This window comes from Streptomyces sp. NPDC058284, from assembly GCF_042881135.1.
GTDB lineage: Bacteria > Actinomycetota > Actinomycetes > Streptomycetales > Streptomycetaceae > Streptomyces.
Genome location: NZ_JBHVYE010000011.1, coordinates 5,227 through 116,988, shown reverse-complemented (window position 1 = coordinate 116,988; position 111,762 = coordinate 5,227). Strand labels below are relative to the sequence as shown.

Genomic DNA, 111,762 nt, shown 5'->3' with positions numbered 1-111,762 from the left:
CATCGTGTCCTGCACGGCGTCCTCGGCCTCGAAGGCCGAACCCAGCATCCGGTAGCAGTACCCGGTCAGCTCGACCCGGTGCTTCTCCAGCGTGACGTCAAGATCGGTCGTCGTCCCAGCCATGTCGCCCATCCCCACCCCTGCGCGTTCCCCGAAAGGGCCCGTTGTGAGGCCCAACACATCGGAAGCTACCGCAGCCCACTGACAACGGCCCCCGGACCGGGAAAACCCGCAGGTGAAATCAGCAGGAACCGGCGACGAGAGCGCGCCGCGACTCCACCCGCGCCGCGTGCGAACCCCACACCGTGACCGCGGCGACGCCGAGCACCGCGAGGACGCCGAGGCCGACGGTCCCGGCCCAGCCGCCCGCGTGGAAGGCGACCGCGCCGAGCGTGCCGCCCGCGCTGGAGCCCAGGTAGTACGCGGACTGGTAGAGCGCGGAAGCCTGCGCCCGCCCTTCGGTGGCCGTACGGCTCACCGAGGAGGACGCGACCGCGTGGCCCGCGAAGAAGCCCGCGGTGATCAGGACGAGGCCCAGCAGGACCATGAGCAGCGACGAGGAGAGGGAGAGCAGCAGGCCGCCGGCGGTCGTGCTCACCGCCAGGTACAGCGCCCCGCGCCGCCCGAGCCGCGCCACCAGCTTCCCCGCGGCCGCCGAGGAGACCGTGCCGACGAGATAGACGAGGAAGATCGAGCCGATGACGCCCTGCAGAAGCGAGAACGGCGCCTCGGTGAGGCGGTAGCCGATCACCGTGTAGACCGCGCCGAAGACGGTCATGAAGAGCGCGCCGATCGCGTACAGCCTGCAGAGCAGCGGATTCGACAGATGCGTACGCACCGTACGCGCGAGGGCTCGCGGGCTGAGCGGCCCCGGGGTGAAGTGCCGCGGCGCGGGCAGCAGTACGCGGAAGGCGACCGCGCACAGCACCGCGACGATGCCGACCACGCCGACCGCCGCACGCCAGCCCCACGCCTGCGCGACCCAGCCGGTGACGATGCGCCCGCTCATGCCACCGATGGAGTTGCCGGCCACGAACATGCCGATCGCGGCCACCAGCGCCTTCGGCCGCACCTCCTCGGCGAGGAACGCCATCGCGGAGGCGGGGAGCCCGGCGAGGGCCGCGCCCTGCACGGCGCGCAGCACGATCAGGACCTCGACCGAGGGAGCGAAGGGGACGAGGAGGCCGACGGCGACGGCGACGGTCAGCGATGCGGTCATCACCGCGCGCCGCCCGAAGCGTTCGCTGAGCGCGCTCAGCGGCAGGACGAAGAGAGCCAGTGCGCCCGTCGCCCCCGACACCGTCCAGCTCGCCGTGCTCGCGCTCACGCCGAAGTCGGCGGAGACGAGGGGGAGGAGGGCCTGCGTGGAGTAGAGGAGGGCGAAGGTGGCGACCCCCGCGAGGAAGAGCGCGAAACTCATCCGACGGTAGCCGGGTCCGCCCGGGGCCAGGCGTGAATCGGTGGCGGGGGACGACGGGGCGGGGGCGACCGCATGGGTGGCGGACGCCCCAGTACTGGCAGCAGGCATGCCACGAACGTACGGCCGACTTTTTGATGCGTCCAATGCATGGAAACCCCATAATCGATGCCATGCAGCATCAGCACAGGTCAGCGCCGCGCGTGTCACAGAACAGTGACCCGCAGGACATCGTCACGCTGCTCGCGCCCCGCCTCGCGTACTTCGCGGGCGTCGCCCGCAGCGAGCACGTCACGCGCGCCGCGCAGCAGATGCGGATCCCCCAGTCGACCCTCTCCCGCGCCCTCGTCCGGCTCGAACGAGACCTCGGCGTCGACCTGTTCGCCCGCCGCGGCCGCACCGTCTCGCTCACCCCGGCGGGCCGCACCTTCCTCGCCTCGGTCGAGCGGGCCCTCGGCGAGGTGGAGCGCGCCGCGGAGTCGGTGCGCGCGGACGCCGACCCGGAGTCCGGCAAGGTCGCCTTCGGCTTCCTGCACACCATGGGCTCGGAGACCGTACCCGGCCTGATCCGCGCCTTCCGCGCCGACCATCCGCGCGTGCGGTTCAGCCTCGTCCAGAACTACGGCGAGGCGATGATCGAGCGGCTGCGCGCGGGCGAGCTCGACCTCTGCCTCACCTCGCCGGTGCCCGACGCCCCCGACCTGGTCGCCCGCCGCCTCGACGAACAGCGGCTGCGCCTCGTGGTCCCCGACGACCACCGCCTGGCCGCCCGTAAGCGGGTCCGCCTCGGCGAGGCCGCCGAAGAGGCGTTCGTGACCCTGGAGCCCGGTTACGGCCTGCGCCGCATCACGGACGACCTCTGCCACGAGGCGGGCTTCAAGCCCCGCGTCGCCTTCGAGGGCGAGGAGGCGGAGACGCTGCGCGGCCTGGTCGCGGCGGGCCTCGGCGTGGCCCTGCTGCCACCACCCGCCGTGCCGCGCCCGGGAGTCGTGGAGCTCACGGTGACGGGCCAGCGGGCGGTCCGCGAGATCGGCGTGGCGTGGCTGGGCGGCCACCCGGACACGCCACCGGTGGCGGCGTTCAAGGCGTTCCTGCTGAGCAGGAAGGGCCGGCTGCTGCATCAGTCGTCCGCGCCGCAGCCCGGCCCCGGACTCTCCGGTCACCCCGGCCCCGGACTCTCCGGTCACCCCGGCTCCGGACTCTCCGGTCACCCCGCCCCCGGCGATGTCTCAAGCCCGTCCGGCGATTGAGGACGAACGCGGCGAAGCCGGTGACCGACCGCGCCCCGTCCCACCCTCACCACCGAAGCGACCGCCCGAAGCCGGAGGCCAACGGCATGCGCAGCCCCAACGGCGGCGGAGCCGCCAACGCGTCCTCAAGGGGCCGCGCGAAATCCGCCCCGAACAACGTCCCCATCACGAAGTCCGAGGCCAGCGCGAGGACTTCGGCCTGGTGCTGATGCAACCGGTGCCCGTCCGAGTGCACTTCGAACCGGCACACATCACGGTTCGCCTTCTTCGCCCGCTCGGCGAGCCGGAACGACAGCTCGGGATCGGTCCGCTCGTCGTTCGTGCCGTGCACGATCAGCACCCGCCGCCCCGCGAGCTGCTTCACCGGCTCGGGGGTCGCCGCCATGTCGTCCTCCGGCAGCCAAGGCGCAAGCGCCAGAACGGAGTTGACGGCCTCGTGCCCGCCCGAGCGAAGCGCCGCGCGCCCGCCCATGTCCACTCCGGCGAGGCACACGGGGACGTCGCCGTAGAGACGTACGATCTCGTCCGCCGCCCAGGCCGTGTCGTGGGCGAGCTGCGCCTGCGCGCCGTTCCAGCCCCGGCAGCGGTAGTGCACGACGTGGGTGACGAGGCCCGCCTCCCGACCGTCGTGGGCGAGTCTGCGGCCCAGCGCCCGTACGCCGACGCCCGCGAGCGGCGACGGTCTGCGCGCGGAGGTCTCGGCGCCGCCGGGCAGCAGGAGCACCGCTCCGCCCACCGCCGAGGGAGCCGGTCCGATCGCACGCCCGAGCCTGGCCGCGCCCGCCGGCCCCACGGTCCCTTCCTGTGCCATGACAGAACAGTGTCAGAAGCCATCGTGTACGCCACCCGTCCGCAGGGTCACTGTTACGTATCGACCAGTGAGTTCTACGCGCGTAGGCGCTAGAGTGCCGAAATGACGAGCCAGACACACACGACCGGTCACACGGACCGTGAAAAGCCCAGCGCCGAACAGATCCGCCGCGCCCCGAAGGTGCTCCTCCACGACCACCTCGACGGCGGCCTGCGCCCCGGCACGATCGTCGACCTCGCCCGCGCATGCGGGTACGAGGGACTGCCCGAGACCGACCCCGACAAGCTCGGGATCTGGTTCCGCGAGGCGGCCGACTCCGGCTCCCTGCCGCGCTACCTGGAGACCTTCGCCCACACCTGCGCGGTGATGCAGACGAAGGACGCCCTCAAGCGCGTCGCCGCCGAGTGTGCCGAGGATCTCGCCGAGGACGGCGTGGTCTACGCCGAGATCCGGTACGCCCCCGAGCAGCACCTGGAGCAGGGCCTCACCCTCGAAGAGGTCGTCGAGGCGGTCAACGAGGGCTTCCGCGAGGGCGAGCGCCGCGCGAAGGCCAACGGCCACCGCATCCGCGTCGGCGCACTGCTCACCGCCATGCGGCACGCGGCCCGCGCCCTGGAGATCGCTGAGCTCGCCAACCGCTACCGCGACCTCGGCGTGACCGGCTTCGACATCGCGGGCGCGGAGGCGGGCTTCCCTCCCACCCGCCACCTCGACGCCTTCGAGTTCCTCAAGCGCGAGAACAACCACTTCACGATCCACGCGGGCGAGGCCTTCGGCCTGCCGTCGATCTGGCAGGCTCTGCAGTGGTGCGGCGCCGACCGCCTCGGCCACGGCGTGCGCATCATCGACGACATCAAGGTCGATGAGGACGGTTCGGTGCAGCTCGGCCGCCTCGCGTCGTACGTCCGTGACAAGCGGATTCCGCTGGAGCTCTGCCCGACCTCCAACCTCCAGACCGGCGCGGCCACCTCGTACGCCGAGCACCCCATCGGTCTGCTGCGCAAGCTGCACTTCCGCGCGACGGTGAACACCGACAACCGCCTGATGTCGGGCACCAGCATGAGCCGCGAGTTCGAGCACCTGGTCGACACGTTCGGCTACACGCTCGACGACATGCAGTGGTTCACAGTCAATGCGATGAAATCAGCATTCATTCCTTTCGATGAACGACTGGCCATGATCAATGACGTGATCAAGCCCGGCTATGCCGAACTGAAGTCCGAGTGGCTGTTCCGGCAGACCGTCTCGACCAGCGCTTCTGTCGAGAGCTGAGGGCGCGGCGTCCGCCGCTGCGGGACGCGAGGGCGGCCGGGAGTACCCACTCCCGGCCGCTTTTCGTTTGACCGCCGCCCGTGATCGGGGCCGCTTACGGTCGTTGAACTCCGCACACCCCCCTCCGTAAGCACAGCCGCCCAAGACACAAGGACGCATTGACAATGAAGCAGTCTGCCGCCAAGACCCTCGGTGTCGCCGCTCTCGGCGCCGCCTTCGCCGCCGCGGGTGCCGGCGCCGCGAACGCCGCCCCCGCCGTGCCGGACCCCGCGGCCGCCCTCGGCCCCGTCTCCTCGGTGGTCCCCGTCGGAGGTCTGACCGGCGCCACCGAGTCCCTCGCCGCCGGGCAGAGCGCCGTCGGCAGCGGTCTGCAGACCCTGGGCCCGGCGGTCGACCGCGTCGCCCCCGGCCTCCTCGGCGACCAGAAGGTCAAGCCCGGCAGCCCCAAGCCCAAGCCCGGCGTCCCCGCCTCCCCCGTCTCGGGCCTGCTCGGCGGCATCCCCCTCGGCGGCACCGGCATCAACGGCCTGCCGCTCGGCTGACCCGGCCCGGCACGTACGCCGATGGGGCGCCCCCTTTCGTGAGGGGGCGCCCCATCGTTGTGTCCGGGTCCCGGCGAGGTCACCAGGCCTGGCGGGTCTTGCTCTCGGACGGCAGCAGGAACCACAGCGCGATGTAGAGCAGGAACTGCGGGCCGGGCAGCAGGCACGAGACGACGAAGATGACGCGCATCATCTTCGCGGAGGTGCCGAAGCGCTTGGCCAGGGCTGCGCACACTCCGCCGATCATCCGGCCGTGGGTGGGGCGGGCAAGGGCGGTCATGTCGGGCTCCTTCGTGAACCGTAGGTGGGGGGCTTCTTCCGTGTGCCCCGATACCTCGACGGTACGTTCGCGAAGTGGCCCAAAGCGTCGCTCTACGGGGCGATGCCGACCCTGGGAATTGTCGGGGTCGACCCCTGAGACAGCTCCTCCCGGCGGCGGGCCGGGCGGCGCTCGACGCCTCTGTCACGACGGAGCCTGGCCCTGACCGCGGGCACCACCGCGAGGTGTGCCACGGCCACCCCGAGGGTGTTCAGGAGCAGTGAGTCGATGTCGACGACCTGCCCGGGGACCCCGGTCTGCAACAGCTCGATGCCGAGGGAGAGCAGTGCTCCGGCAGCGACCGTGCGGACCAGGGAGCCCCACGGCGAGACCGTGAGCCGGCCGTCGGCCAGCGGCAGCAGCACCCCGAGCGGCGCGAGCAGCAGCACGCTCTCGCCGATCCGGCGGGCCGCCTGGAAGCCGCCCAGCGCCAGATCCGCCTTGATCCCGGCGAGCGGCTGCAGATTCGCGGCGCTCACCCAGGGCACGTCCAGTGGACGCAGCGTGATCCACCCGACGAGCAGGAGGTGCGCGGCGAGGAGGAATCCCCCCGCCGCACGGAAGCGGATGGCGGCAATACGGCCGCCCGAGCCTTGGCGCACGTCCCCCAAGACGTCAGAGGCGGCAGGATCGGTTCCGCGTACCCGTCCGCTACTGGTCGACGCTCTCCGTGGGCGGCGCCACCGTACCCGGCCTCGAGCGGACCTCCGGGGTGCACTCGTAGCGCCGCAACGGGGCGTCTCCCGGGCCACCCAGGACGACCGCCCCTTCGTCGGAGGCCGCGTTGTCGGCCAGCGTGCACACGATCTGGGCCAGCGCGAACGTGGACAGGCTCTCCGGCGGTGTGCTGAGGCGCAGCGCGTCACCGGGTTCGCCCTTGCGCGGTCCCGAGACGGTGACGCCCGCGCGCACGTCCGTGGCGAAGCCCGCCTGCCGCTCGGGGGCCGCCGGGGGCGCCGCCAGCTCCTCGAGGAGCGCCTGGGCGATGCGTACCCGGTCGGTGCTCGCCTTGTCCGTGCGGATCCGCAGGTCCCGGTCGACGGTCACCAGCTGCGCCGCGCACACCAGGAACACCTCCACCGGCACGCCGCCGCCCGACCGCGAGGCGATGCCGGAGCCCGAGAGCACGCACGGCACCCGGGACGGCGCCGCGCCGTAGTCGGTCGGCACCTCGGTCGACCTGATCCCGCACCCGGCGAGCACCGCGGTGAGCGCCGCGACGGCGGCCACGGCGCGCGTCCGTCGCCCGTTCATGCCTGTTCTCCCTCGGCGCTGTCCGCGTCCTCGGGGCCGTCGGGGCCATCGGGGCCGTCGGTGCCGTCACCGTCGCGCGGCAGCCACAGCGTGAAGACCGCGCCGCCCTCCTCGGAGTTGGCCGCGGTGATCTCACCGCCGTGGATGTGCGCGTTCTCCAGGGCGATGGAGAGGCCGAGGCCGCTGCCCTCGGAGCGCGGGCGGGACGCGCTCGCCTTGTAGAAGCGGTCGAAGACGTGCGGCAGGACCTCTTCGGGGATGCCGGGGCCGCCGTCGCGTACGGAGATGACGAGCTTGGCGTCCTCCAGGCGGACCGAGACCTTCACCGGGGAACCGCCGTGCTTGAGGGCGTTGCCGATGAGGTTCGCCAGGATCACGTCCAGGCGGCGCGGGTCGAGCCGGACCATGATGCCGCGCTCGGCGTCCAGGTCGACCGCGTCCAGCCAGGCGCGCGCGTCGATGCACGCCGTGATCTGGTCGGCGATGTCGACATCGTCGAGGACCAGGCGCGCGGTGCCCGCGTCGAAGCGGGTGACCTCCATGAGGTTCTCCACGAGGTCGTTCAGGCGGCGGGTCTCGCTCACCACGAGCCGTACGGCCGGCTCGATCATCGGGTCCACCGAACCGGTCTCCGCGTCGAGTTCCTCCTCCAGGACCTCCGTCACGGCGGTGATCGCGGTCAGCGGGGTGCGCAGCTCGTGCGACATGTCGGCGACGAAGCGCCGGGACGCCTCGTCGCGGGCGCTCATGTCGGCGACCTTCTTCTCCAGGTTCTCGGCGGTCCTGTTGAACGTCCGGGAGAGATCGGCGAGTTCATCGGTGCCCGACACCCGCAGGCGGGTGTCCAGCTTGCCCTCGCCGAGCCGCCGCGCGGCCACCCCCAGGCGGTGTACGGGCTTCAGCACGGTCGTCGCCGCGGCCTGCGCCAGCAGCGCGGAGCCGATCAGCGCGAGCCCCGTGGCGATGGCGAGGGACCAGCCGAGCGAACTGAGGTCCTTCGCCTCCGGCTCCAGGGACTTGAGCATGTAGCCCGTCGGACCGCCGCCGATCACGGTGGCGCCGCCCACCAGGTACGGCGTGCCGTGGTCGGCGATCCGCTGCCAGTACAGGTGGTGGGCGCTCTTGTTTCCCGAGGTGAGCGGCTGCTTCTCCTTCACCGCCTTCTGCAGCGCGGGCGGCACCTTGGCGAGCGTGAAGGCGTCCAGGTCGGAGTAGCCGACGATCTGCCCGCCGGTCTTCTTCTCGGCGACCAAAAGTACGCTGTAGCGCTGGCCGCTGGTCGCCATCTGCTCGGCGGTGGACTGCAGTTCCTCCTGCGAGGGATTGGCCTGCAGGGCGCCCGCGCGGCTCTGCATCTGCTGGCGGAAGTCCTTGAGCGCCGCGTCCTGCGCGCGCGTCAGCACGGCCTCGCGGTTGAGCCAGTACGCGATGCCCGACGCGGAGACGGCGGCGGTGAGCGCCACCAGGCCGAACACCACGACGAGGCGCAGCCGCAGGCTCGTGAAGCGCAGCCCCGCCAGTATCGCCTTGCGTGCCGCGGCCCACCCGCGGAGCTTGTCGTGCGGTTTGGTCACTGAGGCGTGTCCAGCCGGTAACCGACGCCGCGCACCGTACGGATCAGGGTCGGCGACGACGGTACGTCCTCGACCTTGGCGCGCAGCCGCTGCACGCACGCGTCGACGAGCCGGGAGTCGCCCAAGTAGTCGTGCTCCCACACCAGACGCAGCAACTGCTGCCGCGACAGGGCCTGTCCCGGCCTGCGGCTCAGCTCCAGGAGCAGCCGCAGCTCGGTCGGCGTGAGCTGCAGGTCCTCGCCGTTCTTCGTCACGGTCATCGCGGCCCGGTCGATGACGAGCGAACCGAACGTCGCCGCGTCGTTGGCCTCCCGCTCGCCGCGCCGCAGCACGGCCCGGATCCGGGCGTCGAGGACCCGCCCCTGCACGGGCTTGACCACATAGTCGTCGGCGCCGGACTCGAGGCCCACGACGACGTCGATGTCGTCGCTGCGCGCGGTCAGCAGGATGATCGGCAGCTGGTCGGTGCGCCGGATACGACGACACACCTCGAACCCGTCGATGCCCGGCAGCATCACATCCAGCACGATCAGGTCCGGCCGCTGCTCACCGAGCAGCTTCAGACCGTCCTCGCCGGTGGCAGCAGTGGCCACCCGGTGCCCCTGGCGCGTGAGCGAAAGCTCCAGGGCCGTCCGGATGGCGTCGTCGTCCTCGATCAGCAACAGGGAAGGCACGGACGTCATTCTGTCCCATGCCACGGCCCCAGTTCGACTGCTGGGTCTTCCCCGGGCCCTTTAAGAGCGGGTAGATGCCCCCACCCACACGTGACCTTCACAGGTGGAAGACGTACCGAACCCCTGTGACAGGCCTGTGACAGTCGACGGACACCGTCATGAAGTGGCTCCGGCAGAGTTCTGGTCACAAGCAGGAAGCACGGAAGCAAGACGGAACAGGCCGGACTCCACCCGACGGGGGGCGCAAGATGAATACGCTGCACAGCACCAGCTCAAGCGCAGTTGTCACGCGTCTCCACGACGTCGGACGGAGCGCCGAGAAGTCCGGTGCAACGGGAGGGCGGGGGTGCGCTCGCGGTGCCGGGCGTCAGCACACCGGGTTCATGACGGTGGTTGACGGGGCTCACGGGGGAGCCGCGTACGGGGAGGGCTCGGGGGAGCGCAAGTCGCTGTCGGAGGCGGAGTTCACCGCCTACGTCCAGGAACGGCGCGCCTCCCTGTACGCAACCGCCTACCACCTGACAGGCGACCGCTTCGAGGCCGAGGACCTGCTGCAGAGCGCCCTCTTCTCGACATACCGCGCCTGGGACAGGATCAGCGACAAGGCCGCGGTCGGGGGCTACCTCCGCCGCACCATGACCAATCTGCACATCAGCGCGTGGCGCCGCCGCAAGCTGAACGAGTACCCGACCGAGGAGCTGCCGGAGACGGTGGGCGACACGGACGCGATGCGCGGCACGGAGCTGCGCGCGGTTCTCTGGCAGGCCCTGGCCCGCCTCCCCGAACTGCAGCGGACGATGCTCGTGCTCCGCTACTACGAGGGTCGTACGGACCCCGAGATCGCGGACATCCTCGACATCAGCGTGGGCACGGTGAAGTCCAGCATCTGGCGCTCGCTCCGCCGGCTGCGTGAGGACGAGGTCCTCAGCTTCGGCCGTGACCAGGAGGAGTCCTTCGGCGAGCTGGTCGCCTGAGGGGCGGGGGGAACACGGGGGAAGTAGGGGGGCCGCCGCTCCGGGGGGTTGCGGCGGATGCACGGGGGAAAGCACGGGGGAAACAAGCAGCGGGACCGGAAGGCCGGGGGGTCTTTCCGGTCCTTCTGTTTTCCGGTCTCCCGCTGCTTCCCCGTCTCCCGCTGCTTCCCCGGTCTCCTGTCGCTTCGCGGTCTCGTACGCTACGACGACGCCTTGGCCCGCGCCTTCACATGGCGGCCCGCCGCCGCGGCCGCGACCCGGCCCAGCGCCTCCTCCTTGCCGCAGGGGTGCGCGCCCAGCGCGGTCTGCCGGGCCACGATGGCGCGTTCGGCCCGCATCAGCCGCCATCCCCGCCGCAGCAGGAACGGCACGGACTTGCGCCCCTCCCGCAGGTCCCGCAGCAGCCGCCGCCGGAACGTGGTCGCGGGCCTGCCCCGCAGACAGATCGCGTCGGCGAGCACGCCGAGCTCCTCGCACCGCCGCACGATGTCCGCGGCGAAGATGCCCTCCGCGATGAACAGCGGCGTGCGCTCGATGTCCAGCGCCTCCTGGCCGACGCGCGAGCTGGTCGCGATGTCGTACACCGGCACCTGCGTGCGCCCCGTACGGCACAACTCCTCGATGGCGGCGACCGCGACATCCGCGTCCCAGGAGCCGACGGAGTCCCAGTCGATGTCCGAACTGCCCGGGACCTGCGGCAGCGTGGGGTCGTCGCCCTCCTTGTAGAAGTCGTCCAGACACAGGACGGGCAGCCCGGAGCGGTCGGCGAAGGAGGACTTGCCTGAGCCGGAGGGGCCCGCGAGCAGCACGACGCGGGTCGGTATCGGGGGACGGGAACCCAAAGCTGTGGCCTTTGCACCTGGGGGTGGACCGCATCTCCCGACACGGCTCGTCAGCGTGGACGGGAGCCATTATCAACCGAGCCGAGCGCGGAACCCACCCTTCCGCCCGGCCCCGTGCCCCGCTCGCCGGGAACGCCCGGCGCGCCCTACCGGGCGAGTCGCCCGTTGGCTCCCGTGCGGCGACTCAACTACGCTACGTGCGCGCTCGGTCACTCACTACGCACGGATATGGGCGGTACCCATGGCACGACACGCAGCAACCCCGTCACCCCGGCCCGCCAAACGCGCACTGCTGCGCGCGGGCCTCACCGTCACCGCCGCGGGCGCCGCCCTCGGCATGGGCGCGGGTGTCGCGGGGGCGGCGGAGCCGGGCCCCGCGGCGGCCGGGCTCACCGCGCCGCTCAGTGCCCTGGACACGGCGATGCCCCTCCAGGTCCTCACGTCGGCCGTGCACCACTCGACGGAGGGTGGCCTCGGCCCCGCCAAGGACCTGCAGCTCGACCCGCTGGCGAACACCAGCGCCGACCCGCTCGACAACACCCTCGGCACGCAGATCGCGGACTTCAAGCCGCTCAGCACGGGAGTGGTCACCGCCCCGCTCGCCGAGGGCGGTTCACTGTCCGACCTTCCCGTGGTGGGCGCGGTGGCGGGGCTGCTGCCCGGCTAGGCCGCCGGTCAGTTGGCGAGTTGATCGGTCGCCGCCGGGTCCTTCTTCGAGCGCAACGGCATCTCGCGGATCAGCCACGCCGTCGCGAACGTCACGGCGCACAGCACCGCCGTGCCGGTCATGACGGCGTGCAGGCCGTCGGTCACCCCGGACCGGAAGGCCTCCCGCAGCGGTTCGGGCAGGCCGCGCAGGGAAGCGGGGGTCAGCTCGTGGCCGCCCGCGAGGCTCTCCCCGGCCGGACCGAGCCGGTCGGTGACGGTGCCGGTCAGCCGGTCCGTGTAGAGCGAGCCCAGCACCGCGACGCCGAGCGAGCCGCCGATGGTGCGCAACAGCGTGGTGGTGCCGCTGGCCGCACCCAGATCGCGGGGTTCCGCGCTGCTCATGGTGATCAGCAGGGACGGCTGCATCAGAGAGCCGAGACCCGCGCCGAGCACGAAGGTCAGCCCGGACGTGACGGCCGTGGCCGTGTCCACGCCGACCGTCAGGAGGGCGAGGGCGCCCGCCGTGGCGATGGCGCCGCCCGCGATCGGATACGCGCGGTACCTGCCGCCCTTGCCCACCGCCCGGCCGATGTACAGCTGCGCGCCCATCATGCCCAGCATCAGCGGGAGCAACAGAAGGCCGCTCTCCGTGGACGACTTGCCGCGGACGAACTGCATGTACTGCGGCAGGTAACCGGCCGCTCCCAGCATCGCCGCGCCCGCGAGGAAGGTGAGCACCTGCGCGAGCGTGAAGTTGCGGTCGTGGAACAGGCGGGGCGGGATGACCGGTTCGGGGGCGCGCCGCTCCACGCGGACGAAGGCGGCGAGCGCGACCGCCGCGAGCAGCGCGAGGCCGCCGGTCTGCGGCGAGATCCAGTCGTACGTGGTGCCGCCCCAGGTTCCGAGCAGCGTCAGCGCCAGGATCGCCGCCGTGAGGAGGGCGGCGCCCGCCGCGTCGATACGGGCCGGGCCGCGCTCGCCGCGCACCGTGACGAGCAGGCCGACGATCAGCAGCGCGGCCGCGCCCACGGGCACGTTGACGTAGAAGACCCAGCGCCAGTCGAGCCGGTCGGTGAGGAAGCCGCCGAGCAGCGGTCCGCCGACCATCGCGACGGGCAGCAGCACGCCGGCCATCGACTGTGCGCGTCCCGCCTCCGCGGGCGGCAGCAGCGTCCCGATGAGGGACATCGCGCCCACGAAGAGCCCGCCCGCGCCGAGCCCCTGAAGGGCGCGGAAGGCGATCAACTGCTCCATGTTCTGGGCGAGTCCGCAGAGTACGGAGCCGAGGAGGAAGATCGTGACGGAGGCCTGGTAGCCGCCCTTGCGGCCGTACAGGTCGCCCAGCTTGCCCCAGATCGGGGTCGAGACGGCGGCGGTGAGCAGATAGGCCGTCACCACCCAGGGGAAGTGGTCGAGGCCGCCGAGGTCGCCGACGATCGTCGGGAGCGCGGTGCCGACGATCGTGCCGTCGAGCGTCGCCAGGATGATGCCGAGGAGCAGGCCGAGGAGGGCGAGCGGGGAGGGCGGGTCCGGGGTTTTCGGCGGTGCGGGCGGTGCGGGTGGTGCGGGCGTCGGTTCCGGGGTGGCGGGTGAGGTGGGTGCGCGGGGCTCCGTGCGCTGGTTCATGGCGTCCTCGCTGTGGGTGACGTGACGTCAGGCGGCGTACGGGCGGGCGGACCTGGCCTCGCGCAGGGCCAGCGCCCACCATGCGAGCTGGTCGAGCATGGTCTTGACCGCCGCGTCGCTCGCCGGTTCCGTCATCTCCTGCTCCTCGTCGAAGAGGCCCCAGGCGTTGTGCAGGCTGACGGTGTTGCGGATCGTCGTGGCGTTCAACTCGGCCATGACGACCCGGAGGTGTTCGACCGCGCGCAGGCCGCCGGAGATGGCGCCGTAGGAGACGAAACCGATCGGCTTGGCGTGCCACTGCTCGTTGTGCCAGTCGATGGCGTTCTTCAGGGACGCCGGGTAGCTGTGGTTGTACTCGGGCGTGATGAAGACGAAGGCGTCGGCCGCGGCCAGGCGCGGGGTGACCAGCGCGAGGGCCTCGGTGGTGCCGGGCGCGGGCGGCTCTCCGAAGGCGGGCAGGACCGTGGGCAGCGGGGTCTCGGCGAGGTCGACGACGTCGACGTCCATGTCGTCGCGCTGGTCGACGTGGCCCTTGATCCAGCGGGTGACGACGGGTGCGAAGCGGCCCTCGCGGGTGGAGCCGACGAGGAGCGCGACGCGGAGGGCGGCGGGGCGCGAAGTGGGTGTGGTCATGGGGGTCCCCCGGGAATGTGAATGTGTACGGCGTATCGTTCGCGTACAACGTACACATCGATGTGTACGGCGTCTACACGGGATACGGTGTACGCATGGCAGCACAGAAGAAGCCCGAGCCCGACATCACGCTCTGGGAACGCATGGAGCGCCCGGCGGCCGCGCAGCGCACCGCGCTGACACCGCAGAAGATCGCCGAGGTGGCGGTGAGGATCGCCGACGCCGAGGGCTTCGCGGCCGTCACCATGCGCCGCCTCGCCACCGATCTCGGCGTCGCGCCCATGGCCGCGTACCGCCACGTCTCCGGCAAGGACGACCTGTGGGCGCTGATGGTCGACCGGGTCACCGCCGAGGTCGTCGTACCCGAGGACGTGACCGGCTGGCGCGAGGTGCTGCGCGCGTACGCCGTCGGGAGCCGCCACCTGATGCTGGCGCACCCCTGGCTCGCCCAGCTCCCCACGCCGCACTTCGCCCTGACGCCGAACCGGATGGCCATGGCGGAACGCCAGCTGGCGGCGCTGGAGAACCACGGCCTCGACGCCGACACGATCATGACGGCCTTCCGCACCGTCGGCGCCTATGTGCACGGCGTCAGCCAGTCGGAGGTGGCGCTGCGCCAGTTCATGGAGGACAACGGCTGGACCAGCGGCGACGAGACGCGCGCGGGACTCGCGCCGCAGATGACGTACCTGATGAGCACCGGCCGCTACCCGGCCTACCGGCGCTACGCCCTCGACGCGGGACGCAAGGACGACGCCGCCTGGCGGTTCGAGACGGGGCTCGACTGCGTCCTGGACGGCATCGCGGTCCGGCTCGGCCTCGAACCGCGGACATGACGGAGCCCCGGCCTCCTGGACGGAGGAGGCCGGGGCTCCGCGGTGTGCGGGGGTGGCGGTGGCTAGTACGCCGAGCCGGACGCGCCGAGCGAACCCGTCGGGTGCCAGACCGTCTTGGTCTCCAGGAAGGCCGTCAGGCGGTACGTGCCGGGGTCGGCGGAGAAGTCCACAGGCTGTGGACGCAGCACGCGCTTGAGGTTGTCGGCGGCGGCGATCTCCAGATCGCGCGCCAGGTCCGCCTCCGCGCCCGCCAGGTCGATCGCGTTGACGTCCTGGTGGGTGGCGAGCGGGGCCGCGATCTCGGTGGTCTTCCCGCTCAGGATGTTGACCACGCCGCCGGGGACGTCGGACGTCGCGAGGACCTCGCCGAGGGAGAGCGCGGGGAGCGGCGCCTTCTCGGAGGCGACCACGACGGCCGTGTTGCCCGTCGCGATCACCGGGGCGATCACCGAGACCAGGCCGAGGAACGACGAGTCCTGGGGCGCGAGGACCGCGACCACGCCGGTCGGCTCGGGTGTCGAGAGGTTGAGGTAGGGGCCCGCGACGGGGTTCGCGCCGCCCACGATCTGGCCGATCTTGTCGGTCCATCCCGCGTACCAGACCCAGCGGTCGATCGCCGCGTCCACGACAGCGGCGGCCTTGGACTTGGAGAGGCCCTCCGCGTCCGCCACCTCCCGCACGAACTGGTCCTTGCGGCCCTCCAGCATCTCCGCGACGCGGTAGAGGACCTGACCGCGGTTGTACGCGCTCGCGCCCGACCAGCCGCCGAACGCCTTGCGGGCGGCGACGACCGCGTCACGGGCGTCCTTACGGGAGGAGAGGGGCGCGTTCGCGAGCCACTCGCCCTTGCCCGCCGCGTCAGCGGCTGATGTCGCCTTGTTCACCTCGTACACCCGGCCGCTCTCGGAGCGGGGGAACTTGCCCCCGACGTACAGCTTGTAGGTCTTGAAAACCGTGAGTCGGTCAGACATCGAGGTACGCCTCCAGCCCGTGCCGGCCGCCCTCGCGGCCGAAGCCCGACTCCTTGTAGCCGCCGAACGGCGAGGTCGGGTCGAACTTGTTGAAAGTGTTGGCCCAGACGACGCCCGCCCGGAGCTTGTTCGCGACCGCGAGGATGCGCGAGCCCTTCTCCGTCCAGATGCCGGCGGAGAGCCCGTACTGGGTGTTGTTGGCCTTGGCGACGGCCTCGTCCGGCGTGCGGAAGGACAGGACGGAGAGGACCGGGCCGAAGATCTCGTCGCGGGCGATGGTGTGCGCCTGTGTGACGTTGGTGAAGAGCGTCGGCGCGAACCAGTAGCCGGAGGTGGGCAGTTCGCACGACGGCGACCAGCGCTCGGCGCCCTCCGCCTCGCCGGTCTCGGCGAGCGCGGTGATGCGGGCGAGCTGCTCGGCGGAGTTGATGGCACCGATGTCGGTGTTCTTGTCGAGCGGATCGCCCAGGCGCAGGGTGGACAGGCGCCGCTTGAGCGAGTCGAGCAGCTCCTCCTGGATCGACTCCTGTACGAGGAGGCGCGACCCGGCGCAGCAGACCTGCCCCTGGTTGAAGAAGATGCCGGTGACGATGCCCTCGACCGCCTGGTCGATGGGCGCGTCGTCGAAGACGATGTTCGCGCCCTTGCCGCCCAGTTCGAGCGTGACCTTCTTGTCGGTGCCCGCGACGTGGCGGGCGATCGCCTTGCCGACGGCGGTCGAGCCGGTGAAGGCGACCTTGTTCACGTCGGGGTGGGCGGTCAGCGCGGCGCCCGCGTCGCCGTACCCGGGGATGATGTTGACGACGCCCTTGGGCAGGCCCGCCTGACGGCAGATGTCCGCGAAGAACAGGGCGCTCAGCGGAGTGGTCTCGGCCGGCTTCAGGACGACCGTGTTGCCGGTGGCGAGCGCCGGGGCGATCTTCCAGGCCAGCATCAGGAGCGGGAAGTTCCACGGGATGACCTGGCCCGCGACACCGAGCGGCGCCGGGTTCGGTCCATAACCGGCGTGGTCGAGCTTGTCGGCCCAGCCCGCGTAGTAGAAGAAGTGCGCGGCGACCAGGGGGAGGTCGGCGTCGCGCGTCTCCTTGATCGGCTTGCCGTTGTCCAGCGTCTCCAGGACGGCCAGCTCGCGGCTGCGCTCCTGGATGATCCGGGCGATGCGGAAGAGGTACTTGGCGCGCTCGGCGCCCGGCAGCGCCGACCACTTCTCGAACGCCCTGCGGGCGGCCTTGACGGCGCGGTCGACGTCTTCGGAGGAGGCCTGCGCGACTTCGGAGAGGACCTCCTCGGTCGACGGGGACACCGTCTTGAAGACCTTGCCGTCGGCGGCCTCGGTGAACTCGCCGTCGATGAACAGGCCGTAGCCGGCCGCGATGTCGACGACGGAGCGGGACTCGGGCGCGGGTGCGTACTCGAAAGGAGTGGAGGTCATGGGTCAGTCCACCGTCACGTAGTCAGGGCCGGAGTAGCGGCCTGTGGCCAGCTTCTGGCGCTGCATCAGCAGGTCGTTGAGGAGCGACGAGGCGCCGAAGCGGAACCAGTGGTTGTCCAGCCAGTCGGGTCCCGCCGTCTCGTTCACCAGGACGAGGAACTTCACCGCGTCCTTGGTGGAGCGGATGCCGCCCGCGGGCTTCACCCCGATCTGTACCCCGGTCTGCGCGCGGAAGTCGCGGACGGCCTCCAGCATGAGCAGCGTGTTGGGCGGGGTGGCGTTGACGCCGACCTTGCCCGTCGAGGTCTTGATGAAGTCGGCGCCCGCGATCATGCCGATCCAGCTGGCGCGCTTGATGTTGTCGTACGTCGAGAGCTCACCGGTCTCGAAGATGACCTTCAGGCGGGCCGTGCCGCAGGCCTCCTTCACGGCGCGGATCTGCTCGAACACGGTCATGTAGTCGCCGGAGAGGAAGGCGCCACGGTCGATGACCATGTCGATCTCGTCGGCGCCCGCGGCCACGGCTTCCCGCACGTCACCGAGTTTCACCTCGATCGCCGCGCGGCCCGCGGGAAAGGCGGTCGCGACGGACGCGACCTTCACGCCGCTGCCCGCGACGGCCTCCTTGGCGGTGGCGACCATGTCCGGATAGACGCAGACGGCCGCGGTGCGGGGCGTCTCCCGGTCGGTCGGATCGGGGTTGACGGCCTTCGCGCCGAGCGCCCGGACCTTGCCCGGGGTGTCGGCGCCCTCGAGCGTCGTCAGGTCGATCATCGAAATGGCCAGGTCGATGGCGTACGCCTTCGCCGTGGTCTTGATCGAACGGGTTCCGAGCGAGGCGGCACGCGCCTCCAGGCCGACCGCGTCGACGCCGGGCAGCCCGTGAAGGAAGCGGCGGAGCGTGCTGTCGGACGCTGTCACGTCAGCGAATGCAGTGGGCATGGTCACGAGGGGAGCATATCTACGCGCGTAGCTGCTGTACAGGGGTGGGGGTTCCGGGCGCTGCCCGGGGCCGGGTAGGGGCCGAGACGGGGTCGGCGTGGGGCCGGGATCGGGCCGCGGTGGGATCGGGGTGGGGACCGGCCAGGGGCCCCGGGCCGGGCTTCAGGCAGAATCAGGGTATGAGCGACCCCCAGAACCCCGTGGCGGAGCCCGCGTACAAGGACCGCACCTTCCGGTCCCCCGCCGGCATCGCCGGCGGCGTCCTGCTGCTCGCCCTCGGCGCCTGGCTCGGCATCGACGCCGTCGTCCGCGGCGAAGGCCGCACCCCGTGGCTCGCCCTCGCCGGGCTCCTGTTCGCCGTGCCGCTGGTCCTCGCGTTCACCGTGCGGCCCGTCGTGTACGCCAACGACGACCGGCTCCGCGTCCGCAACCCGTTCCGCACGATCACCCTGCCGTGGGCGTCCGTCGCGTCGCTCCGCTCCGGGTACTCCAACGAGGTCCTGACCGCCGCGGGCGCCAAGTACCAGCTCTGGGCGATCCCCGTCTCGCTGCGCGGCCGCAAGAGGGCCGCGCGCAGGCAGTCGCAGGCCGCCGCGTCCGGCGACCCGACGGTGGGCGGCCGCCCCTTCCTCGACCCCACGGTGCGGACCCGTTCCTCGGGCGACCAGTCCATGGACGAACTCCGCGAACTCGCCGAAAGCCGCTCCGAGGAACCGTCCGCACAGGGCGAGCCGCTGGTGCGGTGGGCGTACGAGATCGTGGTGCCGTGTCTGGCGGGGGCGCTGCTGCTTGCGGTGTTGCTCGCGGTGACGTGACCTCGCCGCGGAGCGGCGGAGCGTTACGGGGTGCTGTGGTGCGGGGTACGAGTGGGCGGGCGGGAGAAGCCGCCGCGGAGCGGCGCAGCCTTACCGGGCGCTGAGGCGCGGAGCACTGGACCCCGCCGCGGAGCGGCGCAGCAGTACGTGGCGCTGAGGCGCCGAGCACAGAACCCCGCCGCGGAGCGGCGAAGTACCACCGGGCCGGAGGGCGTACCGGTCGTGGCAATCCGCAGACCGGCGATCTACGGCGGACCCATCCACGCCAGAAGCATGTGCCCCCCGACCCCCGCCGAGCCGACCGCCGCCATCACCAGGACCGACACCATCACCCGCTTCCTCGCCCGCGCGAGCGCCACCGCGAGCGGCAGCAGAAGCGGGAAGCCGGGCAGCAGGAAGCGTGCCCGCGGGAAGTACACCCCGCTGCTGCCGAGGACGATCAGCAGCAGCAGACCGCTGAACAACAGCAGCGGCAACGGCTGGCGGTCGCCCACGCAGAACACGAAGAGGACCACCGCCCCCAGCAGCGTCGCCGTCACCATGGCGAGGAAGAGCGGCGGCCGCTCGACCACGAACAGGGCGTGCATGCGCCGCAGCGTCTCCACGCCGCCGTCCCACTCGTTGCGCCACAGCTTCTGCACGGCGAAATAGCCGTCCCAGCGGCCCAGGCGCAGGCCCACCCACCCGACGTACGAAAGCCAGCCGAGCGGGGCCAGCAGGGCGCCAAGGACGGGACGCGGGAAGCCGGACCGCTGTCCGGCGAAGCGGCCGTGGAGTGACAGGAGCGCCGTCACGGACACCGCCGCGGCGAGCGCCACTCCCGTCGGGCGGGTGAGCCCCGCGAGTGAGGCCAGGACCCCCGCCCACACCCAGCGGCCGGTGAGCACCGCGTACAGCGACCACGCGGTGAGCGCCGTGAAGAGCGACTCCGTGTAGCCCATCCACTGCACAAGCGCGACCGGCAGGCTGCCCCACAGCACCGCGAGGACGACCCCGGCCCGGCGGCCGTACAGCCGGGCGCCCACCGCGAAGATCCCCCACGCCGCGAGGAACGAGCAGACCAGCGTGATGCCGAGGCCCGCCGCGCCGCGCGGCAGCCAGGGGAGCACCGTGTCGCCCACCCTGACAAGGACCGGGTACAGCGGGAAGAACGCGAGGTTGTTCGCGTCGAACTGGGTGCCGAGCGTGTGCGTGTACCCGTGGTCGGCGATCTTCAGGTACCAGTCGCAGTCCCAGGACCGCATCAGCAGATGCCCGACCCCCCGGTGCTTCCGGTGCGCCCACGTGGCGAGCACCAGGAGGCCCAGGGCGCGGACGCCCGCGTACGCGAGGAGCGCGGGCGCGGCGTGGCGCAGGGACCGTCCCACCCGCCCCCTGAACCCCGGTGACGGGTGAGGGACGCTGCCGGAGCGCCTGGATGCGGGTACGCAGGACGGCGCGGCGGTGGCGGGCGAGGACTCGGAGATTCCGTACGGCACTGCGGCAGCTCCCGGAACGTGAAAGTGCGCTACCGGTCGTCCCTTCCTGGGGGACCGGCAGCGCACCGGATCGCTGCGGCAGCTGCGCTAGCGGAACCACTCGCACGGGTGGTCCCGGGCTACGTGGCCAATGGCTGGGGGCTATGGGCGCTGTAGAACCGTTCCGTTCAGATGCCCGCAGCCGACGACAGGTCGCGCTTGATCGTCTCCAGCGTCCTGGCCGCCTCGGCCCGCGCCCCGGCCAGCTCCGCCTTGGACGACACCGGGACCACCACCTCCAGGTAGCACTTGAGCTTGGGCTCCGTGCCGCTCGGGCGCACGATCACCCGGGCGCCGTCGAGCGTGTAGCGCAGGCCATCCGTGGGCGGCAGCGTTTCCGTGCCCCGCGTCAGGTCCTCCGCCTTCGTCACGGGCAGGCCCGCGAGCTCCGTCGGCGGCTGCTCGCGCAGCCTGCGCATGGCGTCCGCGATCAGCGACAGGTCCTCGACGCGTACCGACAGCTGGTCGGTGGCGTGCAGACCGTGCTCCACGGCCAGGTCGTCGAGCAGGTCGAGCAGCGTACGACCCCGCTCCTTCAGCTCGGACGCGAGCTCCGTGAGGAGCAGCGCGGCGGTGACGCCGTCCTTGTCGCGTACGCCCTCGGGGTCCACGCAGTAGCCGAGCGCCTCCTCGTAGCCGTAGCGCAGGCCGTCCACGCGGGCGATCCACTTGAAGCCGGTCAGGGTCTCCTCGTACGGGAGGCCCGCCTTCTCCGCGATCCGGCCGAGCAGGGACGAGGAGACGATCGACTCGGCGAAGGTGCCGTGCGCTCCGCGCGCGACCAGGTGCGCGGCGAGGAGGGCGCCCACCTCGTCACCCCGGAGCATCCGCCAGTCCGCGTCGCCCTCTCCCGTCCGCACGGCCGCCGCGCAGCGGTCCGCGTCCGGGTCGTTGGCGATGATCAGGTCCGGGGCGGGGGTGGTGCGGGCCGCCGTCGCGAAGGCCAGGTCCATCGCGCCCGGCTCCTCGGGGTTCGGGAACGCGACCGTGGGGAAGTCCGGGTCCGGCTCGGCCTGCTCGGCGACGAGGACGGGCTCGGGGAAACCGGCGCGGGCGAACGCAGCGAGGAGGGTCTCCTTGCCGACGCCGTGCATCGCCGTGTAGACGGCGCGGGCGGTGCGCGGGGAGCCGGGGGCCAGGACGGCGTCCGTACGGGCCAGGTAGGCCTCCAGGACGTCGTCGGAGAGGGTCTCCCAGCCGGTCTCGGGGCGGGGGATGTCGTTCAGGCTCGCGATGGCGTCGATCTCCGCCGCGATCTCCGCGTCCGCGGGCGGCACGATCTGGGAGCCGTCGCCCAGGTACACCTTGTAGCCGTTGTCGCGCGGCGGATTGTGGCTGGCCGTGACCTCCACGCCCGCGACGGCGCCGAGGTGCCTTATGGCGAAGGCGAGCACGGGGGTGGGCAGGGGGCGGGGCAGGGCCGCCGCGCGCAGGCCCGCGCCGGTCATGACGGCGGCCGTGTCGCGGGCGAAGTCCGCCGACTTGTGGCGGGCGTCGTAGCCGACGACGACCAGGCCGTCGTTCTGGCCCTTGCCCTTGAGGTACGCGGCGAGGCCCGCGGCGGCGCGGATGACCACGGAGCGGTTCATGCGCATGGGGCCCGCGCCGAGCTCGCCGCGGAGGCCCGCGGTGCCGAACTGGAGGGTGCCGGCGAACCGTGCGGTCAGCTCTTCGGTGTCCTCGGCGTCGATGAGCTTGGCCAGCTCTTCGCGGGTCTCGGGGTCCGGGTCCTCGGCCAGCCAGGCCTGGGCACGTGCGATGAGTTCGGTGTCCTGCACGGGTTCTTCAGCCTCTCGTGTGTCGGGTTCGTCTGCGGGTCCGTTTGGGCTGGGGTCTGCGCCTGTTGTTCGTCTGTGGGGCGGGGCCGCGGGGGTATGTGCGTACTCGCTATCCCTGCGTCGCGCTGCCCGGACAATGGGGCTACAGGATGCTCGGTGCTCCGTTCGCACATACCCCCACGTCCCCTCCGGTGCGTGTGCGACTGCGGCCCGGTGGGGGCTGACCCGTCCTGCCGTACGTTGCGGGGCAACCCCCCGCCCCCGCCCCTACCTCGGCCGTGCGCTGCGGGGCAAACGGGTGGGTGGGTGGGATACATCCGCCGCGAAGCGGCGGGCCTGTTCGTACCCGCAGACGGAAGGCGGGGGCGGGGGGCCGACCCAACGAGCCCCCGCCCAACGAGCCCCCGCCCAAGGCGCCCCCGCCCGCTAAACGCGGGGGAGGACCTTCCCCAGCAGCTCCCCCATCCGCGTCGCGCTGTCGCGGCCCGCCTGGAGGACTTCCTCGTGGTTCAGGGGCTCGCCCGTCATGCCCGCGGCGAGGTTCGTGACGAGGGAGATGCCGAGCACCTCCGCGCCCGCCTCGCGCGCGGCGATGGCCTCGAGGACGGTGGACATGCCCACCAGGTCCGCACCGATCGTGCGGGCCATGCGGATCTCCGCAGGCGTCTCGTAGTGCGGGCCGGGGAACTGCGCGTAGACGCCCTCCTCGAGAGAGGGGTCGATCTCCTTGCAGAGCGTCCGCAGCCGCGGCGAGTACAGGTCGGTGAGGTCCACGAAGTTCGCGCCGACGATCGGGGACGTCGCCGTGAGGTTCAGGTGGTCGCTGATGAGCACCGGCTGGCCGGGGCGCATGCCTTCGCGCAGGCCACCGCAGCCGTTGGTCAGCACGATGGTCTTGCATCCTGCGGCGACGGCGGTACGGACGCCGTGCGAGACGGCCGCCACGCCACGGCCCTCGTAGTAGTGGGTGCGGCCCAGGAAGACCAGCGCGCGCTTGTCGCCGATCTTGATGGAGCGGATGCGGCCGCCGTGGCCCTCGACCGCCGGCGGCGGGAAGCCGGGCAGCTCGGTGACGGGGAACTCCGCCTCGGGCTCGCCCAGCGCGCCGACGGCGGGGGCCCAGCCGGAGCCCATCACGAGGGCGACGTCGTGGGTCTCGGCGCCCGTCAGCTCGCGCAGGCGCGCGGCGGCGGCGTCGGCGGCGGCGTAGGGGTCGCCCTGGATGTGGTCCGGAATAACTGAAGCGTTCACGCGGACGAGAGTAGCCGCTCAGGGCCTACGCGCGTAGATGACGATGCTCACGGGATTTCGATCGTTGTCTTGTCGTTTCCGACGAGGGCGGTCGGCCCGTGCCGGGACCACCGGTTCAGCAGGGGCGCTTGCGCAGTTCCATCACGTAGTCGTGGGGCGCCCCGGCGGATTCCGCGGCGTCCGCGAGTTCGCCCAGGTAGCGCGCCGAGGGCAGGCCGCCCTCGTAACCGTTGAGCACGTACACCCAGGCGGGCTCCTCGCCCTCCAGCGTGTGGACGCGGACCCGCATGCGCCGGTAGATGTCCATGCCCACGCCCTCCCACCGGTCCATGGAGTCCTCGTCCATGGGGGCGATGTCGTAGAGCGTGACGAAGACCTGGGAACGGGGGGCCTCGACCAAGGTGGCGAGCGCGCCTTCCCAGCCCATGTGCTCGCCGCCGAACGTGAGCCGCCAGCCGGTCAGCCAGCCGGTCGCGCGCAGCGGTGAGTGCGGGGCGCGGCGTGACATGAGCCGCGGATCCAGATTGCCGGCGTACGCGGCGTAGAGCGACATGTGGTCGAGGGTACGGCAGCAATCACCTGCGCCCCTCCCGTACCGCGAGGACCGCGTGGTCGTGGGGTGGCCGCACGGACGGAGGGCCCCGGCGCGTAACCACCTTGAAGCGTGCGGGACAATGGAGTACGTGACTCGGATCGTGATCATTGGCGGCGGACCCGGCGGATACGAGGCGGCCCTGGTGGCCGCCCAGCTCGGCGCGGAGGTGACCGTCGTCGACTGCGACGGTCTGGGCGGGGCGTCGGTGCTCACCGACTGCGTTCCGTCGAAGACTCTGATCGCGACGGCCGAGGTGATGACCACCTTCGACTCGTCGTACGAGGAGCTGGGGATCATCGTCGCCGACGACACCCCGCACATCGACACCCCCGCGCGCGTGGTCGGCGTCGACCTCGGCAAGGTCAACCGCCGCGTGAAGCGTCTCGCGCTCGCCCAGTCCCACGACATCACCGCGTCCGTCACGCGTGCGGGCGCGCGCGTGCTGCGCGGCCGGGGCCGTCTGGCGGGCCAGCAGGACACCGACGGCTCCCGCAAGGTCGTGGTGCGTGCCGCCGACGGGAGTGAGGAGACCCTCGTCGCGGACGCGGTCCTCATCGCGACCGGCGGCCACCCGCGCGAGGTGCCCGACGCGCAGCCCGACGGCGAGCGGATCCTGAACTGGACCCAGGTGTACGACCTCGACGAGCTGCCCGAGGAGCTCATCGTGGTCGGCTCGGGTGTGACCGGCGCCGAGTTCGCCGGCGCCTATCAGGCGCTCGGGTCGAACGTGACGCTCGTCTCGAGCCGTGACCGGGTGCTCCCCGGCGAGGACCCGGACGCCGCCGCCGTCCTCGAGGACGTCTTCCGCCGCCGCGGCATGAACGTCATGTCCCGCTCCCGCGCCGCCTCCGCCAAGCGGGTCGGGGACCGGGTCGAGGTCACGCTCGACGACGGCCGCGTCATCTCCGGCACGCACTGCCTGATGGCCGTCGGCGCCATCCCGAACAGCAGCGGGATGGGCCTCGAGGAGGCCGGGGTCAAGCTGAAGGACTCGGGTCACATCTGGACCGACAAGGTCTCGCGCACCTCCGCGCCCGGCGTGTACGCCGCCGGTGACGTGACCGGGATCTTCGCGCTCGCCTCCGTCGCCGCCATGCAGGGCCGCATCGCGATGTATCACTTCCTGGGCGACGCGGTGCAGCCGCTGAACCTGAAGGCCGTCTCGGCGAACGTCTTCACCGACCCCGAGATCGCGACCGTCGGCTACAGCCAGGCCGATGTCGACGGCGGAAAGATCGACGCCCGCGTGGTGAAGCTGCCGCTGCTGCGCAATCCGCGCGCGAAGATGCAGGGCATCCGCGACGGATTCGTCAAGATCTTCTGCCGTCCGGGAACGGGGATCGTCGTCGGCGGTGTGGTCGTCGCACCGCGCGCCTCGGAACTGATCCACCCCATCTCGATCGCGGTCGACAACAATCTGACCGTCGAGCAGATCGCGAATGCGTTCACCGTGTACCCCTCGCTTTCCGGGTCGATCGCCGAGGTGGCACGCCAGCTCCACACGCGGAAGACGGCGGGCGAGAGCTGATCCGAAGGGCGGCCGGAAACAACTCCGCGCAGGTCACGGAGTGTTGCGGCCCATTCGCGCGGCATACGCGAAGTGCAAAGCACCCATACCACTTCCCGCCCTGCCGTGCGAACAACTTCTGTAATTCGGCGCAAACTGCTGAAAGCAGACGGTCGTTGGGGTTACTGTCAGTTTCGTGTTCGCTGCAGAACGTCGCCAATTGATCCTCGAAATGGTGCGGGCCAACGGGGCGGTATCGCTCCGTGAGCTCGCCCGCGTCGTCCAGACCTCCGAAGTGACCGTACGGCGGGACGTGCGCGCGCTGGAGGCAGAAGGACTCCTCGACCGCCGACATGGCGGTGCGGTATTGCCGGGCGGATTCACGCGGGAGTCCGGCTTTCCGCAGAAATCACATCTCGCGACCGCCGAGAAGACAGCCATCGCCGATCTCGCTGCGGGCCTTGTCGAAGAGGGCGAAGCCATCGTCGTCGGGGCGGGTACGACCACGCAGGAGCTGGCCCGACGGCTCGCGCGGGTGCCCGGTCTGACCGTCGTCACCAACTCCCTTCTGGTGGCGCAGGCGCTGGCCCACGCCAACCGCGTCGAAGTCGTCATGACCGGCGGCACCCTGCGCGGCTCCAACTACGCGCTCGTGGGCAGCGGCGCCGAGCAGTCCCTCCAGGGCCTGCGGGTGACCCGGGCCTTCCTCTCGGGCAGTGGTCTGACCGCGGAACGCGGCCTCTCCACGTCCAACATGCTCTCCGCGAGCGTGGACCGCGCGCTGGTCCAGGCGGCGGCCGAGGTCGTGGTCCTCGCGGACCACACCAAGCTCGGCACCGACACGATGTTCCAGACGGTGCCGACGGACGTCATCACCCGCCTGGTCACGGACGAGCCGCCGGGGCACGACGACCGCGCGGCCACGGAGCTGCAGGCCCTGGCCGACCAGGGCGTGCAGATCGCGGTGGCGGGCGGTGCCGTCGGCCCTAACACCGGGCCCGGTGCCGATTCCGTCCAGGCGGGGCGCCAGCCGCGCCGGGACGTGCCCCTGCCGGGTCAGCGTCGCAACCACGGGGCGGCCCCGGGCCAGCAACTGCGCAGCGCGGTCCTCGGGGAGCAGCCGCCCGGGGAACGGGCGGCGCGCGTCGCCGACCTGCGCCGTCGCTGACCCGGGCGGCCGCGGCCCCGAAGGACGGGATCCGCGGCCGTGGGCGGTGCCGGTGTTACGCCGTCGGCTGCCCGTCGGCCTTCAGGCCCCGCAGGGTCAGCGTGAGCAGGCGGTCGGCCAACTCCGGATCGTCCGGGGTCTCCTCGGCCGCCAGCGAGATCGCGTTGGTCAGCTGGAGCAGGTCGGAGATGGAGACGTCGGGGCGCACGGCCCCTGCCTCCTGGGCGCGGGCGAGCAGCGCCGCGCCCGCCCGGCGCATCGGCTTGCTGCACCGCGCGAGCGCCGAAGTGTCGTCGTGCGACGCCGACATGAGCGCGCTGGACAGGCCGCGGTACTCACCCGCATGAGTGATGATGGCGCGCAGCCACGTCACCAGCGCGGCACACGGCTGCGGGTCGTCGAGCAGCGCGTGCGAGCGCGCGAGGAGATCGCTCACCGCGTCCTCCCAGACCGCGCTCATCAGCGCGCACCGGTTCGGGAAGTGCCGGTAGAGCGTGCCGATGCCGACACCCGCGCGGCGCGCCACGTCCTCCAGGGAGGTGCCCGTGCCGTGCTCGGCGAAGGCGGAGCGCGCCTCGGCGAGCAGCCGGTCGTAGTTGCGGCGGGCGTCGGCCCGCATGGCCCGCGCCGACTGTGCCGCCTGTCGCGGCGCTCTCGGCTGCTGGCCCGTGCCGGTCGTCATCCCCGCACCCTTCGTGAACGTACGCGTACCTCAAGGATGCCACTGCCCGCGGCACCCTCCCGGGCGAAGAAGGCGTCCAGCTCCGCCCTGGCCCTGCGCTCGCGCCGGTGCGGCGGCAGGGCGCCGCCGCGCAGGTTCCGGGTCAGCCAGAGCACCAGCGGATACGTGACGCAGGTGCCGACGAGCACTCCGGTCAGCACGCCCGCCGCCAGGTTACCCATGATCATCAACTCGCCTTCGTGTGCTGCTTCTTGCCGCCGGCCCCGGCGGGCATGCGGAAACCGTCGCGGGCCGTGGCGATCATCGTGGCGCCGTTGTCCGGGACCACCGCGCCGTAGCCGAGGAGCCGCCAGCGGATGTCGACGGCGTCGCTCTCGTAGTACGGCACCGGGCCCGCCGCCGACGGCACCAGGAGCGGCGCGGGCCGCCGGGCGCAGCCGTGGCAGGCGGCGACCTCCTCGCCGCCGTCAGGGGCCCCCGGGGGCACCACGCGCGCGTGCCCGCGCGCGTGCAGCGGGTTGAAGTAGCAGGGCGGGTCGGGCCGCAGCGGCCGTTCCGTCACCAGGGCCGCCAGGGCGCGCAGTCCGATCCGGCTGAACTCGGCCGCCGCCACGAGTTCCCCCAGGGCGCGCGCGGCGTCGTACGCGGGGTCGGGGCTCTGCGGCCCGTCGCTGACCGGCCGGATCACCGAGTTGCTCGCCTGGATGGCCGCCGTGACGGCGAACGAGGAGAGTTCGGTGCGCAGTCGGGGCGAGAGCGAGCAGGTGTGGCGCAGGGTGTCGCCGAGCGCTGCCGCGTCGCTGAGCAGCTCCGCGCGGCGCTCGGCGTGCGGCCGCAGGGCCTCGGCGTCGCCGTGCGGTTCCGGCAGCGGGGCGCGCCAGTCGGGCGCGGGCAGCGGCAGGGTGAAGGTGTAGGGGCGGCGCCGCCCCATCGGCAGGTGCGTGAAGCGGCGTAACAGCGCCACCGAGAGGCTGAGCGTCAGCCCCAGGACGAGCCCCGCCTCGTAGCGCTCCCCGGCGTCCGCGGTCACCGCGAGCCAGCCGCCGGCCGTGCCGGCGCCCGCCGCGGCGAGCAGCCCGGATATGTCCCCCGTGCGTGTCACTGAAGTCCCCCCGTGGTCTTCGGTTCTACGAGGGGGAGGACGCGGGGCGGGAGCGGGGTGGTTGCGACGCCGGAGGAGCCGGGAAATCAGCCCCTCCGGCGATTGCGGAGCGGGGCCCGGGGCAGCGCCCCGGAAACCCTCGCGCCGTCGCGGGTCAGTCCTTGATCTCGCAGATCACCGCACCGGAGGTCAGGCTCGCGCCCACCTCCGCGGTGAGGCCCTTGATGGTGCCCGAGCGGTGCGCGTTCAGGGGCTGCTCCATCTTCATGGCCTCAAGGACGACGACCAGGTCGCCCTCGTTGACCTCCTGGCCCTCCTCTACCGCGACCTTGACGATCGTGCCCTGCATGGGCGAGGCGAGGGTGTCGCCGGAGGCGGCGGGGCCGGACTTCTTGGCCGCGCGGCGCTTGGGGCGTGCGCCGCCCGCCGCCGCGGTGCGCGCGATCGTCATGCCGAGGGAGGACGGCAGCGAGACCTCGAGACGCTTGCCGCCGACCTCGACGACGACCGTCTCGCGGCCCGGCTCCTCGTCCGTCTCGGCGTCCGCGGTGGCCGTGAACGGCGGGATCTCGTTGACGAACTCGGTCTCGATCCAGCGGGTGTGGACCGTGAACGGGTCGGTGGAGCCGCTGAGTTCCGGCGCGAACGCCGGGTCCCTGACGACGGCACGGTGGAAGGGGATGGCGGTGGCCATGCCCTCCACGGTGAACTCGTCGAGCGCCCGGGCGGCACGCTGCAGTGCCTGCTCGCGCGTCGCGCCGGTGACGACCAGCTTGGCGAGGAGCGAGTCCCAGGCCGGGCCGATGACCGAGCCGGACTCCACGCCCGCGTCCAGGCGGACGCCGGGGCCCGACGGCGGCGCGAAGGTGGTGACGGTGCCGGGCGCGGGCAGGAAACCGCGGCCCGGGTCCTCGCCGTTGATGCGGAACTCGAAGGAATGGCCGCGCAGTTCGGGGTCGCCGTAGCCGAGCTCCTCGCCGTCGGCGATGCGGAACATCTCACGGACCAGGTCGATGCCCGCGACCTCTTCGGTGACCGGGTGCTCCACCTGCAGACGGGTGTTGACCTCCAGGAAGGAGATCGTGCCGTCGACGCCGACGAGGAACTCGACGGTGCCCGCGCCCACGTAGCCGGCCTCCTTGAGGATGGCCTTCGACGCGGCGTACAGCTCGGCGTTCTGCTCGGCCGTCAGGAACGGCGCGGGCGCCTCCTCGACCAGCTTCTGGTGGCGGCGCTGCAGCGAGCAGTCACGGGTCGAGACGACGACCACGTTGCCGTGCTTGTCCGCCAGGCACTGGGTCTCCACGTGCCGCGGCTTGTCGAGGTAGCGCTCGACGAAGCACTCGCCGCGGCCGAAGGCCGCCACGGCCTCGCGCACCGCGGAGTCGTACAGCTCGGGGACCTCTTCGAGGGTGCGGGCCACCTTCAGACCGCGGCCGCCACCACCGAACGCCGCCTTGATCGCGATCGGCAGGCCGTTCGCCTCGGCGAAGGCGACGACCTCGTCGGCGCCGGACACCGGGTCGGGCGTGCCCGCGACCAGCGGGGCGCCTGCGCGCTGCGCGATGTGCCGCGCGGCGACCTTGTCGCCGAGGTCACGGATGGCCTGCGGCGGCGGGCCGATCCAGTTCAGGCCCGCGTCGATGACGGCCTGCGCGAAGTCGGCGTTCTCCGAAAGGAAGCCGTAACCGGGGTGGACGGCGTCCGCCCCCGCGTCCTTGGCCGCCGCCAGCACCTTGGAGATGTCCAGGTAGCTGGTGGCCGGAGTGTCACCGCCCAGCGCGAACGCCTCATCGGCCGCCCGGACGTGCAGAGCGTCCCGGTCGGGGTCTGCGTAGACGGCTACGCTCGCGATCCCTGCGTCCCGGCATGCCCGAGCAACGCGGACAGCGATTTCGCCACGGTTGGCGATGAGCACCTTGCGCACGATGGCTCCCTCCTTGAAACAAGCCGAGTTTAGGGACTGCCGACACGGGCTTACGACCCGTCCCCAATGGTGAGCTTGCCCACACGGAGTGTGACTCGAGGCCGGCTGGTTCCGCGAAATCCCTTGTCGTACCGCCGTAGACAGGGTCCCTCCACGGCAGCGTAGCCCTCCGGTGTGGTCAAGGTCTCTGTCCGCCCGCGCTGCGGACGCGCGGCATTCTTTGTGGAGTCCCTACGAATGGCCCAATGATTCTTTGCCTGCGGCACAGCTCTTGTCCCGGGGTTTACCCGTTAGTAGCGTTCATGGTGAAGCGACGTACCAGGGGTAACAGCGGAGCGGAAGTGGGTGGGGCGCCGTGGCGCGCAGACCGGTGGCCTGGGTGGGCGCGATCGTTCTCCTCGCGGAGGCGCTCGGCATCGCGCTCCTCAACTGGTTCCTCGGCCACGTCGTCGACAAGCAGGACATGTCCCTGGCGGGCCTCGACCCGCACACGATGACCGTGTCGACCTGGATCGCCGGACTCCTCTTCGGCGGCTACCTCGCGCTGTGCGCCGTCGTCCTGGCCCGCACCGCGGCCCGCGACCGCGCCCCCGGCACCTTCGGCCGGCTGGTCCTGATCAGCTGCGCCGTCGTGCACGGCCTGCTCGGCGCCTTCTGCGTCGGCCTGCTGGGCTGGACCGCCTTCGTCTTCATGATGGTCGTCCTCGGCCTGATCGTGCTGCCGCTCGTGGCGTACGAGAGGAAGGCGCGGCAGGACGGGGCGGCGGAGGGCGGCGGAGCGCCCGAGAACGGCGCCCCGCAGCCCGCCTGAGCCATTGGTCCGAGGGCAGCTCTTACGGCTGCCACAACTGCGTGATGCCCACGCCCAGTTCCGCCAGGAGGCGGCGCAGCAGCGGCAGCGAGAGGCCGATGACGTTGCCGTGGTCGCCCTCGATGCCCTCGATGAACGGCGCCGAGCGGCCGTCCAGGGTGAACGCCCCCGCCACGTGCAGCGGTTCGCCGCTCGCGACGTACGCGGCGATCTCGGCGTCGGAGGGCTCCCCGAAGCGGACCACGGTCGACGCCGTCGCCGACGTGTAGCGCCCCGAGGCGGTGTCGTAGACGCAGTGGCCGGTCTGCAGCACGCCCGCGCGGCCACGCATGGCCTTCCAGCGGGCGGTGGCCTCCTCGGCGTCGGCCGGCTTGCCGAGAGCCTGGCCGTCCAGCTCCAGGACGGAGTCGCAGCCGACGACCAGCGCGCCCTTGGCTTCCGGCCGCGCGGCGACCACGGAGGCCTTGGCCTCGGCCAGCGCGAGGGCCAGCTCCGCGGGGGTGGGCGCGGACACCTTGTCCTCGTCGACGCCGCTGACGATCACCTCGGGGGCGAGGCCCGCCTGCCGGAGCAGGCCGAGCCGGGCGGGGGACTGGGAGGCGAGGACGAGGCGGCGGGGCTGATCAGTCATGCGGGTCAGCGTAGGCGCTGTGCCGGCCGGCGCGGGGCACTCAATGGATGCCGAGCACGAACATCGCGACGACCATCGCCAGGGCGAGGACGAGGCCCGCACGGCGCATCTTCGCCTGCAGGTCCCGCATGTCCTTCGGAGGATCGTTCTCCGGATCCGACCACAGCATGCAGTCGATACTGCGACCGGACGGGCCGGGGCGCCTGAGTACGCGTACTCAAGTTCCCCGGCCCGACCCGCGCCGCTCCAGGCCCTAACCGGGCCAGTAGGTGCGGCCCCAGGCGGTGGGCGAGGGCGCGGACAGCCGGTGGCGGGCCACCCGCGCGGGGTCGGCCCAGGAATCGGGGAGTGCGGGCGCGCCGGACTGCGCCCCCGCCAGCGCCGCGGCGCGCGCCTGGACCACTGCCAGGGCGGCGGCCAGCTCCTCCGGGGTCGGGTTGCCCCGTACGACCTTGATCATGAGCCCTCCCTGAGGGACTAGAGGGGGATGTTGCCGTGCTTCTTCGGAGGGAGGGATTCCCGCTTGGTGCGCAGCTGACGCAGGCCGCGTACGAGATGCGACCGGGTCTCCGACGGCATGATCACCGCGTCCACATAGCCGCGCTCGGCCGCCGTGTACGGGTTGAGCAGGGCGTCCTCGTACTCCTGGATCAGCTGTGCGCGGGCCGCCTCCTGGGCCGCCTCGTCGCCCGCCGCGGCGATCGTGCGGCGGTGCAGCACGTTCACCGCGCCCTGCGCGCCCATCACCGCGATCTGCGCGGTCGGCCAGGCGAGGTTCAGGTCGGCGCCCAGGTGCTTGGAGCCCATCACGTCGTACGCGCCGCCGAACGCCTTGCGCGTGATGACGGTGATCAGCGGGACGGTGGCCTCCGCGTACGCGTAGATCAGCTTCGCGCCGCGCCGGATGATGCCCGTGTGCTCCTGCTCGACGCCCGGCAGGAAGCCCGGCACGTCGACGAAGGTGATGACCGGGACGTTGAACGCGTCGCAGGTCCGGACGAAGCGGGCACCCTTCTCGGAGGCGTCGATGTTCAGGCAGCCCGCGAACTGCGTCGGCTGGTTGGCGACGATGCCGACCGGGCGGCCCTCGATCCGGCCGAAGCCGGTGATGATGTTCGGCGCGAACAGCGGCTGCGTCTCGAAGAACTCGGCGTCGTCCAGGACGTGCTCGATGACGCCGTGCATGTCGTACGGCTGGTTGGCGCTGTCCGGGATCAGCGTGTCCAGCGCCAGATCCTCGTCCGTGGGCGCGAGGTCGGCCTCCTCGGGGAAGGCGGGCGGCTCGCTGAGGTTGTTCGAAGGCAGGTAGGAGAGAAGGGACTTGACGTATTCGATGGCGTCCTTCTCGTCGCCCGCCATGTGGTGCGCCACCCCGGAGGTGGAGTTGTGGGTGCGCGCGCCGCCGAGCTCCTCGAAGCCGACGTCCTCACCGGTGACGGTCTTGATGACGTCGGGCCCGGTGATGAACATGTGCGAGGTCTGGTCGACCATGACCGTGAAGTCGGTGATGGCGGGGGAGTAGACCGCGCCGCCCGCGCACGGCCCGACGACCAGGGAGATCTGCGGGATCACACCGGAGGCGTGCGTGTTGCGGCGGAAGATCTCGCCGTACATCCCGAGGGCCATGACGCCCTCCTGGATGCGGGCGCCGCCGGAGTCGTTGATGCCGACGACCGGACAGCCGGTCTTCAGCGCGAAGTCCATGACCTTGACGATCTTCTGGCCGAAGACCTCGCCGAGCGCTCCGCCGAAGACGGTGAAGTCCTGCGAGAACACGGCGACCGGGCGGCCGTCGACCGTGCCGTAACCGGTCACCACGCCGTCGCCGTACGGCCGGTTCTTCTCCAGGCCGAAGTTGGTCGAACGGTGCTGCGCGAACTCGTCCAGCTCCACGAAGGAGCCGTCGTCGAGCAGGAGTTCAATCCGCTCGCGGGCCGTCAGCTTCCCCTTGGCGTGCTGCTTCTCGACCGCGCGGGCCGAACCGGCGTGCTTGGCCTCCTCGATGCGGCGTTGCAGGTCGGCGAGCTTTCCCGCGGTCGTATGGATGTCGATGGCGCTGGCATCGGCGCCGTCATCGGCGCTGCGGTCTGACGCGGGCACGTTGGGCTCTTCCGGCTCGGACATCGGGATGCGGCTCCCTGCCTGCTCAAAGGGGCTTGTCTACGGCTGTGCGGCTGGCTACTGACCCGTAGCGTATCGGCGTGGATACCGTTCGGCAGTGCGGCGTTTACCACACCTAAGGTGGCTTGCATGACGCCGTCAGATGCTGAAGACAACCGCTGGTCCGACCTCGAAAGGCCGCCGCTCGGCGCCGCCTCCCTGCGGCGGGCCCTGCTGCGGGACGGTGGTCTGTGGTCCTCCCTGGACGTGGTGGCCGCCACCGGCTCCACCAACTCCGACCTCGCGGCGCGCGCGGACGAGCTGCCCGAGGGCGCGGTGCTCGTCGCCGAGGAGCAGAGCGCGGCCCGCGGCCGCCTGGACCGCCGGTGGTCCGCGCCCGCCCGCTCCGGCCTCTTCTTCTCCGTCCTCCTCAAGCCCGACGAAGTGCCGGTCGAGCGGTGGGGCTGGCTGCCGCTGCTCACCGGTGTCGCCGTCGCCACGGGGCTCTCGCGGGTGGCCGGCGTGGACACGGCACTCAAGTGGCCCAACGACCTTCTGGTGACCGTGGGGGGCCAGGAGCGCAAGGCGGGCGGCATCCTCGTGGAGCGGGCGGGGTCCGCGTCCGGCGGGGGCGTCGTCGTCGGCGTCGGCATCAACGTCACGCTCCGCGAGGACGAGCTGCCGGTCCCCACGGCGGGTTCCCTCGCCCTGGCCGGCGCGGCCACCACGGACCGCGATCCGCTGCTGCGGGCCGTCCTGCGCTCCCTGGAGCAGTGGTACGGGGACTGGCGCGGCGCCGACGGCGACCCGGCCGCCTCCCGGCTCCAGGAGGCGTACGCCGCGGGTTGCGCGACGCTCGGCCGCCGGGTCCGCGCGGAGCTCCCCGGTGACCGGTCCGTCGTGGGCGAGGCGGTCGCGGTGGACGGCGACGGCCGCCTGGTCCTCGCCACGGAGGAGGGGGTGCAGGAGCCGGTGGGGGCCGGGGACATCGTGCATCTGCGCCCGGCGGGGTGACGGTGCGGCGTGCCGCGGGTGCGGGCGGCGGGCGCCCGAGGGCAGGAAGCGGGAGCGCTCCCCCGGCCGAGTCAAGAAGGCGGTCGCGGGAGTCGTACGTGAGCTGCGGCACACCTGCCGTAAAGTTGACGCCGGTCGATACCTGACCGCGGCAGATCGGAAGGGCAGCAGGCGTGACCGTCGACGACACGGGCTCCGGCGAGGGTGCACACCCCGCCCACGACAGCGGGTCCGGCCGTACCGCTGGGTCCGTGGCCGCCCGTGACGGCGGGGCGGAGGGCACGGTGCCGGGTGTCTCCGGGGTGCCCGAGGTGGACGGGGACGGCGAGGGCGACGCGGAGAGGGACCCCCTGGCCCTCCGCCTCGAACAGCTCATCCTCGGCGCCGACCGCCGCTACACCCCCTTCCAGGCGGCCCGCAGCGCCGGTGTCTCGATGGAGCTGGCGTCCCGCTTCTGGCGCGCCATGGGCTTTCCCGACATCGGCCAGGCCAAGGCGCTGACCGAGGCGGACGTGCTCGCCCTGCGCCGCCTCGCGGGCCTCGTCGAGGCGGGGCTGCTCAGCGAGGCCATGGCCGTGCAGGTGGCACGGTCGACGGGGCAGACCACCGCCCGGCTCGCCGAGTGGCAGATCGACTCCTTCCTCGAGGGCCTCACCGAGCCGCCCGAGCCCGGCATGACCCGCACCGAAGTCACGTATCCGCTCGTCGAACTGCTCCTGCCCGAGCTGGAGGAGTTCCTCGTTTATGTCTGGCGGCGCCAGCTCGCCGCCGCCACCGGCCGGGTCGTGCAGGCCGCGGACGACGAGGAGATGGTCGACCGGCGCCTCGCCGTCGGCTTCGCCGACCTCGTCGGCTTCACCCGGCTGACCCGGCGCATGGAGGAGGAGGAGCTCGGCGAGCTCGTCGAGGCCTTCGAGACCACGGCGGCGGACCTCGTGGCCGCGCACGGCGGGCGGCTCATCAAGACCCTCGGCGACGAGGTGCTGTACGCCGCCGACGACGCGGGCGTCGCCGCGGAGATCGCGCTGCGGCTCATCGAGACCATGGCCAACGACGAGACGATGCCGGAGCTCCGCGTCGGCATCGCCTTCGGGACCGTGACGACCCGGATGGGCGACGTCTTCGGCACCACCGTGAACCTCGCGAGCCGCCTCACGTCGATAGCGCCACGGGACGCCGTCCTCGTCGACGGCGCGCTCGCGGAGGAGCTGACGCGGACGGGCGAGGCGCCCGCCTCCGAGGCGGCGGCGGCGGAGGAGGCCGCCCAGGCGGAGAAGGAGGGCGAGGAGCCGCCCTCGTACCGCTTCGCGCTCCAGCCGATGTGGCAGCGGCCCGTGCGAGGCCTCGGCGTCGTCGAACCGTGGCTGCTGGCCCGCCGGGGCTGAGCCCTTCCCGGGCCGGGGCCCGGCTGACATGATCGCCGGGTAACGACCGTTAACCGGAGGTGGAGGAGCGTCATGGGTGACGAGCAGCGGTACGGGGAGTACGTGGCGGTCCGGCGGCACGGGTGCGTCGTCGAACTCGTCCTCGACCGGCCCAAGGCGATGAACGCCGTCTCCACGGAGATGGCCCGCTCCATCGCCGCCGCCTGCGCCGCCCTCGCCGAGGACCGCGACGCCCGCGTGGTCGTGCTGACCTCCACCCACGAGCGGGCGTTCTGCGTGGGCGCCGACCTGAAGGAGCGGAACTCCTTCAGCGACGCCGAGCTGCGCCGCCAGCGCCCCACCACCCGCGCCTCCTACACCGGCGTCCTCGACCTGCCCATGCCCACCGTCGCCGCCGTGCACGGCTTCGCACTCGGGGGCGGCTTCGAGCTCGCGCTCGCCTGCGACATGATCGTCGCCGACCCGACCGCGGTCGTCGGGCTCCCCGAGGTCTCCGTCGGCGTCATCCCGGGCGGTGGTGGCACGCAGCTCCTGCCGCGCCGTGTGGGGGCGGCCCGCGCCGCCGAGCTGATCTTCTCGGCGCGCCGCGTGGAGGCCGCGGAGGCAAGGGAGTTGGGTCTGGTCGACCTCCTCGTGGGGGAGGGCGAGGCCCGTACGGAGGCGCTCGCGCTCGGCGCCCGTATCGCCGCCAACTCGCCCGTCGGCCTGCGCGCCGCCAAGCGCGCCCTGCGCCTCGGGCACGGGCTCGACCTGCGGGCCGGTCTGGAGGTCGAGGACGCGGCGTGGCGGACGGTGGCGTTCTCGGCGGACCGGGCGGAGGGTGTGGCGGCGTTCAACGAGAAGCGGAAGCCGCAGTGGCCGGGCGAGTAGCGCGGCGGCGCGGCGGGTGCGCCCCGCCCCGAAGTTCCAAAACCCCGCAAACCTCCTAATCTGGGGAAATGGGTGACGACGTCCGGCTGCGGGCCGTGGTGGAGCTGGCGCAGGGAATGGCCGCCGCGCACACTCCGCGCGAGTCCTGGCGGGCGGCGGCCGTCGGCGTCTGCCACGCGCTGAACGGCAGCTTCGCCGCGCTCTCCGTGTGGGAGCGGGACACGGGACGGCTGCGCGTCCTGGTGAACGCGGGTCAACGCGCCCGGGGCGAGGAGGAGTTCCCGGAGAACGAGGCGTACCCCGTCCACCAGTTCCCGGAGATCACCGAGTTCCTGCACGAGCACTGGGCGGGCGGCGGCGAGCCGCACGCCTGGGTCGAGACGGCCGAGGGCCCCGCGGGCCCCCGCGCGGCCGGCTACTGCCACCAGCGGGTGGCCGCGCTGCGCCGCCGGGGCCGCGGCTGCTGCGTGATCGCGCCGATCGTGCTGCACGGGCGGGCGTGGGGCGAGCTGTACGTGGCACGCGCGCCGGGCGCCCCCGTCTTCGACCGGGCCGACGCCGACCTCGCGACGGTCCTCGCGGCGGTGGTGGCGGCGGGGATCGCGCAGACCGAGCGTCTGGAGGAGGCCCGCAGACTGGCCTTCACGGACGCGCTGACGGGGCTCGCCAACCGTCGCGCGGTCGACCTCGGACTCGACGAGGCGGTGGAGCGGCACCTCGCCGAGGGCGCCGTGGTGAGCCTGGTCGTCTGCGACGTGAACGGGCTCAAGCGGGTCAACGACACCCGGGGCCACGCGGTCGGCGACCGCCTCCTCGAACGCTTCGGCTCGGTCCTCTCGCTCTGCGGCGCGATGCTGCCGGGAACGCTGTCGGCGCGGCTCGGCGGCGACGAGTTCTGCCTCCTCTCCGTGGGGCCCACCGCCGACGAGGTGGTGCGGGTCGCCGATGAACTCTGCGTACGCGCCGCCGAGTTGGAGCTCGGTGACGGGGTCGCGTGCGGTGTCGCGTCGACCGGGGACCCGATCGGCCCGGTGCGCTCCGCCCGCCGCCTCTTCCGTCTCGCCGACGCGGCGCAGTATCGCGCGAAGGCCGCGCGCGCGGTGAAACCGGTGGTGGCGGGGCGCGAGGGCGGGCACGAGGGGGCGGACGACCCGGTGATCCGCCTCGCCGACGCGCCCGCGGGGGCGCCCGAGGCGGGGGAGCGGCGGAAGTTCCGGGGCCGGGAGCCGCGGCCGGAGGACCGGCGCGGGGACGGCCGGGGTGCTCATGGCTTCCGGTAAGTGGCCCGGACCAAACCCACCCGTGACACCTGGCGATTCAATCCGTACGCTGCTGAATATGGATATGCACAGCGTGGGCACCGTGGCCCTTGGGACCTCCGGGACGACCGCGGCGGACGTCGTCGCCGTCGCACGCGGGAACGCACGGATCGAACTGTCGGCCGAGGCGCTGTCCGCGCTCGCCGCCGCCCGCGAGATCGTCGACGCGCTCGCCGCCAAGCCCGATCCGGTGTACGGCGTCTCGACCGGCTTCGGCGCCCTGGCCAGCCGCCACATCGGCCCCGACCTCCGCGCCCAGCTGCAGCGCAACATCGTCCGCTCGCACGCGGCCGGCATGGGCCCGCGCGTGGAGCGCGAGGTGGTCCGCGCGCTGATGTTCCTGCGCCTGAAGACGGTCTGCTCCGGCCACACGGGCGTACGCCCCGAGGTCGCGCAGACCATGGCCGACGTCCTGAACGCGGGCATCACGCCGGTCGTCCACGAGTACGGCTCGCTGGGCTGCTCCGGTGACCTCGCGCCGCTGAGCCACTGCGCGCTGACGCTGATGGGCGAGGGCGACGCCGAGGGCCCCGACGGCGAGGTGCGGCCCGCGGGCGAGCTGCTCGCCGCGCACGGCATCACCCCCGTCGAGCTCCGCGAGAAGGAGGGCCTGGCCCTCCTCAACGGCACCGACGGCATGCTCGGCATGCTGATCCTGGCCCTCGCGGATCTGGAGAACCTCTACAAGTCGGCGGACATCACGGCCGCGCTGACGCTGGAGGCGCTGCTCGGCACGGCGAAGGTCCTCGCCCCCGAGCTGCACGCCATCCGCCCGCACCCCGGCCAGGCCGCCTCCGCCGCCAACATGCTCGCGGTCCTCGAAGGGTCGGGCCTCACAGGGCACCACCAGGACGACGCGCCGCGCGTGCAGGACGCGTACTCCGTGCGGTGTGCCCCGCAGGTCGCGGGCGCGGGCCGGGACACGATGGCGCACGCGCGCCTGGTCGCCGAGCGCGAGCTGGCCGCCGCCGTCGACAACCCCGTCGTCCTGCCCGACGGCCGCGTCGAGTCCAACGGCAACTTCCACGGCGCCCCCGTCGCGTACGTCCTGGACTTCCTCGCGATCGCCGCGGCGGACCTCGGCTCCATAGCGGAACGCCGCACGGACCGGCTCCTGGACAAGAACCGCTCGCACGGCCTGCCGCCGTTCCTCGCGGACGACGCGGGCGTCGACTCCGGCCTGATGATCGCCCAGTACACGCAGGCGGCGCTGGTCAGCGAGATGAAGCGGCTCGCCGTCCCGGCGTCGGCCGACTCCATCCCGTCCTCCGCCATGCAGGAGGACCACGTCTCCATGGGCTGGTCGGCCGCCCGCAAACTCCGCACTGCCGTCGACAACCTGACCCGCATCGTGGCCATCGAGCTGTACGCCGCCACGCGCGCGGTCGAGCTGCGCGAGGGCCTCTCCCCGGCGCCGGCGTCGCGTGCGGTCATCGAGGCGGTCCGCAAGGCGGGCGTCGAGGGCCCCGGTCCCGACCGCTTCCTCGCGCCGGACCTGGCGGCGGCGGACGCGTTCGTACGGGCCGGTGCGCTGGTGGCGGCGGTGGAGCCGGTGACGGGGACGCTGGCGTAGCGGACGGCTCTTACGCCGAAGAGGGTGCCGTCACCTGGTGGCGGCACCCTCTTCCGTGTTCCTGGTGTTCCTGGCGGCACGTCAGTCGCGGTCGACGTGCTCGCGGGTGATCTTGCCCTTGACCGCGTCGATGTCGAAGTCGGTCTTGTTCCAGTCATCGGTGACGACGTCGACGGACCAGACGACGCCCCCGCTGTCGTTGTCGTCCAGGCTGACGGAGGTGACGGTGCCCTTCTTCTTGTCCGTGGCCACCTTCGCGGCCTGCTGCGCCGTCTGCTTGCTGCGGGAGAGCCAGTTGGCCGTCTCGCGCTTGTCGTCGGCGTCCTGGTCCTTGTCGGGCATGGAGCTGATCACCTTGCCGGAGGCCGCGTCGATGCGGACCTTGTGCACGGTGCCGTCCTTCTCGGCCACCTCGGCGACCCACTGCGGGGTGCCGGCGCGTGCGCTGGTGCTGCTGCTCGGGCTGCTGCTCGCACTCGCACTCGCACTCGCGCTTGCGCTACCGCTGGGGCTCGCGCTCGCGCGGTCGCCGTCGTGGTCGTCGTCGTCCACGCCGTCCAGGTCGAGGTCGGTCAGCTTGCCGCCCGGCACCTTGTCCAGCGCCGTCTCGGCGGCCTTGCTGTAGGTGACCTTGGTGGCACCGAGTAGCGCCTTGCGCTCCTTCTGGTCCTCCGTGAGGGACGCCTTGTCGGTGGCGCTGCTGGTCGGGGAGGCCGCCTCCTTCGCCGCGCCGGAGGGCGCCGAGGCGGATGTCTTGCTGTTGTCGTCCCCGCAGCCCGTCACCAGGGCGGCCGATGCGACGATGGCGCAGACGGTGCCGACGAGACGGACGCGGCGGACGCGGGGGATTCCGGGCTTCATGTGCCGGGGCTCGAATCTCATAACCGCATGCCTAGCCACCGTCCCGGCCGCCCATGTTGCCGAGGGCCAAGGGTCACCCGATCGACCGGCGAGAGAGGGAATCCGTGGGCTCCTGCTGCCCTGATGAGCGGGGTGCGGGGCCCGGTGAGTACGCGTACTCGTCCCGCCGCGCGGGCCCCGGGGCGAAGCCGTCCCCGCGAACGTCACCCGAAACATCCTCCCTGCCGAACTGGCCGACTGGCCGGTCTGCGGGTACGTTGCCTGGCCGGGGTCAGTCGTGGTGGGCCGGTGTCTTTGGGGGTGGGCGGGGGCGTCCGGGGTTTTGCGGAGTGTGGCGGTTCCGGGCCGGGAGTAAAGGGCGCTCCGCTGCGCTGCGCGTCGGCTGCGCCGATGTCCCTTCGGGCCACCCTTGACTCCCGTCCCTCCACCGCACGTTGACTGTGACCCGGACGCCCAGGGGTGGGGCCGCCGGGGGGTGTGGGATGGGTCATTCCCTTTGCCTGCCGGGTGCGGCCCGGTCCAACGCGAGCGCACGCTACGGCCCCGGCTCGGCTGCCCCAGCGGCATCGCCGCTCGGGCCATCCCCCCTCGCCGCCGGGTGCGGCCCGGTCCAACGCGAGCGCACGCTACGGTCATGGCGCGGCTGCCCCTGCGGCCTCGCCGCTCGGGCCACCACCTCTCGCTGCCGGGTGCGGATCGGCCCATCGTGAATCACCGTCACGCGCCCGGGGTGCTGCCCAACGCTCGGGTCGCTGCCCGGTCCGGCACCTACTTTGGGAAAGTTGCGAAGCGATCCGCCGCGCGCCCCCCTGTCGCGCCCCGCACGCCCCGCCCGTCTCGGATACGCGACCTATCGCCCGGGGGGCGGCATCAACTTTCGCTAAGTTGCGAAGCAGTCCGTCGCGCGCCCCCCTGACGCGCCCCGCGCGCCGCCTCGTGCGCCTCGGCAGACTCCCATCCGGGGCGGCGCATTGGGAGTGAAGAGGGGGCGCGCGGGGACTCCATTCGCAACTTTCCCAAAGTAGGTGCCCCGGCGGAGCGGCAGGCGACCGACCGACCGATGAATGGTCTGACCGAGCGCGACCCTGGCGGCCGCCCACGATGGGCCGGTCCGCACCCGGCAGCGATGGCTGATGGCCCGAGCGGCTGGGCCGCTGAGGCAGCCGAGCCCGGACCGTAGCGTGCGCTCGCGTTGGGCCGGGCCGCACCCGGCAGCGCAAGGGAATGGCCCGAGCGGCGATGCCGCCGGGGCAGCCGCGCCCCGACCGTGACGTCGGCCCACGTTGGACCGGTCCGCACCCGGCAGCGCGAGGGGATGGCCCGAGCGGCGACGCCGCTGGGGCAGCCGAGCCCCGACCGTGACGTCGGCTCGCGTTGGACCGGGCCGCACCCGGCAGGCAAAGGGAATGACCCATCCCAGCCCCCCCCGGCGGCCCCACCCCTGGGCGTCCGGGTCACAGTCAACGTGCGGTGGAGGGACGGGAGTCAAGGGTGGAGCGCAGCGGAATCGGCGAAGCCGACGCGACCGCAGGGAGCGCCCTTTACTGCCGGCCCGGAACCGCCACACTCCGCACAACCCCGGACGCCCCCGCCCACCCCCAAAGACACCGGCCCCCCCGTGGGACCGCGCGGGGCGGTGCATCGCACGGGGTCAGTACGCCGCCTCGCCCTCCGCCCGCTCCCTGCGTACCGAGAAGACCACGAAGGCCGCCCCCAGCCCGAGGAACGCCGTCCCCCCGACCACGTAGGGGGTCGTGTCGAAGCCACCCGTCTCCGCGAGGCGGGGCGCGGAGGCCGCGGTGGCCTCGTGGTGGGGTGCGGTCGAGGTAGCGGACGAGGTCGCCGCCGACGTCGCGGGGCGGGTGTCGCGGGGGGCGTCGTGCGACGTCGGCGACGTCGCGTTCGCGGAGGGGACGAAGCACAGGGCACCGAGAACGGCTCCGGCGGCGGCTGTGGTCAGCAACGATCGGCGTGCGGACACGGAATCGGATCCCCCTTGTGGCGCTGGCGAATTGGCCGTGTGGGGCGATGCTAATGAAAGGTGCGGGTCGCGGGAAAGTCGCGAGGTGACGGGGCCGTACGCTCCGTCGTATGAGTGGAGACGAGACATCACGCTTTGTACGGCTGCGAGTCGAAATGGTCGTCGAGGTGGCTGACGCCGGGAAGGTGACCTCGGCCGCGCTCGGCCGCATCGCCGAGGACGAGCAGATGCCCACCGAGGAGCGCGCGCACGCGGAGAGCGCCGTCCAGGAGGACGTCGCCGAGGCGATCGCCTACCTCGTGGACCCCTTCGACCTGGTCAGCGAGGTGCCCGGCACCGAACTCAGCCAGGCCTCGTGGAGCAGCGAAATGATCGACTACGACCCCGATTCGCCGGACTGGGAGACGGACGAGGACGATGGGGATGATGGGGACGACGAGGATGCGGGTGGCCGGGGTGGACGGGGTGGCGCGCTGTCGTAGGGCCAGTCGGGATTGAAGAATCCGGAATCGGGAACCCCGGGCAGCAACCGCCGCCCGGGGTTCAGTCGTCTCACCGTGCACGGTGGTCGACGGGAGAAAGACGAGTAGTCGGTCCAGATCGGTCCAGTACCGCGAACGTGGTGTTCCCCACACTCTTCGCGATAGTGGAACGGGACGAACCGGGCAGGACGTTATGCGGGGTTGCGGGGGACCCTCGGGGGTTGACTTGGGGATTCGGCAACTATGGAGATGCGTGTGATGACGGACAGTAGGCGCCGCAGGACCGGGCGTGGACGCAAGGGCGTCGCGGCCGTGTCCGCCCTCGTGGGCGGCGTGCTCGTGCTCTCGGCGTGCAGCAGCGACGACGGTGACAAGGCTTCGGGCGGCAAGGAGTCGCAGAACCAGGTCGACGAGGCGGCCGCCAAGAAGACCTCCGTCGCCCAGATCGCGATCGCCCCGAAGAACGGCTCCGACAACGCAAGCATCAACAGCGCGGCCAAGGTCACCGTCAGCAAGGGCACGCTCACGGACGTGACGATGACGCCGGCCGACGGCGGCGCGCCCGTCAAGGGGCAGATAGCTGCGGACAAGAAGAGCTGGAAGCCCGTCGGCCAGCTGGAGCGCGCCACCAGGTACAAGATCTCGGCGACCGCCCAGGACTCCGAGGGCCGCAAGGCGCACGAGAACTCGTCCTTCACGACCGTCTCGAAGGCCAACAGCTTCATCGGGAACTTCACGCCCGAGGACGGCTCCACGGTCGGCGTCGGTATGCCCGTGTCGATCAACTTCGACAAGGGGATCACTAACAAGAAGGAGGTCCAGTCCGCCGTCAAGGTGTCCTCCGACAGCGGGCAGGAGATCGTCGGGCACTGGTTCGGCAACAACCGCCTGGACTTCCGACCCCAGGACTACTGGAAGGGCAACTCCACCGTCACGCTGAAGATGAACCTCGACGGCGTCGAGGGTGCCGACGGCGTCTACGGCGTGCAGCAGAAGACCGTCCAGTTCAAGATCGGGCGCAACCAGGTCTCCATCGTCGACGCCAAGACGAAGCAGATGAAGGTCACGCGGGACGGCAAGGTCGTGAAGACCATCCCGATCTCCGCGGGCTCGCCGCAGAACAAGACGTACAACGGCAAGATGGTGATCTCCGAGAAGTTCAAGGAGACCCGCATGGACGGCGCGACCGTCGGTTTCAAGGACGGCGACGGCAAGGGCGAGTACGACATCAAGGACGTGCCGCACGCCATGCGCCTGTCGAACTCCGGCACGTTCATCCACGGCAACTACTGGGGTTCGCCCTCCATCTTCGGCGGCGCCAACACCAGCCACGGCTGCATCGGCCTCCAGGACGCCAAGGGCGCGGGCGACAAGAGCACCCCGGGTTCCTGGTTCTACGAGAACTCCATCACCGGTGACGTCGTCGACGTCCGCAACACCGGTGACAAGGTCGTCGCCCCGGACAACGGCCTCAACGGCTGGAACATGGACTGGGCCCAGTGGAAGGCCGGCTCCGCCGTCTGACCGCTGTGCCGGATCCCGCCGTTCGACGCTGACGCATGTCGTACGAGAGCGGCCCGCACCCCCGACGGGGTCCGGGCCGCTTTTTGGCGTTCCGCGATGGTTTTCGGCCGCACAACTCCCCACTTCCGCCCCACTGTTGAGCAGCTGTTCCCCCCTCGGCATACTTCGACCTCCGAGGGGCGGGAGCCCCTTTACCTCCAGGGGGAGACTTGCACAGACAAGTGAAGAGAGCGTACGGGGCGGGGATCGCCACGGCGGTCGCCGTGGCCCTCGCGGCGGGCATGACCAGCCCGGCCACCGCGACACCGGCCACGGGGGGAACCGGCAACGGGGCACAGGCCACCGGTGGACCGGCCACCGCGGGACAGGCCCGCACGACCCACGTCACCCTGATCACCGGCGACCGCGCCGTCCTCGACCCCACGGGCCGCGTGATCGGCCTCGACCGGGCCAAGGGACGCGAACACATACCCGTACAGGTACGGCGCACCGGCGGGCACACCCTGCTGATACCCGCCGACGCGCGCCGCCTGCTGTCCGACGGAAAGATCGACCCGCGGCTGTTCGACGTCACCGAGCTGAACAAGAAGCGCAACCGCGCGGTGCAGAAGAAGGGCCTTCGGGTCATCGTCGGCTACAAGGGCGCCGCGGACACCGCCAAGGCCGACGTCCGCGCCGCCGGTGACACCACGGTCCGCAGGACCCTGAAGTCGCTGAACGCCGACGCCGTCGCCACACCCAAGCGCGACGCGGCCGACCTGTGGGCCGCGCTCACCAGCGGCAAGGGCGCGACCCGCACCACCGCGTCCGGCATCGGCCACATCTGGTTCGACGGGGTCCGCAGGGCCAGCCTCGACAAGAGCGTCAAGCAGATCGGCGCCGACAAGGCCTGGGCCGCCGGGTACGACGGCAAGGGCGTCAAGATAGCCGTCCTGGACACCGGCGTCGACGCCACCCACCCGGACCTCAAGGACCAGGTGATCGCCGAGAAGAACTTCTCGCAGTCGGCCGACGCCAAGGACCGCTACGGCCACGGCACCCACGTCGCGTCCATCGCGGCCGGCACGGGCGCCAAGTCGGGCGGCAAGTTCAAGGGCGTCGCACCCGGCGCCAAGCTGCTCAACGGCAAGGTCCTCGGCGACGACGGATACGGCGACGACTCCGGCATCATCGCCGCCATCGACTGGGCGGCCGCCGAGGGCGCCGACGTCGTCAACCTCAGCCTCGGCGGCGGTGACACCCCCGGTGTCGACCCCCTCGAAGCGCAGGTCGACAAGGTCTCCAAGGACAAGGGCATCCTCTTCGCGATCGCCGCGGGCAACGACGGCGAGCCCGGCTCCGTCGGCTCGCCCGGCAGCGCGGACGCCGCCCTGACCGTCGGCGCGGTCGACGACAACGACAAGCTGGCGGACTTCTCCAGCCAGGGCCCGCGCGTCGGTGACGGCGCGATCAAGCCCGACGTGACCGCGCCCGGCGTGGACATCACGGCCGCCGCGGCGCCCGGCTCCGTCATCGAGCGGGAGGTCGGCCAGAAGCCCGAGGGCTATCTGACGATCTCCGGTACGTCGATGGCGACCCCGCACGTCGCGGGCGCCGCCGCCCTGCTCAAGCAGCAGCACCCCGACTGGAAGCAGCCCGAGCTCAAGGGCGCGCTCACCGGCTCCACCAAGGGCGGCGCGTACACGGCGTTCCAGCAGGGCTCGGGCCGTATCGCCGTCGACAGGGCCATCAAGCAGACGGTGATCGCGGACCCGGTGTCGGTGAGCTTCGGTACGCAGCAGTGGCCGCACGCCGACGACAAGCCGGTCACCAAGAAGGTGACGTACCGCAACCTCGGCAAGAACGACGTCACCCTCGACCTGACGGCGACCGCCACCGACCCGAAGGGCCGTCCGGCCCCGACCGGATTCTTCACGCTCGGCGCGAAGAAGGTCACCGTCCCCGCGGGCGGCACCGCCTCCGTCGACGTGACCGCCGACTCCCGTCTCGGCGGCACGGTCGACGGCGCGTACTCCGCGTACATCACGGCGAAGGGCGGCGGCCAGTCGGTGCGCACCGCGGCCGCGGTGATGCGCGAGGTGGAGTCGTACGACCTCACGCTGAAGTTCATCGGGCGCGACGGGCAGCCGACCAAGACGTATGACGTCTACCTCCAGGGAATCATGGGCCTGGCCAAGGGCCAGGGCCTGACGCCGTACGACCCGTCCGGCACCGTCAAGGTGCGCGTGCCCAAGGGCAGTTACGTCCTCGACTCGGACATCGCGGTCGACCCGCAGGACTTCTCCAAGGGCAACGACTGGATGTACCAGCCGAAGCTCGACATCACCAAGGACGCGACGGTGACGGTCGACGCGCGGACCGCGAAGCCGGTCGACGTCACGGTGCCCTCGGCCGACGCCAAGAGCGTGCTCGCCTCGCCCGACTACACGGTGGAGACCCCGGACCTGGCCACCGGCTTCGGCTGGCTGCTCGACGGGTACGAGAACTTCCGCACCGGCGCCCTCGGCGCCGCCCCGACCGGCGTCAAGCTCACCCAGCAGTGGGCGTCCGTCTGGGCCCAGGGCGACAGCGCCGAGTACGACACCGTCGCGGGCGGCCCGGTGAGGCAGCTGGCCACCGGCTACACCAAGCACTACAGGACGAGCGAGCTGGCCACGGTCAAGGCCGGTCTCGGCGCGTCCACGCGGGGCAAGACCGGTTCGCTGCGCGCGTACGGCGTCCTGTCCGATGACTACGGCTCCGCGTCCGTCTCCCTCCCGAACAAGCTGCCCACCACCCGCACGTTCCACGTCTCCACGGGGGACAAGGTGAAGTGGGGCATGGAGTTCGAGCAGAACGGCCCGGACGACGAGCAGGGCTTCCCGACGGTCGAGGCGAGCTACTCGCTGGGCGCCCCGCAGACCTTCAAGGCGGGCCAGAGCTACGGGAAGACGTTCAACACGGCCGTGTTCGGCCCGCGCATCGGCGGCGAGTACGGCGTCTACCGGCGGGGCAACGGCATCGTGGGTCGCCTCCCGGTGTTCGCGGACGGTCAGACGCACGTGGGTTCCTCGGTGTTCTCCTCGGTGAAGTCGACGCTGTACCGCAACGGCACCAGAATCGGGGAGAACGAGGACCCGCTGACCGGCCAGAAGCCGTTCAAGGTGCCGGCGGGCGACGCCGCGTACCGGCTGACGACGTCCGTGAAGCGCAGCGTCACGATCGGCGCGGCCACCACGCGCGTCGACGCGAGCTTCTCGTTCCGTTCCAAGAAGGCGGACAACGCGAGGCTGCCCGTCTCCGCGGCGCGGTTCAGGCCGGCGGTCGACCTGTGGAGCAGGGCGGAGGCGGACAAGAAGCAGTCCGTGCCGGTCGAAGTCCTCGGCTCGGCGGCCGGTGCCAACCTCAAGTCCCTCGCCGTGTACGTCTCGTACGACTACGGCCAGACCTGGAAGAAGGTCACGGTAAGCAACGGGAAGATCTCCGTGAAGAACCCGGCGAAGAACAAGGCGATCTCGTTCCACGCCAAGATCGCGGACAAGAAGGGCAACAAGTCGACGTTGTCGATCTACAACGCGTACTACGGCAAGTGAGCGTGTGGTTCTGATGTTCTGAAGATCTGAGCGGAATGTCGGCTCGGGTGCGGCGCCGGTGGGACCGTCGATCACGTATCGCCGGAACCCGTCGGCGCCGTGTCGTTACTGTGCCTCCATGGCCCCCATGACGAATATCCCACCGGACGCGTCCGACCCCGCCCCCCTGCCCACGGCAGGGTTCGGCTTCCCGGGACCGCTGCGCGACCAGCTCGTCGCCGCCGTCCTCGACGGGTCCAAGACCTCGACGACGGGGCTCGTCGTCGACTACGAGCACGAGGGCGAGCCGCTGCCGGTGGTGGGGGAGCGCGCGATCGTCGTCGACTCCGACGAACGTCCCGTGGGGATCATCGAGACGACGGAGGTCCGCGTCGTGCCGCTCGCCGACGTGGACCTCGCGCATGCCGTGGACGAGGGCGAGGGGTACACGAGTGTGACCCAATGGCGCGTACAGCACGAGGAGTTCTGGCACGGCGCCGAGATGCGCGCGGCGCTCGGGGACCCCGGCTTCACCGTCGACGACACGACGCCCCTCGTCCTCCAGCGCTTCCGGCTCGTGGCCGACCTGCGGGAGGAATGACCGTCCGCGCTCCGCTGCTCGGGTTCCTGGGGCAGGGTCAGCCCGCGCTGCCGTAGGGCCTGGTGATGATCTCCAGGACGTGGCCGTACGGGTCGTCCCAGTAGACGCCGCGGCCACCGTCGTTCGTGTTGATCTGCTGGGCGTGCTTGTGCTGCGGGTCGGCCCAGTAGGGGAGGCCGCGCTCCTCGATGCGCCCGAAGATCGTGTCGAACTCGTCCTCGGAGACGAGGAAGGCGTAGTGCTGCGGCGTGAGCGGGGCGCCGTCGCCGGGCGCGTCGTAGAAGTCGAGGGTCACGCCGTTGGGGATCTCCACCGGGATGAACGGGCCGTACTGGGGACTCACCTCGAGCCCCAGGATCTCCGCGAGGAACCGGGCTGACGCCTCCTTGTCCTCGGCGGCGACGATGGTGTGGTTCAGCTCGATCGACATCGTGGAACCTCCTGACCGGCACGGGTTGGTGAGGACCACGCTAGGTGCGGGCGGCGGATGCCGGATCGGTCCCGGGGACCGGAGTGCGGTGCGCCATCGGGACTAGGACGCCGGACGCCGGACCTCAGACGCCGGACGCCGGACGCCGGACCCCGGACCCCGGACCCCGGACCCCCGGATATGCCGAAGGCCGGCCGGGTGCGGTCCCGGCCGGCCTTCGGCAGCGTTCGATCAGGTTCGCACCGCTCAGATCGTCGCCGTGTCGATCACGAAGCGGTACCGCACGTCGCTGGCGAGCACCCGCTCGTACGCCTCGTTGATCTGGTCGGCGCGGATCAGCTCGATCTCCGAGCCCAGGTTGTGCTCCGCGCAGAAGTCGAGCATCTCCTGCGTCTCCTGGATGCCGCCGATCATGGAGCCCGCGAGGGTCTTGCCGCCGGCGATCACCGAGAAGAGGTTGAGGGAGACCGGCTCCTCCGGGGCGCCGACGTTCACGAAGGCGCCCTCCGAGCGCAGCAGGCCCAGGTACTTGTCCAGCGGGAGCGGCGCGGAGACCGTCGAGAGGATCATGTCGAAGGAGCCCGCGAGCTGCTCGAACGTGGCCTCGTCGCTGGTCGCGTAGTAGTGCTCGGCGCCCAGGCGCAGGCCGTCGTCCTTCTTGCGCAGGGACTGGGAAAGGACGGTCACCTCGGCGCCCATGGCGTGCGCGATCTTGACGGCCATGTGGCCGAGCCCGCCGAGACCCACCACGGCGACCTTCTTGCCGGGGCCCGCGTTCCAGCGCCGCAGCGGGGAGTACGTGGTGATGCCGGCGCACAGCAGCGGCGCGGCCACGTCCAGGGAGATCCCCTCGGGGATGCCGACGGTGAACGCCTCGTCGACGACGATGTGCGTGGAGTAGCCGCCGTAGGTCGGCTCGCCGTCCTTGCCGAGACCGTTGTACGTCGGGATGTTGCCCTTGACGCAGTACTGCTCCAGGCCCGCCTTGCAGTTCTCGCACTCGCGGCAGGAGTCGACCATGCAGCCGACGCCGACGCGGTCGCCCACGGCGAACTTGGTGACACCGGGGCCGACCTCCGCGACGACTCCGGCGATCTCGTGGCCGGGCACCATCGGGTAGATGCCCTCGCCCCAGCCGTCACGGGCCTGGTGGATGTCCGAGTGGCAGATCCCGGCGTACTTGATGTCGATCAGGACGTCGAACTCGCCGACGGCGCGGCGCGGCACGGTGGTCCGCTCCAGGGGCGCCTCGGGGGCGGGAGCGGCGTAGGCGGAAACGGTGGTGATCTGCTCAGTCATGTCATCGAGGCTGCCAGTGACCTGCGCGTTCGCCCAGACACCCGTTCTGCCTACGACCACTGTGCCTACCACTGGCGGGGTCAGGCTCAGGGACGTACGCGCCTGGATACGGGAAGGCGAGCCTGGATACTGGGAAGCATGGACGAGAATCCCGCGCTCCTCGACAGTCGGGCGGAGCTGAGTGAGTTCCTGCGCACCCGCAGGGCACGGCTGCAGCCCCAGGACGTGGGTCTGCCGGACTTCGGGCGGCACCGCAGGGTGCCCGGTCTGCGCCGCGAGGAGCTCGCCCAGCTCGCCGGGGTCTCCGTCGCGTACTACACCCGGCTGGAGCAGGGCAACGGCCGCAACGTCTCGGGGGAGGTGCTCGACGCCATCGCGCGCGCCCTGCGCCTCACCGACGCCGAGCACGCCCACCTGACGCGCCTCGCGAAGCCGAAGGCCCTCAAGAAGAAGCGGGCGGTGCGCCAGCAGCACATGCGGCCCGCGCTCCAGCAGCTCCTGGACACCATCCAGACCGTGCCCGCGTACGTGGTGGGCCGCCGCACGGACATCCTCGGCTGGAACGCGCTCGCCGCCGCGCTCTTCGGCGACTGGGGACGGCTCGCGCCGGCCGACCGGAACTGGGCGCGGTTCTGCTTCCTCGACCCGCGCTCGCGCGACCTCTTCGTGGACTGGGACCAGAAGGCGTCGGACATCGTCAGCTACCTGCGCATGGACGCGGGCTGCTACCCCAACGACCCCGAGCTGTCCGCTCTCGTCGGTGAACTCTCCGTGAAGAGCGAGGAGTTCAGGGGGCTGTGGGCCACGCACGACGTCAGGGAGAAGGGGCACGGCGTCAAGCACCTGCACCATCCGCTGGTGGGGGACCTGACGCTGTCGTTCGAGACGTTGAAGCTGCCGGACGACTGCGACCAGTCCCTGTTGATGTACCACGCGGAGCCGGACTCGGCGTCGGCGCAGGGGCTGCGGCTGCTGGCCAGCTGGGGCCGGGACGCGTCGTCGGTGGGCTCGGCGCCGAAGTAGCGCGCCGTGAGCCGGGATTTCGCGCCCGGCGGAACGCCGCGTGCTGCCCACGCGACGGTGCGGATCCTAGGCTGGGGGAGTGAGCAGCCACGAGGCACAAGAGCCGCAGAAGTCGCAGAAGTCGCCGGGGCGCGAGCAGCCGCTTCGGCCGAGCGCGGTCCGCGTGATCCCTCTGCGCCCCCCGGGCAAGGAGGCCACGGAGGCCAAGGAGCCTCTCTGGCGGGACATCGTCGGCGATGTCCTGCGCCGCGAGCGCCTGGCCCAGGAACGCACGCTCAAGGACGTGGCGGACGCCGCCCGGATCTCCATGCCCTACCTCTCCGAGCTGGAGCGCGGCCGCAAGGAAGCCTCGTCCGAGGTCCTCGCGGCCGCCGCCCGCGCACTCGGCCTTGGCCTGCCGGACCTGCTGTCCCTGGCCCAGACGCGGCTGGCCGGCCTTCCCCGCGCGAGGCCGGCCAGGGCGTCGTACCAGGCAGAGGTCCGACTGGCGGCCTGAGAGCCTGTGTCACCGCCTGCCGCCGCCCTCAAGCGGCGGCGGGCAGCTTCCGCCGGCTGAGCACCTGGTCGGCGAGCCCGTACGCGACGGCCTCCTGCGCGGTGAAGACCTTGTCGCGGTCCATGTCGGCGCGCAGGGTGGCCACGTCGTGGCGCGTGTGGTGGGCGAGGACCTCCTCGACCTGCGAGCGGATCCGCAGCATCTCCTTGGCCTGGAGGCTGAGGTCGGAGACGGTCCCCTGCTGCCCGCGGCTGGCGGGCTGCCCGAGCAGTACGCGGGCGTGGTCGAGGATGAACCGCCGCCCCGGATCGCCGCCTGCGAGCAGTACGGCGGCCGTGGAGGCGGCCTGGCCGACGCAGAACGTCGAGATGGGCGCGGTCACGAAGCTCATGGTGTCGTAGATCGCCATGAGTGAGGTGAAGGAGCCGCCCGGTGAGTTGATGTAGATGGCGACCTCGCGGTCCGGCGCGGACGACTCCAGGTGGAGCAGTTGCGCGATGACGACGTTGGCGACCCCGTCGTCGATCTCCGTCCCGAGGAAGATGATGCGCTCGGAGAGCAGCCGGCTGTAGATGTCGTACGCCCGCTCGCCCTGCGGAGTGCGCTCGACGACGGTGGGAATCGTGTACTGACTCATGCTGTCCAGTCCCCTCGTTCTCTCAGATTCCCAGGCCGATACGCCGCTTCGACCCCGCGGGCCGCACGTCGTCGAGGGACTCGACGACGTGGTCGACCATCCCGTACTCCTTGGCCTGCTCGGCGGTGAACCAGCGGTCGCGGTCACCGTCGCGCGAGATGGTCTCCTCGCTCTGCCCGGTGTGCTCGGCGGTGATCCGCTCGATGGCCCGCTTCGTGAACTCCAGGTTCTCCGCCTGGATGGCGATGTCGGCGGTGGTGCCGCCGATGCCGGCGGACGGCTGGTGCATCATGATCCGCGCGTTGGGCAGCGCGAACCGCTTGCCCGCGGTCCCCACGCTCAGCAGGAACTGCCCCATGCTCGCGGCGAAGCCCATGGCGAGGGTCGCCACGTCGTTCGGGATGAGCCGCATCGTGTCGTAGATGGCGAGCCCGGCGGTGACGGAGCCGCCGGGGCTGTTGATGTACAGACTGATGTCGGTCTTCGGGTCCTCCGCCGACAGCAACAGCATCTGCGCGCAGACGCGGTTGGCGGAGACCTCGTCGACCTGCGTCCCGAGGAACACGATCCGCTGATTGAGCAGCTGCGCGGCCAGATGGTCGTCGTACCGCGAGGGAACGGTCTCCCCGTCCTCCCCCCGCGGCCGCGCCACCGTGTCCCACCCACTGTCGAGCCCTGCCATCACGCCTCCAGAAAGTCCGGCGGCCACCAACGCCGCGCCGTGACTTCACTGTTGCCCCTGGCGGGCACCGGTGTCAGCGATCTCGGCTTGCGGCAGATTCGCTGAGGGCAGAGGGGGTCATCACCAGGGGGAGCGCGGGCGCCTCAGCTCTCGGTCGGTGCGGGTGCGATCCCCGTCGGGCAGGCGCGGCCCCAGTTCGTCTCCGAGGGGGCGTCCAGGGTGGCGCCCGTGCCGCCGATGCCGCAGTAGCCGTCCGGGTTCTTGTCCAGGTACTGCTGGTGGTACGGCTCCGCGGGCCACAGCGGGCGGGGTTCCGCGGGGAGCACTGTCGTCGTGATCGTGCCGTAGCCCGCGGCGGTCAGGACCTGCTGGTAGGCCTCCAGGGACGCTGTCGCCGCCTCCGTCTGGGCGGGGGAGTGGGTGTAGATCGCCGAGCGGTACTGCGTGCCCACGTCGTTGCCCTGGCGGAAGCCCTGCGTGGGGTTGTGGGACTCCCAGAACAGCTTCAGGAGTGCGGCGTACGAGACCTTCGAGGGGTCGAAGACGACGCGGACCGCCTCCGTGTGGCCCGTCAGGCCGGAGCAGACCTCTTCGTAGGAGGGGTTCTCGGTGTAGCCGCCCTGGTAGCCGACGTAGGTCGTCCAGACGCCCTCCGTCTGCCAGAACTTGCGCTCGGCGCCCCAGAAGCAGCCGAGGGCGAAGTCGGCGACCTCCAGGCCGGCGGGGTAGGGGCCGAGCAGCGGGTTGCCGAGGACCGTGTGGCGGGAGGGGACCTCGAATTCCGGGGTGGCCCGGCCCTTCAGGGCCTGCTCGGGGGTGGGGAGCTCGGGCGTGCGGCCGAAGATCATGCGGGTCTCTCCTCGTGCGGGACAGGGGGTTGCGGGGGCTGTTCCGTCAACGTGCGGGTGCGGCCACGCATTCCGTCAGTGCGGCAGCGTCGCCGGGCTGCCGCCGTTCGCCTCGTAGCCGGCGACGGCCAGCGCGCGGTAGACCGCGTACCCCTCGGCCGGGTCCTCGGTCAGCGTCCAGGGCAGGGCGCCGACGTGGCCGTCCACGTGCACGAGCTGGCTCATGGCCTCGCCCCAGCGCTCGCTGCGGACCAGGAAGAAGACCAGGAGGTGACGGACGTGCGCCAGCATCGGGTCGTCCGGGCGCGCGGCGTGCACCGCGAAGAGGGCGCCCTCGACGGCCTTGGTGACGACCTCGCTCTCGTAGAAGCCGCGGACCAGGTTGACCTCGGGGAGGTGCTCGTAGACCGCGAAGAGGGGGAGCGCGGCGAGCAGCGAGCCCCGGGGGGCACGCGCCGCGGCGGCCTCCGCGAAGCCGTACGCGAGGTCGCGGGAGCCGTGCCACTTCTCGCACCAGTAGTGCAGCGCCGCGAGGTGCGCGCCCATGTGTGCGGGCGCGCGGTCCAGGATCTTCAGCCACAGCTGCTCGAACTCCTCGCGGGAGTACGAGAGTCCGCGCGCGATGGAGAGCTCGATGATGTACGGGACGGGGTCGCCGGGGGAGAGCAGCGCCGCCTGCCCGCACGCCTGTCGGGCCTCCTCCAGAATGATCCGGAACTCGTCCGTCCCCTGGACCGCCGTGCGCCACGCCTGCTGGACGAGGAACTCCGCGTGCACCGCGGCCCCGCCCGCGTCCTTCGGCGCCTCGGCACGCCAGACCCGCAGCCACTGCCCGCCGGGGCTGTCGCTGACGCCGCCGGGCCGGTGCTGCAGTTCGAGGGAGGCCGCGCCCGCGAAGGCCTGCACGCGCTGCCACCGCCGCTCGCCGTGCGTCTCCGTGCCCGCGAGGAGCTGCGAGGCCGCCTTCCACTCCTGGGTGCGCTGCACGAGGTCGAGGACTTCGAGGAGGTCGGCGTCCGGTCCCGGCATGCGGATGTCCAGCTCCTCCTGGCGCAGGAAGCCGTAGTTCTCCGGGTCCGCGGCGTCCGGCGAGCCCGGGGCCACCTGCCGGATTCCGCCGCGCCTGCGCAGCAGTACGGGCCCGAGGACCGCACCGATCATGATCACCGCGAACAGGAACCAGAGAATCTCCATGGCACAAGCGAACCAGACGCGTCGGACAATTGGCGAACCCGCCGGGGCGTACCCGGACCGACCCGGCGGAAGGTCCCGGTCGCGCACTACGCTCAGGCCGTATGAGTGACTCGCACAGCACGCAGAGCTTCGAGACCGTGGCGATCCACGCGGGCAACACCGCCGATCCCCTCACCGGCGCCGTGGTCCCGCCCATCTACCAGGTGTCGACCTACAAGCAGGACGGGGTGGGGGGCCTGCGCGGCGGCTATGAGTACAGCCGCAGCGCCAACCCGACGCGCACCGCCCTGGAGGAGAACCTGGCCGCACTGGAGGGCGGCCGCCGCGGGCTCGCCTTCGCGTCCGGCCTCGCGGCCGAGGACTGCCTGCTCCGTACGCTGCTCGCCCCCGGCGACCACGTCGTCATCCCCAACGACGCGTACGGCGGCACCTTCCGGCTCTTCGCCAAGGTCGTCTCGCGGTGGGGCGTGGACTGGTCGGTGGCCGACACCTCCAACCCCGAGGCGGTGCGGGGAGCACTGACCGACCGTACGAAGGCGATCTGGGTGGAGACCCCCTCCAACCCGCTGCTCGGCATCACCGACATCGCGGCCGTCGCGCAGGTCGCCCGCGAGGCCGGGGTGCGCCTCGTCGTCGACAACACCTTCGCGAGCCCCTACCTCCAGCAGCCGCTGGCGCTCGGCGCGGACGTCGTCGTGCACTCCATGACGAAGTACATGGGCGGCCACTCGGACGTCGTGGGCGGCGCGCTCGTCGTGGGCGACGCGGAGCTCGGCGAGGAGCTGGCGTACCACCAGAACGCGATGGGAGCCGTCGCGGGCCCGTTCGACGCCTGGCTGGTGCTGCGCGGCATCAAGACCCTCGCGGTGCGCATGGACCGGCACAGCGAGAACGCCACCAAGGTCACCGAGATGCTGACCCGGCACGCGCGCGTGTCGCAGGTTCTCTACCCGGGCCTTCCGGAGCACCCCGGTCACGAGGTCGCCGCCAAGCAGATGCGGGCGTTCGGCGGGATGGTGTCGTTCCGGGTGGAGGGCGGCGAGGAGGCGGCCGTCGAGGTCTGCAACCGCGCCGGCCTTTTCACTCTCGGCGAGTCCCTCGGCGGCGTCGAGTCCCTGATCGAGCACCCGGGCCGGATGACGCACGCATCGGTCGCGGGCTCGGCCCTTGAGGTCCCCGCGGACCTCGTGCGCCTCTCCGTGGGCATCGAGTCGGCCGACGACCTCGTCGCCGACCTGCAGCAGGCGCTGGGTTAACCCCTATCCCCAGCGGGTCAGGGGTGGAGTCGTGTCCGACGGCGGCTCCACCCACGGCCGGGCCAGCGAGGCCCACACGATGAACGCCACGGCGGCGGCGAACAGCAGCGTCCAGAACAGCCGCCGCACCGCCGTACGGCGCCGCAGGAGCCTGCTGCCGCGCCGCACCGCGTCCTCGAGGAGTTCGGGCGGCACGACGGGCGCCGTGCCCTCCAGGAGGCGCCGGACCGCCTGCTCCTTGCGCTCGTACTGGCTCATGACGGCGCCGGACCGCTCAGCGCCCTCGACGGCGCGGGTCCGCGCCGCGGGTGCAGGACCGTCGCCGTCGCGCGGGCGCAGATCACCGAGACCCGCTCCGCGGGCAGCCCGAGCAGCGCGGCCGTCTGCTCCTCCGCGACGCCTTCGTACACCCGCAGGACGAGGATCAGCCGCTCCTGGGGGCTGAGCCCGGCGAGGATCCCGCCGTGGCCGCGGTGGCGGCGCCAGGCGCCGCGTCCGAAGCGGATGGCCAGCTGCTGGCGGGCGTGGTCGTACGGGTCCTCGCCGCGCAGCCGGTCCCACGTCGCGTACGTGTGCGCGAGGGCGCCGGTCAGCAGGACGCGCGCGCGTGGGTTGTCGTCCGGGGGCTCGGCGGTGAGCAGGGTCGCGGCATGCAGGAGCCGCCCTGCCGCGCCCGCGACGAACGCCTCGAACTCCCGGGCACGGCGGGCGCTGAGCAGCGCCTGCCGATCTCGCACCACGCCTCCCGGCCGGAGGGAAGGAGGATCCCGGTCTCATATGAGGCCAGACGCGGGGCCGGGGTCAAGACTCCGGAGTGGCCGGAACTTCTCCCGCGGGTGACGTCTGTGACGTCTGACGCGCCGAGAGGGCGGAATTGAAGCGTGTGAGGAGCGCGCAGAAGCTCTCGCGCTCCTCCGGGGCCCACTCCTGCGTCAGCTCGGCCATCAGCTCGCGGCGCGAGGAGCGCACCTCGTCGAGTCTGGCCTGGCCGCGCGGCGAGAGCTGGAGGACCACGGCGCGGCCGTCCTCCGGGTGCGAGGTGCGCTTGACGAGCCCGGTGTCGACCAGCGGGGCGACCTGCCGGGTGACCGTCGAGGAGTCGATGCCCATGCTCGCGGCAAGCGCCTTGACACCCATCGGGCCTTCCTTGTCGAGCCGGTTGAGCAGCAGATACGCGGCGCGGTCCATGGAGTTGCGGACCTGGCCTACACCGCCGAGGCGGGTCTGCTCCGCACGGCGGGCGAAGACCGCCACCTGGTGCTGGAGGCTGTCCAGGAGGCCGGGGTCGCTGGCGGTCGTCATGTCCGGAGTTGTGGGCATGGCCGGGGGCTCACTTCATGCGAGGGCGATGGGTTGGGGGACAGGGTACGCGGCTGAGGCCCGTACCGTACCTGCGCTGCGAAAACCTACGGGGAGAACGGTCTCGTCCCTTGGTCGTCGCAGGAGGATCCGGGCCTCGGCTGCAAGACTTGCGGACATGAGCTACCGCACGCCTGACTCCTTGCCGAAGGTCACCCTCGACGATGTGCGCGGCGCGCAGAAGATGCTCTCCGGAGTGGCCCGGACGACCGCGCTGGAGGGCAGCAGGCACCTGTCGGGACTGGTCGGCGCCCCCGTGCACCTCAAGTGCGAGAACCTCCAGCGGACCGGTTCCTTCAAGCTCCGCGGCGCGTACGTGCGGATCGCGGGCCTGCTCCCCGAGGAGCGCGCCGCCGGTGTCGTCGCCGCGAGCGCGGGCAACCACGCGCAGGGCGTGGCGCTCGCCTCCTCGCTGCTCGGGGTGGCCTCCACGGTCTTCATGCCGGCCGGGGCGCCGCTGCCCAAGGTCGCGGCGACCAGGGAGTACGGGGCGCAGGTGCGGCTGCACGGCCAGGTGGTCGACGAGACGCTGGCCGCCGCGCAGGAGTACGCGCGCGAGACGGGCGCCGTCTTCATCCACCCCTTCGACCACCCGGACATCATCGCGGGGCAGGGCACGGTCGGCCTGGAGATCCTGGAGCAGTGCCCCGAGGTGCGCACGGTCGTCGTCGGTGTCGGGGGCGGCGGCCTTGCGGCGGGCATCGCGGTCGCGGTCAAGGCGCTGCGCCCGGACGTGAAGGTGGTCGGCGTGCAGGCGGCGGGTTCCGCGGCCTATCCGCCCTCGCTGGCCGCCGGGCGCCCCGTGGCGATCGAGAATCCGGTGACGATGGCCGACGGCATCAAGGTCGGGCGCCCAGGCGACGTGCCGTTCCGGCTGTTCGCGGAGCTGGTCGACGAGGTCGTCACGGTCTCGGAGGACGAGCTCTCCAGCGCCCTGCTGCTCTGCCTGGAGCGGGCCAAGATGGTCGTGGAGCCGGCCGGGGCCAGTCCGGTGGCGGCCCTGCTGAGCGCTCCGAAGGCGTTCGAGGGGCCGGTGGTTGCGCTGCTGTCGGGCGGCAACGTCGATCCGCTCCTGATGCAGCGGATCCTGCGGCACGGCATGTCGGCGGCGGGCCGCTACCTCTCGCTGCGGCTGCGCCTGACCGACCGCCCGGGCGCGCTCGCCACGCTCCTCGGGGTGCTGTCGGAGGCGGACGCCAACGTCCTGGACGTGAGTCACGTGCGCACCGATCCGCGGCTGCGGCTCACGGAGGCGGAGGTCGAGCTGCACCTGGAGACGAAGGGGCCCGAGCACTGCGCCGAGGTGGGTGCGGCGCTGCGGGGGACGGGGTACACGATCATCGGGTGAGGGGACCCGGACTTCTTCCGTCGTCCTCGGCTCACTTTCCGTCGTCGGCGACCACTTTGGAAAATCAGCTGAGCGAACGCGATGTATCGCGTTATGGTGTGTCCCGTGTCACCCGATCGCCGGGCGTGCCAGGTCCGGCAAATCTAAACTTTCCGTAGGAAGTCACCCACACCAGGGGAGAACCCACATGCCAGGCGCCATCTACGCCGAAGGTCTGGTGAAGACCTTCGGCGACGTAAGGGCTCTGGACGGCGTCGATCTGGATGTCCCGGAAGGAACCGTTCTCGGCCTCCTCGGGCCGAACGGCGCGGGGAAGACCACGGCGGTCCGCTGTCTGACGACGCTCCTCACGCCGGACAGCGGCAAGGCGGTCGTCGCGGGCATCGACGTGCTCAAACACCCCAACGAAGTCCGGCGTTCGATCGGGCTCTCCGGTCAATTCGCCGCCGTGGACGAGTACCTGACAGGCCGTGAGAACCTCCAGATGGTCGGCCAGCTCTACCAGATGAGGGCCAAGGAGGCCAAAGCCCGGGCGAGCGAGCTGCTCGACCGGTTCAATCTCGCCGACGCCGCCGACCGCCCCTCCAAGACGTACTCGGGAGGCATGCGCCGCCGCCTCGACCTCGCGGCCGCACTCGTCGTATCGCCGCCCGTGATGTTCATGGACGAGCCGACCACCGGCCTCGACCCGCGCAACCGCCAGCAGCTGTGGGAGGTCATCCAGGAGCTCGTCGCGGGCGGCACGACTCTGCTTCTCACCACCCAGTACCTCGAAGAGGCCGACCACCTGGCGCACGACATCTGCGTCGTCGACCACGGCCGCGTCATCGCCCGCGGCACCTCCGACCAGCTCAAGGCCAGGACAGGCGGCGAGCGCGTCGAGGTCGTCGTGCACGACCGCGACCACATCGCCACCGCGGGCGAGGTGCTGCGCGGCTTCGGCAAGGGCGAGGTCGCCGTCGCCGAGCACACGCGCAAGCTGACCGTCCCCGTCACCGGCGGCGCCAAGCTGCTCGCGGAGGTCATCCGTGAACTGGACGCGCGCGGCATCGAGATAGACGACATCGGCCTGCGCCGTCCGACCCTCGACGACGTCTTCATCTCCCTCACCGGACATGCCGCCGAGCAGGCGGACGGGGCCAATGGAGAGGGCGCCGACACCGATCCCCAGCGCAAGGAGGAGGCCGACAAGTGAGCACCGCAACCGACGCCGCGCCCACGGCGGCCCCGAGGCCCGCCGGAGGCATCGGCCAGTCCGTCAGGGACTCCCTGGTCATCGCCCGACGGAACCTCATCCGCATGAGCCGGATCCCCGAGATGGTCCTGTTCGGGCTCATCCAGCCGGTGATGTTCGTGATCCTCTTCACGTACGTCTTCGGCGGATCGATCCAGGTCGGCGGCTCGCTGTCCTCGCAGGACTACCGCAACTTCCTGATGGCGGGCATCTTCGCGCAGACCGTCACCTTCGCCACGGCGGGCGCCGGCGCGGGGATCGCCGACGACATGCACAAGGGCCTCATCGACCGCTTCCGCTCCCTGCCGATGGCGCGGGGCGCGGTCCTCACCGGCCGCACCGTGGCCGACCTGGTGCAGACGGCGCTGACCCTGGTCGTGCTCGCCCTGGTCGCACTCCTCATCGGCTGGCGCACCCACGAGAACTTCGGCAAGGTCCTCGCGGGCTTCGGCCTGCTGCTCCTGCTCGGCTATGCCTTCTCGTGGATCGGCGCCCTGATCGGCCTCTCGGTCCGCACACCGGAGGCGGCGACCTCGGGCGGCCTGATCTGGCTGTTCCCGCTGACGTTCATCTCGAACGCCTTCGTGGACTCCAACAAACTGCCGACGTTCTTCCGGCACATCGCCGAGTGGAACCCGTTCAGCACGACGGTCCAGGCCTGCCGGGAGCTCTTCGGCAACCTGCCGCCGGGCTTCAGGACACCGGACGCGTGGCCCATGCAGCACCCGGTGTGGGCGTCACTGCTGTGGTCCGTGGTGATCCTCGTGGTCTTCCGCACGCTGGCGGTCCGCAAGTACCGCTCGGCGACGGCCTGACCGCACGGGACAGGGGAGCGGGGCAGGACAGGGCCCCCGGCACTCGCGGTGCCGGGGGCCCTGTCCCGTCGTGGAGCTCGAAGCCCGTGTGGAGCTCGAAGAGCGCGCTATGCCTTGTACGGCTTGGCTTCGAGGATCTTGACGGAGGCGAGCTTGCCGTTCGGCAGCTCGTACTCCGCGTTCTCCCCGATCTTCTTGCCGTTCACGCCGGTGCCCAGCGGGGACTGCGGCGAGTACGTCTCGATGTCCGCGCTCGCGTACTCACGGGAGGCGAGCAGGAACGTCACGGTGTCGTCCTCGTCGCCGTCGAAGGCGATGGTCACGACCATGCCCGGCTCCACGACACCGTCGTCGGCGGGCGCCTCGCCGACCCGCGCGGTCTCCAGGAGCTGGGTGAGCTGGCGGACCCGGAGCTCCTGCTTGCCCTGCTCCTCCTTGGCCGCGTGGTACCCGCCGTTCTCGCGCAGGTCGCCCTCCTCACGCGCTGCCGCGATCTTCGCCGCGATCTCGGTGCGCGCGGGACCAGACAGGTACTCCAGCTCGGCCTTGAGCTGGTTGTACGCCTCCTGGGTCAGCCAGGTGACGTTCTCGCTGGTCTGGGTCACAGGTGCTCCTCGTAGGTACTGGGAATACAAAGCATCGCCCTACCCAGAAGGATGTTCCTTCACGGGTGGGCGAAACCACGAGCCTAACAATTCAGCCGCGTCAGGGGGAGGACATAAGCCGTCAGATTTGCGTCAACGCAGGTGAGCGCGGTAAAGCAGCCGGTCTCAGTCGGCGTGGCAGCCGAGCAGCTCGACGTTGGTGGCCTTGCTCGTCGTACGCAGTGTGACGACCTTGTCGATACGGCCCGTGCGCTGGTCGAAGCGGAAGTCCGCGCGGCCCACCTCGGCGCCGGACTCGGCCTGGGAGCGCAGGGTGCAGTAGCCGCGCGCGTCGGCGTCCTTGCGTACTTCCAGGTGTGCCTCGACGGCGTGGTCCGAGACGACGTCGAACTTGATGACCTCGCCGCTGACCTTCGTACCGTTGATGTAGTCGTAGCCGAACCAGCCGACGACGCCGAGCAGCAGCACGCCGAGCACCGAGCCGATGATCTTCAGCTTGCGGTCGGCCGCTTCGTCGGCCGTGCGCGAGCGGCCGTACCGGCCCTCGGGAGCCCCGCCGGGAAGCCGCTGCGAACGCCCCTCGGGAAGCCCGTCGGGAAGCTTCGAGCCCGCCGCCGCCATGATCGTCCTCCAGGAACAGGGGATGCCGGAATTTTCCGCCCCCCGGTTCCGTCACTATAGAAGCCGCCTGTTGCGCCGCGGCATCGAGGGCGCCCGATAAAACTTGAGGATCGAGTCTTGACTGAGCAGCTTCGATTGATGGCCGTGCACGCCCACCCCGACGACGAGTCGAGCAAGGGCGCGGCCACCATGGCCAAGTACGTGTCCGAGGGGGTGGACGTGCTCGTCGTGACCTGCACGGGCGGTGAGCGCGGCGACATCCTCAACCCCAAGCTCCAGGGTGACGCCTACATCGAGGCGAACATCCACGAGGTCCGCAAGAAGGAGATGGACGAGGCCCGCGCGATCCTCGGCGTCAAGCAGGAGTGGCTCGGCTTCGTCGACTCGGGCCTGCCCGAGGGCGACCCGCTGCCGCCGCTGCCCGAGGGCTGTTTCGCCCTGGAGGACGTCGACAAGGCGGCGGGCGAGCTGGTGCGCCAGATCCGCTCCTTCCGTCCGCAGGTGATCACCACCTACGACGAGAACGGCGGATATCCGCACCCCGACCACATCATGACCCACAAGATCAGCATGGTGGCGTTCGAGGGCGCGGCGGACGCCGAGAAGTACCCGGAGAGCGAGTACGGCCCGGCCTTCCAGCCCCAGAAGCTCTACTACAACCAGGGCTTCAACCGGCCGCGCACCGAGGCGCTGCACCACGCGCTGCTCGACCGCGGCATGGAGTCGCCGTACGGGGACTGGCTCAAGCGCTGGGACGAGTCCGAGCGGGCCGAGCGCACGCTGACCACACACGTGCCGTGCGCCGACTTCTACGAGACCCGTGACAAGGCGCTGATCGCGCACGCCACGCAGATCGACCCGGACGGCGGCTGGTTCCGCGTGCCGATGGAGATCCAGAAGGAGGTCTGGCCCACCGAGGAGTACGAGCTCGCGAAGTCGCTCGTCGATACTTCCCTCCCCGAGGACGACCTCTTCGCGGGCATCCGCGACAATGCCTAGCGTGAACGCACATCTGGCAATGACGCACCTCGTCCCTCTCGCCAAGGAGGTCGACGACGACAAGGTGACCCCCGGCGTGCTGGGCTTCATCGTCTTCGCGGTGATGGCCCTGGCCGTCTGGGGCCTGATGAAGTCGATGAGCAAGCACATGCGGAAGGTCGACTTCAAGGAACCGGAAGCGGAAGCGGAAGCCGGGTCGGAGAAGGAGTCGGCAAAGCCCTGATGCCGCTCCGGGCCGCAGCGCCCGGAGTGCCGCACGGGGCCTGTCCGTGGACGTATACGCGCGAGAGTCGCGGGGCCTCGATGAGACGGCCGCCGCCGCTCATGGGCGCGGCGGCGACCGTCAGGTGCGCGAGGTGGCGGGCTCCCCTCCGACGCCTCCCCGCGCGGGTGTCCTCCGAGGCCGGCAGGAAGCGGGAGTTTCCTGACCGGGCACCTGGAGAACGGCGGCTGGAGCCGTGTCGTCGGCGATGCGGCCCCAGCAGGCCTTGTCTGGTGCGACCGTGCGCGACCCGGGGTCTGGGAGCCGTGGCGAGGGGGCCCGGACCGCGACAGGCGTACGGGCTCCGTCCCTCTGTACGTGAGGGTAGAGCGAGGGCGGCACCGGTGGGAATGGCGCCCGGGGGTTCTGGGCGTGTCCTGTCCGGAAAGAGACGCTGTCGTACGTGTCCGCGCGGGGTGCCGGGGGCTTCGTGGCGTAGAGGAATTGCGCTCCGCCGTGGCCTGTGCGGTGCCTGTGCGTGGAGGACTGTGGAGGCAGGGCGTGCCGCTCGCGTACAGCTCCCCTCCCCGGGCGGTGTGGCCCGACCATGGGCGCCGGTGCTGCGGGAATGTGTCGGTGCCCATGGCGTCGGGACGACGCGGGATTTTCTGCTGCGGGGCCGTCGTGGTTGTTCGCGCAGTTCCCCGCGCCCCTAGGGGGCCCGAGCCTGCGCCCAGGAGCTCTCAGTCCTGCTCCGGTACCGGTACGCCCATCACCTCGCGGGCGTGGCGGTTCGGGACCATGCCCAGGCGCCAGGCCTGCCAGCCTGTCTCCAGGTCGGCGCCCCGGTCCAGGAGGAGGGCGTACGCCTGGACGTAGTCGGCGAGCTTGCCGTCGCGGGCGGGGTGGGTGGCCCGGGCGAGTTGGCTGAGTTCTTCCTGGGCGACGGCCGTGCCGATCTCCCAGCCGCCCGGTGAGCCGTACGGCAGCAGCGTGCAGCGCAGGAAGCGGGCCCAGTCCTCGCCGCGGCGGTCGCCGTAGGAGGTGAAGAGGGTGATCGCCTCGTCGCACAGGGCGAGCGCCTGCTGCGTGCGGGTGTTGCCCGCGTCCACGACCGCCAGCTCCAGGCAGGTCCAGGCCTCGCCGTGCGCGACGCCTATGCGCTGGAAGTCGGCGCGGGCGTCCACGAGGAGCTGGCGGGCGAAGCCGGAGTTGCGCAGCGAACCGGTCTGGGCGGCGCGCTGGTCGCGGGTCACGCGCGCCGAATGGTGCCGGGCGCACGCCAGCCCGTACACGTCCCGCATCCGGGAGAACATCGTGCGGGCCCGCTCCAGCTCCCGCACCGCCTGGTCGAGGTCGCCGGTCTCCTCGAGGGACTGGCCGAGGTAGTACAGGGACCAGGCCTCGCCGCGCGCGTCGTCGTTGTCGCGGTGCCGGGACACCGCCTGGCGCAGGCCGTCGACGGCGGGGGACGGGTCGCCGTCCACCAGCCGGGCCCGCGCCAGTTGCGTGAGGGCCCAGGCCTCGCCGCGCGCGTCGTGGGTGCGGCCGTACAGGCCGAGGGCGTCGCGCAGTTCGCGTTCCGCGCGGGGTACGTCGCCCAGGCGCAGGCAGAGCTGGCCGAGCTGGAAGTGGGTCCAGGCCTCGCCGTGCACGGAGCCGCTGGCGCGGTGCAGGCCGAGCGCGGTCCGGAGCATGTCGAGGGCGTGCGCCAGGTGCGCGCGGTCCCGTTCGACCGCCGCGAGCGCGTGCAGCGTCCAGGCGCGGTCGCCCGCGAGCTCGTCGGCGGTCTGCAGTTCGAGCGCTTCGGTGAGGCGGGCCGCGGCCTCCGTCAGATTGCCCTGGTGGTGCAGGGTGATGCCGAGGGAGCCGAGCGCGCGGGCGGCGGCCGCGTCCTGGTGGGCCTCGAAGTACAGGTCGACGACGGAGTTCAGGGTCGTGCGCGACTGGTCGAGCTCGCCGAGCTGACGGGCCGCGATGCCGGTGCGCCACTGCACGCTGCGGCCGAGCAGGCCCTGGTCGATGGCCTGGGTGAGTTCGTTGATCTCGCCGAGGCGGTAGAGGTCGCCGCGCAGCAGGCAGTAGTCGCACAGGGCGCCGAGGAGGTTGAGTACGGCCTGCTGGTCGACGCCTTCCGCGTACCGCAGGGCCGCCGTGATGAACGTCGACTCGTCGTCCAGCCAGCGCAGGGCCGCGTCGAGGGAGGCGAAACCGTGCTGCCCGAACTGGTCGGCGCGCGTGGACGTCTTGCCGTCGACCAGGCGGATCACCGTGTCGGCGAGCTCGCCGTAGCTGGCGATGAGGCGCTCCTGCGCGGCCGTGCGCTCGGCGGGCTCCTCCTCGTCGAGGAGGCGGGCCCGCGCGAAGGTGCGCACCAGGTCGTGCAGGCGGTAGCGGCTGGCCGCCGACGCGGCCGCGCCCTCCACGTGGCTGCGGGGCCGCGGCAGGTCGACCAGGCCCGCCCGGGAGAGCGCCGTCAGCTGCCGGGCCGCCTCCTGCTCGTCCGTGCCGAGCAGCGCCGCCGCGGCGGCGGCGCCCAGCGAGGCGCGCCCGGCCAGTGCCAGGCGGCGCAGGAGCCGGCGGGCGGGCTCGGACTGGTCGGCGTAGCGCAGCCACAGGACGCGCTCGACCGGGGCCACCTTGTCGCCGGGCCCGTAGGCCGACAGGTCGGCGGCAAGCCCGCGCGGCGTACGCGGCCCGAGGGAGGAGCCCGCGGCGCGCAGCGCCAGCGGCAGGCCGCCGCACAACTCCCGTACCGCGTCGCCGGATTCGGCGTCGTAGGGTCCCGAGAGGTCCTCGGCGGACTCCCGGAGCAGCTGCTCCGCCGCCGCCTCGTCCAGCGCGTCGACCGGCAGCCGGTGCACCCAGGCGGGCAGGTCGTCGGGGAGCTCCAGGGGCTCTCTCGCGGTGATGAGCACGAGGCTGTCCGAGCGCTCCGGGATCAGGGTGCGGATCTGCTCGACGTCGGCGGCGTCGTCGAGGACGATCGTCACCGGCAGGCCCGTCAGGTACTGGTGGTAGAGCTCGCTGAGCCGTTTGACCTGCTGTTCCTGCGAGGACCGCTCGCGGAAGAGCAACTGCTCGCGCGGGGCGCCCAAACGGTTCAGCAAATGCAGCAGGGCGTCGCGCGTGGACAGCGGGGTGTCCTCGGGGGCGTCGCCGCGCAGGTCCACCACGCACGCGCCGCGGAACTGGTCCCGCAGCTCGTGCGCGGCCCGCACCGCGAGCGAGGTCCGTCCCGAGCCGGGCACGCCGTGCAGTACGACGATCGTGGGCCGGGTGTCGGTGCTGGCGCGCGCCGCGTGCACCCACTGGGCGATCCGGCCCAGTTCGACCCGGCGGCCCACGAACGGGGCCGCGGTCTCGGCGAGTTGGCCGAAGGACTGCTGGAGCACGCTGCGCCGCCGTGCCGCCGCGCTCTTGTCCGTGCCGCGCAGCTGGGGCGTGGTCTTCTTCGTCGTACCGGTCGATGCGGCCAGGACCCGCTGCTGGTCGAGGAAGGGCCGGATGCCGCGCACCTCAAGGGCGGTCAGCCACTGCAGCCGGAGCTGCTCGGGGCCGCCCGGCCTGCTGAGCTCGCCCGCGCGGCGGCTGGCCGCGGGGACGTGGGCGGCCGTCACCTTCAGGACGGTCGCCGCCGCGCCCGCGACGGCGACGACCGCGCCGGTGCCGAGGGCCGTGCCGACGCTCGTACCGAAGGACAGGTCGGACACACCGGCCGCGAGGGCGGCAACCACCGCCACGAGCACGGGAGTTCCGGCGCCGTCCTTCGCGTACCGCTGGCCGAAGCTGAGCCGGCCCACGTCCGCCGCGTCGAGCGCGCTCGTGTAGCTCTCGTACTCCTCGGCCGCCGTCTGCGCCATGGCGTCCAGCGCGCCGCGTGCCCGCGAGAGCAGGACGCTCCCGTCGACGCGCCCGCCCGAGCGCCTGACCTCGTCCTCAACGGCCCGTGCCAACAGCCGCTCGGCCTCGGCCCGATGGCTGTCCCGCATATGGGTTCCCCCTCCGAGAGCAACAGTTGCCTGCGGTCACAAGTGTCCTGCGTACGGGGCCCGGGCGCGAGGGTGTCCGGTCGGCCCGGCGCGATCAGCGGGCGGATACGCGTCAATAACAACTCGAACTGACGTCTTCCGCATGAGCCCTATTCCGCGCGGATGTCCGGGTCCTGCGTCAATGTCCACCCATATCGGGAGAGTGGCCCACCGGTGCGGCGGCGCGATGAATGGAAGTCGATTATCCGGATGGTGTCCGAGGTGACCTTCCCTGCGGCCACCGGCGCGTCCTTCCGGGAACCGGGCGGGCGCTGATTCCGCTTGGAGAGGCGCGGTGAAGAAATCACCGGGGAAACGGTGCGTGCGGGGACGGTCAAATACTGGTTTTACTTGCAACCGTAATTCATTTTCGTTTCAATGGCTGATTGTGTGCGCCATGTATGTGGGAATCGCGGGGGTGGCTGCATTATTGCGGCACTTTTCGGCTCGGCGTCGCGGCGGGCTCGGTTGAGACTTCGCGGCGGGGGCGGTTGACGATCTTTCTCAGGAGGACGTCGAGTTCCACGGCGGCACAGGCGTACCGGCCCAGTGGATCAACGGCTTGGTGTTCCCGGTGGCCAGTGGTGCGAGTGGGCCCAGTAGTTGCGCTTTGAATGAGAAATAGAATCCGACGCTCCGGTGTGTTCCGGGGAATCGCGACCCCAAATTCGAAGATCAAAGACTATGCCCGCCGCACGGGACGCGGTTTTTTTCGCTCCCCTCTTGACGCCGGGTTAAGCGCTCTGTAATCGTGCTCTGCATTCCAGAGCTGGGATCACGGGGGGCGCATGTCGAGCAATGTTCGATTTCCTATTGATGCGGAATACGGCGCTCAGCCGGGACCTGCTTCCATCCCGCTTCCCACTCACTGGTACCACTTCCTGCCCGATCTGCCGGCGCCGTTACCGCCCGTCAGGGACGAGCTGACGCCGTCCGCGGCAGAGATCGCGCGGCAGGTGAGGCCGGCGGCGCTGCTCGACCAGGACAGGCCGTCCGACCAGTGGGTTCCCATACCCGAGCCGGTCGCCGACTGGCTGCGGCACATCGGCCGCCCCACCCCGCTCCACCGGGCGAAGGCGCTGGAATCCGCACTCGGGACCAGCGCCCGCATCTACCTCAAGCGCGAGGACGTCCTGCCGACGGGGAGTTTCAAGCTCAACTCCGCCGTGGCGCAGGCGTACTACGCGGCCGAAGAGGGCCGCACGACGCTGATCAGCGAGACGGGCGCGGGGCAGTGGGGGATGAGCGTGGCGCTGGCCGCCTCCCTGCTCGGCCTCGACTCCGAGATCTTCATGGTGCGCTGCTCGCTGGCCCAGAAGCCCTACCGCCGCCACTACATGGAACTCCTCGGGGCCACGGTCCACGCGTCCCCGTCCCCCGACACGAAGTTCGGCCGGCAACTGCTCGCGCGGACGCCCGACCACCCGGGAAGCCTGGGCACGGCCATCAGCGACGCCATCCAGCACGCACTCGACGCCGGGCCCGGGGCCGCCTACCTGTCCGGCAGCGGAGTGCCCCACGTATACCTGCACCAGACCCTCCTCGGCCTTGAGGTGCAGGCACAACTGGCGGCGCTGGAGGAGCCGATCGGGGTTCCCGGGCGCGGCGACCACCTCATCGCGTGCTCCGGTGGCGGCAGCAATCTGTGCGGCCTCATCGGACCCTTCCTCCGCCAGGCCAACGCCGCGGGAAGTGAACTGCGTCTCCTCGCCGCCGAATCCACGGCGGCGCCACGCCTCACGGCGGGGCGCTACCAGTACGGCCGCTCCGACCTCGCCGGACTCACCCCCGAGGTCCTTGGGTACTCGATGGGCCCCGACTTCATCCCGCCGCCGGTGCACACGGCCGGGCTGCGCAACCACCACAGCTCCAGCGCGGTCAGCCTGCTGCGCCACGAGGGCCTGCTCGACGCGGTGGCGATCGGGGAGAAGCGGGCGCTCGAAGCGGGGCGTCTGGTCCTGCGGACCGAGGGGTTCCTGCTCGCGCCGGAGTCCACGCACGCGGTCGCGGCGGCCATCGAGGTGGCGGCGCGGGCCAAGGAGGCCGACGCGGACCCGGTCCTCGTGGTCCTTGCCAGCGGCTCGGGCCTGCTCGACCTGCAGAGCTACGGCGACGTGCTGTCGGGCGGCGTCCGATGACCGCGGCCTCCCGCGCGGCGGCCAAGCCGCGGGGCACGATGCTGGAGGGCTTCTCACCGGTGCCGGGCGTGCACTGCGAGACGACCATGCTCAACAACATGCTGCGGTACGCCGGGATCGACGTCTCGGAGGCCCTGGTGTTCGGCCTGGGCCGGGGCATCGACTCCCAGTTCTTCCCGCCGCCCCCGCACGCGGGCGTTCCCCCGATGCTCACGGGGCGCGTCGAGCCGGGACGTATCGCCGCGGACGCCTGCGCCGCCATGGGCCTGGACCTGGTCGTCGCGCAGGACGCCGATGACGCCGCCGCTCACGCGCGGGCCGTCGCCGCGCTGTCGGCGGGCAACGTCGTGGGCGTCACCGTCGACATCTTCCACCTGGACTACTTCGCGTCGAAGGCCCACTTCTCGGCCCACTGCATCGCGCTGCACGGAATCGACGCCGCCACCGCGTACGTGGCCGACACCGCGCAGCAGGGCGGCGCCCAGCGACTGCCGTTGCAGTCCTTCACCCGCGCCCGCGCCTCCGACGAGGGCTTCATGCCGTCCCCCCGCCTGCACTGGCACCTCGACGGCGGCCGTGACGCGCCGGCGGACAAGGTGGTGGCTCTCGCCCCGCAGGTGTGGCCCGCCATCCACGGCGCCGCCGTCCGCTACCTCGACCGGCGGCGCGGAGACGACCGGGGGATTCTCGCCCTGCGCCGGGCGGCCGAGGAACTGCCGGACTGGCAGCGGCTGCCGCGCAGCGAGGTGATGATCCCCGAGACCGCCCGGTTCTGGCGGTTCGCGGGGACCGGTGGCACCAACTTCCGTGGCCTGTACGGGGAGTTCCTCACCGAGGCCCACGCCCTGACCGGCGACGCGGAGCTGCTGCCGGGCCTTGCGCGGTTCGAGGGAATCGTCTCGGCGTGGACGGGGCTCATCGACCACCTGACCGGCTACCCCGGAGCGGCGAGCCGTTCCGCCCACCTGAAGGACGCCGCCGCGCGGCTCCACTCCATCGCCGACGCCGAGGAAGCCGCCTTCGGCGAGCTCGCGGAACTGGCCCGAGACCGGGTCGGAGCGGTGTGAACGGCATGAACCACGGAACCACCACGGTGAAGACCGTGTGCCGCATGTGCCACGGCGGGTGCGGCGCACTCGTGGAGCTCACCGACGGCAGGCCGACCGGCATCTCCGGCGACCCGGAGAGCCCGACGAGCCGCGGCTACTTCTGCATCAAGGGCAAGGCCTCCCTCGACCTCCTCGAAAGCCCGGACCGGCTCCGCACCCCACTGGTCAGGACCGGGCCCCGCGGCAGCGGTTCCTTCCGTCCGGTCGGCTGGGAGGAGGCGCTCGACGAGGTGGCCCGCAACCTCCGCGTGAGCATGGAGAGCTTCGGCCCCGAGTCGGTGGTCCTCGGCCAGGGCACCGACCGCAACTACCAGGAGTGGGTCTTCCGCCTCGCCAACGCCATCGGCACGCCCAACGTGGTCGGACCGGCCCACGTGTGCTTCTACCCGCGCGTCATGGCGTCGATCCTCACCTACGGAGGCTTCACCTTCTGCGACTACGCCGGGGACCCGGAGGTGATCCTGCTCTGGGGCAGCAACAAGCTCAACACGCACTCCGACGGGGTCATCGGCGTCGACCTCATGGGCGCCATCGACCGCGGCAGCCGCCTGGTGGTCGTCGACCCCCGGCGCACCAGGACCGCCGAGCGGGCCGCCCTCCACCTCCAGCTGAAGCCGGGCACCGACGCGGCGCTCGCGCTCGGCCTCGTCCACCTGCTGATCGCCCGCGGCTGGTACGACGAGGAGTTCGTCGCCCGGCACACCTCCGGCTTCGAGGAGCTGGAGCGGGGGATCCGCGCGTACGACCCCGTCACCGTGTCCCGCATCACCGGCCTCGGACCGGAACTCATCGAGGCGGCGGCCGAGATGTACGGCCGGGCGTCCCGCGCGTGCGTCGAGGCGGGCACGGGTGTCTCGCAGAGCGACAACGCCTTCGACACCCACCGGGCGATAGCCGTCCTCTCCGCGCTCTCCGGGAACCTCGACGCCCCCGGCGGGGACCTCATCTGGGACCCCATGCCCGTCGAAGGGCGCCGGGCGTTCCCGAGGTCCGACCTGCTCGGTGAGGACCAGGCGGCCAAACGGATCGGCGGCGCCGCCCACAAGGTGCTCTCGATGTCGGGCTGGGTGGCGCCGGGCGACCTCCAGGAAGCGATCCTCAGCGACAGCCCGTACCACGTCAGCTCCATGGTGGTCTTCGGATCCAACCCGCTGGTCTCCCACGAGAACGCGGCGGCCACCGAGGCCGCGCTGACCAAGCTGGACTTCCTGGCGGTCGCGGACATGTTCATGACGCCGACCGCGCGCCTCGCCGACGTCGTGCTCCCCGCCTCCTCGTGGCTGGAGCGCGACCAGATCGTGGAGTTCAACTCCTACATCGCGGCGCGGCAGCGCGTCGCGACGGTGGAGGGCGCCAGGTCCGACGAGGAGATGATCCTCGACCTGGCCCGGCGGCTCGATCTGGAGCAGCACTTCTACCCGGGTCTTGAGGAGGCCCTGGACGCCAAGCTGAGCGGCATCGGCCTGACGTGGCAGCAGTTCAAGAAGGTCGGCCACCTCCCCAACACCAAGCGGTACCGCAAGTACGAGACGGCCGGCTTCCGCACCCGTTCCGGACGGGTGGACCTGGCCCACCGGGGGCTCGAGGCCATGGGGTACGACGCGGTCCCGACGTTCAAGGCGCCGCCGTCCACCACGGACGCGCTGCCGTACGTCATGACCAGCGCCCACAACCTGCAGTTCTTCAACACCGAGTTCCGCCAGCTCCCCACCACGGCGCGCCGCTACCGGGAACCGCGCGTGACGATCCACCCCCGCGCCGCCGAGGCCCTGGAGGTGGGCGACGGGGACCAGGTGGAGATCTACCGGGACCCGGAGCGGCCCGGTGTGGTGATGGCGGTCAACGTCTCCGACGCGGTGGCACCCGACGTGATCGTCGCCGACGCCGGGTGGTGGTACCCGGGCGAGGCGGACATCGCCGCCGCCACCCGGTCGTCGGTCAACCGGATCACGAGCGGCGAGCGCCGCGACAAGTACATGGGCAGCGCGATGCTGCGCGGCCTGCCCGTCGGGCTGCGCCCGGCCGTGGCGGCGGAGCCAGGAACAGCGAAAGAGGCAAGGGCAGAGGCAGGGGCCGAAGTGGGAGGTGGTGCGCATGGCGGGCATTCGACGCACTGAACGGGTCCACGAGACCGAAGTCGGTCTGCAGGGCGATGAGTTGGCGCTCAAGTACGACGACATGCAGCGCCACATCCGGGACCGGGGATGGCTGCAGGAGAAGGTCGACAGCGTCCTGGAAGCGGGCATCGACTCCGGACGCGTACTCGAAGCGGGCTGCGGCCCCGGACTGCTCGGCCTCGAATGGCTCAGCCAGAGCTCGGGAGACTGCACCCTGGTCGGCGTCGACATCTCCCCGGCCATGCTCGACAGGGCGCGCGCCAACGCGAGCGCCTACGCGTTCTCGCACCGCACCGACTACACCGCAGGCAACGTCCTGGACCTGCCGTTCCCCGACGCGTCCTTCGACCACGCCTTCAGCGCCGCGTCGCTGCACGAGTGGTCCGACCCGGTCAGAGCGTTGCAGGAGATCGTCCGCCTCGTGCGGCCCGGCGGCGCGTTCTGCGTCTCCGACCTGCGCAGGGACATCGACCGGACCACGTTCCAGTTCATGAAGGCCAACATCGCCGTCGACATGCGTCCCGGCTTCCGTACGTCAGTCCAGTCCGCGTACACGGTCCCCGAAGCCGTCGATCTGCTGAAGCGAGCCGGAATCCACGCGGACAGCGTGACGGCGGTGCAGATGGGTCTCGTCATCGTGGGACGGAAGGAGAAGGAGTCATGACCGCAGCCACAGGCCGTCATCCGTCCGCCCACCGCGGAGAAGCGGGCGCGTTCCCGTCCGACCCCGAATTCGCCGACGTCTGGCGCGAAGTGCTCGCCGAGTCCGCGTCCTGGAACGAGGCCGACTGCGCCTCGTACCTGCGGAGCTGGTGCGGCCACGCGCCCAAGGACGTCACCGAGCGGTTCGCCGGCGTGAACCACATCGGCGTCTACCTCGGCGACTACGCCAGTGACGACGAGGTGTTCCGCTGGCACGCGTACCTGGAGGGCCTGCGGAGCGCCGGAGAGATCTCCTCCGTCGAGATGGGCCCCTCCTACATCGCGCCCCGGCAGTACGGAACGCCCGGCTGGTGGCTCTCGGTGGCGCTGCCCGACGGCCGGGTGATCGAGACCTTCACCTGCCGGTCCTTCGGCGCCTGGCTGGAGCGGCCCGTCGCCGAACGCGGGCGCCTGATGTCGCACGTCGCCCTGGAGGTGTTCGCCGCGGACGACGTCCAGGCGGTCCTCGGCGGCCTCGAGCACGAGGTCGAGCACCTGGAGGCGATCGCGTACACCGAGGCCGACGAGGTGGGCCACACCTACGGGCACCTGCGCAACAACTCCACCCAGTCGGTCCTCGAGGTCGTCTACGACGCCGCGAAGGCGCAGAGCGGCGCGGGCGCGGGGGAGTCGCGACGGTGAACTGGCTATCCGGCGAGCACTGCGAATCGACCACCCTGGCCAACCTGCTGCTGAGCCGCGGCATCGAGGTCAGCGAACCACTGATCTTCGGCCTGGGCCGCGGCATCTCGTTCCTCTACTGGAACTCCAAGCACATGCCCGCCCCGTTCCTCGGCGGCCGCGTCAAGCCCGACCACCTCATCCGCAACGCCACCGGCGCCCTCGGCGTCGAGCTGCTGGAGAGCGAGACCGCCTCGCAGGCCAAGGCCGAGCGGGAACTCCTCGCCGCCCTGGACGCCGGGGAGGCCGTCGGCCTCAAGCTGGACCGCTTCCACCTGGACTACGCCCACGACAGTTTCCACTTCGCCGCCCACTACCTGACGTGCGTCGGGTACACGGCCGAGACGTACACCGTCGTGGAGACCCAGGGGCTCGGGGTGCAGACCACCGGCAGGGCCGCCCTCGCACGGGCGCGGGCGGCGAAGGGCCCGATGAGCTCGCGCAGCCTGTCCTTCCGGCTCGGCAGGAACGGATACGACCCGCGCACCCTGCCCGGCGCGTGCCGCGAGGCCATCGCGGCGACCGCCGCCGACTTCCTCGAACCGCCCATCACCAACATGGGGCACAAGGGGTTCCAGAAGGCCGCCAAGGCGATGCGCGGCTGGTGCGACACGCTCGACGACCCGAGGGCCGCGTTCACCTTCCTGTCCCACAGCATCGAGGACGGCGGCACCGGCGGCGGCTTCTTCCGCACCCTGTGGGCCGACTTCCTCGACGAGGCGGCCGAGCTGGCCGACGAACCGGCCTACGCCTCCGTGGCCCGCACCTACCGCGAACTCTCGACCCGGTGGACACGCGTCGCGGAGCTGCTGCGCGACGAGTCCGAACCGGCCGCGATGCGCAAGGCCGCCGACGAAGCGGCCGTCATCCTGGAGGACCTCGGCCGGGCCGAACGGGACGCCATGTCGAAGCTGGCGGTCACGCCGTGACGACATCGCAGACGGCCCCCGGGGCGGTCCGGACAGCGGACCGGCTGCGCGACGTGATCGGCGCGCGCCGCCGGGTCGCCCGCAAGGTCGCGCACGTCGCGTCCCTGGGCCGCGATGAGCTCGGCCGGTGGGCGGCGGGCGCGCTCGCCGAGACCGTGGCGCACGCGAGCGGGAACTCACCGTTCTACGCGGGCCGCGTACCGCGGTCGCTGGCCGACGCCGTCGCCGCGGACCCCGAGGCGTTCCGCTCGGTGCCCTTCACCACGCGGCAGGACCTCGCCGACGCCTACCCGCTCGGCATGCTGGCGGTCCCCCGGCGCGAGGTGACCCGGTTCGACGAGAGCTCCGGTACGGGCAACGGGCAGTCCATCGCCGCCTTCTTCACGGCCGACGACTGGGTCGAGAACAACCTCATCGTGGCCCACCTCCTCTCGGCGGTCCTCGACAGCTCCGACGTGGTCGCGATCGCCGTCCCCTACGAACTCGCCGGTGTCGGCCAGGACCTGGACCGCGCCCTCGAACTCCTCGGCTGCACGATCGTTCCGCTCGGCGCCGCGTCCCCGTCCTGCCCGCCGGAACGCATGGTGCAGGCCCTGCGGCGCTCCGGCGCTACGGCGCTGATCTGCTCGGGCACCCGCGCCCTCCTGCTCGGCGAGATCGCGCGGCGCGCGGGCATCGACCCCGGCCGGGACCTCGCCGTCAACAAGATCCTGATGGCCGGGGAGGGCGCCTCACCCGCCAAGAAGACGCGCCTCACCGAGCAGTGGGGCGCCGCCACCTACTCGATGTTCGGCATGACCGAGACCAACACGCTCGCCATGTTCTGCGCCCGCCAGGACCTGCATCTGGTCGAGACACGCACGTACTTCGAGATCGTCGACCCCCGGACCGGGGAGCGGCTGCCCGACGGCGAGGCCGGTGAACTGGCCGTGACGACGCTCGCCAGCCGGGCGATGCCCCTGCTGCGCTACCGCACCGGCGACACCTGCCAGATCGAGGCGGCGCCCTGCCCCTGCGGTTCACCGCTGCGCAGGCTGCGGCACCGCGGGCGGCTGGGGGACCGGATCGCGGTCGGCCGGGGTTCGGCCTCGCAGCTGGAGATCGAGGACGTCGTGCTCGGCGCCATGACGACGCCGCCGTACTTCTTCGCCTTCGACGTCGACGGACCCGTACTGGACATCGCGCTGCCCCCCGGCAGCGCGGCCGACCGGCGGACCAGGGACACGATCGCGGCGGAGGCCGACCGCAGGTTCGGGGCCACCACCAGGCTCGGTGTCCTGGACGTCCCGGCCTTCGAGCACGCGCTGCGGACCTCCGCCAAGCCCACCATGCGCAACTTCCTGCGCGCCGCGGAGGAGCGATCACCATGACGGAAGCAGAGCCTCCAGGCCGGCTCCCTCTCGACGGCCGGTTCCACATCGACGACACGTGCATCGACTGTCATCTCTGCCGCGACCTCGCCCCCGACAACTTCGAGGGCGACGACGAGAACGAGATCCACTACGTCCACAAGCAGCCCGAGGACGACGACGAACTCGAATGCGTCCTTGACGCCTACGAGTCGTGTCCCAGCAACTCGATCCGCTACCTGCGAATCTCCACCGAGGAGTGAGCGCGATGACCACACAGGAGTCGCAAGCGTGTCCGGTGCCCACGGTCGCGGTGAGCACCGGACCACCGGACGCCTGCCCCGCGTCGGGACCGCCCGGCAATGAGCTGGGGCCCATCGCGCCCAGCTACGACCACCTGCACCGCATCGACCTGATCGGGGCGGCGAGGGAGGCCTGCCCCACCGAGCCCGGCTCGTACGAGTCCACGGTCCGCGCGGTGTTCCAGGCGGCCGAGGTGTGCCTGCTCAACCTGGCCCGCCTGACCGACCGCGGCCGCAAGGCGGTCAAGGCCCGCGACTACGCGTCCGCCTCCCGCTACATCCAGTGGAGCATGGGCTTCCACCGGCTCCTGCGCGGCCTCGGCAGGGTGAGCCAGGAACTGCAGAGCCTCTCCGGGCGGACCTCCCGCCCCGGGGTGCGTTCGGTGGACATCGCCGAGACCGCGGGATGCCAGGCGTACATCGACGAACTGCGCGCCTTCGACGACGAGGTCCGCTGCTCGCTGCTGGTCAGCGACCCGCTCACGGTGCGGGCCACCATCGCGACCCGCAGCATCGACGACGACCTGTACCGGCTCCTGCACGGCATCCGGATCTGCAGCCACGACGCCACCAAGTGGGAGAGCGACCTCTCCGGCGTGCCGCTGCCGCTCGAAGGAGAGCTGAACACGCTCCTGGCCACGGGCCTCCTCGCCGACGCCGTCGCCGCGACCGAACTCCACCCCGGCACCATGCACGGCGAGTTCGTCGCGCTGCACCAGGTCCCGGAGATCCTCAGCGCGGAGTCCAACGACCACCTGGAGCTGGCCGTACGCGACGTACGGGCACGCACCCTCAGCAGCGCCGCGTCGCACCTGGCGCTCTGCAACGCCGTCCTCGGCCCCATGGTCGAGGCGCAGCGGGTCATGGCGGAGCTGCTCGCCACCGGCGAGTACCACGGCTTCCGGAAGAACCTCGGTCCGGCCAGCGGCACCCACTCCCTTGCGATCAAGCAGCACATGTTCAAGGACCTCTTCAAGCACTTCTGGAACGAGATCTCGGCATGGCTCGGCGCGGCCGGCGAGGGCTCCCTCGAAGACGCGGCCCTGGCGATCGACGCCGAACGGCACAAGGACGCCGACTCCTGGCTCCGTCACCAGCTGCTGCACCAGGCGTTCCGGCTTCACCACACGTACCAGGAGTGGCGGCACGAGCACCTGCACATGCCGCGCAACTGCCTGGGAAGCGGCGGGACCAAGTCGATGATCGGCGTCTCCGACGGCCCCCAGGCCGTCTACAAGATGCGCGACGCCGCCAACGCCCAGCCCTCGCTGACCGCGCTGCACAGGGCGCGCGGCATGAAGCTGACCAGCGTCGTCGACTGCTCCCCGCTCACCGTGCTGCTCACCGATCCCACCTCGGTGGACTCGGAGCTGATGCGGGTCGTCGGTGAGGCCACCCGGGACTACTTCCCCGAGGTCCAGGAGCAGGGCTACCAGCAGTTCCACCTGGGCGCACCCGAGCGAATGCCGTAGGGAGGCGGGGCATGCCGACACATGAGTCCGAGACCGTCATGACGACCGCGGCACCCGCGGCCGGCGCTCCCTCCCGGCCGGGCCTTGGAGCACACGACGGCGCCACGTACGTCGAGAGTCTGGCCGACGGCCGCGAGGTCTGGGTCGAGGGCAAGCAGATCGACGTGACCACGCACCCCGACTTCCGGCCGATGCTGCGCACCCTCGCGGGCCTGTACGACCGGCAGCGCTCGCCCGCTCTCGCCCGCGAGATGACCTTCACCTCCGACGTCAGCGGAAACCCGGTCAGCCTCTCCTACCTGGCCCCGAGCACCCCGGAGGAGCTGGAGCGCAAGTGGCTCAACTCCCGGCACTGGGTGACGGGCTCGCACGGCCAGATATCCCGGATACCGGACTTCATGGCCAACGTGGTCGTGGGGCTCTACGACTTCCGCCACGCGCTCGGTGAGGTCGACCCCGTGTTCGCGGCCAACGCCGAGAACTACTACCTGCACTGCCGCGAGAACGACCTCGCGCTGACGCACGGCCTCGGCGATCCCCAGGTCGACCGGTCGGTCACGCCCATGCAGCGGCCCGAGCTCGGCCTGCGGGTCGTCCACCGGGACAGCGCGGGCATCGTCGTCCGCGGGGCCAAGCAGATCGCCACCCTCGCCCCGTACGCGCACGACGTCCTCATCTACCTCTCGCCCGCCAACTACCTGCGCGAGGACCCGGCGTACGTCTGCTGGTTCGGCGCCCGCCTGGACACCCCCGGCCTGAAGATCCTCTGCCGCCGCTCCTACAACGGGCCCGCCCACACGCTGGGCTCCCGCTTCGACGAGCAGGACGCCATGCTCGTCTTCGACGACGCGTTCATCCCCAACGACCGCATCTTCCTGCTCGACGACGCGAACACCGCCGTCAAGGGGTTCCGCGCGCTGAACCGCTGGTCCCTCTACACCGGGCAGATCCGCTTCCAGCACCGACTCCGCGTCATGCTCGGCGTCGCGTCGCTGCTGGCCAAGTCCATCGGGGTCGACAAGTTCCGCGAGGTCGGCGCCATGCTCGGCGAGCTGGCCGCCTATGTGTCGGTGGTCGACCTCGCCCTCAAGACGGTCTCCCAGGAGGCCACCGAGACCCCGAGCGGCCTGCTCGCCCCGGGATCGACCGCGGCCCTCGACTCCATCGCAGGCCAGTTCTCCGAGCGCGCCTCGGCGATCGTGCGGCAGATCGGCGCCTCCGGGCTCATCATGCAGCCCGCCGAGGGCGACCTGGAGTCGGCGGAGCTGCGCGAGGCCCTCGACCTGTACATGGGCGGGCGCGAGACGTCGGTCGATGACAAGTCGCGGCTCTTCCGCCTCGCCGGTGATCTGGTCATCGACCGGTTCGGCATGCGGCAGGAGCTGTACGAGGCCTGGAACCGCGGCGACCCCACGAGGGTCCGCTCGATGCTCTACACCACGTTCGCCGACCTTCCGGCCTGCGAGTCCGCGGCCCGCGTCCTGGCCGACCTTTTGGAGCACCCGTGAACGACAGCATCGTCCTTGAGGGCGTCACCACCCACAACCTCAAGTCCGTCGACGTGGCGCTGCCCAAGGGCAAGTTCATCGTCGCGGTCGGCGTCTCCGGGTCCGGCAAGTCCTCCCTGATCATCGACACGCTCTTCGAGCATTCGAAGTCCCTCTACCTCGGCGCCCTTTCGAGCCGATCCCTCGACCTGGGCGACGGCGACTACCAGTTCGACCGCATCGCCGGGACCCAGCCACCCGTAGCCCTGCGCCAGCGCGACGGCGGCTACAGCAACCCCCGCTCGACCGTGGGCACGCTCACCGGGATCGACGGGCTCTACCGGCTCCTGTTCGGCGCCGCCTCCCACCCCGTGTGCCCCGCCTGCTTCGGCGACACCGGACCCGACCTGCTCTGCCCCGACTGCGGCATCTACACCGAGCCGCACTCGGCCCAGCACTTCAGCCCCAACCGCCGCGAGGGCAAGTGCCTGCACTGCGACGGCGTCGGCGAGCTGGTCGGGTTCTCCCTCGACCGGATCATCCCCGACCCGTCAAGGACGCTGAAGGAGATCTGGGACGGCGCGGACTCCGGCACCTTCGCCGTGCCCAACTGCCGCAAGGTGTTCGAGGCCATGGCGCAGGACACGGGCATCCCGCTCGACCGCCCCTTCGCCGGGCTCACCGACGAGCAGCGCGAGCGGGTCCTGCACGGCTCCGACACCGTCTACAGCATCAAGCTGAACAAGGTCACCAACGACTTCAGGTTCGAGGGAATCCTCGGCTTCCTGGAACGCGCGTACAAGAACGCCAGCAGCCCCGCCCGGCGCAACGCCTTCGCCAACTACCTGGCCGGCGAGGTCTGCCCGGCCTGCGAGGGAGGCCGGCTGCGCACCGAGTCGCTGAAGGCCTCCGTCGCCGGGCTCACCTTCCCGCAGTTCCAGCGCGACGAACTCTCCACCTCGACCGAGCGGCTCCAGGAGGCGCTCTTGGCGGGGAAGCTGCCGGGGCAGGTCCGCGGCCTTGCCGAGGAGATCGTCAAGAAGTCCACCAACATCCGGCAGGTGGGCCTCGGCCACCTCCAGCTGCGCCGCCCCATCGTCACCCTCTCCGGCGGCGAGCTGCAGCGACTGCTGCTCGCCCAGCACCTGGCGAGCGACCTGACCGGCGTCATGTACGTACTGGACGAGCCCACCGCGGGCCTGCACGACGCGGACACCGAGAACGTCCTCGCCTCGCTGCGGCGCCTGCGCGACCTCGGCAACACCGTCATCGCCATCGAGCACGACGAGAGCGTGATCACCGCGGCCGACTGGGTGGTCGAGCTCGGCCCCGGCGCGGGCTCCCGGGGCGGCGAAGTGGTCTTCGAGGGCCCCGTGGCGGAGCTTTTGAAGACGCCCGACTCCCCGACGGCGAAGGCGCTGCGCTCCCGGCCCGCCGCCCGGGAGAGCGCCGACCTGTCCGACGCCCAGTGGCTCGACGTACGCGCCCTCACCCGCAACAACGTCGAGGACCAGGCGGTACGTCTGCCCCTGCGCGGACTCACCTGCGTCACCGGAGTCTCCGGGGCCGGAAAGAGCTCGCTGATCGGCAGTCTCCACGACCGGCTGAAGGCGGGGCTCAAGGGTGCGGCGGCGGGCCGCGGCACCGGGGCCGCGGGCGGCGACATCGACGGCATCCAGCATCTCGACGACGTGATCTACGTAGAGAAGCGCCCCATCGGGCGGTCCAGCCGCAGCACCCTGGCGACCTACATCGGCATCGGCGACCACATCCGCGACGCCTTCGCGGGCAGTGAGGACGCGGTCGAACGTGGCCTGGGCCGGGCCGAGTTCAGCGCCAACGTCGTCGGCGGCCGCTGCCCCGCGTGCAAGGGCCTCGGGCTCGCGGAAGTCGACATGACCCTCTTCCGCAGCGAACACGTCGTGTGCTCCGAGTGCGACGGCCGGCGCTTCCAGGACCACGTGCTCGATGTGCGGCTGCACGGCCGCAACATCCACGACGTCCTGTCGATGACGGTCGAGGACGCCCTGGCCTGGTTCGACGGTCTCGGCGCCACCAAGGTCGTGAAGATCCTGACCGTCCTCGACGAGTTCGGCCTCGGCTACCTGCTGCTCGGCTCCTCCACCACCACCCTCTCCGGCGGCGAGGCCCAGCGACTCAACCTGGCCGCGGAACTCATCAAGCAGCGCCGCAGCGGCACCCTGTTCATCTTCGACGAGCCCACGCGCGGCCTGCACCCGGCCGACACCCGGCACCTGTTGGCCCTCTTCGAACGCCTCGTCGCCTCCGGCAACACCATCGTCGCCATCGAGCACACCCTGCGCGTCGTCGCCGTCGCCGACTGGGTCATCGACATCGGCCCGGGCGCGGGCCGCGCCGGTGGCAAGGTCATCCACTGCGGTACGCCCGCGGAGCTGCTCGGGGCCGAGGGCTCGGCCACCGCGACGCATCTGCGCCGGGCACTTAAGGGCCGCACCGCCCCCACCTCGTCGGGGCAGCCGACGCGGTCCGCCCGGACGATGAGCCCGCTGGCGGGGGCCAAGGAGCTGCTGCCGACCGCGGTGGCCATCGTGACCGGCTGCGACGGCGCCGCGGGGAACGGCGCCCCGGCGCCGCGCGGGCTGACCGTCGCCTCCCTCACGACGGTCTCGGAGGATCCCGGCCTCATCGGCTTCGTGGTGAAGGCGGAGAGCTCCAGCTGGGCGAGCATCGCCCCCCGGCTGCACTTCTGCGTCAACATCCTGAGCGACCAGCAGGCGGACATCGCCCGCGTCTTCGCACGCACCAGGCCCGACCTCCGCTTCGACGACGTGGAGTGGGCCGCGACCGCGAACGGCTGCCCCCGTATCGAGGGCGCCTTCGGCTTCATCGACTGCCGGACGGCCGCCAGCTACCGGATGGGGGACCACCTGCTGATCCTCGGCACGGTCCACAGGGCCGAGGCCGACGACACGCTCAAGCCGCTGCGGCGGGGCGGGAATGGGCGCGACGCCGACTACGGCTGGACTCTGGCCGGCGAGCTGGCCGAGGCGGGTGCCGCCTCATGAACCCCGTGGCAGACCGGTTCGACGCGCATTTCGCGCGGTGGCTGCGCACTCTGGAGGCCGACGCGCACCCCGGCTCCTCCGTGACGGGGGAAGCCCCGCCGCTGTCCGCGCCGGTGAGGTACGGCGAATGGGCGGCCCCTGACGGTGACACGCATGCGATCCGGATGACCCAGCCGGAGTGGGTGCTTGGCCAGCTCGATCTCGTCACCGCCCTCGGCGACCTCATCACCCCCGACGACGTGGCGGTCGTCGCCGTCCCCTACGAACTGTCCCTTGAGGGAGCCGCCGTCGAGCGGGCCATCGAATCGCTCGGCGCCTGCCTCATCAGCGTCGGCACCAGCAACACGATCTGCCCGGTCCCACGGCTCCTCGACCTGATCCACCGGTACGAGGTGACGACGCTGGCCTGCCCGCCCCAGCTGGCCGCCGAACTGGCCGCGCTCGACGAGGCGGCCGGACGGGACCCGAGGGCGTCCACCGTCCGCACCATCCTCGCTACCCGCCCCGCCGCCCCCGAGCGGCTGCGGCGCGTCGCGGCGAGGTGGGGCGCGGTGGCCTCCGGGATCTTCAGCACCCCGTTCAGGCCCGCCACGGCCACCACCTGCGCGGCCGGGCGGCTCCACCTGCTGGAGGACCGCTTCGATGCGGGCCTCCGGTCGCCGACGCCGGGCCGCATCGACCGCGACGCCACCCGTGGGGAACTCGTGCTCACCGTCCCTGGCTCCGAGTCGGCCGCGCCGGTGGAACTGCCGACCGGAGAGCTCGTCGAACTCCGCCCACCGCACACGCCCTGCGCGTGCGGCTCCGAACGGCGCGTCGTCACCCCGCTCGGACGGGTGGCCGACGCCGTCGCCACCCCGGAGGGCCCGATCACCCAAGTCGACGTGGAGCGCTGCCTGTTCACCTCCCCGGAGCCCCGGGGGCAGGTCGCGAGTACGCGCGAAGGCGAGCGCCTGTCCGTGGCCTTCGCCGTACGGAGCAGCGGCGGTCCGGCGCTTCAGGAGCTCGCCCTGAGCCGGCTCGGGCCCGCCGTCGAGCTGACGCCGTTCGTCGAAGACATCGCCGGAACCGACACCCGCACGAGGAGCAGCAGATGAAGGTAGCGGTAGTCCAGACACGCTGGGCCGACGATCCGGCCGACGGCCTGCGCAACGCCCACAAGGCCATCGAGGAGGCCACCGAGTCCGGCGACGTCGACGTGCTCTGCTTCCCGGAGTTCTTCCTCGGCCCGCCCTGGTACATGCCGGGCCAGGACCACCTGCGGGGCCGCACCGACACCCGCATCCCCGGACCGGTCATCGAGACCTTCCAGGAACTGGCGCGCGGCACCCGCACCAACATGGTGCTCGGCGCGATCGTCGAGGAGCTCGACGACGGCATGTACAGCAACACCTCGCTGTTCCTGAACAGGGACGGCGAGATCGCCGGGCGGGCCGCCAAGGCGCACATGTTCGGCAACGAGATCGTGGTGTGCCGCCCGGCCGACTCGCTGGGCATCATCGAGACCGACTTCGGCCGGGTCGGACTCGCCGTCTGCTCCGACTTCTGGGTGCCCGAGGCCATCCGCGTCATGGCGCTCGCCGGGGTGCACACCGTCTTCGTACCGGGCGGCACACTGCGCCAGAACCAGGCGCTGATGGTCAACGCGCTCCGCACCACCGCGTACCTGAACGGCGTGAACGTGGTGTACGCCAGCTCCGTCGGCCTGGTCGAGGGCACCCGGGGCGACCGGGTGGTGCAGATCCACTTCGCGGGCACCAGCCTCGTGGTGTCACCGGAGGGCGTGATGGCGCAGGCCGGCAGCGCCCGGCCGCAGATCCTCCACGCCGACCTGGCCCCGCCGCCCCCGGACAACGACGGCAGCGACTGGATCGCCATGCGGCGCCCCGGGGCGTACGGGCCGCTCCTCGGAGCGTACGAGGGCATGAGCCGTGACCTCGCGGCGGAGCTGCGCACCAACCTGGCCGAGGACGCCGGACAGCAGCGGCAGCCGGCCGGGGCCCCCGCGACGCAGCCGACGGGAGCGTGACGATGACCAGGATCTTCGTGGCCCAGTACCGCCGTCACGCCGACGCGCAGAGCACCGTGGACGCGGTCCTCAAGTACCTCGACGCCAAGGTCACGGCACAGGCCGGATTCGTCGTGCTGCCCGAGAACGCCTTCGCCGCCGCGACCGCGGGCCCACTGCCCGCCGCGCTGCGGGACCAGGCCCTCGAACGCCTCGCCGAGCTGGCCCGGCGCCAGGGCACCTACGTACTCACCGGATCGTGGGCCGAGGAGCACGGACCCGGCGGGAGCCCGCACCAGGTCACCCACCTCCTGGACCCCTCCGGCGAGGTCCGTGCCGTCGTCCGGCGCGCCGTCGACGACCGGGGCCGCACCCTCACCGGCGACGACTTCCCCGTGGTGGACACCGAGCACGGCCGGGTCGGGGTGCTGCTCGGCCCGGACTTCTGGCTGGTCGAGCCGCCCCGCATCCAGTGCCTCGCGGGAGCCGAGCTCCTTCTCGTGGCCGGTTCGACCAGTGGCGCGGCGACCGACAGCCAGCACGCCGCGGTCTGGGGCCTCGCCACGCTCAACACCGTCGGCGTCGCCCTCGCCAGTGCGCTCGACGCGCCATCGGCGGGCGGCTCCGGCGTCGCCGTCCCCGACGGCTTCCTGGCCTGGGCCGGCACCCAGGAGGCCGTGGTCAGCGCCGCCTGGGACCTGGCGCACATCCGCCACCTGCGCCAGCCGGACCTGCGCTTCCAGGAGACCCTGTGGTTCGGCCTGTGGGCGCGGCGGCCCGACCTGTACACGAGCCTCGCCGACGGGGAGCACCCCTCCGGCGCCGTCGTCGACGCGGGGAGCTGACATGCGCCGAGCCGGTCTCCCCGAATCCGCGGTACGCACCGACATCACCGCGGCCCTCGCCGAGGACGTCCGCTGGCCCCGGGTGCTCAACTCCATCTGCACCCAGCCGCATCCGCTGGCCGTCGAGATGTCCCACGCCGCGGCGCACACCAACCTCGGCGACGTACGGATCTTCCGCGGCACCAAGCGGATCGAACGCAAGGTCGTCGCGCTCCTCCTGGACCTGCTCGGCCACCCCCAGGGGGCGGGGAGCCTGGTCTCGGGGGGCACCGAGGCCAATCTGCTCGCCGTCCTCGCCGCCCGCCAGGAGGCGCGGATCTCCGGACGGCTGACGGAGCGCCCGGAAGTCGTCGTCGGAAGCACCGTCCACTTCTCGTTCGACAAGATCTTCGCCGCGCTCGGCATCACCCCCGTGCGCGTCCCCGTCGACGACGGTCTGCGGCTCGCGCCCGACGCCGTGGCGGCGGCGGTGACCGAGCACACCATCGCGGCGGTGGCCACCGCGGGGAGCAGCGAACTGGGGGTGGTGGATGCGGTCGACGACATCGCCGCGGCCCTCGCCGGGCGCGGGGTGTGGCTGCATGTGGACGCGGCCACGGGAGGCTTCATCATCCCGTTCGCGCGCGAACTCGGCCGCCCGCTGCCGCAGTTCGACTTCCAGGTCGACGGCGTCCGGTCGATCACCATCGACCCCCACAAGTACGGCCTGGCGAACGTCCCCGCGGGCGCGATCCTCTTCCGGGACCAGGAGGCGTACCAGGCCGACTCGTTCTTCCTCGACACCCCCGCGCACACCACGCTCCTCGGCACCCGCCCCGGCAGCGCCGCGGTCGCGACCTACGCCGTACTCGAACACCTCGGCAGGGACGGCTTCGTCGAGGTCACCCGCGCCAACTACGAGAACACCCGCTACCTGACCACGCAGCTGGCCGAGGCCGGGTACGACCTCCTCGTCGAACCCGACCTGAACATCGTGGTCGCCCGGGTCCCGAACGCCGCCGAGGTGTCACGCCGCCTCGACTCCGCGGGCTGGATCGTCTCCACCTCCAGGCGCTTCGACGACGGGCTTCGCCTCGTGGTGGCCAGGCACGTCACCCGGGACGTCATCGACGAGTTCCTGCCCGCCCTGGTCAAGGCCGACCACGAAGTCCGGGCGGAGGCGGCCGGATGAGGGCTCCCGCCCCCGCCACGACGATCCCGATCCCCTAGGAGTCCCACGTTGAGCCTGTTCCGCGGAGAAGGACTCACCCTTGCCGCCGTCCAGACGCGGATCGACCCAGGACGGCGCGAGGAGAACCAGGCCCGCGCGGCGGACCTGCTCGCCTCGGCGGCCGAGCAGGGCGCAGGCCTGGCCTGCCTGCCCGCGTCCTTCGCCACCGGAGTCAACTTCCCCTCGCTGCGCAAGGACGCGACGCCCCTGGACGGCCCCGTCATGAGCTTCCTCGCCGAGCAGGCGCAGCGGCACACGATGCACATCGCGGCCGGTGTGCTCCTCTCGGAGGGCCGGGACATCTACGACACCGCCGTCCTCGTCGGCCCCTCGGGCGACCTGCTCTGCCTGTACCGCAGGGCCTGTCTGTGGGCGGGCGAGCGGGACTACCTGGCGGCCGGGGAGCCCGTCGACGCCGTCAAGACCCCGATCGGCCGCATCGGCCTCCAGGTCAGCTACGACCTGCGCTTCCCCGAGGCGAGCAGGCACTTCCTCACCCAGGGCGTCGACGTCGTCGTGTGCGTCGCGGCCCTGTTCGCCGACTTCTCGCACCACGTCAGGACCCTGGCCCGGGCCCGCGCCGCCGACAACGCCACCGCCCTCGTGTTCAGCAGCGGCTCCGGCGAGAACCGTTTCGTGGGCATGCCGTACGTGGGCCGCAGCTGCATCGTCGACGGCCTGACCCAAGGCGTCACCGACGACGACGCCGATGTGCTCGCGGAGGTCCCGGCCCGCAGCCGCGAGGGCATCGCGACCGCCACGCTGTACCCGCGCAGGCGGCAGAAGACCAGCGCCGGGCTGCCGTTCCGTGCGGACACCGAGGCGACCTGGCGCACCTCCTACATCTGGGAGGGGCCGTGACGGCACCGGCTTACCGAAGGCGCGACGCCCAGGCGTCACCACCAGGCTCCGGCTTCAGCGTGCCGGAGTGGCTCGGCGACGTGTTCCGGCTCGTGGCCCTCGACCTCCGCCAGTTCTTCGACAACCGGCTGTACGCCGTCTCCACCTTCCTCACGTCCGTGTCGATGGTCCTCGCCTTCGGCGCGGCCACGGACCAGATGGACAGCCCCACCACTGACGCGGCCAACTTCTTCGACTTCGTGTTCCCCGGCATCCTCGCCGCGGGCATCATGTTCAGCTGCACGTACTCCGTCGGCTACACGATCATCGTCGACCGGAACCGGCGCACCATCGAGGACCTGATCCTCTCGCCCCTCTCGTACTCGGGGTTCCTCCTGGCGCGGTTCGTCGGAGTCACCCTGAAGTGCCTCTTCCAGTTCGCCGCGGTCCTGCTCCTCGGCCTCCTGGTGTTCGACGCCGCCGTCGACTCCGTGCCGCTCGCCACCCTCGCCTTCGTCACCGGATGTCTGGCGTTCGCGGGGCTCGGTGTGGTCGTGGCCACCTTCTCCAACGAGATCTCGTTCCCCGCCGTCGTCAACATCATCGTCATCCCGCTCATGTACTTCGCCGGTGTCTTCTTCCCCCTGCAGAACCTGGGGTGGGTGGGCGACGTCATGGAACGGCTCCCGCTCTCCGTCAACGTCGAGCTGTTCAGGGCGGCCACCGGGCAGGGCCCGTCGCCGTCGGTGGAGACCATCGTCCTGGCCGTCGCCTACGCCGTCGTGGCGGTGGGTGTGTCGGCGTACGCCTTCAGACAGAGGATCGGCCGTGGCTAGCGCACACGACAACCGCGTCCCGGTGCTCCAGGTCTCCGGCCTGGCCTACCGCGTCAGCCCCGAATTCGGCCTTCAGGACATCGGGTTCGACGTCGGGGCGGGTGACGGCGTCGCGATCATCGGGTCCAACGGCGCGGGCAAGACCACCCTCATCAGGCTCATCGCCGGGCTGCTCAAACCCCGGGCCGGCGACGTGCGGGTGTGCGGTACCGAGGCCAGGCGCTGGGGCAAGGTGAGCCGCCACATCGGCTACGTACAGCAGTCGAAGGAGCTGCCCGACGGAGTGACGGTCGAGGCGTACGTACGCCATCAGCTCCGCCTGCACCGGGCCGATCCCGCCCGGCTGCCCGAACTCCTCGCCCTGGCCGATCTGGAGAGCTACGCCGGGCAGTACGTGCGGACGCTGTCCGGCGGCAGCCAGCGCAAGCTGCACATCATCACGGCCGTCGCGCACCGCCCCGACCTGCTGATCCTCGACGAGCCGACCTCGGGCCTCGACCCCGGCGCCCGGCAGACGCTCCTCGAACTGCTGGCCAACCTGAAGAAGGACGGCGTCGGCGTGCTCTACGCGAGCCACCACCGCCAGGAACTCGACGCCCTGGCCGACTCCGTCGTCGTCCTGCACAAGGGCCGGCAGGCCAAGGGCGCCTCGCTGGACGACATCGCCCGCTCGGCGGGCAACCCGCGCCTCGCCCTCGAAACGTATCCGGACGCCGACCCCGGACCGCTCCAGAGCTGGTCCGAACGGCTCCTCCAGAGCCACGAAGGCGTCCGGGCGGTCCGTCCGACACGCACCGGCGCCGACATCGAACTGCCCGACGGCGAGCACCCCGAGGCGCTCGGAGAGATCGTCTCGCTCGCACACGCCGAAGGCATCGGGCTCCGTGCCGCCTTCTACCACCGGGCCACTCTCGCGGAGATCGTCCGGACCATCGCCCACCACGAAGGACTGGGAGAGAGCTGATGAGCATCACGACGACCAGCATGCCGTTCTGGAAGGAATATCCGGAGCGGGACAGCGAGTGGGTCAGGCAGTACCCCACCAAGCACGTCATGGTCACCGAGGAGGAGGTCTTCACCACCAAGCCGATGGGTGTGTACATGCACATCCCGTTCTGCAACCGGCTCTGCTTCAGCTGCCCGTACATCAAGTTCCAGACCGAGCGCGACCTGACCCTGGCCTACCTCGACGCCCTCAAGGCCGAGATCACCAACTACGCGAACCGGCCCTACATCCAGGACCACACGATCACCCTCGGCTACATCGGCGGCGGCACGCCGACCTCGCTGACCGCCCAGCAGCTCGACGACCTGCTCGGGCACCTGCACAGCAGCTTCAACTTCGCGCCCGACGCCGACTTCTCCATCGAGACCACGCCGATCGACATCACCGAACGCAAGGCGAAGGTGCTGCTCGAACGGGGCGTGCGCCGCATCAGCCTCGGTGTGCAGACGTTCGTCGAGGAGGAGCTGAAGAACCTGGGCCGCCCCAGCGACCCGGAGATGCTCAAGGCCAGCATCCGCCTGCTGCAGGCGGCCGGCTTCGAGAACATCAACATCGACCTGATGCACGGCATCAACGGGCAGACCATGGAGGGCTGGGAGCACAGCCTCGACGTGGCGATCGACCTCGGCGTCACCTGCGTGTCCTTCTACACGTACATGGAGTTCGCCCAGGTCTCCACCAAGCGCCGCAAGCTGCCGCCCGTCCCGGACCGCCAGACGGTCGACGACATGTTCTTCTTCGCCGCCGACAAGCTCACCAAGAACGGCTTCCTCGGCTACTACGGCGACTGCTTCGCCAAGCCGGGCTTCCAGCCCAAGTACGGCGAGACGTCCTGGAGCGAGGACATCCCCATCATCCCGCTCGGCCCCACCGCCACCGGCCACCTGCGTGAGCACTGGTACTTCAACGAACCCGACATCGGGCGGTACGTCCAGACCGTGCGGGAGGGCCGTCTGCCCATCTCGATGGGGCGGCACATCCCCAAGCCGGAGGCCATCCGCAGGTCGATGGTGCTCGGCGTCAAGGCGGGCCGGGTCAACCGCGAGCGCTTCATGCGGCTGCACGGCGTGGACTTCATGGAGATGTTCGCCGACGAGATCTCCGACCTCGTCGAGAAGGGCCTCGTCGAGGTCAAGGACGACGGCATCGAGGTGACGGGCCCCAAGGGCTGGTACTACCTCGACAACATCTCCAAGGCGTTCTACTCCCCGGAGTTCCGCCGCTATCCGCAGCACCTGGGGGCCGACATCACCGGCTTCATCTCGCCCCAGCGTGCCCTTCCCCTCGCTGTTGTCAACGCTGGTTCCGAAGGAGGCTGCAATGACTGTTGAGGCGCCGCTGCTGGACCTCGCCGAGCGGGTCCCCCTGACGCAGCCCTACACCGACATCGAGGCCGTCCGCGCGTACGACCTCGGCATGCGCCGCTCCGCCCTGATGGCGTACAAGCGCCCGACCGAGCGCATCCTGGCGGCCCACCGCGAGGGCATGACCGACTTCGTCGACATCGGCTTCAACACGGGACTCCTCTCCCTGCACGTCTCCGGGCGGCTGCCCGAAGTCGCCGTGTCGGGCGTGGAGGAGCACAACAACCTCGTCGACGTCGCCGAGGACAACCTGACGCTGTGCGTCTGGGCCAACACGGCAGGGGACGTCGAGTTCGAGCACTCCAAGCTCAGCCGGCTTCCCTTCGCCGACGACTCCGCGGACATCGTCTACTCGTTCTCCTCGCTGCACCGCTGGCGCCGCCCCGTGGAGACGCTCAAGGAGGCCGCGCGCATCTGCAAGCCCGGCGGGACGGTCCTCATCGAGGACGTGAACCGGCTGGCCGAAGAGGGGCACATCACGTTCATCCTCCAGTTCGTCAAGGAGGGCGGCGAGCAGTTCATGCGCTCGCTCAAGGCCGCCTACTCGCCGGAGCAGATCCGGGAACTGCTGCACGAGGCCGGGCTCGACGACTGGCACGTGGTCGAGGAGGACCTGGGCCTCGTGATCTCCAACCGCCCCGTCGTTCCGGTGAGCATGTGATGGGCCGACTCAAGATCGCGGTCGTCCAGATGGAGTCCAAACTCGGGCGGGAGCCCGCAAACCTGCGGCGGGCCGAACGCTACGTCAAGCAGGCCGCGGCCGAGGGCGCGGGCCTCGTCTGCCTCCCGGAGGCCTTCCTCACCTCCGGCAACATCCTGGAGGTCGCCGACGTGGCGGTCACCATCCCCGGCGACGCCACCGACCACCTGTGCCGCCTCGCCGCCGAGCAGGGCGTCCACATCGTCGCGGGGCTCCTGGAGCGGGGCGAGGACGCCGCGTACTACAGCACCTCGGTCCTCATCGACCGCACCGGCGAGCTGCGCGGCACCTACCGGCGCGTGCACCGCCACGAGCTGGAGAGCCGCTACCTGTCCGGTGGCAGCGAGTACCCCACGTTCGACCTCGACATCGGGCGGATCGGCCTCATGCAGGGCTACGACGTGAACTTCCCCGAAGTGACCAGGGAGTACCTGCGCCGCTCGGTGGACATCGTCGTGTGCTCCGCGCTGGTGCCGGACATGTTCACGTACCTGGTCGACATGCGACTGCCGGTGCGGGCGGTCGACGGCGAGTGCGTGCTCGCCTTCGCCTCCGGCGTCGGCAGCAACCTCTACGCCGGCTTCGGCTACATGGGGCGCAGCCAGATCCTGGCCGACCCCCTCTTCCTGGAGTCGGAGCGATTCGACTTCGAGGACGGCGACGAACGCATGGTGCTGCTCGCCGAGGGCGAGGGCGTGGGCGTCGTCGAGGTCGACATCGACCGGATGCGCCGCTACCGGGACAAGGCAACACTGCGGGGCGACGCCCAGCCTGGCACCTACTGGCGGCCGGTCACCGACGCCGCCACGGCACCGGCCACGGCGTCCCTCCATACGTAGGAGCGTTCAATGCGAGTCCTCCTGATCTCCACCAACAAGATCCGCGTTCCCCGTCCCGCCCTGCCGATCGGCATGGCCTACATCGGCGCCGCCGTCAAGAAGGCCGGACACGAGGTCGACGTCCTCGACCTCCTCTGGGAGTCGCGCGAGCTCAAGGCCGTGCGCGAGAAGCTGACCTCCACCACCTACGACGTGGTGGGGATCGCCGTCCGCAACCTCGACAACCTCACCTTCGTCGACCCGATCTTCTTCGGCCCGCTCACCGAGAAGATCGTGCAGTGCGTCCGCAAGTACACCGAGGCCAAGGTCGTCCTCGGCGGCTCCGGCTTCTCCGTCGAACCCCTCGCCTTCTTCGAGTACGCCCAGCCCGACTTCGGCATCGCCGGCGAGGGCGAGGTCGGCATGGCGCAGCTGCTGCAGTACCTGGAGGTCGGCGGGTCGCTCGACACCATCTCCGGCCTCTGTTATGTCGACGACGAGGGCCACTTCGTCCACAACCCGCCCAACACGGGCTTCGACATCGGGGCGCTGGTGCCCGACCGGTCCCTGTACGACCCCCGCTACTTCGAGGAGGGAGTCTCCGCGGCCTCCGACCTCACCCGGGACACCCAGCCCGCCATCGAGACGCTCCAGACCAAACGCGGCTGCAAGCTGTACTGCTCCTACTGCATCATCCGCAAGACGGAGGGCAAGGGGAACCGCTTCAAGGAACCGGCGGCGGTGGTGGACGAGATCCAGCGGGCGATGCGGGAGAACCCGGAGGTCAAGGAGTTCGAGATCGTCGACGCCACCTTCAACTTCCCGCTCGACTACGCCGCCGACGTGTGCAACGAGATGGTCAAGGCCAAGCTCGACGTCCCCTGGTACTGCCAGCTGACACCCAACGCGGTCACCCCGGAGTTCATCGAACTGCTCGCCGCGGCCGGCTGCATCCGGGTCGACCTCGGCACCGACGCGTTCACCGACGAGGCCCTCGCCGACCTGCTCAAGGGCTTCGACCTGGCCCGCGTCGTCGAGGTCGACCGGTGGTTCACGGCCAGCAGCATCGAGCACACGCACTGCGTCTTCCTTGGCGGCCCCGGGGAGACCTCGGCGGCGCTGCGCGAGTCCATCGACTTCACCGAGCGCTACCTCAACCCCGCCCAGATCTACGCCAACCTCGGCATCCGCATCCTCAGCGGCACCAAGCTCCTGAAGCAGGCGGTGAAGGCGGGCATCATGGAGGATGGCCAGGGCACCTTCGTCCCCGCCTACTACGTCGAGCCCGAGATCGTGCGAGACCGGGACACCCTGGACTTCGTGCGCAACGCCTACCTCAGCCACAAGAACTGGTACCTGTGGTGGGGGCTGCGCGGCCAGACCCTGAGCGAGCGCGCCCAGTACTCGGTCGAGACGGTCGCCGAGATGCAGCGCGAGTACACGTACGCGATGGCGGGCAAGCCGCGGCTGCGGCCCGCCCGGCCGAAGGCCAAGCCGGTGGCCCTCACGCTCGGGACGCCCGCATGAGACCCGAAACCGCGGCCACCGCACTGCGGGAGCTGCTCGCACGCCACGCGGACCCCGCGTTCGCGGACAGGATGCAGCGCTACTTCCCCGCCCCCGTCCCGGCGCTCGGTGTGGGCAACCGCACCGTCGCCGACCTGACGTACCGCTGGGTGGGCGACCATCCGGACCTCTCGCCCGCGGACCGGCTCGCGATCGCCGACACGCTCATCGGGGAGTCCGCGCACCACGAGGAGACGCTCGCCGGCTTCGCCCTCCTGCACAAGGCCGCCAAGAAGCAGCTGGGCGGCGAGCTGCTCGACCACGCCCGCACCTGGCTCGACCAGCACGTCACCAACTGGGCCCAGTGCGACGACCTGTGCCTCAAACTGCTCTACCCCTACCTCCTCGGTCACCTCGACGAGATCCCCCGGACCCGGACATGGATCCACGGCGGCCCATGGGCCCGGCGGGCCGCCAACGTCGCGGTGGTCAAGTTCGTGCGCCGGACCGTGGGCAGGACCGTCTACGAACTCCCGGTCAGCCATGTGTTCGACAACTGCACCGCGCTCATGGCCGACGACGAGTTCTACGTCCAGAAGGGCGTGGGGTGGCTGCTCAAGGTCACCGCCCAGGTCCATCCGGAGGCCGTCGACGAGTACCTGCGGACCTGGCACGGGCGGATGCGGCGGGACACGTTCAGGTACGCGCTCGAAGGGATGAGCGCCCACGACCGCTCCGTACTCATGGCACTCAACGGAGGTGTGCGCGCATGAGCGATACGAACGGCTACGTGCACCGGCCCGGCATCCACAGCGAGAGTGCCTGCCAGCGCAACGTCCTGGCCGCCGCAGGGCACGACATCGACGAGCACGTCATCTTCGGGCTCGACGGCGGCTTTGGCTTCTCGTACTTCCCCACCCGGGGCAACACGCCCGACATCGTCGTCGGGAAGCAGGTGGTCATGCCGCTGCGGGCGGCGCGGCTCCTCGGCGTCGAGGTCCAGGCGCACACCCCCAAGTCCGCAGCGGGCCTCGCCGCGCTCCTCGACGCCGTGCCGGCCGTCACCACCCGCGTCGACATCGGGCTCATGCCGTACTGGGGTCTGGAGGGCAGGGCCTCGTTCGGCGGCTACTTCGTCAACGTCGTCCGGGCGACGGGTCAGGGTGAATTCGAGGTCTCCGACCCGGCGTTCGACAGCAGCGTGCGGGTGAGCGCCGACGACCTCAACGCGGCACGCTCCAGCCGGAGTTCACCGCCGCTCAACCCCGACTGGCGGACCTACACCTTCGGCGCGCCGCGCAACTCGCCCCGGCTCGACCTGGTGGGGCCCGTCGCCGTGCGCACCCTGAGCCGGGAGGTGCTGAGGCCGGGCAGCCGGAGCCTGGGCATCCCCGCCATGAAGGTCCTGACGACGACCGCCCCCTCCTGGCCGGCGAACAAGCGCGGCGAGGTGGAGGACGTCGACCTCCAGGGCAACGTCATCACCACGAGCGCGCTGGCCAGGCAACTCCTGCACCTGGGACGCCAGATCGAGTCCTTCGGCACGGGAGGCGGGATGTTCCGTCCCGTGATCGCCCGGTTCCTCAGCACCGTCCACGAACACTGCGACAACCCCAGGTACGCGGAGGCGGCCGACCTCTTCGGCCAGAGCGCGGAGCACTGGACGGGGCTGGGGAAGGCGCTCCTCGCCCGCAGCGCCTGCGCCGACGACGCCGAGCTGAAGAGTCTCGTCGACGAGGTCGTCACCTCGGTCCGCGCGTCCATGGATCTTGAGAAGCGGGCCCTGGCCGGCCTGACCACCGTGTAGGAGAGACATGGACGCCGACGAAGAGGCCCTGAAGCAGGGGCCCACGATGTGGAACCAGTACGTACGACGGCGCAGGGCCGAGGGCCACCGGGCGGATCTGCGCGGCGCGCACCTGTCGGGCGCGGACCTGAGCGATACCGACCTCGCCCACGCCGACCTGCGCGGAGCCGTGCTCTGCGCGTCGTACCTGATGTCAGCCGATCTCCGCGGCGCCGACCTCGACGGCGCCGACCTGAGCGAGGCCTACCTGATCCGCGCGGACCTGGTGAACTGCCGCCTCGTCGGAGCCGACCTGGACGGCGCCGACCTCAGCGGAGCCGACCTCACGGGCGCGCACCTCGACCCCTCGTTCACGCGGTCACAGGTCATCTCCGACTACCTCACCATCTGGCCGTCGAAAGGCAAGGAGAGTCATCAATGATCGTCCTGGGCTACAACGGATTCGGCAAAGCCGAGGAGCTGTTCGCACGCCTCTACCGGGCGACCGGCATCGACCGTCACCTGCTGTTCGGCCATGACTCCGGGGCGGCCCTGATCGTCGACGGCGAGCTGGTGGCGGCGGTCGAGGAGGAACGGCTCATCCGGGTGAAGAAGACGTCGAGGTTCCCCGCCGACGCGGTGAGCTGGTGCCTGGAGACGGGCGGTGTCACCCTCGACGACGTCGACGTCGTGGCCTTCTCCTGGCAGTTCTCCGACGACGTCATGGACAAGATGATCGCGGAGATCACCGAGGACGGTACGGCGAGCCCGGCACAGAAGTTCTCCCGCCTCGAGCGCCTCGCCGAGACCTACGCGGCCCTGTTCAGCGAGGAGGCGATCCTCGCCGACTTCTTCGAGCACACCGGCCACCGCCTCGACCCGCGGAAGCTGAAGCTGGTGCCCCACCACCTCGCCCACCTCATGACCGGCTACCACCTGGCCGGTGGCGGCGACACCGCCTTCGTGGTCAGCGACGGCCGGGCGGAGTGGCTTTCGGCGATCATGGGCGAGGTACGGGACGGCGAGGTGCGGATCCTGGACGACGTGAGCATCGACTCGCGGCACTCCCTGGCCATGCTCTTCTCGGTGGTCACCAGGTACCTCGGCTTCATGCCGAACAACGACGAGTACAAGGTGATGGGCCTGGCCGGCTACGCGCCGCCCCCCACCGAGAACCCCTTCCTGGAGCACGTGGTCGAACTGCTGCCCGACGGCACGTACGCGATCCCGTACCCCGCGAGCGCCGTCCCCGCCTACTACGCCCTGTTCGACCGCATCTTCGACGCGGGCCCCTCGCAGCGGGAGGACTTCGACTTCCGCGTACGGGTCGCGAGCGCCGCCCAGCAGATGATCGAGGTGGTGACGGCCGCGCAGCTGGGGGTGCTTGAGCGCCGGAGCGACCTGCCGCGGCTGGTCTTCGAGGGCGGCCTCGCACTGAACTGCGTGAACAACACCAAGCTCCTTGAGGGCTCACGCTTCACCGACATGGACGTGAGTTTCGGGGCGTCCGACGTCGGTGTGGCGCTGGGCGCCGCCCTGCACGCGAGCCGGGAGGCGGGTGACGATCCCCGCCCCGGCAAGTCCCCCTACCTCGGACCCGAGTTCGACCGCGACGACATCCTGGCCGCCCTCGACAAGTTCGCGCAGCAGGTCGAATGGCGCGAGGTCGACGCCGGGCGGGTGCCCGCCGAGACCGTCGAACTCCTGCGGGACGAGAACGTCGTCGGCTGGTTCCAGGGACGGATGGAGTACGGGCCGCGCGCCCTGGGCAACCGGAGCATTCTCGCCAATCCCCGCTTCCCCGGCATCAAGGACCTGATCAACGAGCGGATCAAACAGCGGGAGCAGTTCAGGCCCTTCGCCCCCGTCGTTCTGGAGGAACGCGCGTCCGACGTCTTCGAGACCGGCAAGAAGGACTCCTCGCCCTACATGACGTTCGTGTTCCCCGTGCGCCCCGAGTACCAGGAGCTGATCCAGGGCGCCTGCCATGTGGACGGCACGGCCCGCATCCAGACGATCAACGAGGACAGCAACCCGAGGCTCGCGCAGGTGCTGCGCCGGTTCAACGAGCGGACCGGGGTGCCGTGCCTGATCAACACGTCGTTCAACGTGGCGGGAGAGCCGATCGTCTGCTCACCCGTGGACGCCATCGCCTGCTTCCTGAACACGGAGATGGACCACCTCGTACTCGACAACTTCTTCGTACGGCGCTCCACGGAGGCGTGAAACGGGAGGGCGCGGGGCGGGCGCGGCCGATGAGCGTGACATCCTCAGGATTCGCCCTACGGTAGGTGGCCGAGCCGCCACACCGGTGCGATGAACCGCTCGGCCGTGGGCTCACCGCCGCTTGCCGCCGCCTCCCGGGACTGAGCCGACCAATGCCATCAACACTGTCAACATCATCAACCTCGGCCACGCCGAACTACGACGTGAAGAAGGACAAGGACCTGCGGGGCCTGTACACCGCGAAGAAGAAGTTCGAGGTCGTCGACGTGCCGGCCATGACGTTCCTCATGGCCGACGGGGAGGGCAGCCCGAACACCTCGCAGCTGTACCGGGACATCGTGCAGGCGCTGTACGCGACCGCGTACGCCGTCCGGGCCCTCGCCATCGACGAACTCGGCAAGAAGCACACGGTCGGCCCGCTCGAAGGACTGTGGTGGGCCGACGACCTGCAGGCCTTCACGACGTCACGCGACGAGGACGGCTGGCAGTGGCGCCTCATGATCGTCCAGCCCGACTGGATCACCGGCGAGCTCTTCGCCGAAGGCCGGAAGCGGGCGATCGACAAGAAGCACCTGACCGCAGGCGACCGCGTCCGCCTCGACGAGTTCCACGAGGGCAAGTCGGTCCAGGTCCTGCACACCGGCCCCTACAACCAGGAGGGCCCCACGATCGCGCGCATGCACGACGAGTTCATGCCACAACAAGCCCTCAAGCCCCGCGGCAACCACCACGAGATCTACCTCTCCGACGCCCGGCGCACGGACCCATCACGCCTGCGCACGATCCTGCGCCAGCCCGTGGAGCCTGCCGGGGGCTGACGTCTGCTGTCCTGGGCCGTGCGGGGCAGGGCTCGTGTGGGCCCCGTCGCCGGAGGCCTTCGAGGAGGCGCGGCGGCGCGACGTGCCCGTTCTGCTCTCGGTCGGGTACTCCGCGTGCCACTGGTGTCAGTGAACTCGCGAAACCAGTAGTCGGCGGTGCTCACACCTCTCTGGTGGTCACGCGGTTCCCGCAGGGCTTCGACCAGTCATCGCGGTCAAAAGTCAGGACGATCACGGGGCTGGGGCACGGAGCGCGAGTGCGGCGATCGCGTAGTTGTGCCCATGGAGTCCCCTGCGTCCCGAAGCAGCGTCACTGCGGAAAGCGAGCCCTCCTGGTTGACCGGTTCCACCCGCAGCTGAGAGAGCACCCACTTCAAGCACACCAGATCGGTCTTCCCAAGCGCGGCTTCGACGATGGTCAGCGCCGAGACGAGGACGCGGCGCGCCGCTCGGCATCCCTGGCGCTTTTCGTCCCCGAACAGCTCGCGACAAGCGGTTTCGATCTCCTGCTCCGTGAGCGCGCCGTGCTCTTCCTCGTGGGCCGCGACGATCTCGGCGAACCTGTCCATGGCGAGCTGGTGCCTGACGGCTTCCGTGATGTAGGTGGACAGTCCGCGACGACCGGTTCAAGAGCGGAGCTCGGTGACCAGCTCGGCGGGCATGGACACGGACATGTTCTCGGTGGTTTCGGGGCTTCGCCGAACCACATTTCTTGCGACGAGAAGCGTCCGAGGTGCGTCACTCACTGGTTTTCGCACAAGCGGCCGGAGCGCGTCGCCAGGGCATGAGAAGCGATCTGAGGACACACAGAGTGCGAGACGCATGTATGCAACTGTTGTGAGTCGAGGTGGTGACCTCCGTTTTACGGTCGTGAGCTCCGGGCTAGGCTCGACGAATCGCACTTCAATTCGGCACGACAGGTTCTGGGGGACGACGTGGGTGCTGTACGGGCCTGGATGGTACGGGCCGGAGCGGACGGTGACCGGGAGGACGTCTGCATTTCCATGGGCTTGACGATCGCCGGCTGGCCCGAGGTCGGTGACCTCACGAGCTGCATGACGCCGGAAGACCTCAAAGCCGAGCTCGCCAAGGCGTACCCCCGTGAGAACCCACGCGTCCTCGGGAACTGGCGCGGGCAACTGTGGCGTTTTCGCGCCGCCATGTCGCCTGGGGATCTGATCGTCCTGCCACGCAAGGCGGGTGACGTCGCCATTGGACACCTTACGGGTGACTACCAGTTCGATGCAGAGGCTACTCCGGGACTCCAGCACGTGCGCCCTGTCACCTGGAAGCGCACCGACGTACCGCGCGCGGAGCTTCGCGCCGACCTGCGTGCGACGCTTGGCTCTCTGCTTACAGTGAGCCAGCTGCGCCGCTTCGATGCCGTGAATCGTCTCACCCTGCTTGCGGCGGGTAACTCCGATCCGGGAAATCCTGACGCCCCGGCTGACCTGCGGCTGCTGGAGGGACCTGCCGAGTTGGCCGCCAAGGTCGCCGAAGCCCCGTCTGGCATGCCGGTGAAACTGACCGTACGCGACCTGCTCAGCATCTGGGACTTCGTGAGTCGCTCGGGCAAGGCGACGGCCACCATTCGCCGGGATCTGGACGAGCTCGGTCTCGCAGTTGTCCCTCCTCTCACCGAGGTCCCGTCGATCGATCACATCGTCCGCGTCGTCCCCATCGGCTTGGCTCCGGAAGCAAAACGGCAATCGTTGGGCGAAGAGACCGTCAACCTGGAGCTGGAGCCCGAGGAAGGAGATGAATCCGCGGAGGATCTTCTGGTCAAGGAGGAGGCGGGCTCCCCGGACACTGGCGACATCGGCCTGACCGCTGTCGGAGCCGTGGAGAGTGAGAGTGGCGACGATGACGAAGAGTCAGCTCGTCCGGCGCCTGTGCTGGTGACTGTGGGGAGGCTGTCCTCGGCACGCAGTGAGCTGAAGACCGTCAGGCTCACCGACCCGCTCAGCCGAGCGGTGGAGCTTCTGTCCGAGAGCGCGTACGACCAGCTCCCGGTCCTCGACGACGACGGTCACTTGTGTGGCTCCGTCACCTGGCGGGAAATCGGTGCGACCAACCGCCCTGCCACCGCGCTGGTCAGAGACGCTGCTGTGCTGAAGGTTCGGTCTATCCGTACCGACGAGCCCATGGTGGACTGCCTGGCCGACGTGGCCGACCACGGCTGCGTTTTCGTGATAAATCCCGACGGTAGCCTCTCTGGGATCGTGACCGGTCACGACTTGGTCCACAGGTTCGAGCAGGAACTGCGCCCCTACGCCCTTATCCAAGAGCTGGAACTCCGCCTGCGCCGAGCGCTCAGGAAGGCTCTGATGCAGGTGAAGGGGACTCGTGGTGAGTATGGCCTCCCCGGCGATCCCACAAAAATCGTCAAGCTCGCCCATCAGGGCATGAACTTCTCCGACTACATCGCATTGCTCAAACGGGATGATGTATGGCAGGCCACAGGTTGGCAGTTCCCGCAACAGAGCTTCGCCGACCGTATGGACCGGGTTCGAAAAATCCGTAACGAGACCATGCACTTCCACACCAGTGACGATGACCGCATCAACGCGGTCAAGGAGATCCAAGTCGCTCTGCAGATGCTCAAGACCGTTCAGCCGCAAGCCTGAGGGCACGGCAGGTCCAGCGCTGCCGCACTCCGGGGCTGCTGTTCCGGGATACCGACGATGTTGATGCAGTCATTCTCCCGTGTCGACTTTTAGCAGTGGAAACGGGTGACACCGGAACATGGAGTGCGACTCGCCCCTGCGGCCAAAGGTGTCATACGTGTGCCTGGCGAGGCCCGGTGCTACCGCTCCGTACGGCGCAGGAACTGCCAGCCCAGTACGGCCAGGGCCAGCGTCTGCCCGACAGAAGCGAGCACGAGCAGGGGCTGAACGACGGGAGAGCACCAGAACGCGGTCGTACAGACCATGGGCAGGACCAGGTACGTGAAGAGGTCCACCGCAGTCTGAAGCCGCTTGCGCACGGTGCGGCCCGCAACGTTGCGGTGGTAGACCTCCCACTCGAACAGTGCACCTTGGGCCGAGGTGAGTTCCCCCAGGCGGGGGCCCAGCCGGTCGCGGACGTAGTAGCCGATCACCGAGATCTTCTCGTCGTTGACCAGGTAGGTCCAGCCCAGGATCAGACAGATCGCGGGGACGCAGAGCAGCAGTCGGGACCGTCCGCTCTGGGCGGTGATGGCCACGACCGCAGTGGCGGCGGCGAGCGTGAAGTAGAGCAAGTTGTCGCGGAACCCTATGCGGGTCTTCTGTTCCTCCTTGAGCCGGTCATACTCGGCCAGCAGGATTTGGCTCTCGGTGACGTCATCCGTGGAGGTCACAGGCGCTCCTCTGCTGAGTCCAGGATCAGCCGGCCACCTGGAAGGGCGCCAGGCTGTCGGGGCCGTGCCGTTCGATCCAGCTCTTCCCGTCCGCCGCTATCCCCTCCAGGAGACGGAAGGTGTGGGTGGAGCCGGCCGCGCTGAGGTTGATCTCGGAGATCTCCCGGGCATTCTCGGTCGGTGCCAGTTGATGGGCGTCGGCGTCCTTGACGCGGATCTTCCTGGCCGGTCCGTTGGCGAGGAGGAGCTCCAGGTCGTAGCCGATGTCGGCGTTCTCCGTCACCTGCACGGAGGTCAGCGCGTCGAACCGGTAGTTGCTCCGCTGCTCGTTCCTGCGCGTTGCGTCGGAGAAGTTGAACTCGGAGCTGATCTCGCGGATGCCGTCCTGGGTGAACAGGAACAGGCGGAAGACGTAGTGCGAGTACCGCCATGGGCCGCCTCGCACCCGGCCCCGTTTGTAGGAAGGAGCGGGGGCCACCAGGATGGTGTGGGTGATCAGGTCGCGCCAGGTGAGCCGGTGGTACCGGAGTGCCTCATCGACGAACGACGTCTTGTCGCAGGTGAGCCAGGTCTCCATCTCCAGTTCGCTGGGACGCGTTTCGTCCAGGAACGACTTCCACCGGTGGTAGGTGATCTGTCGGGCGGTCAGTTGTTCCTGGTACTCCCGGGTCTCCCGGACCAGCCGGTGCTCTTCACGCCGGACCTCCAGCCATCGGGAAGCAGTCGCGTGCCCGGACCAGGCCGCACCGAGCATGGCAAGGAACGCCCACAGCACCCGCGGTTGCCCGGCACCGGAGACCGCCGTGCCGAACGCGGACAGAGCCGCCGCGCCGAGAAGAGCGAGGGCCGCCACGGTCAGGGCCTTCGTCCTGACCGGAGTCTGGGCCTGGCGGTACTGATCGAACAAGGTGCCGTTGTTGTAGCGATTCCGGGCGTCCTCGGCGAGGTACCGGATCAGCCAGTCGACCCGCTCCACGCCGATCCGGCTCTCCCGGTAGAGGTCCGCGATCTCGGCGGCGAGACTGCCGCGGATCTGAACCGTGTGGGCGAGCCAGGCGTCCGAGGTGAAGCCGTGGGGCCTGCGAACACTGAAGTAGTGATCGAACGAATGGCGAACGCCCTTGGTGAACCCGTTCTCGGTGGACGTGGAGGCGGAGGCGGGAGCGTGCGGGTCCGGCGCGAGGGCCCCGGCCACGAAGCCCGGCCTGGACCGGCCCCACCACCGGACGCCGAAGCGGGCCGCGGTCAGGCCCGCGCCGAGCGCCACCGGTAACTCGACGATCGCCCGGGTTGGATCCGCGACCAGAGCCAGGGCCCAGAGGAACGCACTGCTGACGACGAAAAGGACCGCCCGGACAGGGAGGGCCGCCTTTGCGGCGGCAGCGGTGCTCGGTCGGGGCGGAGCGGCCCGCGCCCCGATGGGGGTGGGTGCGAAGTAGGCCCAGACCCGCCGGCTCCGGTCGTTGCTGAAGCGTTCTGCCCTGGCCCGTCCGAGGGTGTCCGCCCACAGGTCGTCCTTCAGCCCTCCGGTGAGCATGAGGTCGAGATGGCGGAGGATCGCGTCGTGCTGGCGGCGCGGCAGGTCCTGGAGCTGCTTGAGTACGGGGCCGGTCTCGCTGCCGGTGGTGCTGAGTACCGCCAACAGGTCGAAAGTGACGCGCAGGGCTTCCTTCCACCCGTCCTCGGGGTAGGTCCGTACGAGCCTGGAGGTGTAGCGCAGCCGCTGGACCTCTTCGGCGCTCAGGTCGTGGTGGGTGCGTGCGCTGAGCATGGCGAGCACCCAGTGGAAGCGCACCTCCGTGCCGTCGTAGCCGCGGACGATCGCATCGGTGATCATTTCTCGGGCTCGGCTGGGGACGCCGTCCTCCAGGAGCTGTACGCCGACCCGGTACTTCTCCTGCGGCGAGGCGTCCGGGTTGACGATGTAGACGTTGGAGTCGTGCACGGTCTCGGCCTGGATCCCGATGGTGGAGTTGTACGCGGCCGAGCTGTATGCGGCATCGTCGTCGGGGCTCATGCCAGATCACCGGCCGCGGCAACAAGGGGAGCCAGCGTGGCCACCAGTGCGGGGCACTCCGCGACCAGTCCGCGCAGCCTCTTGAGCGTCATGACCGTCCGCTTCGACGATCCAGGGGTGCGCTCCCCGGCCGACCGGAGAGCGGAGTCCAGATCGGTCAGGGCCTCCCGGTAGCTGTCCTCGTCGAGGGCGCCCTCGGTGCGGTGCCGCCCCAGCTGTTCGCGGAAACCGTTCAGTTCCGTGACCAGGTCCGTCGGGCCGGATGCCTTCGAGGCCGCGTTCATGTGGACACTGCTGCCCGTGACCGAGTCGGCCATAATGCCGACGGTGCTGTTGTGGACGGTGTTACTCACGCGCCGGTCGAACCGGTCGGCCGAACGGGCCCTGTCGTCCTCGGGCATTGCGGCCTCCTCCTGCTCGCCCACCAGCTCCACTGCCAACCGGATGGCGAACGCCGACGCGTTCGCCGCGGCCCGCGGTTGCCAGTTGCGGTCCTCCGAACTGTTCTTCGTGCCGTCCGCCCGGTCGCTGATCCCCCGGACGATGGCCACCGGCGCACCGCTGAGATGGCCGGCCTGGGCCACACCGGCCGCCTCCATCTCGATGGCGAGCGCGTCGTTGTAGTGCTGTCGGATCCACTTGGCCTCGGCCGAGATCCTCGAATTCTGGACGAGCTCACCGGCGGCGATCGCCCCGAAACGCACCTGTGGTCCGTCCTCGTGCCCGGGTGCGGGGTCCGCCCAGTCGTCCGAACGGGCCAGGTGCGAGGCGAGCTGGCTGATGCCGTGCGGCGCTTCCCACGCGCGGGGACGGGCTTTGAGCCCGTCGTCCTCGCTGGTCCCGCCGTGGTAGGCGTACACATGTGACGCCACCACCACGTCACCCAGCCTGGTGGCGTCCCACAAGGCGCCGGCGACTCCGACGAACAGCACGGCAACGGGCGAGAACTCCTGGATCGCGCGTTCTGCGATCACCGCGGCGGAATGGTTCCCCTTATTCGTCAGTCCGAGCGCGACACGGCACGATGTGCCCCGTACGGTGCCCGTTTCGAACCGGGTACCGCGCTCGTGGCGATGCACCTGAAGATCCGTCAGCCGTTGGCGCACAGACTGGTATTCCAGATTGAGGGCGGTGAGGATCACCACCGGGGCTTTCGGCATCTACTCCTCTTCCCCTTTCGCGTTCTCTTCCGTCGCAGCCGGCGCGGGTCGGATCAGCGGTGGAAACAGCACGGTGTTCGGACCGGCCCGGTACAACCGTGCGGGCCGCCCTCCCGTGGTCCTGCGGTCCGTGCCGGCGGGCACGATGAATCCCTTCGCGGCTTGGACCTTCCGATAGAAATTGCGGGTGTCGAGCGCGGTTCCCCAGACGGCCTCGTACACCTGCTGCAGCTCCGCGATGGTGAAGCTCTCTCCGCAGAACGCGGTGGCCAGTGCCGAGAACTCAATCTTGGTGCGCGCGCGTTCGATCCCGTCCGCGGCGATGCGCCGGTGGTCGAAGGCAAGGGCGGCCTCGCCGGACAGGACGGCTTCCGCGGGGACCCACGCGGCGTCGGCGGCATCCGTCCCCGCGACAGGGTCGGGCAGCCCCGGTGCGATCGCCAGGTGAGCCACGGAGACGACTCGGCCCCGCGGGTCACGGCCCGAGCTTCCGTACACGCCCAGCTGTTCCAGGTGCACGCAACCGGAGGTCAGGGCCGTTTCCTCACTCAGTTCGCGGTGGGCGGCGTCCAGGATCTCCTCGCCCTCGTGGCTCAGGAATCCTCCGGGCAGCGCGAGCATGCCCTGGAAGGGATCTTCGCCCCGCTCCACCAGGAGGACGTGCAGACGATTCTCCCGCAGCGTCAGGATCACGAGATCGACCGTCAGCAGGACAGGAGGTGGTGACCATGCGTCAACTGGCATGCCGTGCACGCTACTTCAGTTACTGTCACTTACACAAGAAGGAAGGTGGGGGGAGTCGACGCACAGTTTCGGAGGGGATGGAGCCGCCCATCACGTGATGGCCCACAAGTGCGGTTCGGCCGAGCGGGGCGGGCTCGTGAGGGTTTCGCCGGTCGCGCCGACCGCTTGAGAAGCTTCTCGTGACAGGCAACGTGCGAACCCAGTGGTCAGCGGTGCTCGTACCTCTTTGATGATCACGCGGTTCCCGCGGGGCTTCGACCAGTCGTCAGGGTCGGAGGTCAGGCGACGACAGGGGTCGGAACCCTGAGCGCGGGCGCGCGGCGTTGCTCCTCGTGGACCGTCGCGATCTTGCCGAGCCCGTCCATGGCGAGCTGTTCTGCGGTTGCCTGCGGGGGCCCTGCCGGGAGATCGGCCGGCCGGACCTGGGTGGCCGCCTCGCCTCAACCGCCGTGCTCGCGCAGAAGTTCGATCATGTTGCGGAGCATCGGTATCGCCGAGTCACCGACCTTGTCCTTGTCGTTGAAATGCATCAGCTCGTTGCGGATTTCGCGGAGCTCGTCGAGGCGGGCAATGAAGGACTTGCGGTCCAACGGCCAGCCCAGCTTGTCCCACTGCAGCTGATTGCCCAAGACCTGGTGGTAATCCCCATAGGACAGCTGATCGAAGGCGGCGAGCTTCCGGCGTCCGTCCGGATCGCAGAGCGCGACCACCTCTGCGAGGTCCAGACCTTCCGAGATGACACGGCGCAGGTGCCGGTCGAGGTCGCCGATGAGCAGGAACGGCCGGGCGGTGGCCCCGTATTCTGCGGCCACGTCAGCGATGGTGATGATGCCGGCGATCTGATTCGTCTGGTCCTTGACCAGGAGGAAGCCGAACCGCTCCAGTTCGGGCAGGACGTCGATCAGGTGGTCGGCATAGCTGACCGCGTGAGCGGCGACGATGGCATCGGAGAAGGGAGCCTCGGAGTTCGCGTAGCGCGCTCGGGCGATGGATTCCCAGGTGACGGCGCCTCGCAGATTCCGGGGTCCGCTCAGTACCGGCAGTTGCGAGTACCCGTTGAGCCGCATTTTGGTGAACACCTCCTCGAAGCTCGCTGAGGAGGACACCGACACAACCCCCTTGAGTGCTGAGGGCAGGTTGCCGACCGTCTGACCTTGGATCGGTTCCCCCTTGTCCTCCTCGTTGCCGGAAGGGGCAGCGAGCCTTGGGCTGTCGGATTCCCCCGGTTCCTCCTGCCCCGCCACCGGCCCCTGCTCGGTCGTCTCCTCCTCGTCCTCGGTGTCCCCGGAGGTGCCGGTCAGGGTGACCCGGTCGTCAATCCCCACGGCTGCGAAGTCCGGCACTGTGGACAGGCCGTGGTTGGCCAGCTCGGCGGCTACCCGCTCGGTGACCAAGTAGCCGCGCCGGGATGCCCCCCACCAGCCCAGCAGATCGCGGACGGTGAGTGTGACCGGGGCCTTGGCGTCCGCCTGCCTCCGGGCCTCCTTCAGCCGCGTGTGCCGGACGGCGGAGTCTTCCGCCGCGATGTCGCCGGAAGGCGGCAGCTCCGCCGCCGTGTCCAGGAGACTTTGCCTCACCTGGTCCAGCAGGGTGCCGTCGTCCAGTGCCCAGGCGGTCCACCCGTCATATGGGCCTCGCCCGGTGGCGGCAGCTGCGGCCGCCGAGGGGGATCTGAACCGCTGGCCGTCACTCAATTCGATTCTGCCGTCCGCGGATACCTGTGCTCGGTGCTCCTGCCCGAACCGCCGCTGCCGGAAAGTGAGGCGCGCCCCCGGGCTCAGCAGACCGGCGCGGACGAGGTCGGAAACCAGTACTCGCCGCCCTTCGATCAGGTAGGAGGCTCGCCCCAGTGACTCGTCCGCACTGCCGTCTGCCGCGTCATCGGTCACAGGTTTCTCCCGGTCGGCCTGCCTTGGAACGCTGTGATCATCGCAGAGCCGTGTCAGTCATCGGTGCGGATTCAGACGATTGCTTCGCCGGGTGTGGCCTGTCCTTGGCGGCATGTGCACCGTCCAGGTCGCGTACCCATGGGTCGCGAGGAAGGCCCCCTGTGCCGCCCGCTGCCGCGGAGCCCGCTCCGGAGCGGTGGAGGTCGGCCCGGCATCTGGACGACTTTTCCGTTCTCTATATGTCCCCAAGATCGACCGTGATGGAGAAAGGCGCCGTGGCCTTCACCGTGCCGATGAACATCTCGCCGTCCCTGTAAGCCCTGGTGGCGGCATCGAGAACGTAGGTGTAGACGATCGGGACACCGGTGGCGACCTGCTCGACCCGCCAGTAGAAGGGGATACCGGCCTTGGCGTACTGGTCCACCTTCACGATCCGGTCAGTGGTCTCCGAGCCGGGCGACACGACCTCGACGACCAGGAGCACGTGCTCGGGGCGGGTGGGCGTGAAGTCGATGGTCTCTGCCCGGTAGACGGTGACGTCCGGACGGCGGTTGGTGAGCGGAACGTCCTGCAAGCGGACGTCGAAGTCCGTGTCGGCGTTCCAGTCCGGGCCCGCGGCGGCGTCCAGGGCGTTGGCCAGGATCCGGGCCAGCCGGTTGTGGCGCTTGGAGGCGCTCGGGCTCACGACGATCATCCCGTCCACGATCTCGATGCCGGCGCACTGCTCCTCGGACCAGGAGTCGTACTGCTCCGCGCTGATCTGCGAATGCATCCACGCGGGCGCCACCATCTCGGCGGTCATGGTGTACCTCCTTCGAGGAGCCTCGGCAGGTCCAGCGGCACTGCGCCCAGCCTACTGTTCCGAGGTGCTGGGCCGCCCGACCCGGCAGTGGACGGAGTCGCCCGCCACGTGATGGCACACAGTGCAATTCGGCCAAGTGGGGCGGGCTCGTCAGGGTTTCACCGGTCGCGACAGGCGCTGTGAGAGGCTGGGTCGTATGAACCGGTTGGCTGGTGTGACCTCGCCTTATCTGCTTCAGCATGCCGACAATCCGGTCGACTGGTGGCCGTGGACGCCAGAGGCTTTCGAGGAAGCGCGGCGGCGCGATGTCCCCGTGCTCCTGTCGGTCGGGTACTCCGCGTGCCACTGGTGCCACGTCATGGCGCACGAGTCGTTCGAGGACGAGGCGACGGCCGCGCTCATGAACGAGAAGTTCGTGAACATCAAGGTCGACCGCGAGGAGCGGCCCGACGTCGACGCCGTGTACATGGAGGCCGTGCAGGCCGCGACGGGGCAGGGCGGCTGGCCCATGACCGTCTTCCTCACCGCCGACGCCGAGCCCTTCTACTTCGGTACGTACTTCCCGCCGGAGCCCCGGCACGGCATGCCGTCCTTCACGCAGGTCCTCGACGGCGTGCACCGCGCGTGGACGGACCGGCGCGGCGAGGTCGCCGAGGTCGCGGGCAAGATCGTGGCGGAGCTCGGCGAGCGGCAGCTCACCCACGGCTCCGGCGAGAAGCCCGGCGAGGACGAGCTGGCCCAGGCGCTGCTCGGCCTGACCCGCGACTACGACCAGGCGCACGGCGGCTTCGGCGGCGCGCCCAAGTTCCCGCCGTCCATGGTGATCGAGTTCCTGCTGCGGCACTACGCCCGCACGGGCGCCGAGGGCGCCCTCCAGATGGCCGCCGACACCTGCGAGCGGATGGCCCGCGGCGGCATCTACGACCAGCTCGGCGGCGGCTTCGCGCGCTACTCCGTCGACCGCGAGTGGATCGTCCCGCACTTCGAGAAGATGCTGTACGACAACGCCCTGCTGTGCCGCGTCTACGCCCACCTCTGGCGGGCCACCGGCTCCGGCCTCGCGCGCCGCGTCGCCCTGGAGACCGCGGAGTTCATGGTCCGTGAACTGCGCACGAACGAGGGCGGGTTCGCCTCCGCGCTCGACGCCGACAGCGAGGACCCGGCGACGGGTGAGCACGTCGAGGGCGCGTACTACGTATGGACGCCGCGGGAGCTGCGGGAGGTGCTGGGGGAGGCCGACGCCGAGCTGGCCATGACCTGCTTCGGCGTGACGGAGGAGGGCACCTTCGAAAAGGGTGCCTCGGTGCTCCGACTCCCCCGGGCGGAAGGCCCGTTGGCGGACGCCTCGCGGCTCGACTCCGTCCGGGAGCGGCTCCTCGCGGCGCGCGCCGGGCGGCCGGCGCCGGGGCGTGACGACAAGGTGGTCGCCGGGTGGAACGGCCTCGCGATCGCCGCGCTCGCCGAGGTCGGCGCGTACTTCGACCGGCCGGACCTGATCGCGGCCGCGGTGGGCGCGGGCGACCTCCTCGTACGTCTGCACATGGACGACCGCGCCCGGCTCGCCCGCACCTCCAAGGACGGCGTCGCGGGTGCCAACGCGGGCGTCCTCGAGGACTACGCCGACGTCGCCGAGGGCTTCCTCGCGCTGGCCTCGGTGACCGGGGAAGGGGTGTGGCTGGAGTTCGCCGGCTTCCTCCTCGACCACGTCCTCGCGCAGTTCGTGGACGCGGAGAGCGGGGCGCTGTACGACACGGCGGCCGACGCGGAGCAGCTGATCCGCCGCCCGCAGGACCCCACGGACAACGCGACGCCCTCCGGGTGGACGGCGGCCGCGGGCGCGCTCCTCACGTACGCGGCCCACACGGGCGCCGCCCCGCACCGCACGGCGGCCGAGCGCGCCCTCGGCATCGTCAAGGCGCTCGGCCCCCGCGTCCCGCGCTTCATCGGCCATGGTCTCGCGGTGGCGGAGGCGGCCCTGGACGGCCCCCGCGAGGTCGCGGTCGTCGGCGACATCCTCGGCGACCTGCACCGCACGGCCCTGCTCGGCACGGCGCCGGGAGCGGTGGTCGCCGCGGGCCCGCCCGGCAGCGACGAACTCCCCCTCCTCGCCGACCGCCCCCTGACCGACTCCCGCCCCACGGCCTACGTCTGCCGCGACTTCGTCTGCGACGCGCCGACGACGGATGCGGGGGAGCTCGCGGGGTTGCTTTCCCCGGCGGCGCGCCGGGTGACGTGACGCGGGCGGGCGGGGGGGGTTACCCGGGGGGGGAAGCCCCCCCCCCCCCCGGGGCGGGGGGGGCGCCCCGCCCCCCGCCCCCCGCGACCGGCACCCGCGCGCCGAAGCGCAGCGCGTGCTTGAGCGCGTGGAAGCCG

General features: G+C 70.9%; 102 protein-coding genes and 3 pseudogenes (1 of these 105 only partly in view). 57 read left to right on the top strand and 48 right to left on the bottom strand.

The window, feature by feature from the left end; genetic code table 11:
* Positions 1-132, bottom strand: the 5' portion of a protein-coding gene (locus ACFVYR_RS17710) for a sigma-70 family RNA polymerase sigma factor (protein ID WP_384263907.1). 852 nt of this gene lie to the left of the window's left edge; only the first 132 of its 984 coding nucleotides appear in the window; its start codon is at positions 130-132; its stop codon lies beyond the left edge, outside the window.
* Positions 133-241: 109 nt separating this feature from the next.
* On the bottom strand, positions 242-1,528 hold the full coding sequence (locus ACFVYR_RS17705) for an MFS transporter (protein ID WP_384263905.1): 1,287 nt from the start codon (positions 1,526-1,528) through the stop codon (positions 242-244).
* A gap of 62 nt (positions 1,529-1,590) precedes the next feature.
* Here ACFVYR_RS17705 and ACFVYR_RS17700 point away from each other — a divergent pair, with 62 nt between their 5' ends.
* Entirely contained in the window at positions 1,591-2,667 is a 1,077-nt protein-coding gene (locus ACFVYR_RS17700; protein ID WP_384263902.1) for a LysR family transcriptional regulator, read from the top strand.
* Between the two features lie 46 nt (positions 2,668-2,713).
* On the opposite strand, the gene ACFVYR_RS17695 is transcribed toward ACFVYR_RS17700, so the two are convergent.
* Entirely contained in the window at positions 2,714-3,478 is a 765-nt protein-coding gene (locus ACFVYR_RS17695) for an alpha/beta hydrolase (protein ID WP_389612032.1), read from the bottom strand.
* 102 nt (positions 3,479-3,580) lie between these two features.
* Between ACFVYR_RS17695 and ACFVYR_RS17690 the strand changes: the two genes are divergently transcribed.
* Both ACFVYR_RS17690 and ACFVYR_RS17685 read left to right on the top strand, forming a co-directional pair.
* The gene (locus ACFVYR_RS17690; protein ID WP_384262284.1) at positions 3,581-4,750 is read left to right on the top strand and encodes an adenosine deaminase; all 1,170 of its coding nucleotides are present in this window, start codon (positions 3,581-3,583) and stop codon (positions 4,748-4,750) included.
* 164 nt (positions 4,751-4,914) lie between these two features.
* Positions 4,915-5,292, top strand: coding sequence for an ATP-binding protein (locus ACFVYR_RS17685; protein ID WP_384262286.1), 378 nt, complete (start codon positions 4,915-4,917; stop codon positions 5,290-5,292).
* A 79-nt stretch (positions 5,293-5,371) separates the two neighbouring features.
* Here ACFVYR_RS17685 and ACFVYR_RS17680 read toward each other — a convergent pair whose 3' ends face one another.
* The 5 genes from ACFVYR_RS17680 to afsQ1 all read right to left on the bottom strand — a co-directional run bounded on the left by ACFVYR_RS17680 (position 5,372) and on the right by afsQ1 (position 9,113).
* A complete protein-coding gene (locus ACFVYR_RS17680; RefSeq protein ID WP_384262289.1) occupies positions 5,372-5,572 on the bottom strand; it encodes a PspC domain-containing protein in 201 nt (66 codons plus the stop codon).
* A 92-nt stretch (positions 5,573-5,664) separates the two neighbouring features.
* Entirely contained in the window at positions 5,665-6,213 is a 549-nt protein-coding gene (locus tag ACFVYR_RS17675; RefSeq protein WP_384262291.1) for a VanZ family protein, read from the bottom strand.
* A gap of 49 nt (positions 6,214-6,262) precedes the next feature.
* Positions 6,263-6,865, bottom strand: a complete 603-nt coding sequence (locus ACFVYR_RS17670; protein ID WP_384262294.1) for a hypothetical protein — start codon at positions 6,863-6,865, stop codon at positions 6,263-6,265.
* Positions 6,862-8,538: an ATP-binding protein gene (locus ACFVYR_RS17665; protein ID WP_384262296.1), complete on the bottom strand. Its 1,677-nt coding sequence runs from the start codon at positions 8,536-8,538 to the stop codon at positions 6,862-6,864. Before ACFVYR_RS17665 ends, ACFVYR_RS17670 begins: the two co-directional genes overlap by 4 nt.
* Positions 8,436-9,113, bottom strand: coding sequence for a two-component system response regulator AfsQ1 (gene afsQ1, locus ACFVYR_RS17660; protein ID WP_030779097.1), 678 nt, complete (start codon positions 9,111-9,113; stop codon positions 8,436-8,438). Before afsQ1 ends, ACFVYR_RS17665 begins: the two co-directional genes overlap by 103 nt.
* Positions 9,114-9,361: 248 nt before the next feature.
* On the opposite strand from afsQ1, the gene ACFVYR_RS17655 reads away from it, so the two are divergent.
* Complete coding sequence (locus ACFVYR_RS17655; protein WP_384262299.1) at positions 9,362-10,087, top strand: SigE family RNA polymerase sigma factor; 726 nt, start codon at positions 9,362-9,364, stop codon at positions 10,085-10,087.
* A 200-nt stretch (positions 10,088-10,287) separates the two neighbouring features.
* Here the strand turns inward: ACFVYR_RS17655 and ACFVYR_RS17650 are convergent, their stop codons facing one another.
* Positions 10,288-10,929 (bottom strand): uridine kinase, encoded by a 642-nt coding sequence (locus ACFVYR_RS17650; RefSeq protein ID WP_384262302.1) that lies wholly within the window; start codon positions 10,927-10,929, stop codon positions 10,288-10,290.
* 241 nt (positions 10,930-11,170) lie between these two features.
* On the opposite strand from ACFVYR_RS17650, the gene ACFVYR_RS17645 reads away from it, so the two are divergent.
* Positions 11,171-11,596 (top strand): hypothetical protein, encoded by a 426-nt coding sequence (locus ACFVYR_RS17645; RefSeq protein WP_384262304.1) that lies wholly within the window; start codon positions 11,171-11,173, stop codon positions 11,594-11,596.
* Between the two features lie 8 nt (positions 11,597-11,604).
* On the opposite strand, the gene ACFVYR_RS17640 is transcribed toward ACFVYR_RS17645, so the two are convergent.
* Positions 11,605-13,203 (bottom strand): MDR family MFS transporter, encoded by a 1,599-nt coding sequence (locus tag ACFVYR_RS17640; RefSeq protein WP_384262306.1) that lies wholly within the window; start codon positions 13,201-13,203, stop codon positions 11,605-11,607.
* Positions 13,204-13,230: 27 nt separating this feature from the next.
* Positions 13,231-13,836 carry an NADPH-dependent FMN reductase gene (locus ACFVYR_RS17635; protein WP_384262307.1) on the bottom strand — a complete coding sequence of 202 codons (606 nt, stop codon included), beginning with the start codon at positions 13,834-13,836 and terminating at the stop codon, positions 13,231-13,233.
* A 95-nt stretch (positions 13,837-13,931) separates the two neighbouring features.
* Here ACFVYR_RS17635 and ACFVYR_RS17630 point away from each other — a divergent pair, with 95 nt between their 5' ends.
* On the top strand, positions 13,932-14,672 hold the full coding sequence (locus tag ACFVYR_RS17630) for a TetR/AcrR family transcriptional regulator (RefSeq protein ID WP_384262310.1): 741 nt from the start codon (positions 13,932-13,934) through the stop codon (positions 14,670-14,672).
* Positions 14,673-14,734: 62 nt separating this feature from the next.
* On the opposite strand, the gene ACFVYR_RS17625 is transcribed toward ACFVYR_RS17630, so the two are convergent.
* From ACFVYR_RS17625 to deoC, 3 genes are read right to left on the bottom strand one after another with little or no spacing between them, the layout of a single operon-like run.
* Entirely contained in the window at positions 14,735-15,643 is a 909-nt protein-coding gene (locus ACFVYR_RS17625; RefSeq protein ID WP_384262312.1) for an aldehyde dehydrogenase family protein, read from the bottom strand.
* Positions 15,636-17,075: an aldehyde dehydrogenase family protein gene (locus tag ACFVYR_RS17620; RefSeq protein WP_384262314.1), complete on the bottom strand. Its 1,440-nt coding sequence runs from the start codon at positions 17,073-17,075 to the stop codon at positions 15,636-15,638. Before ACFVYR_RS17620 ends, ACFVYR_RS17625 begins: the two co-directional genes overlap by 8 nt.
* Before the next feature lie 3 nt (positions 17,076-17,078).
* Positions 17,079-18,017, bottom strand: coding sequence for a deoxyribose-phosphate aldolase (gene deoC / locus ACFVYR_RS17615; RefSeq protein ID WP_384262317.1), 939 nt, complete (start codon positions 18,015-18,017; stop codon positions 17,079-17,081).
* 179 nt (positions 18,018-18,196) lie between these two features.
* On the opposite strand from deoC, the gene ACFVYR_RS17610 reads away from it, so the two are divergent.
* Entirely contained in the window at positions 18,197-18,832 is a 636-nt protein-coding gene (locus ACFVYR_RS17610) for a PH domain-containing protein (protein ID WP_384262318.1), read from the top strand.
* A 245-nt stretch (positions 18,833-19,077) separates the two neighbouring features.
* Here ACFVYR_RS17610 and ACFVYR_RS17605 read toward each other — a convergent pair whose 3' ends face one another.
* The 4 genes from ACFVYR_RS17605 to ACFVYR_RS17590 form a co-directional block, all read right to left on the bottom strand.
* Positions 19,078-20,298, bottom strand: a complete 1,221-nt coding sequence (locus tag ACFVYR_RS17605; protein ID WP_384262364.1) for a hypothetical protein — start codon at positions 20,296-20,298, stop codon at positions 19,078-19,080.
* Positions 20,299-20,477: 179 nt separating this feature from the next.
* Positions 20,478-22,127, bottom strand: a complete 1,650-nt coding sequence (locus ACFVYR_RS17600; protein WP_384262320.1) for a phospho-sugar mutase — start codon at positions 22,125-22,127, stop codon at positions 20,478-20,480.
* Between the two features lie 426 nt (positions 22,128-22,553).
* Positions 22,554-23,378 (bottom strand): purine-nucleoside phosphorylase, encoded by an 825-nt coding sequence (locus ACFVYR_RS17595; protein ID WP_384262323.1) that lies wholly within the window; start codon positions 23,376-23,378, stop codon positions 22,554-22,556.
* Between the two features lie 115 nt (positions 23,379-23,493).
* Positions 23,494-23,931, bottom strand: a complete 438-nt coding sequence (locus tag ACFVYR_RS17590) for a gamma-glutamylcyclotransferase (RefSeq protein ID WP_384262325.1) — start codon at positions 23,929-23,931, stop codon at positions 23,494-23,496.
* 121 nt (positions 23,932-24,052) lie between these two features.
* Between ACFVYR_RS17590 and ACFVYR_RS17585 the strand changes: the two genes are divergently transcribed.
* Together ACFVYR_RS17585 and ACFVYR_RS17580 are read left to right on the top strand one after the other, a co-directional pair.
* Positions 24,053-25,501 (top strand): NAD(P)H-quinone dehydrogenase, encoded by a 1,449-nt coding sequence (locus tag ACFVYR_RS17585; RefSeq protein WP_384262327.1) that lies wholly within the window; start codon positions 24,053-24,055, stop codon positions 25,499-25,501.
* Positions 25,502-25,676: 175 nt separating this feature from the next.
* Positions 25,677-26,648 carry a DeoR/GlpR family DNA-binding transcription regulator gene (locus ACFVYR_RS17580; RefSeq protein WP_384262330.1) on the top strand — a complete coding sequence of 324 codons (972 nt, stop codon included), beginning with the start codon at positions 25,677-25,679 and terminating at the stop codon, positions 26,646-26,648.
* 55 nt (positions 26,649-26,703) lie between these two features.
* Here ACFVYR_RS17580 and ACFVYR_RS17575 read toward each other — a convergent pair whose 3' ends face one another.
* From ACFVYR_RS17575 to ACFVYR_RS17560, 4 genes are all read right to left on the bottom strand, one after another.
* Positions 26,704-27,330 carry a TetR/AcrR family transcriptional regulator gene (locus ACFVYR_RS17575; protein ID WP_384262332.1) on the bottom strand — a complete coding sequence of 209 codons (627 nt, stop codon included), beginning with the start codon at positions 27,328-27,330 and terminating at the stop codon, positions 26,704-26,706.
* Positions 27,327-27,557 (bottom strand): hypothetical protein, encoded by a 231-nt coding sequence (locus ACFVYR_RS17570; RefSeq protein WP_389612022.1) that lies wholly within the window; start codon positions 27,555-27,557, stop codon positions 27,327-27,329. Before ACFVYR_RS17570 ends, ACFVYR_RS17575 begins: the two co-directional genes overlap by 4 nt.
* On the bottom strand, positions 27,557-28,432 hold the full coding sequence (locus ACFVYR_RS17565) for a hypothetical protein (RefSeq protein ID WP_384262336.1): 876 nt from the start codon (positions 28,430-28,432) through the stop codon (positions 27,557-27,559). The genes ACFVYR_RS17570 and ACFVYR_RS17565 overlap by 1 nt, the downstream gene beginning before the upstream one ends.
* A gap of 154 nt (positions 28,433-28,586) precedes the next feature.
* Positions 28,587-30,359, bottom strand: coding sequence for an acetyl/propionyl/methylcrotonyl-CoA carboxylase subunit alpha (locus ACFVYR_RS17560; RefSeq protein WP_384262339.1), 1,773 nt, complete (start codon positions 30,357-30,359; stop codon positions 28,587-28,589).
* 355 nt (positions 30,360-30,714) lie between these two features.
* On the opposite strand from ACFVYR_RS17560, the gene ACFVYR_RS17555 reads away from it, so the two are divergent.
* The gene (locus tag ACFVYR_RS17555; RefSeq protein ID WP_384262341.1) at positions 30,715-31,170 is read left to right on the top strand and encodes a hypothetical protein; all 456 of its coding nucleotides are present in this window, start codon (positions 30,715-30,717) and stop codon (positions 31,168-31,170) included.
* A gap of 22 nt (positions 31,171-31,192) precedes the next feature.
* On the opposite strand, the gene ACFVYR_RS17550 is transcribed toward ACFVYR_RS17555, so the two are convergent.
* The 4 genes from ACFVYR_RS17550 to ACFVYR_RS17535 all read right to left on the bottom strand — a co-directional run bounded on the left by ACFVYR_RS17550 (position 31,193) and on the right by ACFVYR_RS17535 (position 33,925).
* A complete protein-coding gene (locus ACFVYR_RS17550; RefSeq protein WP_384262343.1) occupies positions 31,193-31,801 on the bottom strand; it encodes a nucleoside triphosphate pyrophosphatase in 609 nt (202 codons plus the stop codon).
* A gap of 40 nt (positions 31,802-31,841) precedes the next feature.
* Positions 31,842-31,970: a morphogenic membrane protein MmpB gene (gene mmpB, locus ACFVYR_RS17545; RefSeq protein ID WP_384262345.1), complete on the bottom strand. Its 129-nt coding sequence runs from the start codon at positions 31,968-31,970 to the stop codon at positions 31,842-31,844.
* Positions 31,971-32,054: 84 nt separating this feature from the next.
* Positions 32,055-32,261 carry an acyl-CoA carboxylase epsilon subunit gene (locus ACFVYR_RS17540; RefSeq protein ID WP_384262348.1) on the bottom strand — a complete coding sequence of 69 codons (207 nt, stop codon included), beginning with the start codon at positions 32,259-32,261 and terminating at the stop codon, positions 32,055-32,057.
* Between the two features lie 17 nt (positions 32,262-32,278).
* Positions 32,279-33,925: an acyl-CoA carboxylase subunit beta gene (locus ACFVYR_RS17535; protein ID WP_384262350.1), complete on the bottom strand. Its 1,647-nt coding sequence runs from the start codon at positions 33,923-33,925 to the stop codon at positions 32,279-32,281.
* Positions 33,926-34,051: 126 nt separating this feature from the next.
* Here ACFVYR_RS17535 and ACFVYR_RS17530 point away from each other — a divergent pair, with 126 nt between their 5' ends.
* The 5 genes from ACFVYR_RS17530 to hutH all read left to right on the top strand — a co-directional run bounded on the left by ACFVYR_RS17530 (position 34,052) and on the right by hutH (position 40,062).
* Positions 34,052-34,915: a biotin--[acetyl-CoA-carboxylase] ligase gene (locus ACFVYR_RS17530; protein ID WP_384262353.1), complete on the top strand. Its 864-nt coding sequence runs from the start codon at positions 34,052-34,054 to the stop codon at positions 34,913-34,915.
* A gap of 284 nt (positions 34,916-35,199) precedes the next feature.
* Positions 35,200-36,300, top strand: coding sequence for an adenylate/guanylate cyclase domain-containing protein (locus ACFVYR_RS17525; RefSeq protein ID WP_384262366.1), 1,101 nt, complete (start codon positions 35,200-35,202; stop codon positions 36,298-36,300).
* Between the two features lie 72 nt (positions 36,301-36,372).
* Entirely contained in the window at positions 36,373-37,170 is a 798-nt protein-coding gene (locus tag ACFVYR_RS17520) for an enoyl-CoA hydratase/isomerase family protein (protein ID WP_384262355.1), read from the top strand.
* A 68-nt stretch (positions 37,171-37,238) separates the two neighbouring features.
* On the top strand, positions 37,239-38,450 hold the full coding sequence (locus ACFVYR_RS17515) for a diguanylate cyclase domain-containing protein (RefSeq protein WP_384262357.1): 1,212 nt from the start codon (positions 37,239-37,241) through the stop codon (positions 38,448-38,450).
* 58 nt (positions 38,451-38,508) lie between these two features.
* A complete protein-coding gene (hutH, locus tag ACFVYR_RS17510) occupies positions 38,509-40,062 on the top strand; it encodes a histidine ammonia-lyase (protein ID WP_384262360.1) in 1,554 nt (517 codons plus the stop codon).
* An 81-nt stretch (positions 40,063-40,143) separates the two neighbouring features.
* Here the strand turns inward: hutH and ACFVYR_RS17505 are convergent, their stop codons facing one another.
* Both ACFVYR_RS17505 and ACFVYR_RS17500 read right to left on the bottom strand, forming a co-directional pair.
* A complete protein-coding gene (locus tag ACFVYR_RS17505; RefSeq protein WP_384262362.1) occupies positions 40,144-40,944 on the bottom strand; it encodes a PepSY domain-containing protein in 801 nt (266 codons plus the stop codon).
* A 1,630-nt stretch (positions 40,945-42,574) separates the two neighbouring features.
* Positions 42,575-42,904, bottom strand: a complete 330-nt coding sequence (locus tag ACFVYR_RS17500; RefSeq protein ID WP_384259869.1) for an LAETG motif-containing sortase-dependent surface protein — start codon at positions 42,902-42,904, stop codon at positions 42,575-42,577.
* 110 nt (positions 42,905-43,014) lie between these two features.
* Between ACFVYR_RS17500 and ACFVYR_RS17495 the strand changes: the two genes are divergently transcribed.
* From ACFVYR_RS17495 to ACFVYR_RS17480, 4 genes are all read left to right on the top strand, one after another.
* Positions 43,015-43,386 (top strand): hypothetical protein, encoded by a 372-nt coding sequence (locus ACFVYR_RS17495; protein WP_384259871.1) that lies wholly within the window; start codon positions 43,015-43,017, stop codon positions 43,384-43,386.
* Between the two features lie 258 nt (positions 43,387-43,644).
* On the top strand, positions 43,645-44,910 hold the full coding sequence (locus ACFVYR_RS17490; protein WP_384259874.1) for an Ig-like domain-containing protein: 1,266 nt from the start codon (positions 43,645-43,647) through the stop codon (positions 44,908-44,910).
* Between the two features lie 221 nt (positions 44,911-45,131).
* Positions 45,132-48,482 (top strand): S8 family serine peptidase, encoded by a 3,351-nt coding sequence (locus ACFVYR_RS17485; protein ID WP_384259876.1) that lies wholly within the window; start codon positions 45,132-45,134, stop codon positions 48,480-48,482.
* 127 nt (positions 48,483-48,609) lie between these two features.
* Entirely contained in the window at positions 48,610-49,062 is a 453-nt protein-coding gene (locus ACFVYR_RS17480) for an ASCH domain-containing protein (RefSeq protein WP_384259879.1), read from the top strand.
* Positions 49,063-49,099: 37 nt separating this feature from the next.
* Here the strand turns inward: ACFVYR_RS17480 and ACFVYR_RS17475 are convergent, their stop codons facing one another.
* Both ACFVYR_RS17475 and ACFVYR_RS17470 read right to left on the bottom strand, forming a co-directional pair.
* On the bottom strand, positions 49,100-49,492 hold the full coding sequence (locus ACFVYR_RS17475; RefSeq protein ID WP_384259881.1) for a VOC family protein: 393 nt from the start codon (positions 49,490-49,492) through the stop codon (positions 49,100-49,102).
* A 246-nt stretch (positions 49,493-49,738) separates the two neighbouring features.
* Complete coding sequence (locus ACFVYR_RS17470) at positions 49,739-50,791, bottom strand: NAD(P)-dependent alcohol dehydrogenase (protein WP_384259883.1); 1,053 nt, start codon at positions 50,789-50,791, stop codon at positions 49,739-49,741.
* 138 nt (positions 50,792-50,929) lie between these two features.
* On the opposite strand from ACFVYR_RS17470, the gene ACFVYR_RS17465 reads away from it, so the two are divergent.
* Both ACFVYR_RS17465 and ACFVYR_RS17460 read left to right on the top strand, forming a co-directional pair.
* Positions 50,930-51,814 (top strand): helix-turn-helix domain-containing protein, encoded by an 885-nt coding sequence (locus tag ACFVYR_RS17465; RefSeq protein ID WP_384259885.1) that lies wholly within the window; start codon positions 50,930-50,932, stop codon positions 51,812-51,814.
* Between the two features lie 79 nt (positions 51,815-51,893).
* A complete protein-coding gene (locus tag ACFVYR_RS17460) occupies positions 51,894-52,310 on the top strand; it encodes a helix-turn-helix domain-containing protein (RefSeq protein WP_384259888.1) in 417 nt (138 codons plus the stop codon).
* A 28-nt stretch (positions 52,311-52,338) separates the two neighbouring features.
* On the opposite strand, the gene ACFVYR_RS17455 is transcribed toward ACFVYR_RS17460, so the two are convergent.
* From ACFVYR_RS17455 to ACFVYR_RS17440, 4 genes are all read right to left on the bottom strand, one after another.
* Positions 52,339-52,947 (bottom strand): ClpP family protease, encoded by a 609-nt coding sequence (locus ACFVYR_RS17455; protein ID WP_384259890.1) that lies wholly within the window; start codon positions 52,945-52,947, stop codon positions 52,339-52,341.
* 22 nt (positions 52,948-52,969) lie between these two features.
* Positions 52,970-53,629, bottom strand: coding sequence for a ClpP family protease (locus tag ACFVYR_RS17450; protein WP_384259893.1), 660 nt, complete (start codon positions 53,627-53,629; stop codon positions 52,970-52,972).
* A gap of 143 nt (positions 53,630-53,772) precedes the next feature.
* Entirely contained in the window at positions 53,773-54,477 is a 705-nt protein-coding gene (msrA, locus tag ACFVYR_RS17445; RefSeq protein WP_384259895.1) for a peptide-methionine (S)-S-oxide reductase MsrA, read from the bottom strand.
* A gap of 75 nt (positions 54,478-54,552) precedes the next feature.
* Positions 54,553-55,671, bottom strand: coding sequence for a hypothetical protein (locus tag ACFVYR_RS17440; protein ID WP_384259898.1), 1,119 nt, complete (start codon positions 55,669-55,671; stop codon positions 54,553-54,555).
* A gap of 101 nt (positions 55,672-55,772) precedes the next feature.
* Between ACFVYR_RS17440 and ACFVYR_RS17435 the strand changes: the two genes are divergently transcribed.
* Positions 55,773-56,927 (top strand): cystathionine gamma-synthase, encoded by a 1,155-nt coding sequence (locus ACFVYR_RS17435; protein WP_384259901.1) that lies wholly within the window; start codon positions 55,773-55,775, stop codon positions 56,925-56,927.
* Positions 56,928-56,930: 3 nt separating this feature from the next.
* On the opposite strand, the gene ACFVYR_RS17430 is transcribed toward ACFVYR_RS17435, so the two are convergent.
* From ACFVYR_RS17430 to ACFVYR_RS17420, 3 genes are all read right to left on the bottom strand, one after another.
* Positions 56,931-57,185, bottom strand: a complete 255-nt coding sequence (locus tag ACFVYR_RS17430) for a hypothetical protein (RefSeq protein ID WP_384259903.1) — start codon at positions 57,183-57,185, stop codon at positions 56,931-56,933.
* A complete protein-coding gene (locus ACFVYR_RS17425; RefSeq protein ID WP_384259906.1) occupies positions 57,182-57,664 on the bottom strand; it encodes a sigma factor-like helix-turn-helix DNA-binding protein in 483 nt (160 codons plus the stop codon). Before ACFVYR_RS17425 ends, ACFVYR_RS17430 begins: the two co-directional genes overlap by 4 nt.
* Before the next feature lie 64 nt (positions 57,665-57,728).
* Positions 57,729-58,247 carry a MarR family winged helix-turn-helix transcriptional regulator gene (locus ACFVYR_RS17420; protein WP_384259909.1) on the bottom strand — a complete coding sequence of 173 codons (519 nt, stop codon included), beginning with the start codon at positions 58,245-58,247 and terminating at the stop codon, positions 57,729-57,731.
* A gap of 157 nt (positions 58,248-58,404) precedes the next feature.
* On the opposite strand from ACFVYR_RS17420, the gene ilvA reads away from it, so the two are divergent.
* The 3 genes from ilvA (at position 58,405) to ACFVYR_RS17405 (ending at position 61,683) form a co-directional block, all read left to right on the top strand.
* Positions 58,405-59,634: a threonine ammonia-lyase gene (ilvA, locus tag ACFVYR_RS17415; RefSeq protein ID WP_384259912.1), complete on the top strand. Its 1,230-nt coding sequence runs from the start codon at positions 58,405-58,407 to the stop codon at positions 59,632-59,634.
* A 187-nt stretch (positions 59,635-59,821) separates the two neighbouring features.
* Positions 59,822-60,829, top strand: a complete 1,008-nt coding sequence (locus tag ACFVYR_RS17410) for an ATP-binding cassette domain-containing protein (protein ID WP_384259915.1) — start codon at positions 59,822-59,824, stop codon at positions 60,827-60,829.
* On the top strand, positions 60,826-61,683 hold the full coding sequence (locus ACFVYR_RS17405) for an ABC transporter permease (protein WP_384259918.1): 858 nt from the start codon (positions 60,826-60,828) through the stop codon (positions 61,681-61,683). Before ACFVYR_RS17410 ends, ACFVYR_RS17405 begins: the two co-directional genes overlap by 4 nt.
* Before the next feature lie 107 nt (positions 61,684-61,790).
* Here ACFVYR_RS17405 and greA read toward each other — a convergent pair whose 3' ends face one another.
* Together greA and ACFVYR_RS17395 are read right to left on the bottom strand one after the other, a co-directional pair.
* Entirely contained in the window at positions 61,791-62,288 is a 498-nt protein-coding gene (gene greA / locus ACFVYR_RS17400; protein WP_384259920.1) for a transcription elongation factor GreA, read from the bottom strand.
* A 165-nt stretch (positions 62,289-62,453) separates the two neighbouring features.
* Positions 62,454-62,909, bottom strand: coding sequence for a DUF4307 domain-containing protein (locus ACFVYR_RS17395; protein WP_384259923.1), 456 nt, complete (start codon positions 62,907-62,909; stop codon positions 62,454-62,456).
* A 138-nt stretch (positions 62,910-63,047) separates the two neighbouring features.
* On the opposite strand from ACFVYR_RS17395, the gene mca reads away from it, so the two are divergent.
* Both mca and ACFVYR_RS17385 read left to right on the top strand, forming a co-directional pair.
* On the top strand, positions 63,048-63,908 hold the full coding sequence (gene mca, locus ACFVYR_RS17390) for a mycothiol conjugate amidase Mca (protein WP_384260012.1): 861 nt from the start codon (positions 63,048-63,050) through the stop codon (positions 63,906-63,908).
* Positions 63,909-63,927: 19 nt separating this feature from the next.
* The gene (locus ACFVYR_RS17385) at positions 63,928-64,131 is read left to right on the top strand and encodes a hypothetical protein (RefSeq protein WP_384260014.1); all 204 of its coding nucleotides are present in this window, start codon (positions 63,928-63,930) and stop codon (positions 64,129-64,131) included.
* A 722-nt stretch (positions 64,132-64,853) separates the two neighbouring features.
* Here ACFVYR_RS17385 and ACFVYR_RS17380 read toward each other — a convergent pair.
* A complete protein-coding gene (locus tag ACFVYR_RS17380) occupies positions 64,854-68,102 on the bottom strand; it encodes an AAA family ATPase (RefSeq protein ID WP_384259925.1) in 3,249 nt (1,082 codons plus the stop codon).
* 827 nt (positions 68,103-68,929) lie between these two features.
* Here ACFVYR_RS17380 and ACFVYR_RS17375 point away from each other — a divergent pair.
* The 28 genes and pseudogenes from ACFVYR_RS17375 to ACFVYR_RS17240 all read left to right on the top strand — a co-directional run.
* Positions 68,930-70,279: a TrpB-like pyridoxal phosphate-dependent enzyme gene (locus tag ACFVYR_RS17375; RefSeq protein WP_384259926.1), complete on the top strand. Its 1,350-nt coding sequence runs from the start codon at positions 68,930-68,932 to the stop codon at positions 70,277-70,279.
* Positions 70,276-71,346, top strand: coding sequence for a BtrH N-terminal domain-containing protein (locus tag ACFVYR_RS17370; RefSeq protein WP_384259929.1), 1,071 nt, complete (start codon positions 70,276-70,278; stop codon positions 71,344-71,346). The genes ACFVYR_RS17375 and ACFVYR_RS17370 overlap by 4 nt, the downstream gene beginning before the upstream one ends.
* 5 nt (positions 71,347-71,351) lie before the next feature.
* Positions 71,352-73,505 (top strand): molybdopterin-dependent oxidoreductase, encoded by a 2,154-nt coding sequence (locus ACFVYR_RS17365; RefSeq protein ID WP_384259932.1) that lies wholly within the window; start codon positions 71,352-71,354, stop codon positions 73,503-73,505.
* Entirely contained in the window at positions 73,483-74,169 is a 687-nt protein-coding gene (locus ACFVYR_RS17360; RefSeq protein ID WP_384259934.1) for a class I SAM-dependent methyltransferase, read from the top strand. The genes ACFVYR_RS17365 and ACFVYR_RS17360 overlap by 23 nt, the downstream gene beginning before the upstream one ends.
* Positions 74,166-74,849: a hypothetical protein gene (locus ACFVYR_RS17355; RefSeq protein ID WP_384259936.1), complete on the top strand. Its 684-nt coding sequence runs from the start codon at positions 74,166-74,168 to the stop codon at positions 74,847-74,849. The genes ACFVYR_RS17360 and ACFVYR_RS17355 overlap by 4 nt, the downstream gene beginning before the upstream one ends.
* Positions 74,846-75,817, top strand: coding sequence for a BtrH N-terminal domain-containing protein (locus ACFVYR_RS17350; protein WP_384259939.1), 972 nt, complete (start codon positions 74,846-74,848; stop codon positions 75,815-75,817). Before ACFVYR_RS17355 ends, ACFVYR_RS17350 begins: the two co-directional genes overlap by 4 nt.
* Positions 75,814-77,187 (top strand): phenylacetate--CoA ligase family protein, encoded by a 1,374-nt coding sequence (locus ACFVYR_RS17345; protein ID WP_384259941.1) that lies wholly within the window; start codon positions 75,814-75,816, stop codon positions 77,185-77,187. Before ACFVYR_RS17350 ends, ACFVYR_RS17345 begins: the two co-directional genes overlap by 4 nt.
* Complete coding sequence (locus tag ACFVYR_RS17340; protein WP_384259944.1) at positions 77,184-77,429, top strand: ferredoxin; 246 nt, start codon at positions 77,184-77,186, stop codon at positions 77,427-77,429. The genes ACFVYR_RS17345 and ACFVYR_RS17340 overlap by 4 nt, the downstream gene beginning before the upstream one ends.
* A gap of 5 nt (positions 77,430-77,434) precedes the next feature.
* Entirely contained in the window at positions 77,435-78,940 is a 1,506-nt protein-coding gene (locus ACFVYR_RS17335; protein ID WP_384259946.1) for a hypothetical protein, read from the top strand.
* An 11-nt stretch (positions 78,941-78,951) separates the two neighbouring features.
* Positions 78,952-80,448 (top strand): 4-hydroxyphenylacetate 3-hydroxylase N-terminal domain-containing protein, encoded by a 1,497-nt coding sequence (locus ACFVYR_RS17330; protein ID WP_384259949.1) that lies wholly within the window; start codon positions 78,952-78,954, stop codon positions 80,446-80,448.
* Positions 80,445-83,474, top strand: coding sequence for a flavin reductase (locus ACFVYR_RS17325; protein ID WP_384259951.1), 3,030 nt, complete (start codon positions 80,445-80,447; stop codon positions 83,472-83,474). The genes ACFVYR_RS17330 and ACFVYR_RS17325 overlap by 4 nt, the downstream gene beginning before the upstream one ends.
* A complete protein-coding gene (locus ACFVYR_RS17320) occupies positions 83,471-84,571 on the top strand; it encodes a hypothetical protein (protein ID WP_384259953.1) in 1,101 nt (366 codons plus the stop codon). The genes ACFVYR_RS17325 and ACFVYR_RS17320 overlap by 4 nt, the downstream gene beginning before the upstream one ends.
* Positions 84,568-85,503, top strand: coding sequence for a carbon-nitrogen hydrolase family protein (locus ACFVYR_RS17315; protein WP_384259956.1), 936 nt, complete (start codon positions 84,568-84,570; stop codon positions 85,501-85,503). The genes ACFVYR_RS17320 and ACFVYR_RS17315 overlap by 4 nt, the downstream gene beginning before the upstream one ends.
* A gap of 2 nt (positions 85,504-85,505) precedes the next feature.
* Positions 85,506-86,327 carry a carbon-nitrogen hydrolase family protein gene (locus ACFVYR_RS17310; RefSeq protein WP_384259958.1) on the top strand — a complete coding sequence of 274 codons (822 nt, stop codon included), beginning with the start codon at positions 85,506-85,508 and terminating at the stop codon, positions 86,325-86,327.
* A gap of 1 nt (position 86,328) precedes the next feature.
* Complete coding sequence (gene mfnA, locus ACFVYR_RS17305; protein ID WP_384259961.1) at positions 86,329-87,498, top strand: tyrosine decarboxylase MfnA; 1,170 nt, start codon at positions 86,329-86,331, stop codon at positions 87,496-87,498.
* Between the two features lie 48 nt (positions 87,499-87,546).
* Positions 87,547-88,398 carry a carbon-nitrogen hydrolase family protein gene (locus ACFVYR_RS17300; RefSeq protein WP_384259963.1) on the top strand — a complete coding sequence of 284 codons (852 nt, stop codon included), beginning with the start codon at positions 87,547-87,549 and terminating at the stop codon, positions 88,396-88,398.
* A complete protein-coding gene (locus tag ACFVYR_RS17295; protein ID WP_384259965.1) occupies positions 88,395-89,213 on the top strand; it encodes an ABC transporter permease in 819 nt (272 codons plus the stop codon). The genes ACFVYR_RS17300 and ACFVYR_RS17295 overlap by 4 nt, the downstream gene beginning before the upstream one ends.
* A complete protein-coding gene (locus ACFVYR_RS17290; RefSeq protein ID WP_384259967.1) occupies positions 89,206-90,177 on the top strand; it encodes an ABC transporter ATP-binding protein in 972 nt (323 codons plus the stop codon). The genes ACFVYR_RS17295 and ACFVYR_RS17290 overlap by 8 nt, the downstream gene beginning before the upstream one ends.
* Positions 90,177-91,550, top strand: coding sequence for a coproporphyrinogen-III oxidase family protein (locus ACFVYR_RS17285; RefSeq protein WP_384259970.1), 1,374 nt, complete (start codon positions 90,177-90,179; stop codon positions 91,548-91,550). The genes ACFVYR_RS17290 and ACFVYR_RS17285 overlap by 1 nt, the downstream gene beginning before the upstream one ends.
* A complete protein-coding gene (locus tag ACFVYR_RS17280) occupies positions 91,540-92,244 on the top strand; it encodes a class I SAM-dependent methyltransferase (RefSeq protein ID WP_384259972.1) in 705 nt (234 codons plus the stop codon). Before ACFVYR_RS17285 ends, ACFVYR_RS17280 begins: the two co-directional genes overlap by 11 nt.
* Positions 92,244-93,122 carry a carbon-nitrogen hydrolase family protein gene (locus ACFVYR_RS17275; RefSeq protein ID WP_384259975.1) on the top strand — a complete coding sequence of 293 codons (879 nt, stop codon included), beginning with the start codon at positions 92,244-92,246 and terminating at the stop codon, positions 93,120-93,122. The genes ACFVYR_RS17280 and ACFVYR_RS17275 overlap by 1 nt, the downstream gene beginning before the upstream one ends.
* 9 nt (positions 93,123-93,131) lie before the next feature.
* Positions 93,132-94,628 carry a B12-binding domain-containing radical SAM protein gene (locus tag ACFVYR_RS17270; protein WP_384259978.1) on the top strand — a complete coding sequence of 499 codons (1,497 nt, stop codon included), beginning with the start codon at positions 93,132-93,134 and terminating at the stop codon, positions 94,626-94,628.
* On the top strand, positions 94,625-95,380 hold the full coding sequence (locus ACFVYR_RS17265; RefSeq protein ID WP_384259980.1) for a DNA alkylation repair protein: 756 nt from the start codon (positions 94,625-94,627) through the stop codon (positions 95,378-95,380). Before ACFVYR_RS17270 ends, ACFVYR_RS17265 begins: the two co-directional genes overlap by 4 nt.
* A complete protein-coding gene (locus tag ACFVYR_RS17260) occupies positions 95,377-96,414 on the top strand; it encodes a DUF4872 domain-containing protein (protein WP_384259983.1) in 1,038 nt (345 codons plus the stop codon). The genes ACFVYR_RS17265 and ACFVYR_RS17260 overlap by 4 nt, the downstream gene beginning before the upstream one ends.
* Positions 96,415-96,421: 7 nt before the next feature.
* Positions 96,422-96,835, top strand: a complete 414-nt coding sequence (locus tag ACFVYR_RS17255; protein ID WP_384259985.1) for a pentapeptide repeat-containing protein — start codon at positions 96,422-96,424, stop codon at positions 96,833-96,835.
* Positions 96,832-98,619 (top strand): carbamoyltransferase, encoded by a 1,788-nt coding sequence (locus ACFVYR_RS17250; RefSeq protein ID WP_384259987.1) that lies wholly within the window; start codon positions 96,832-96,834, stop codon positions 98,617-98,619. The genes ACFVYR_RS17255 and ACFVYR_RS17250 overlap by 4 nt, the downstream gene beginning before the upstream one ends.
* Positions 98,620-98,771: 152 nt before the next feature.
* Positions 98,772-99,437 (top strand): GyrI-like domain-containing protein, encoded by a 666-nt coding sequence (locus tag ACFVYR_RS17245; RefSeq protein ID WP_384259990.1) that lies wholly within the window; start codon positions 98,772-98,774, stop codon positions 99,435-99,437.
* Positions 99,424-99,564, top strand: a pseudogene (locus tag ACFVYR_RS17240) (DUF255 domain-containing protein); the annotation flags it as partial. The gene ACFVYR_RS17245 and the pseudogene ACFVYR_RS17240, both read left to right, overlap by 14 nt.
* A 33-nt stretch (positions 99,565-99,597) precedes the next feature.
* Here ACFVYR_RS17240 and ACFVYR_RS17235 read toward each other — a convergent pair.
* Positions 99,598-99,874, bottom strand: a pseudogene (locus tag ACFVYR_RS17235) (DNA-binding protein); the annotation flags it as partial.
* Positions 99,875-99,904: 30 nt separating this feature from the next.
* Positions 99,905-100,111 (bottom strand): annotated as a pseudogene (locus ACFVYR_RS17230) (hypothetical protein); the annotation flags it as partial.
* 330 nt (positions 100,112-100,441) lie between these two features.
* On the opposite strand from ACFVYR_RS17230, the gene ACFVYR_RS17225 reads away from it, so the two are divergent.
* The gene (locus ACFVYR_RS17225; protein ID WP_384259992.1) at positions 100,442-102,064 is read left to right on the top strand and encodes a CBS domain-containing protein; all 1,623 of its coding nucleotides are present in this window, start codon (positions 100,442-100,444) and stop codon (positions 102,062-102,064) included.
* Between the two features lie 179 nt (positions 102,065-102,243).
* On the opposite strand, the gene ACFVYR_RS17220 is transcribed toward ACFVYR_RS17225, so the two are convergent.
* The 6 genes from ACFVYR_RS17220 to ACFVYR_RS17195 form a co-directional block, all read right to left on the bottom strand.
* Positions 102,244-102,777, bottom strand: a complete 534-nt coding sequence (locus ACFVYR_RS17220; RefSeq protein WP_384259995.1) for a hypothetical protein — start codon at positions 102,775-102,777, stop codon at positions 102,244-102,246.
* Between the two features lie 25 nt (positions 102,778-102,802).
* The gene (locus ACFVYR_RS17215) at positions 102,803-104,794 is read right to left on the bottom strand and encodes a hypothetical protein (protein WP_384259997.1); all 1,992 of its coding nucleotides are present in this window, start codon (positions 104,792-104,794) and stop codon (positions 102,803-102,805) included.
* Positions 104,791-105,954 (bottom strand): purine phosphorylase, encoded by a 1,164-nt coding sequence (locus ACFVYR_RS17210; RefSeq protein WP_384259999.1) that lies wholly within the window; start codon positions 105,952-105,954, stop codon positions 104,791-104,793. Before ACFVYR_RS17210 ends, ACFVYR_RS17215 begins: the two co-directional genes overlap by 4 nt.
* The gene (locus ACFVYR_RS17205) at positions 105,955-106,698 is read right to left on the bottom strand and encodes an NUDIX domain-containing protein (RefSeq protein ID WP_384260002.1); all 744 of its coding nucleotides are present in this window, start codon (positions 106,696-106,698) and stop codon (positions 105,955-105,957) included.
* A 440-nt stretch (positions 106,699-107,138) separates the two neighbouring features.
* Positions 107,139-108,587, bottom strand: a complete 1,449-nt coding sequence (locus ACFVYR_RS17200) for a CBS domain-containing protein (protein WP_384260004.1) — start codon at positions 108,585-108,587, stop codon at positions 107,139-107,141.
* A gap of 235 nt (positions 108,588-108,822) precedes the next feature.
* Entirely contained in the window at positions 108,823-109,389 is a 567-nt protein-coding gene (locus ACFVYR_RS17195) for a Uma2 family endonuclease (protein WP_384260006.1), read from the bottom strand.
* A gap of 196 nt (positions 109,390-109,585) precedes the next feature.
* On the opposite strand from ACFVYR_RS17195, the gene ACFVYR_RS17190 reads away from it, so the two are divergent.
* Positions 109,586-111,625 carry a thioredoxin domain-containing protein gene (locus ACFVYR_RS17190; RefSeq protein ID WP_384260009.1) on the top strand — a complete coding sequence of 680 codons (2,040 nt, stop codon included), beginning with the start codon at positions 109,586-109,588 and terminating at the stop codon, positions 111,623-111,625.
* The last annotated feature ends 137 nt before the right edge of the window (positions 111,626-111,762 follow it).

Excerpts from the sequence above, each read along its gene's own strand:
- ACFVYR_RS17705 (WP_384263905.1), bottom strand. The coding sequence starts at position 1,528 with ATGCCTGCTGCCAGTACTGGGGCGTCCGCCACCCATGCGGTCGCCCCC.
- ACFVYR_RS17700 (WP_384263902.1), top strand. The coding sequence starts at position 1,591 with ATGCAGCATCAGCACAGGTCAGCGCCGCGCGTGTCACAGAACAGTGAC.
- ACFVYR_RS17695 (WP_389612032.1), bottom strand. The coding sequence starts at position 3,478 with ATGGCACAGGAAGGGACCGTGGGGCCGGCGGGCGCGGCCAGGCTCGGG.
- ACFVYR_RS17690 (WP_384262284.1), top strand. The coding sequence starts at position 3,581 with ATGACGAGCCAGACACACACGACCGGTCACACGGACCGTGAAAAGCCC.
- ACFVYR_RS17685 (WP_384262286.1), top strand. The coding sequence starts at position 4,915 with ATGAAGCAGTCTGCCGCCAAGACCCTCGGTGTCGCCGCTCTCGGCGCC.
- ACFVYR_RS17680 (WP_384262289.1), bottom strand. The coding sequence starts at position 5,572 with ATGACCGCCCTTGCCCGCCCCACCCACGGCCGGATGATCGGCGGAGTG.
- ACFVYR_RS17670 (WP_384262294.1), bottom strand. The coding sequence starts at position 6,865 with ATGAACGGGCGACGGACGCGCGCCGTGGCCGCCGTCGCGGCGCTCACC.
- ACFVYR_RS17655 (WP_384262299.1), top strand. The coding sequence starts at position 9,362 with ATGAATACGCTGCACAGCACCAGCTCAAGCGCAGTTGTCACGCGTCTC.
- ACFVYR_RS17645 (WP_384262304.1), top strand. The coding sequence starts at position 11,171 with ATGGCACGACACGCAGCAACCCCGTCACCCCGGCCCGCCAAACGCGCA.
- ACFVYR_RS17640 (WP_384262306.1), bottom strand. The coding sequence starts at position 13,203 with ATGAACCAGCGCACGGAGCCCCGCGCACCCACCTCACCCGCCACCCCG.
- ACFVYR_RS17635 (WP_384262307.1), bottom strand. The coding sequence starts at position 13,836 with ATGACCACACCCACTTCGCGCCCCGCCGCCCTCCGCGTCGCGCTCCTC.
- ACFVYR_RS17630 (WP_384262310.1), top strand. The coding sequence starts at position 13,932 with ATGGCAGCACAGAAGAAGCCCGAGCCCGACATCACGCTCTGGGAACGC.
- ACFVYR_RS17625 (WP_384262312.1), bottom strand. The coding sequence starts at position 15,643 with ATGTCTGACCGACTCACGGTTTTCAAGACCTACAAGCTGTACGTCGGG.
- ACFVYR_RS17620 (WP_384262314.1), bottom strand. The coding sequence starts at position 17,075 with ATGACCTCCACTCCTTTCGAGTACGCACCCGCGCCCGAGTCCCGCTCC.
- deoC (WP_384262317.1), bottom strand. The coding sequence starts at position 18,017 with ATGCCCACTGCATTCGCTGACGTGACAGCGTCCGACAGCACGCTCCGC.
- ACFVYR_RS17610 (WP_384262318.1), top strand. The coding sequence starts at position 18,197 with ATGAGCGACCCCCAGAACCCCGTGGCGGAGCCCGCGTACAAGGACCGC.
- ACFVYR_RS17590 (WP_384262325.1), bottom strand. The coding sequence starts at position 23,931 with ATGTCGCTCTACGCCGCGTACGCCGGCAATCTGGATCCGCGGCTCATG.
- ACFVYR_RS17585 (WP_384262327.1), top strand. The coding sequence starts at position 24,053 with ATGGAGTACGTGACTCGGATCGTGATCATTGGCGGCGGACCCGGCGGA.
- ACFVYR_RS17575 (WP_384262332.1), bottom strand. The coding sequence starts at position 27,330 with ATGACGACCGGCACGGGCCAGCAGCCGAGAGCGCCGCGACAGGCGGCA.
- ACFVYR_RS17570 (WP_389612022.1), bottom strand. The coding sequence starts at position 27,557 with ATGATCATGGGTAACCTGGCGGCGGGCGTGCTGACCGGAGTGCTCGTC.
- ACFVYR_RS17550 (WP_384262343.1), bottom strand. The coding sequence starts at position 31,801 with ATGACTGATCAGCCCCGCCGCCTCGTCCTCGCCTCCCAGTCCCCCGCC.
- mmpB (WP_384262345.1), bottom strand. The coding sequence starts at position 31,970 with ATGCTGTGGTCGGATCCGGAGAACGATCCTCCGAAGGACATGCGGGAC.
- ACFVYR_RS17540 (WP_384262348.1), bottom strand. The coding sequence starts at position 32,261 with ATGATCAAGGTCGTACGGGGCAACCCGACCCCGGAGGAGCTGGCCGCC.
- ACFVYR_RS17535 (WP_384262350.1), bottom strand. The coding sequence starts at position 33,925 with ATGTCCGAGCCGGAAGAGCCCAACGTGCCCGCGTCAGACCGCAGCGCC.
- ACFVYR_RS17530 (WP_384262353.1), top strand. The coding sequence starts at position 34,052 with ATGACGCCGTCAGATGCTGAAGACAACCGCTGGTCCGACCTCGAAAGG.
- ACFVYR_RS17520 (WP_384262355.1), top strand. The coding sequence starts at position 36,373 with ATGGGTGACGAGCAGCGGTACGGGGAGTACGTGGCGGTCCGGCGGCAC.
- ACFVYR_RS17515 (WP_384262357.1), top strand. The coding sequence starts at position 37,239 with ATGGGTGACGACGTCCGGCTGCGGGCCGTGGTGGAGCTGGCGCAGGGA.
- hutH (WP_384262360.1), top strand. The coding sequence starts at position 38,509 with ATGGATATGCACAGCGTGGGCACCGTGGCCCTTGGGACCTCCGGGACG.
- ACFVYR_RS17505 (WP_384262362.1), bottom strand. The coding sequence starts at position 40,944 with ATGAGATTCGAGCCCCGGCACATGAAGCCCGGAATCCCCCGCGTCCGC.
- ACFVYR_RS17495 (WP_384259871.1), top strand. The coding sequence starts at position 43,015 with ATGAGTGGAGACGAGACATCACGCTTTGTACGGCTGCGAGTCGAAATG.
- ACFVYR_RS17490 (WP_384259874.1), top strand. The coding sequence starts at position 43,645 with ATGACGGACAGTAGGCGCCGCAGGACCGGGCGTGGACGCAAGGGCGTC.
- ACFVYR_RS17480 (WP_384259879.1), top strand. The coding sequence starts at position 48,610 with ATGACGAATATCCCACCGGACGCGTCCGACCCCGCCCCCCTGCCCACG.
- ACFVYR_RS17475 (WP_384259881.1), bottom strand. The coding sequence starts at position 49,492 with ATGTCGATCGAGCTGAACCACACCATCGTCGCCGCCGAGGACAAGGAG.
- ACFVYR_RS17470 (WP_384259883.1), bottom strand. The coding sequence starts at position 50,791 with ATGACTGAGCAGATCACCACCGTTTCCGCCTACGCCGCTCCCGCCCCC.
- ACFVYR_RS17465 (WP_384259885.1), top strand. The coding sequence starts at position 50,930 with ATGGACGAGAATCCCGCGCTCCTCGACAGTCGGGCGGAGCTGAGTGAG.
- ACFVYR_RS17455 (WP_384259890.1), bottom strand. The coding sequence starts at position 52,947 with ATGAGTCAGTACACGATTCCCACCGTCGTCGAGCGCACTCCGCAGGGC.
- ACFVYR_RS17450 (WP_384259893.1), bottom strand. The coding sequence starts at position 53,629 with ATGGCAGGGCTCGACAGTGGGTGGGACACGGTGGCGCGGCCGCGGGGG.
- msrA (WP_384259895.1), bottom strand. The coding sequence starts at position 54,477 with ATGATCTTCGGCCGCACGCCCGAGCTCCCCACCCCCGAGCAGGCCCTG.
- ACFVYR_RS17440 (WP_384259898.1), bottom strand. The coding sequence starts at position 55,671 with ATGGAGATTCTCTGGTTCCTGTTCGCGGTGATCATGATCGGTGCGGTC.
- ACFVYR_RS17435 (WP_384259901.1), top strand. The coding sequence starts at position 55,773 with ATGAGTGACTCGCACAGCACGCAGAGCTTCGAGACCGTGGCGATCCAC.
- ACFVYR_RS17430 (WP_384259903.1), bottom strand. The coding sequence starts at position 57,185 with ATGAGCCAGTACGAGCGCAAGGAGCAGGCGGTCCGGCGCCTCCTGGAG.
- ACFVYR_RS17420 (WP_384259909.1), bottom strand. The coding sequence starts at position 58,247 with ATGCCCACAACTCCGGACATGACGACCGCCAGCGACCCCGGCCTCCTG.
- ilvA (WP_384259912.1), top strand. The coding sequence starts at position 58,405 with ATGAGCTACCGCACGCCTGACTCCTTGCCGAAGGTCACCCTCGACGAT.
- ACFVYR_RS17410 (WP_384259915.1), top strand. The coding sequence starts at position 59,822 with ATGCCAGGCGCCATCTACGCCGAAGGTCTGGTGAAGACCTTCGGCGAC.
- ACFVYR_RS17395 (WP_384259923.1), bottom strand. The coding sequence starts at position 62,909 with ATGGCGGCGGCGGGCTCGAAGCTTCCCGACGGGCTTCCCGAGGGGCGT.
- mca (WP_384260012.1), top strand. The coding sequence starts at position 63,048 with ATGGCCGTGCACGCCCACCCCGACGACGAGTCGAGCAAGGGCGCGGCC.
- ACFVYR_RS17385 (WP_384260014.1), top strand. The coding sequence starts at position 63,928 with ATGACGCACCTCGTCCCTCTCGCCAAGGAGGTCGACGACGACAAGGTG.
- ACFVYR_RS17380 (WP_384259925.1), bottom strand. The coding sequence starts at position 68,102 with ATGCGGGACAGCCATCGGGCCGAGGCCGAGCGGCTGTTGGCACGGGCC.
- ACFVYR_RS17375 (WP_384259926.1), top strand. The coding sequence starts at position 68,930 with ATGTCGAGCAATGTTCGATTTCCTATTGATGCGGAATACGGCGCTCAG.
- ACFVYR_RS17370 (WP_384259929.1), top strand. The coding sequence starts at position 70,276 with ATGACCGCGGCCTCCCGCGCGGCGGCCAAGCCGCGGGGCACGATGCTG.
- ACFVYR_RS17365 (WP_384259932.1), top strand. The coding sequence starts at position 71,352 with ATGAACCACGGAACCACCACGGTGAAGACCGTGTGCCGCATGTGCCAC.
- ACFVYR_RS17360 (WP_384259934.1), top strand. The coding sequence starts at position 73,483 with ATGGCGGGCATTCGACGCACTGAACGGGTCCACGAGACCGAAGTCGGT.
- ACFVYR_RS17355 (WP_384259936.1), top strand. The coding sequence starts at position 74,166 with ATGACCGCAGCCACAGGCCGTCATCCGTCCGCCCACCGCGGAGAAGCG.
- ACFVYR_RS17340 (WP_384259944.1), top strand. The coding sequence starts at position 77,184 with ATGACGGAAGCAGAGCCTCCAGGCCGGCTCCCTCTCGACGGCCGGTTC.
- ACFVYR_RS17335 (WP_384259946.1), top strand. The coding sequence starts at position 77,435 with ATGACCACACAGGAGTCGCAAGCGTGTCCGGTGCCCACGGTCGCGGTG.
- ACFVYR_RS17330 (WP_384259949.1), top strand. The coding sequence starts at position 78,952 with ATGCCGACACATGAGTCCGAGACCGTCATGACGACCGCGGCACCCGCG.
- ACFVYR_RS17320 (WP_384259953.1), top strand. The coding sequence starts at position 83,471 with ATGAACCCCGTGGCAGACCGGTTCGACGCGCATTTCGCGCGGTGGCTG.
- ACFVYR_RS17315 (WP_384259956.1), top strand. The coding sequence starts at position 84,568 with ATGAAGGTAGCGGTAGTCCAGACACGCTGGGCCGACGATCCGGCCGAC.
- ACFVYR_RS17310 (WP_384259958.1), top strand. The coding sequence starts at position 85,506 with ATGACCAGGATCTTCGTGGCCCAGTACCGCCGTCACGCCGACGCGCAG.
- mfnA (WP_384259961.1), top strand. The coding sequence starts at position 86,329 with ATGCGCCGAGCCGGTCTCCCCGAATCCGCGGTACGCACCGACATCACC.
- ACFVYR_RS17285 (WP_384259970.1), top strand. The coding sequence starts at position 90,177 with ATGAGCATCACGACGACCAGCATGCCGTTCTGGAAGGAATATCCGGAG.
- ACFVYR_RS17280 (WP_384259972.1), top strand. The coding sequence starts at position 91,540 with ATGACTGTTGAGGCGCCGCTGCTGGACCTCGCCGAGCGGGTCCCCCTG.
- ACFVYR_RS17275 (WP_384259975.1), top strand. The coding sequence starts at position 92,244 with ATGGGCCGACTCAAGATCGCGGTCGTCCAGATGGAGTCCAAACTCGGG.
- ACFVYR_RS17270 (WP_384259978.1), top strand. The coding sequence starts at position 93,132 with ATGCGAGTCCTCCTGATCTCCACCAACAAGATCCGCGTTCCCCGTCCC.
- ACFVYR_RS17265 (WP_384259980.1), top strand. The coding sequence starts at position 94,625 with ATGAGACCCGAAACCGCGGCCACCGCACTGCGGGAGCTGCTCGCACGC.
- ACFVYR_RS17260 (WP_384259983.1), top strand. The coding sequence starts at position 95,377 with ATGAGCGATACGAACGGCTACGTGCACCGGCCCGGCATCCACAGCGAG.
- ACFVYR_RS17255 (WP_384259985.1), top strand. The coding sequence starts at position 96,422 with ATGGACGCCGACGAAGAGGCCCTGAAGCAGGGGCCCACGATGTGGAAC.
- ACFVYR_RS17250 (WP_384259987.1), top strand. The coding sequence starts at position 96,832 with ATGATCGTCCTGGGCTACAACGGATTCGGCAAAGCCGAGGAGCTGTTC.
- ACFVYR_RS17245 (WP_384259990.1), top strand. The coding sequence starts at position 98,772 with ATGCCATCAACACTGTCAACATCATCAACCTCGGCCACGCCGAACTAC.
- ACFVYR_RS17225 (WP_384259992.1), top strand. The coding sequence starts at position 100,442 with ATGGGCTTGACGATCGCCGGCTGGCCCGAGGTCGGTGACCTCACGAGC.
- ACFVYR_RS17215 (WP_384259997.1), bottom strand. The coding sequence starts at position 104,794 with ATGAGCCCCGACGACGATGCCGCATACAGCTCGGCCGCGTACAACTCC.
- ACFVYR_RS17210 (WP_384259999.1), bottom strand. The coding sequence starts at position 105,954 with ATGCCGAAAGCCCCGGTGGTGATCCTCACCGCCCTCAATCTGGAATAC.
- ACFVYR_RS17205 (WP_384260002.1), bottom strand. The coding sequence starts at position 106,698 with ATGCCAGTTGACGCATGGTCACCACCTCCTGTCCTGCTGACGGTCGAT.
- ACFVYR_RS17195 (WP_384260006.1), bottom strand. The coding sequence starts at position 109,389 with ATGACCGCCGAGATGGTGGCGCCCGCGTGGATGCATTCGCAGATCAGC.
- ACFVYR_RS17190 (WP_384260009.1), top strand. The coding sequence starts at position 109,586 with ATGAACCGGTTGGCTGGTGTGACCTCGCCTTATCTGCTTCAGCATGCC.